Raw genomic sequence first — 109120 nt, 5'->3', positions numbered from 1 at the left:
TTCAGGGGTGTTTCCACCCCCCTTCTGCTTTCAGAGACGGCCCGCCGCCTTCAGCGCCAGATACGCGTCCGCGAGTGCCGGCGCCAGGTCCTCGGGCGTCGCGTCCACGACCGTCACACCACGGCGTCGCAGCTGTTCGGCCGTCCGTGTGCGTTCCGTCTGGGCCTGTGCCGCCGCCGCGGCCTCGTACACCGCGTCCGTGCTGCCCCGTGCCGTCGCCATACGGGCGATGCGCGGATCGGCCACCGACGCGAGCAGCACCGTGTGGCGCTGGGTGAGGCGGGGCAATACGGGAAGCAGCCCCTCCTCCACGGGTGCCGCGTCGAGGGCGGTCAGCAGGACGATCAAGGAGCGGCGAGGTGCCGTACGGAGTGCGGTGGACGTGAGGCCGCGGGCATCCGTTTCGATGAGTTCGGGCTCCAGCGTCGCCATGGCGTTGACGAGCGACGGCAGGACCTCGCGGGCGGCGCGGCCCTGGACCAGGGCGCGTACCCGGCGGTCGTAGGCGAGCAGGTCCACGCGGTCACCGGCCCGGGAGGCCAGGGCGGCCAGCAGGAGCGCCGCGTCCATGGAGGCGTCCAGGCGGGGGGCGTCGCCGACACGTCCGGCCGAGGTGCGGCCCGTATCCAGGACGAGGAGGATGTGGCGGTCGCGTTCGGGGCGCCAGGTGCGTACCGCGACCGAGTTCTGGCGTGCCGTCGCGCGCCAGTCGATGGAGCGGGTGTCGTCACCGGGGACGTAGTCACGCAGGCTGTCGAACTCCGTGCCCTGACCACGCGTCAACACGCTGGTGCGGCCGTCCAGTTCGCGAAGCCGGGCCAGCTTGGACGGAAGATGCTTGCGGCTGCTGAAGGGCGGCAGGACCCGTACCGTCCACGGAACCCTGTGCGTGCCCTGGCGCGCGAAGAGACCGAGGGGGCCGTAGGAGCGGATCGTGACGCGGTCCGCGTGCCGGTCGCCTCGGCGGGTGGGACGCAGACGGGTCGTCAGTCGGCGGCGTTCTCCCGGAGGGACCGTCAGCCGGTGGCGGGAGGCGGCCACTTCGGTGCCCGGCTGCCAGCTGCTGGGCGGCCAGGCGTCGCGCAGCCGGGCGCGCAGCGGGCGGCCGGAGGGGTTGGTGACGGTGAGCGTCACCTCGGCCGCCTCCCCCAGGCGCACCGAGGTGTCGCCGGAACGGCTCAGGCCCAGGCGGCGTACGGGCGCGGCCAGCGCGAAGTCGCAGGCGCAGGCCAGGGCGAGAGGGCCGTTGACGGCGAGGATGCCCGTCCAGCCGGGCTCCCAGATGCCGACGGGAAGGGTGCCGAGTGCCGCCAGGAGCGCGGCGCGTCCGGTGAGCGCCATCAGCGAGGAACGGGGACGTGGGCGAGGAGGGCGTTGATGACCGAGTCGGCGGTCACCCCTTCCATCTCCGCCTCCGGCCGCAGCTGGACGCGGTGACGGAGTGTCGGCAGAGCCAGTGCCTTCACATCGTCGGGAATGACGTAGTCACGGCCCGTCAGCCAGGCCCAGGCGCGCGCGGTGGCGAGAAGGGCCGTTGCACCACGGGGTGACACGCCGAGGGTGAGGGACGGGGACTCGCGGGTCGCGCGGCAGATGTCGACCACATAGGCGGTGATCTCGGGAGACACCGTCGTCTTGGCGACGGCGGCGCGCGCGGCTTCGAGGTCGGCGGCGGTCGCGGCGGGGCGTACGCCGGCGGCGTGCAGGTCGCGCGGGTCGAATCCCGCGGCGTGACGGGTGAGGACGTCGATCTCGTCCTGGCGGGAGGGCAGAGGGATCGTCAGTTTGAGCAGGAAACGGTCCAGTTGCGCTTCGGGCAGGGGGTAGGTGCCCTCGTACTCGACCGGGTTCTGTGTCGCGGCGACCAGGAACGGCTCGGGCAGCGGGCGCGGCGTGCCGTCGACCGTGACCTGGCGCTCCTCCATGGCTTCGAGGAGGGATGACTGGGTCTTGGGCGGGGTGCGGTTGATCTCGTCCGCGAGGAGGAGGTTGGTGAAGACAGGGCCGGGCTGGAAGGAGAACTCGGCGGTCCGGGCGTCGTAGACCAGAGAGCCCGTCACATCACTGGGCATCAGGTCGGGCGTGAACTGGACGCGTTTGGTGTCGAGTTCGAGCGCGGAGGCGAGCGCGCGGACCAGCAGCGTCTTGGCGACCCCGGGGACTCCTTCGAGGAGAACGTGTCCGCGGCACAGCAGGGCGACGACGAGGCCGGTGACTGCGGGGTCCTGGCCGACCACGGCTTTGGCGATCTCGGCGCGCAGGGCCTCCAGGGAGGCGCGGGCGGTGCCCGGATCCCCGGTGTGCCCGGCGTTGTCAGTGGTCGGGTCCATCATGGACGGCGTACCTCTCTTTCGAGGGCGTCGAGTTGGTCGGCGAGGGCGATCAGAGCAGCGTCGTCGCCGGGCGGCGGGCCGAAGAGGAGGGAGTGCAGGGTCTGTCCGTCGCCGTGGAGGTGCGCGGACAGTGCGGGCAGCAGGGCCTCGGGCGCGTGCGCCTGGGCGAGGGGGATGCCCACGAGGGGGGCGAGGCGGTTGCGGGTGGTGGAGCGCACGGCGGTGGCCGCGCGGTCGCGGGCGCGCGCCTTCCGGTAGAGGCGGGCGCGGCCTTCGACGGTTTCGGACGCGCGGATCGCGACGGGGAGACGTTCGGGGACGAGCGGACCGAGTCGGCGCGCTCGCCAGAGGGCGGCCAGGGCCGCGGCGATGAAGAGCTGCAGTGTGCCCCAGAGCCAGCCCGAGGGGAGCAGGTCGAGGAAGCTGCGCCGACCCGAGTCGGTGGCCGAGGTGTCGGAGAGCGAGGGGAGGTACCAGACCAGGTGGGAGCGGGAACCGAGCAGTTGGAGGGCGAGCGAGGCGTTGCCCTGCTTGTCGAGGCGGTTGTTGTAGAGGATGTCGGGCGTGCCGAGTACGACGGTGTCGCCGCCCCCGGAGGCGGCCGGGAGGCGCACCAGGGTGGGCAGGCCGTCACTGGGGTAGCACGTGTCGGCGCGGGGGTCGCTCGTGAGGTAGCGGATCCCTCCCGTCTCGGCGGTACCCGCTCGCCGGGCGGCGGCCAGTTCGCAGCCGGGGTCCAGCGTCGTGTCGAAGCCGGTGGCGGAGTCGGCCGAGACTCCGGGGGCGAGGTTGATGACGGAGGCGTCGGGTGCGACGAGGATCGTCCGGCCGCCGGAGTTCATCGTCGCCTGGTGCACCAAGCCCTGTTGACGGTGCGTCAGCAGGTCGGGGACGGCGATGAGGAGCGTGGTGTCGGGACCGGCGGCGGCCCGTGCCTCGTCGAGGGTGGTGACCACGCGCGTGGACACGCCGTGGTCGGCGAGGAGCGCGGCGACGGCGTGACTGCCGTAGGGGTCGGCGGAGCGCGGGTCGAGGCTGCCGTGGTGGGCGCCGGAGCGGATGACGGCGAGCGTGACGCCACCGATGAGGAGGAGCGCGAGGGCGAGCAGGAGACCGCGCGCCCGGATCCACACCTGTCGTGGGGTGGGGGAGGCCGAGGTGGACGCAGACGTGGCCTCGGAGGTCATCCGGCGGCTCCCTGGCGGGCGTTGTGGGCCGTGCTGTGGGCGCTGTCGGCGAGCTGGGGTCTGGTGCGTTCCAGCTCGTTGTCGAGGGCGGCGAGCCTGTGGTACGTCTCTTCGCCCGCGGCCCGGCCACCGTATGTGACGTCGTCGAAGTCACGGGCGGCGGCGCGCAGTCGGTCCGCGTGGCCGGGCAGCGCCCGGCCGGCCTCGGAGGCGGCCTCGTCGGCGGTGCGCCCGGGGCGCACGTCGAGAAGGGCGCGTTCCTCCAGGGAGCGTACGACGGCGCGCATGCGTTCCTGGACGGCCTGGCTCCAGTGGCCCTGGGCGGCGTGCGCCTCGGCGGCCGCGCGGTGCTCGGCGGCGCTCCGCGGGCGGTCGTCGAAGAGCGCCGCGGACGAGGTGGGCATCCGGCGCGGAGTGCCCAGGCGCCACCACAGGGCGCCGACCAGCGCCAGGACCGCCAGGACGATGACCACGAGGCCCACCGAGCCGCCGGGCGTCGCGGACGAGGCGGCGTTGAAGAGCCGGTCCACCCAGTCCCAGAAGGCGTTCAGGGCGCGCTGCAGCAGGCTGGGGTCGTTCTCGTGGTACATCCGCTTGGACAGCTCACGCCGGGCCGCCTCCCGCGCGGGGTCGCGCGGGCTCGTCACCGGTGGTTCGTCGCCCGAGCGCCACAGCACCGGTACGACTGTCAGTACTCCCCCCGTCAGGCTCACCGCATCAGCTCCCCGGGGCCGGGGCGGTGTCGGGGGTGTGGGAGCCGTAGCCCTGGATGCCTGCCGCGCGGGCCAGGTCGAGGTCGAGGGCCTCGCGGCGGATGCGCTGGTCGACGTAGAGGAGCACGGTCACGCCGGCGGTGATGGGGAAGGTCAGCATGCGCCCGATCACCGAGCCGATGCCGCTGACGATCAGGAACGTCCAGCCGATGCCGCCCGTGCTGGCGTTGACGAGGCCGCTGATCCCGCCACCGTCGAGCAGTCCCCCGAGGAACGCGAAGGGGAGCACGACCAGCGACGACACGATGCTCGCGATGATCTGCCCGAGCAGCTGAATCCCGAAGACCCGCCACCACGAGCCGCGCACCAGTCTCACGGAGCGGCTCATCGACTTGCGGATGCTCTGCTTCTCCAGCATCAGCGCGGGCGAGGCGAGCGAGAAACGGATCATGATCCACAGGGCGACCACGCTGCCGGCGAGGCCGCCGAGGAGAGCCAGCGCGAGACCCAGGGAGGTGGAGCCGGCCGCCGCGACGATGATGCCGGGCAGCGCGCCCGCGAAGATGATCGCGAGGGCCATGAGCGGCAGCAGGAGCGTGAGGCCGCACAGTCGCAGCAACTGCGGGCGGGCGTCGCCCCACGCTTCCGCCGTGCTCACCGGCCTGCCGAGCACGGCCCGGCTGGTGACGGTGGTGAGCAGGGCCGTCGCGACGATGGTGCCGAGCAGAGCGACCAGGAACACCGCGGTGGAGCTCAGCAGAGCGGTGCCCAGGGCGCGGCTCAGCTCGCTCACCGAGGCGCTGCGGTCGTTGAGGGTGCTGGTGGTGGCGGTGCGGTTCAGGGTGAGCCCCTGCACCAGGATGACGATGATCTCCGTGACGACCGAGATGGTCAGCGAGATGCCGAGGACCGTGCGCCAGTAGGTGCGCATGGTGGAGACGGCGCCATCCAGGATCTCGCCGACGCCGAGCGGGCGCAGCGGGATCACGCCGGGCTTGGCGGCCGGGGGCGGGCCCCAGGTGCCGCCCCAGCCACCGGGGCCGCCGAAGCCCCCGTGGGGAGCGCCCCAGCCGGGGTATCCGCCGCCCGGGCCCGCGTGGCCGCCGGTACCGGCGGGCGGGCCGTCGCCCCAGCCCGGGCCGGGCGGAGGCGGTGGCGGGGCCTGGCCGGGGCCCTGGGGGTGAGGAGCGGTCCACTGTCCGGGCGGGGGCTGCTCGTTGGACCACTTCACCGGCGGCTGCGGCTGATCGCCGGCGCCCTGGTCCGAGGGCTGCTCCGGGGGCTGCGCGCCGGAGGGGTCCGGCTGCCCGTCGGAGGGGGCAGATCCGGGCGAGGCCCAGCCCGGAGTGTCGTTCATCGTCGCTCCTTCACGGTGCCCGTCCGCCGTCGTGGCGGGGAGTTGGCAGCCATCGTGCCACGCGGCGCTCGCGGAAGAACGGGGGGCCGTTGTTGGCTGCACGCCTTCAATTGTCGAGTGGGTACGGGGCAGACTGACCGCATGGCTGATCAGCACGCGCAATCCGGCGAGGACAACGAGTCGGCGGCGATATCCGCGATCCACTGGGACGAGCCGCCCGAAGGCCCGGTACTGGTACTTCTCGACCAGAGAAGGCTGCCGGCCGAGGAGGTCGATCTCGTATGCACGGACGCACCCGCGCTGGTGGACGCGATCCGCACCCTCGCCGTGCGCGGTGCGCCGCTGCTCGGGATCGCCGGGGCCTACGGTGTCGCGCTCGCCGCCGCGCGCGGGTTCGACGTGGAGGAGGCCGCCGCCGCGTTGGCGGGCGCCCGGCCCACCGCGGTGAACCTCGCCGTCGGCGTGCGCAGGGCCCTGGCCGCCCACCGGAGGGCGCTCGCCGACAGCGGTGACCAGGGGCGGGCCGCCGAGGCCGCGCTCGCCGCCGCGCGGGCGCTGCACCGCCAGGACGCCGAGGCGAGCGTGCGGATGTCGCGGCATGGTCTGGCGCTGCTGGACGAGTTGCTGCCCGGTGGCGGGCATCGCGTGCTCACCCACTGCAACACCGGGGCGCTGGTGTCCGGCGGGGAGGGCACGGCGTTCGCGGTGGCGCTGGCCGCGCACCGGGCGGGGCGGCTGCGCAGGCTGTGGGTGGACGAGACGCGGCCGTTGCTGCAGGGTGCTCGTTTGACGGCTTACGAGGCGGCCCGCAACGGAATGGCGTACACCTTGCTCACGGACAACGCGGCGGGTTCGCTGTTCGCGGCGGGCGAGGTGGACGCCGTACTGATCGGGGCGGACCGGATCGCCGCCGACGGTTCGGTGGCGAACAAGGTGGGGAGCTATCCGCTCGCGGTGCTGGCCCGCTACCACCACGTTCCGTTCATCGTGGTGGCGCCGGTGACCACGGTGGATCCGGACACGCCGGACGGGGCGTCCATCGAGGTCGAGCAGCGGGCCGGTCACGAGGTGACGGAGCTCGTCGCACCTCGGGTGCCGGTGGCGGGAGTGGAAGCGGGAGGCGGGATACCTGTGGCACCTCTGGGGACGCAGGCGTACAACCCGGCGTTCGACGTGACGCCGCCCGAACTGGTGACGGCGATCGTCACCGAGGAGGGCGTCGTGTCTCCCGTGACGGCCGACGCACTCGCTGTGCTGTGTGACAGGTCACGCCAGGTAACGATTTAGTTAATGGGATGATGTGGTCCATGAAGGGACGAGTCCTTGTCGTCGACGACGACACCGCACTGGCCGAGATGCTCGGCATCGTGCTGCGGGGTGAAGGTTTTGAGCCGTCTTTCGTAGCCGACGGCGACAAGGCGCTGGCCGCCTTCCGCGAGACCAAGCCTGACCTGGTGCTGCTCGACCTGATGCTGCCCGGACGGGACGGCATCGAGGTGTGCCGCCTGATCAGGGCGGAGTCCGGCGTGCCGATCGTGATGCTCACCGCCAAGAGCGACACCGTGGACGTGGTCGTCGGCCTCGAGTCGGGCGCGGACGACTACATCGTGAAGCCGTTCAAGCCGAAGGAGCTGGTGGCCCGCATCCGGGCGCGGCTGCGGAGGTCGGAGGAGCCGGCACCCGAGCAGCTGGCCATCGGCGACCTCGTCATCGACGTGGCCGGTCACTCCGTGAAGCGGGACGGGCAGTCGATCGCGCTGACGCCGCTGGAGTTCGACCTGCTGGTGGCGCTGGCGCGCAAGCCGTGGCAGGTGTTCACCCGCGAGGTCCTGCTGGAGCAGGTCTGGGGCTACCGCCACGCGGCGGACACCCGTCTGGTCAACGTGCACGTCCAGCGGCTGCGCTCCAAGGTCGAGAAGGACCCGGAGCGGCCGGAGATCGTGGTGACCGTGCGGGGTGTCGGTTACAAGGCCGGACCGAGCTGACGTGTCCCGGGACAGTGCCGCCTCGGCGCCCGGTCGCGGGGCCCGTCCGGGGCGGCCTGTCGGACGGCGGACGACGGGCTCCCGGTGGGAACAGTTCTTCGAGGGCGGGCTGCTCCAGGGCGGAGTCCAGGGCAGCCCGGTCCTCCGGCTCGTCATGCGGTGGGTGCGCCGTCCGCTGCTGCCCGTGATGCGGCTGTGGCGGCGCAACATCCAGCTCAAGATCGTCGTCACCACCCTGCTGATGTCGCTCGGCGTGGTGCTGCTGCTGGGCTTCGTCGTCATCGGGCAGGTGCGCAACGGCCTGCTGGACGCCAAGGTGAAGGCGTCGCAGAGCCAGGCCGTCGGCGGCTTCACGGTCGCCGGGCAGAAGGCCGACAGCGCGGCCAGCACGAGCGGCGCGGAAGACACCTCGGGCGCGGGCAGCAACCCCGTCCAGAACGTCAGCGGGTGGATGAGCGACCTCGTCGAGTCGCTGTCCAGCGGTGGCCAGGGTGCCTTCGACGTGGTCACGCTGAGCACCACCGCCGCGGACAACGAGAACCGCGGCCTCGGACCGCGCGCCTCGGGCGGCGTGGACCCGAGCCAGAGCGTGCCGGAGGACCTGCGCAGGCGCGTCGACGCCGGCATGGGCGTGGCCCAGAGCTACACGCGCATCGTGTACACCGACAGCGGCCGCGACCCGCAGCCGGCGCTGATCATCGGCAAGCAGATCAACGACCCGAACGGGGACCCCTACCAGCTGTACTACCTCTTCCCGCTCACCCAGGAGGAGAAGTCGCTCAGCCTGGTCAAGGGGACGCTCGCGACCGCCGGGCTCTTCGTCGTCGTACTCCTCGGAGCCATCGCCTGGCTCGTGGTGCGCCAGGTCGTGACCCCCGTACGGATGGCCGCCGGCATCGCCGAACGGCTGTCCGCCGGGCGCCTGCAGGAACGTATGAAGGTCACCGGTGAGGACGACATCGCGCGCCTGGGCGAGGCCTTCAACAAGATGGCGCAGAACCTGCAGCTGAAGATCCAGCAGCTGGAGGACCTGTCGCGGATGCAGCGGCGGTTCGTGTCGGACGTGTCGCACGAGCTGCGCACACCGCTGACGACCGTGCGGATGGCGGCGGACGTCATCCATGAGGCGCGCGTCGACTTCGACCCGGTGACCGCTCGGTCGGCGGAGTTGCTCGCCGACCAGCTGGACCGGTTCGAGTCGCTGCTCGCCGACCTGCTGGAGATCAGCCGCTTCGACGCGGGCGCGGCGGCGCTGGAGGCCGAGCCGATCGACCTGCGGGAGGTCGTACGACGAGTCGTGAGCGGCGCCGAGCCGCTCGCCGAGCGCAAGGGCACGCAGATACGCGTCGTCGGCGACCAGCAGCCCGTGGTGGCCGAGGCGGACGCCCGGCGTGTGGAGCGGGTGCTGCGCAACCTCGTCGTCAACGCCGTCGAGCACGGCGAGGGCAAGGACGTCATCGTCAAGCTCGCCTCGGCGGGCGGCGCCGTCGCGATCGCGGTGCGCGACTACGGCGTAGGCCTCAAGCCGGGCGAGGCGACCCGGGTCTTCAGCCGCTTCTGGCGGGCGGACCCGGCACGCGCGCGTACCACCGGTGGTACGGGCCTGGGGCTGTCGATCGCCCTGGAGGACGCGCGCCTGCACGGCGGCTGGCTGCAGGCGTGGGGCGAGCCGGGCGGGGGTTCGCAGTTCCGGCTGACGCTGCCCCGGACCGCCGACGAGCCGCTGCGGGGTTCTCCGATACCCCTGGAGCCGATGGACTCACGGCGCAATCGCGGGCTCAACGACGCCGGTCTGCCCCAGGGCGGCTCCGGCAGGCTCGCCACGGTGCCCGCGCAGTCCGCGGGCGAGAAGGCGCCGCCCCACGCCCCGATCGCACAGCGGCCGGCCACGGTGACGCCCACGGCGGACCCGACCGCGCTGCCCGGCAACGGCGCGCGTGTGGTGCCGCGGCCCACCGGGGGAACGCGGCGCCCGGACGACAGGACGCAGGAGCCGTCGTCGCAAGGCGGCGACAGGGCGGACGAGCGGGAGCAAGGGGAGGCGTTTCGTGGGCGCTGAGGGGGGCGGCCGAGCGCGCACGCTGCGCATCGGGGTGTATGTCGGCTGTGGTGCCGTGGTGCTGGCCGGGTGCGCCTCCATGCCGGACAGCGGGGATCTGCGCGGGGTCGAGTCGACTCCCCGGCAGGACACGCAGGTCCGCGTCTTCGCCATGCCGCCGCGCGAGGACGCCGGGCCGTCGGAGATCGTGCAGGGCTTCCTTGAGGCGCTGACGAGCGACGACCCGCAGTACGAGACCGCCCGCAAGTACCTGACCGCAGGCGCGTCGCGCAGGTGGGACCCGGACGCCTCCACCACGGTGCTCTCCGACGGGCCCAACACCGTGCCGCAGCACACCAGGAGCCGGGAGGCTGGTGACGACTACACGTACGTGCTGACCGGCAGCAAGCTGGCCGTGGTGGACGCGCAGCACGCGTACGCGCCGGACTCGGGGACGTACGGCAAGACGGTGCACCTCACGCTGGAGAAGAAGACCAACCAGTGGCGCATCGACTCGTTGCCGCAGGGAGTGGTGCTGGGCAAGTCGGACTTCCAGCGCAACTATGTGTCGGTCAACAAGTACTACTACGCGGCGAACATGCCGGCCGCGACGGGCGGACAGCTGAGCACCGTCGCCGATCCCGTGTACGTGCGCGGCAAGGTCGATGCCGTGACGTCGACCGTGCGGTCGCTGCTGAAGGGCCCCACGCGCTGGCTGGACCCGGTGGCGACGTCGAGCTTCCCCTCCGGCACCGCGCTCGGGAAGGACGTCACATCCCTGCAGCCCGACGACCAGAACAAGCTGACGGTGCCGCTCAACGACAAGGCGGACCGGGTCGGGCAGACACAGTGCACCCGGATGGCGGCGCAGCTGCTGTTCACGCTCCAGGATCTGACGCCCACCGGCGTCACCCAGGTCGAGCTGCGCCGGTCGAACGGCAGGAAGCTGTGCGACCTGAACGAGGACCGGGCCGAGACCGTCGCCTCGCACGGCACGGGCAGGCGCGCCGAGTACGAGTACTTCATCGACGGCAAGCAGCGCCTCGTCCGTCTGTCCAGCGGCAGCGGCTCCCAGGTACCCATCCCGGTGCCGGGCGCGCTGGGCGACGGGGGCAAGAAGCTGCGCGCGGCCGCCGTCTCGCGCACCGAGGACACCGCGGCCGGGGTCTCGGCCGACGGACAGTACCTGTACGTGGGGTCGCTGTTGTCGGGCGCCTCGCCGGGAGTTCCGGTGCTGAGCAGCCGGGGCGCGGCGGCGGGCGACCGGCTGACGACACCGAGCTGGGACGGCGCGGGTGATCTGTGGGTGGCCGACCGCGATCCGAAGCGTGCCCGGCTGGTGATGCTGCAGCAGGGCACGGGCGAGCCGGTGAACGTGCTCACCCCGGGCCTCGACGGGCGCGTCGACGCGGTCCGGGTGGCCGCCGACGGAGTGCGGATCGCGCTGATCGTGGAGAAGGGCGGCAAGACGTCCCTGCAGATCGGGCGCGTGGAGCGGGACGGTGGCACGGACGGGCGGCCGGCCGTGTCCATCCTGGGGCTGCACTCCGTGACTCCGCAGCTGGAGGAGGTCACGGCCATGTCGTGGGCAGGTGACAGTCGGCTCGTGGTGGTCGGGCGTGAGTCCGGCGGGGTGCAGCAGATGCGGTACGTGCAGGTCGACGGCTCCACACCGGCGGGCAACCCCCCGGCCTCGCCCACGGGCGTGAAGCAGATAGCGGCGTCCGAGGACGAGCGGCTGCCGCTGGTGGCGTACTCGGAGGACGGCATCGTGCGGCTGTCTGCCGGGGCCCAGTGGCAGAAGGTGGTCAAGGAGGGGACGGCTCCCGTCTATCCGGGGTGAGCTCTCGCGGGCGGGAGGCGGGTGAGCACTCCCGAGCGGGAGGCGGGTGAGCTGGGTCCCAGCGGAGCGGGGGCGAGCCTCGCGGGCCCTGGGGACCGGGTTCGACGGGCGGCCTCCGGTTGTCCACGGGAGTTGTCCACAGGGCTGGCAGGCCGCTGTGGGCGTTGGCACAGTGGTGGTCATGCGGGGGTGGTGGCAGGACCTCACCGATCTGCTGCTGCCGGCCGAGTGCGGAGGCTGTGGCAGGCCGCGCACGGTGCTCTGCGCCGAGTGCCGCGCGGCTCTCCAGGGCACCGCTCCACGCCGGGTGCGACCGGTGCCGGAGCCGGCGGGGCTGCCGGTGGTGCACGCGGCGTCGGCGTACCGGGGCGCGGTGCGCGCCACGCTTCTGGCCCACAAGGAGCGGGGCGCCCTGACGCTCGCCGGCCCGCTCGGGGCGGCTCTGGCCGGGGCGGTCCTCGCGGGGTTGCGCGAGGCGGGACCGGGTGCCGTAGTCCGGTCGTCGGTGTCCGGTGATGGTCCGGTGCCCGTGCTGCTCGTGCCCGTGCCCTCCTCGCGCCGGGCCGTGCGGGCGAGAGGGCATGATCCGGCACGGCGGATCGCGCTCGCGGCCGCCGCGGAGCTGCGCCGGGCCGGGACGGCGGCTCGGGTGGCGGCCGTGCTGCGGCAGCGGCGGCCCGTGGCCGACCAGTCCGGGCTCAACTCCCGGCAGCGGCTGGTCAATCTCACGGGCGCGCTGGAGGTGGCGGCCGGAGGCACCCGGCTGCTGGACGCCGGGCGGGTCGTCCTCGTCGACGACCTGATGACGACCGGCGCGTCGCTGACGGATGCGGCGCGCGCGGTCCGGGCGGCGCTCGCGGACGCACAGACGGGGGACGGGGAGGTGTATGCGCGCGCGGCAGGGGAAGCAACGGGGGAACGGAGAACAGCGGAGACGACGGCACCGGCGCGCCGGACCCGGTTATCGCGGGGAATGGCTGTCCGGAGCGGCGTCGAAGACGGGATCTGTGCGGCGGTGGTCGCCGCCTCGCCGGATTCTTTCGAAATCAACTGGAACTGACTGAGAACTTGCATCGTTGCAGGTAATGAGCAGGTCAATTCACCTGAACGGAGGTACGCGGCAGTAGAGGGTGACGACATCCGTCCAGGCGAGATATGTTCGGTTGTGCAGGGAAAGGCGCAGGCCATCCCCCGCTTATCCGAATGCCGTGCTGCGGGCTTTCTGCAAATCACCCGCAGTGGTGGGGTGAGATCTCGCCCACGGGGGAGGAGGAGGTGGAAGTCACCGAGTCCGAGGCTCCGGTGCTCGCCGGGGCCTGGTGCACAAGGGAGATGCTCCGCCAGCCGTGCGGAGCGATCCGGGAACGGAGTTCTGCGTGGACATCGTCGTCAAGGGCCGCAAGACCGAGGTGCCCGAGCGGTTCCGGAAGCACGTGGCCGAGAAGCTGAAGCTGGACAGGATCCAGAAGCTCGACGGCAAGGTGATCAGCCTCGACGTCGAGGTGTCCAGGGAGCCCAACCCCCGACAGGCCGACCGTTCCGACCGAGTGGAGATCACGCTCTACTCCCGCGGTCCGGTGATCCGGGCGGAGGCATCTGCAAGTGATCCCTACGCGGCACTCGACCTGGCGGCGGAGAAGCTGGAGGCCCGGCTGCGCAAGCAGCACGACAAGCGCCACAGCTACCGCGGGATCCGCAGGCTCACGGCAGCAGAGGTGCCCGACCACGTCCCAGGTGCCGCGACGCTCAACGGCAACGGCGGCGTCGTACCGGAAGAGGAGTCGGACGGCGTGCCGGCCAAGCGGATCGGATCGCTCGAAGTGAAGGGCGAGGGGCCCCTCGTCGTCCGCGAGAAGACCCATGTCGCGTCTCCGATGTCGCTCGACCAGGCGCTGTACGAAATGGAGTTGGTCGGGCACGACTTCTATCTGTTCGTCGACTCCGAGACCAAGCAGCCCAGCGTCGTCTATCGGCGGCATGCGTACGACTACGGCGTCATCCACCTCAGCACGGACCAGATGGTGACTCAGACGCAGATGGCTGACGCGGGCGGTGCCCTCGGCGGCTGATTCCGGCCGGGTTCATGGCCCTGACCGGTGCCCCTGGTGAGCCAGTGCGCCCCCAGGGGCACCGGTGTGCGACCGCTTCGCCCCGCACTCTGTCACCTGAGTGGTGCCCGGGCATGAAATCATGGCCGTAACGGCTCAACCGGTGGGCCGTTGCCTTGGGTTGGCGATGGCACAGGACCACAGGCCACAGCCTCAGGGGGAGGAACGATGGCGGACAGCTTCGGACCGATGCGTGACGAGGATGCCGACGGCGGCGTCGTCGGCATGGGCCCGGAGGCGGGCTCTGCACGCACGGAACCCATCCGCGTCCTTGTCGTGGACGACCACGCGCTCTTCCGCCGCGGCCTGGAGATCGTGCTCGCGGCCGAGGAGGACATCCAGGTCGTCGGCGAGGCGGGGGACGGCGCGGAGGCGGTCGACAAGGCGGCCGATCTGCTGCCGGACATCGTGCTGATGGACGTACGGATGCCCAAGCGTGGCGGGATCGAGGCGTGCACCTCCATCAAGGAGGTGGCCCCCAGCGCCAAGATCATCATGCTGACGATCAGCGACGAAGAGGCCGATCTCTACGACGCGATCAAGGCGGGCGCGACCGGTTATCTCCTCAAGGAGATCTCCACGGACGAGGTGGCCACGGCCATTCGCGCGGTCGCCGACGGGCAGTCGCAGATCAGCCCCTCCATGGCGTCGAAACTCCTCACCGAGTTCAAGTCGATGATCCAGCGGACCGACGAGCGTCGGCTGGTCCCGGCGCCGCGGCTCACCGACCGGGAGCTGGAGGTCCTCAAGCTCGTCGCCACCGGAATGAACAACCGGGACATCGCCAAGGAGCTGTTCATCTCCGAGAACACCGTGAAGAACCATGTGCGCAACATCCTGGAGAAGCTGCAGCTGCACTCCAGGATGGAGGCCGTGGTCTACGCGATGCGGGAGAAGATCCTGGAGATCCGTTAGTCCAGGGAGCGGGCCAGCTCCCGGATGAGGGGCTCGCGCAGGGCCGGGGGGTCCATCCGCTCCACGCGGACGTTCGTGCACTCCACCCAGGCCGCGGCCTCCAGCAGGGCCTGGGCCACCGCCGGGAGGGCCCTGGGGCCGTCCAGCGTGACCTGCTTGGCGACCAGCGTGCGGCCCTCGCGCGCGGGGTCCACCCGGCCGACCAGCCGGCCCCCGGCGAGTACCGGCATCGCGAAGTAGCCGTACACCCGCTTCGGCTTGGGGACATAGGCCTCCAGACGGTGGGAGAAGCCGAAGATCCGCTCCGTCCGTCCCCGCTCCCAGATCAGGGAGTCGAAGGGCGACAGAAGGGTCGTGCGGTGGCGGCCGCGCGGCGGGGTCCCCAGGGCCGCCGGGTCCGCCCAGGCCGGCTTGCCCCAGCCCTCGACCGTCACCGGCACCAGGCCCGAGTCCGCGATCACCGCATCGACCTGTTCGCCCTTGAGGCGGTGGTAGTCCGCGATGTCCGCGCGCGTGCCGACGCCGAGGGACTGTCCGGCGAGGCGGACGAGGCGACGCAGGCACTCGGCGTCGTCCAGCTCGTCGTGCAGCAGCGCCTCGGGGACGGCGCGCTCGGCGAGGTCGTACACCCGCTTCCAGCCGCGGCGCGCGACGCACACCACCTCGCCGTACATCAGCGCGCGCTCCACGGCGACCTTCGTGCCGGACCAGTCCCACCACTCGCTGGTCCGCTTCGCCCCGCCCAGGTCCGTGGCCGTGAGGGGGCCTTCGGCGCGCAGCTGCTTGATGACCTGGTCGTAGACACCGTCCGGGAGCGTGTGGTTCCAGTGCGGCCGGGAGCGGTAGGCGCGGCGGCGGAAGGCGAAGTGGGGCCACTCCTCGATGGGGAGGATGCAGGCGGCGTGGGACCAGTACTCGAACGCGTGCGGGCGGGCCGGGGTCGTGCCCTCCGGCGACGGCGTCCAGTACGCCGCGTCGACCGTGCTGCGGCCTATGGCGCCGAGACGGGCGTACGGGATGAGCTCGTGGGAGCGGGCGAGGACCGAGATGGTGTCGAGCTGGACCGCGCCGAGGTGGCGCAGGACACCGCGGACCCCCGCCCTGCGGTCGGGCGCGCCGAGGAACCCTTGTGCCCGCAGGGCGATGCGGCGGGCTTCGTCGGCGGTCAGTTCGGTGGCGGGGCGCGGGAGGCTCGGCATGGTCACACCGTAGGGGGCGGCACTGACAACACGACGCGACCGTGGATTTCATCGCATCGGACGGGGCCGCCACGAACGGGCCGACGGATGCCGCCACCAACGGGCACCGCTACCAACGGGCACCGCTACGAACGGGCACCGCTACGAACGGGCACCGCTACGAACGGGCCGGCAGATACGGTGCCGTCGACGGCAGGCCCAGGTCCGACGGCAGGAGCGAGCCCACCCAGCAGTCCCGGCGTACGCCCTTGTTGTTGATCGCGGAGCGCAGGACGCCCTCCATGGTGAAGCCCGCGCGCTCCGCGACCGCGCGGGAGCCCGTGTTGCCCACCTCGGCGCGCCATTCCACGCGGTCGATCGACATACGGGTGAAGGCCCAGCGCGACGCGCCGAGCGTCGCCTCCGTGGTGTAGCCGTTGCCCCGGTGCTCCTTCGCCGTCCAGAAGCCCACCTCGGCGACGCCCGGCGAGCGCATCGTCAGGCCGAGCATGCCGACCAGCCCGCCGAAGGGGAGGAAGACGCCGAAGGTGAACATCGAGCCGTCCGCCCAGCCGTCCGGCACCACCTGGGCGACGAAGGCGTCCGCGTGCTCGCGCAGATACGGCGACGGGATCGTGGTCCAGCGCTGGATGCCGGGGTCCTGGGCGGCCTCGTACACCGCGTCGGTGTCGTGCGGGCCCACGGAGCGCAGCAGGAGGCGTTCGGTGGTCAGGGTGACGGGGTCCATCGCCCGATTCTGCTCGGACCCCCGCCCCATCGCCATGACTCCTCACGCCCGGCCCGCCGCGTCGCCGCCCCTCACCCCGCCTCGCCGCCCCTCACCCCGCCTCGCCACGCCGTCGCCCCGCATCGCCCCGCACGGCGTGACGGCCCCGCTACTTTTCGTGGCAAGGACGCGGCACCTTCCGCGACGCCCGTCCGTTGTCCTAGTGGCTGTCCACAGCAGACCTCCCGGCACAGTGGGGTCCTCGCTTACGATGGCCGTTGCTCAAGCTGTCATACATAACCGACCGTCCCAGGCCCGACCGGCAAGGAGACCAACCCCCGTGTCCGTCCTCTCGAAGATCATGCGTGCAGGCGAAGGCAAGATCCTGCGCAAGCTGCACCGCATCGCGGACCAGGTCAACTCCATCGAAGAGGACTTCGTCGACCTCTCCGACGCCGAGCTGCGGGCCCTCACTGACGAATACAAGCAGCGGTACGCCGACGGCGAGAGCCTCGACGACCTGCTGCCCGAGGCGTTCGCCACCGTGCGTGAGGCCGCCAAGCGCGTCCTCGGCCAGCGGCACTACGACGTGCAGATGATGGGCGGCGCCGCACTTCACCTCGGCTATGTCGCCGAGATGAAGACAGGTGAGGGCAAGACGCTCGTCGGCACCCTGCCCGCGTATCTGAACGCCCTGTCCGGAGACGGCGTCCACATCGTCACGGTCAACGACTACCTGGCCGAGCGCGACTCCGAGATGATGGGCCGCGTCCACAAGTTCCTGGGTCTGTCCGTCGGCTGCATCCTCGCCAACATGACGCCGGCCCAGCGCCGTGAGCAGTACGCCTGCGACATCACGTACGGCACGAACAACGAATTCGGCTTCGACTACCTCCGCGACAACATGGCGTGGTCGCAGGACGAGCTCGTCCAGCGCGGTCACAACTTCGCGATCGTCGACGAGGTCGACTCCATCCTGGTCGACGAGGCCCGTACGCCGCTGATCATCTCCGGCCCGGCCGACCAGGCCACCAAGTGGTACGGCGACTTCGCCAAGCTGGTCACGCGCCTGAAGCGGGGCGAGGCGGGCAACCCGCTGAAGGGCATCGAGGAGACCGGCGACTACGACGTCGACGAGAAGAAGCGCACGGTCGCCATCCACGAGTCGGGCGTCAGCAAGGTCGAGGACTGGCTGGGCATCGACAACCTCTACGAGTCGGTGAACACCCCGCTCGTGGGTTACCTGAACAACGCCATCAAGGCCAAGGAGCTCTTCAAGCGCGACAAGGACTACGTCGTCATCGACGGCGAGGTCATGATCGTCGACGAGCACACGGGCCGTATCCTCGCCGGCCGCCGCTACAACGAGGGCATGCACCAGGCGATCGAGGCGAAGGAAGGGGTGGACATCAAGGACGAGAACCAGACGCTCGCCACGATCACCCTGCAGAACTTCTTCCGCCTCTACAAGAAGCTCTCCGGTATGACCGGTACGGCGATGACCGAGGCCGCCGAGTTCCACCAGATCTACAAGCTCGGCGTGGTCCCGATCCCGACCAACAAGCCGATGATCCGCAAGGACCAGTCGGACCTGATCTACCGCACCGAGGTCGCCAAGTTCGAGGCGGTCGTCGACGACATCGCCGAGAAGCACGAGAAGGGCCAGCCGATCCTGGTCGGCACCACCTCGGTCGAGAAGTCCGAGTACCTCTCGCAGCAGCTCGCCAAGCGCGGCATCCAGCACGAGGTGCTGAACGCCAAGCAGCACGACCGCGAGGCGGTGATCGTCGCCCAGGCCGGCCGCAAGGGCTCCGTGACCGTGGCCACCAACATGGCCGGCCGTGGTACGGACATCAAGCTCGGCGGCAACCCCGAGGACCTCGCCGAGGCCGAGCTGCGCCAGCGCGGGCTCGACCCCGAGGAGCACATCGAGGAGTGGGCCGCTGCCCTGCCTGCCGCCCTGGAGCGGGCCCAGCAGGCGGTCAAGGCCGAGAAGGACGAGGTCGAGGAGCTCGGCGGCCTGTACGTGCTCGGCACCGAGCGGCACGAGTCGCGCCGTATCGACAACCAGCTGCGCGGTCGTTCCGGCCGTCAGGGCGACCCCGGCGAGTCCCGCTTCTACCTCTCCCTGGGCGACGACCTGATGCGCCTGTTCAAGGCCCAGATGGTCGAGCGCGTGATGGCGATGGCGAACGTCCCGGACGACGTGCCGATCGAGAACAAGATGGTCACGCGCGCGATCGCGTCCGCCCAGTCGCAGGTCGAGCAGCAGAACTTCGAGACCCGGAAGAACGTCCTCAAGTACGACGAGGTCCTCAACCGGCAGCGTGAGGTCATCTACGGCGAGCGGCGCCGTGTCCTGGAGGGCGAGGACCTGCACGAGCAGATCCAGCACTTCATGGACGACACGATCGACGCGTACGTCACCGCCGAGACCGCCGAGGGCTTCGCCGAGGAGTGGGACCTGGAGCGGCTGTGGGGCGCCTTCAAGCAGCTCTACCCGGTCAAGGTCACCATCGAGGAGCTGGAGGAGGCGGCCGGCGACCGGGCCGGGCTGACCGCCGAGTTCATCGCCGAGTCCATCAAGGACGACATCCGCGAGCAGTACGAGCAGCGCGAGGCGCAGCTCGGCTCCGAGATCATGCGTGAGCTGGAGCGCCGGGTCGTGCTGTCGGTCCTGGACCGCAAGTGGCGTGAGCACCTCTACGAGATGGACTACCTCCAGGAGGGCATCGGCCTGCGCGCGATGGCGCAGAAGGACCCGCTGGTCGAGTACCAGCGCGAGGGCTTCGACATGTTCACCGCGATGATGGAGGGCATCAAGGAGGAGTCCGTCGGCTATCTGTTCAACCTGGAGGTCCAGGTCGAGCAGCAGGTCGAGGAGGTCCCCGTCGAGGAAGCCAAGCCGTCCCTGGAGAAGGAGCAGGCGGTGGCGGCGCAGGCCTCCCGTCCGGAGATCCGTGCCAAGGGGCTCGACGCCCCGCAGCGCCGCGAGCGGCTGCACTTCTCCGCGCCGACCGTGGACGGTGAGGGCGGCATCATCGAGGGCGACTTCGCCAGCGACGACGAGCCGGTGCGCTCGGAGGCGGACGGCCTCACGCGCGCGGAGCGCCGCAAGCAGGCCAAGGGCGGGCGTCGCCGCAAGAAGTGAGCGTGGCGCCACAGCCGTGAGGAGGGGCCGGGTACCTGGAGGTGCCCGGCCTCTGCCGTTGCCGGGACGGCTGCCTGCGCTGCCCCGGGGAGGCCGTCGTCGGTTCGGTCGTCGCTGTCCCCCGGGGAGGCCCTCGTCGGTTCGGTCGTCGCTGTCCCGCGCTAAGGCCGCCGCCGGTTCAGGCGTCGTCCGTCCGTGGCATCCGCGGTCCGCCCAGCTCGACCGCCGTGCAGCGCCAGCGGTAGTCGGGGCCGCACTCCAGGCGGAACGCCATCGCACGCAGCTGGTCGCCCGCGCCGATGCGGGCGAAGGCCTCGATGGCTCCGGGGCGCGGGACGTAGTACCCGATGTCGCGGACGACCGGACGGATGCCGCGGGTGCGTAGCGGGCCGCGTTCGGCGAGCCGGGCCAGCTCGTCGTAGGCGCGGCCGACGGTGTGGCGGAGCATGCTGTGCACCGGGCGCTGACCGCTCAGCACGGACAGGAGACGGTCGGCGAAGACGTCGGTGGGGCGTGGCTGGGGCGGCGGCTGCGGAAGCGGTCCGGTGCGGCCGGTGCCGTTCGCCGTCGTGGTACCGGCTGGTCCGGTGCTGTCCGCCGTGGCCGTGCCGGCTGGTCCGGTCCGGCCGGGGGCGTTCGTGGTCGCGGGACCGGAGGGCCGGGGTCGGCCCGGGCCGCTGGGTGCCGTACGGGACGTGCCGCCGCCGGGTGGTGCGGTGCGGCGGGGCGTGCCACCGGGGCGGCGGGTGTCGTGGCGGGCCGGCGGCCGGCCGGCCGGATGCCGCGTCGTCCCGGCCATCGCCTTGTTCCTGGTCATCACCTTGTTCATGGGGGACCCCGTTTCACGGGACCGGTGAGTACCGGTCGGTAACTTCTCGGTGGGGATCTTGTACGAGGCGGGAGACGGGGCCCGCAACGAGGCGGGGAGTGCGCCGGAGCGTTCTGAGGGTTCACCTATCAGGGTGAGGAGCGGTGTGGCCGGCCTTGGCGGAGCCGGGGTGGGCCGGGTGATCCAGACGTGCCCCGGTTGACGTCGCGGAAGGGTGCTGCCGGGGCCCGAAGGGGGACGCCCGCACGTATCCTGGGGTGACTCGCCGGAGGCGCGGGAACGATCTCCGCGGGCTCTCCCCGGGCCCTCCGGCCCGTCCTCACCGACTACCGAAAGCGGCTCGCCATGCGCGTCTACGTCCCTCTGACCCTCCCCGGTCTCGCCGAGGCGTACAAGACGGGCGAGCTGGGCGCCGGGCCGGTCGTGGCGTACGCCGTCACACCCGCGCTGCGCGAGTGGTACCTCTCCGACGACATCGAGGAACTGGAGTACGCGGCGCTGAGCCGGGCCGCGCTGGCGTCGCTGCGTCTCCTCGCGGCGGATCCGGGCGCCCCGCGGCGGCGGGTCGTCGTCGCGGTCGACGTGCCGGACGGGACGGCGGCGGCCGACCCCGACCGGGGCCTCGATCCGGCGGCGCTCGGCGAGGTGCGGGTCACCGGGGCCGTGCCACTGGACAAGGCGGCCGCGGTGCACGTCGACGCGGCCGACGCCGAGGCGGACGTGACCGCGGCGGCCCAAGCGCTGGAGGCGGCCGGCGGCGGTGACGACGACGCGCAGTTCGTCGTGGACGGCGCCGAGGACCACGAACTGCTCTGGTATGCGACGCAGGAGATTCCGAATCTGGTCGGGCTGGGCGACTGACCTGGAGTCCTCCGCCCCACGGTGCCGGCTCGCCGATGATTGTCAGTGGCGCCGGGTACGTTTTCGGTATGGGGACGTACGGAAGCGCGCACATTGTCTGGGACTGGAACGGGACGCTGTTCCACGACATTGACGCGATCATCGGGGCGACGAACGCGGCGTTCGCCGAGCTGGGCCTGGCGCCGATCACACTGGAGCGGTATCGGGCGCTGTACTGCGTACCGGTGCCGAAGTTCTACGAGCGGCTGCTGGGACGGCTGCCGACGGACACCGAGTGGGAGCTCATGGACGAGGTCTTCCACCGGTACTACGCGCAGCACCGGCTCACCTGCGGGCTCACCGAGGGCGCGGTGGAGCTGCTCGCCGCGTGGCGGTCGGCGGGCCGCAGCCAGTCGCTCCTGAGCATGTACGGGCACGACCAACTCGTCCCGCTGGTGCGGGGCTTCGGGATCGAGACGCACTTCCTGCGGGTGGAGGGGCGGACCGGCCCCTCGGGTGGCAGCAAGGGTGAGCACATGGTGCGGCACATACGGGCGCTCGACGGCATCGACCCGGCGCGCACGGTGGTGATCGGGGACGCGGCCGACGACGCGATCGCCGCCCGGCACGTCGGAGCGCGGGCCGTTCTCTACACCGGCGGCTCCCACAGCCGCGCCAGCCTGGAGGAGGTCGGCGTGCCGGTGGTCGACACGCTGGAGGAGGCGGTGGCGGAGGCCGAGCGGCTGGCGGCGTGAGCGGATGCGGCGCCCCGGGAGGGGCGCCGCACGGTGGCCGGCGTGGGCCTCAGGTCACCGGCGCCTTCACCCGCAGGACCTTGAGGAACTCGCGCATCCAGCCGGGGTGGTCCGGCCAGGCCCGGGATGAGACGAGGGTGCCGTCGACGACCGCCTCGGTGTCCTGGAAGGTGGCACCGGCCGCCTGCATGTCCAGCTCCAGGGCGGGGTAGGCCGTGACGTGCCGACCGCGCAGGGCGTCGACCGCGGCGGTGAGCAGGGGGCCGTGGCAGATCTGCGCGACGGGCTTGTCGGTGTCGAAGAACGACTTGAGGATCTTGCGGAGTTCGGGGTCGTTGCGGAGGTACTCCGGGGCCCGCCCGCCGGGGATGACGAGGGCCACGTACTCGCCCGGGTCGACCTCCGAGAAGGCGAGGTCGGCGGGCCAGGTGTAGCCGGGCTTCTCGGTGTACGTGTCGAAGCCGGGTTCGAAGTCATGGACGACGAAGCGAAGTTTCTTGGCGGTGGGGGCGGCGATATGGACCTCGTAGCCCTCCTCGCGCAGACGTTGGTAGGGGTAGAGGACCTCCAGTGATTCCGCCGCGTCGCCGGTGACGATCAGGATCTTCTTGGCCATGCTCGCTGTGCTCCCCTCGGTCGTGCGGACACCTCCGGTGGGTTTCCCTGGCAACGTGCCTCAGTGGCGCGGTCCTGCCAAGGGCCCACGCGTTCACAGGCCGCTCACCATGTCCCCATGCTCGCACCGCGGGCCCTGCACGGCATCGCTCCCTCTGCCCCTGTGCAGAACGTCAAAGTTCGACCCCCGCTTTTGTACACATACGGCTCATGACGTGCCCCCCACGGGGAGCGATAGCCTTGTGGCGTGATCAGCGCGATAGTTCGCGGGGACGCCGTCGTCCCTGCCCTGCGCCCGGTGAGCACGGACGACATCCGTGACCGGGCGGCGGCCGCTGGTCTTCGCAGGCGGGGCCGGTCCGAAGGGGCGCCGAGGGCGTCCGTCGGGGCAGCCGGGGCGCCGGGGACGCGGGAGGCGCACAGCGCGCCGAGAGCAGCGTCACAGTCGCCCGGGGTGTCGGAAGTGGCCGATAACCCTCCGCCCATCTCTCCATGCGGCATAGCGTCGAATCAGACCGGACACCCCGCGTCACGGCGTTACGTCGGAGAAGAGACCGTACTTCCTTCTACGTCACGCAACGGCGCGCGACAGGAGCCAGAGGACAATGCAGACCAAGCTGGACGAAGCCAAGGCCGAGCTGCTCGAAAGGGCCGCACGGGTAGCTGAGAACAGCCCGGTCGGGGGGCACCTACCGACTGGGACGACGAGCGAGGGCACCCCCGACCGGGACACCGTGCTCGCGTTCCTCCAGCGCTACTACCTGCACACCGCACCGGAAGACCTGACCGACCGCGACCCGGTGGACGTCTTCGGGGCCGCCATCTCGCACTACAGACTGGCCGAAACCCGCCCGCAGGGCACGGCCAACGTGCGGGTGCACACCCCGACCGTCGAGGAGAACGGCTGGACGTGCAGCCACTCCGTCGTCGAGGTCGTGACCGACGACATGCCCTTCCTCGTCGACTCCGTGACGAACGAGCTGTCGCGGCAGGGACGCGGGATCCACGTCGTCGTCCACCCCCAGTTCGTCGTCCGCCGCGACCTCACCGGCAAACTGCTGGAGGTGCTGCCGGGCGCGCCCGCCGGGGACCTGCCGCACGACGCGCACGTCGAGTCCTGGATCCACGTGGAGATCGACCGCGAGACCGACCGCTCCGACCTGAAGCAGATCACCGCCGATCTGCTGCGCGTCCTTTCCGACGTCCGCGAGGCCGTCGAGGACTGGGAGAAGATGCGCGACGCCGCGCTGCGCGTCGCGGAGGAGCTCCCGAAGGAGTCCCTGCCCGGGGACCTGCCCGAGCCCGAGCGCGAGGAGGCCGGCGAGCTGCTGCGCTGGCTGGCCGACGACCACTTCACCTTCCTCGGCTACCGCGAGTACGAGCTGCGCGATGACGACTCGCTGGCGGCCGTGCCCGGCACCGGCCTCGGCATACTGCGTTCCGACCCGCACCACGCGGGCGAGGACAGCCACCCGGTCAGCCCGTCCTTCGAGCGACTGCCCGCCGACGCCCGCGCCAAGGCGCGCGAGCACAAGCTGCTCATCCTCACCAAGGCCAACAGCCGCGCCACCGTGCACCGGCCGTCGTACCTCGACTACGTCGGCGTGAAGAAGTTCGACGAGAACGGCAACGTCATCGGCGAGCGCCGCTTCCTGGGCCTGTTCTCGTCCGCCGCCTACACCGAGTCCGTGCGCCGTGTGCCCGTCGTCCGGCGCAAGGTCGAGGAGGTCCTCAGGGGCGCCGGGTTCTCGCCCAACAGCCACGACGGCCGAGACCTGCTCCAGATCCTGGAGACGTACCCGCGTGACGAGCTGTTCCAGACCCCGGCGGACGAGCTGCGTTCCATCGTCACCTCCGTCCTCTACCTCCAGGAGCGCCGCCGCCTGCGGCTCTACCTGCGCCAGGACGAATACGGCCGCTACTACTCGGCCCTGGTCTACCTGCCGCGCGACCGCTACACCACGGGCGTCCGGCTGCGGATCATCGACATCCTGAAGGAGGAGCTCGGCGGCACCAGCGTCGACTTCACCGCCTGGAACACCGAGTCGATCCTCTCCCGGCTGCACTTCGTGGTCCGTGTGCCGCAGGGCACCGAGCTGCCACAGCTGTCCGACGCCGACAAGGAGCGCATCGAGGCCCGGCTCGTCGAGGCCGCCCGGTCCTGGGCGGACGCCTTCACCGAGGCCCTGAACGCCGAGCTCGGCGAGGAGCGCGCCGCCGAGCTGCAGCGCCGCTACGGCCACGGCTTCCCCGAGGGCTACAAGGCCGACCACACCCCGCGCGCAGCGGTCGCCGACCTCGTCCACCTGGAGCGGCTGACGGCCGAGGAGGGCGGCAAGGACTTCGCCCTCAGCCTGTACGAGCCCGTGGGCGTCGGCCCCGGCGAGCGCCGCTTCAAGATCTACCGCAAGGGCGAGTCCGTCTCCCTCTCCGCCGTCCTGCCGGTGCTCCAGCGGCTCGGCGTCGAGGTCATCGACGAGCGCCCGTACGAGCTGCGCTGCGCGGACCGTACGACCGCGTGGATCTACGACTTCGGTCTGCGCCTGCCGAAGTCGGTGACGGGCAACGGTGACTACCTCGGCGACGACGCCCGTGAGCGGTTCCAGGACGCCTTCGCGGCCACCTGGACCGGGCAGGCCGAGAACGACGGCTTCAACGCCCTCGTGCTGAGCGCCGGGCTCACCTGGCGGCAGGCGATGGTGCTGCGCGCGTACGCGAAGTACCTGCGTCAGGCCGGTTCGACCTTCAGCCAGGACTACATGGAGGACACCCTCCGCAACAACGTCCACACCACCCGGCTGCTGATCTCCCTCTTCGAGGCGCGGATGTCCCCGGAGCGGCAGCGGGCCGGTCTGGAGCTGACCGACGCGCTGCTGGAGGAGCTGGACGCCGCCCTCGACCAGGTCGCCTCGCTCGACGAGGACCGGATCCTGCGCTCCTTCCTCACCCTCATCAAGGCGACCCTGCGCACCAACTTCTTCCAGGAGGCGCGGGGCGGCAAGCCGCACGACTACGTCTCCATGAAGTTCGACCCGCAGGCCATCCCGGACCTGCCGGCGCCGCGTCCGGCATACGAGATCTGGGTGTACTCGCCGCGTGTCGAGGGCGTGCACCTGCGCTTCGGCAAGGTCGCGCGAGGAGGTCTGCGCTGGTCCGACCGGCGCGAGGACTTCCGTACCGAGATCCTCGGCCTGGTCAAGGCGCAGATGGTGAAGAACACCGTCATCGTGCCGGTGGGTGCCAAGGGCGGGTTCGTCGCCAAGCAGCTGCCGGACCCGGCCGTGGACCGCGACGCCTGGCTCGCCGAGGGCATCCGCAGCTACCGGACCTTCATCTCGGCGCTGCTCGACATCACCGACAACATGGTGGCCGGCGAGGTCGTGCCGCCCGCGGACGTGGTCCGGCACGACTCGGACGACACCTACCTGGTGGTCGCGGCCGACAAGGGCACGGCGACGTTCTCGGACATCGCCAACGAGGTCGCCGACAAGTACAACTTCTGGCTGGGCGACGCCTTCGCCTCCGGCGGCTCGGCGGGCTACGACCACAAGAAGATGGGCATCACCGCACGCGGTGCCTGGGAGTCCGTGAAGCGGCACTTCCGGGAGCTGGGCGTGGACACCCAGGCCGAGGACTTCACCGTCGTCGGTATCGGTGACATGTCCGGTGACGTGTTCGGCAACGGCATGCTGCTCTCCGAGCACATCCGCCTGGTCGCCGCCTTCGACCACCGGCACATCTTCATCGACCCCACCCCGGACGCCGCGACCTCGTACGCCGAGCGCCGCCGGCTGTTCGAGCTGCCGCGCTCCTCGTGGGCCGACTACGACACGAAGCTGCTGTCGGCCGGCGGCGGTGTCTTCCCCCGTTCGGCCAAGGCGATCCAGATCAACGCGCACATCCGCGAGGCGCTCGGCATCGAGGGTGGCGTCAACAAGATGACGCCGGCCGATCTGATGCGGGCGATCCTCAAGGCGCCGGTGGACCTGCTGTGGAACGGCGGCATCGGCACGTACGTCAAGGCCTCGACGGAGTCGAACGCGGACGTCGGCGACAAGGCCAACGACGCCATCCGCGTGGACGGCCGCGACCTGCGCGTGAACGTCGTCGGCGAGGGCGGCAACCTGGGTCTGACCCAGCTCGGCCGGATCGAGTTCGCCCAGGCCGGCGGCAGGATCAACACCGATGCCATCGACAACAGCGCGGGCGTGGACACCTCCGACCACGAGGTGAACATCAAGATCCTGCTCAACGCGGTCGTGGCCAACGGCGACCTGACCGTCAAGCAGCGCAACCAGCTGCTCGCCGAGATGACCGACGAGGTCGGCGCCCTGGTGCTGCGCAACAACTACGCGCAGAACCTGGCGATCGCCAACGCCCTGTTCCAGTCGAAGGACATGCTGCACGCCCAGCAGCGGTTCATGCGCCACCTGGCGCGCGAGGGCCACCTCGACCGCGCGCTGGAGTTCCTGCCCACCGATCGGCAGATCCGTGAGCGGCTCAGCTCCGGGCAGGGCCTGACCGGCCCGGAGACGGCCGTACTGCTGGCGTACACCAAGATCACGGTCGCGAAGGAGCTGCTGGACACGCCGCTGCCCGACGACCCGTATCTGATCAGCCTGCTGCGCGAGTACTTCCCGACGGCGCTGCGGGAGAGGTTCCCCGAGCAGATCGACGCCCACGCGCTGCGCCGCGAGATCGTCACGACCCTCCTGGTCAACGACACGGTCAACACGGGCGGTACGAGCTTCCTGCACCGCCTCCGTGAGGAGACGGGCGCCTCGCTGGAGGAGATCGTGCGGGCGCAGACCGCGTCCCGCGCGATCTTCCACTCCGGCGCGGTGTGGGACGCGGTCGAGTCCCTCGACAACAAGGTCGAGGCCGCCGTCCAGACCCGTATCCGGCTGCACTCCCGCCGGCTGGTCGAGCGCGGTACGCGCTGGCTGCTCAACAACCGGCCGCAGCCGCTGGAGCTCACCGAGACCATCGCGTTCTTCAAGGACCGCGTCGAGCAGGTCTGGAGTGAGCTGCCCAAGCTGCTGCGCGGCGCGGACCTGGCGTGGTGGCAGAAGATCTACGACGAGCTGACGGGCGCCGGCGTTCCCGACGAACTCGCCACGCGCGTGGCCGGGTTCTCCTCCGCCTTCCCGGCACTCGACATCGTCTCGGTGGCCGACCGCACGGGCAAGGACCCGATGGCCGTCGCCGAGGTCTACTACGACCTCGCCGACCGGCTGCGGATCACCCATCTCATGGACCGCATCATCGAGCTGCCGCGCGCCGACCGGTGGCAGTCGATGGCCCGCGCGGCGATCCGCGAGGACCTGTACGCGGCTCACGCGGCCCTGACCGCCGACGTCCTGTCGGTGGGCAACGGCACCTCGACGCCGGAGCAGCGCTTCAAGGCCTGGGAGGAGAAGAACGCGGCGATCCTGGCGCGGGCGCGCACGACCCTCGACGAGATCTCGACGTCGGACTCCTTCGACCTCGCGAACCTGTCGGTCGCGATGCGCACCATGCGGACGCTGCTGAGGACCCACAGCTAGCGCCCCGGCGGGCAACGTTTGCCCGCCCCTTGCCGTACGACGGCGGGGGCGCCCCCCCCGGATGAGGGGCGCCCCCGTTCGTGTGTCCGAAGAACCCCGTACGGGTAACCGTGGATGCTGCCCGCGCCACCCACCCCGTACCCGCTTCTTGCCAATACCTAAGGGAAATCAGGACTTCGCTTTACTCTCTCTCGCTAGACAGGATGTTTGGACTAGGGTTTGGCGTGATCGTCGGATGACTGTGGAGGACCCGTACCCGTGACTGTGAACCTCTCCGAGCAGCGGCCCCAGGTCGCGCTCCCGGTCACCGAAACCATCGATCCCGCTCCCGCCCCCGCGCTGTCCCGGGTCCGGCGGCTCACGGTCGAGGTGGCCAAGTTCGGGGTCGTCGGCGGCAGCGGTGTCGCGGTCAACTTCCTCGTCTTCAACGCGCTGCTGCACGGTCTGGCGTGGGCGCCGATGACGGCGACCGTGCTCGCCAGCGTCATCGCCATGGGCACCAACTACCTCGGCTTCCGCTTCTTCGCCTACCGCGACCGCGCGTCCCGCACCCGTCAGCAGATCGCGCTGTTCTTCGTCTTCAGCGGCCTGGGCGTGGTGATGGAGAGCGTCCTGTTCTACGTCGGCTACCACGGTCTCGATATGAACGGGCCACTCGGCTCGAACGTGGCGAAGGCGCTGTCGATCGTGCTGGCGTCGGCGTTCCGCTTCCTGGTGTACCGGACATGGGTCTTCCAGCACGAGGCGAAGCAGGACGTCGGCGCGCGATGAGCGTCGCCGCTGAGGGGACCGGCGCGGATGCCGGGCGGACCGCGAGCCGGTTCGGAAGACCCTGGGGCCCGCTCGTGGCCTCGGGCGGGCCGCGCGGAGCGACCGGTGTCACGCTGTGGGCGGCGGTGGCGCTGGTCGTGCTGCTGATGCTGCTGGTGATCGTCCGGCTGCCGTGGGACGGTGACCTCGGCATGCACGCGGCGACCGTGGAACGCCTGCGGCACCGGTTGCTGGACCCCGGCAATCCACTGGTCCACGCGGACACCCCGAGCCCGTACTACACGCCCTGGACCGTCTTCCTCGGCGTCGTCGCCCGCATCACCGGGCTGTCCGTCTGGGTCGTGCTGCGCATCGCCGCGCTGATCAGTCTGACGCTGCTGGTGACGGGGGTGTGGCGGTATGTGCGGACGCTGAGCTCCCACCGTCTCGCGCCGCCGCTCGGCCTGCTGTGCCTGCTGTTCCTGTGGGGCACGCAGGTGTTCGACTGGAGCGGCTTCCTCGGGCTCAACTCGCTGGCGCTGACGGTGGCTTACCCGAGTATGTTCGCGCTGGGGACGGCCTTCCACCTATGGGCACTGCTGACGCGGGCGCTGAAGGGCGAGCCCGCGGGCTGGGTCACCTTCCTGGGGCTCGGTGCGATGTGGGCGGTGATTCTGCTCAGCCACCAGTTCACCGGGGTGGTGACGACGCTGGGCGTGCTGGCGACGGTGGTCGGCGCGCGCGCCGGGCGCCGGGCCCTGCTGCGGCTGGGGGCCGGGATGCTGCTCGGGGCGGCGATCATCGCGCTGTGGCCGTACTACGACTTCTTCGCGCTGCTGCACGCGGGCGGACTCGAGGAGATCCACCGGTCGCTGTACCAGCACCTGTTCGCACGGTTCGGGCTCGTGCTGCTCGGGGTGGTGGCGCTGGCGGTACGGGCGCGCCGGGAGTGGCGGGATCCGCTGGTGGTGTTCTTCCTGCTCGGCGTGGTGGTGTTCGCGGCCGGTGGGCTGAGCGGGCACTACTCGTGGGGGCGCGCGCTGCCGGCGGTGCTGATCCCGGCGCAGCTGGCGGCGGCCGTGGAGGTGGCCGGGGCCGTGCGCGGCACACTGCGGAACGTGGCGATCTGGGTGCTGGCCGCCGCGCTGGGCATCGGCACATGGACGCAGGTGGGGACCGTGGGATACGTGGTGGGGCGGGACGCGCTGCCCGGGGCGGTCGCCGCGAAGTACCGGGTGCCGTGGGTGGGGTACCACTGGATCACGTCGTGGGTGCGGTACGGGGACGTGGTCATGGCCAGGACGTGGACCGCGCGGCAGGTTCCGGCGTACGGGGCGTACACCGTGGCACCCGGGTATCCGGACTTCTTCCTGCCGGACCAGGCCAAGCGGCAGGCCGCGGTGGAGACGTACTTCGGGGCGGGGCGGTCCCGGACGGCCCGGCTCGGGGTGCTGCGGTCGTACGGAGTGCGGTGGATCGTCCAGCGGCCCGCGGAAGGGGGCCTGCCGTCGGGCGATCGGGCACTGCGGCGGGTGGCTTCGGGGCCGGGGGGTCAGGTGCTGTACCAGGTGGTGCGCTGAGGGGCTCCGCCCGCTGAGGGGTCACTCCGCCCCGCTGAGGGGCTCCGCCGCTTCACCCGGCGGGCCGGCCCAGGCTTCCGCAATGGGGCAAGCCCGCCCAGACCCTCGCTTCGGCCGGAACGGCCTCGCAGCCGAACGCCGGACGGGCTGACAGACTGGTTGTTCAGCCTGTCAGCCCGTCCGGCGCTCTCCGCGCGCCGCAGTGCCGCGGATCACTTCGCCTTGGGCGCGCTCGCGGCCTTGGGCTTGGCGCCGCCGCCCGTGAACGCCTCGTACTCCGCGAGGACGTCCGCGGTCGGACCGTCCATGCGCAGCACGCCGCGCTCCAGCCACAGCACCCGCTCGCAGGTGTCACGGATCGAGTTGTTGTTGTGGCTGACGAGGAAGACCGTGCCCGCGTGCTCGCGCAGTTCGCGGATGCGCTCCTCGGACCGCTTCTGGAAGGCGCGGTCTCCCGTGGCGAGCGCCTCGTCGATCAGCAGGACGTCGTGGTCCTTGGCAGCGGCGATCGAGAAGCGCAGACGGGCCCCCATACCGGAGGAGTAGGTCCGCATGGGGAGCGTGATGAAGTCGCCCTTCTCGTTGATGCCCGAGAAGTCGACGATGTCCTGGTAACGCTCCTTGATCTGTTCGCGGGGCATGCCCATGGCGAGACCGCCGAGGTAGACGTTGCGCTCGCCCGTGAGGTCGTTCATCAGAGCCGCGTTGACGCCGAGGAGGGAGGGCTGGCCGTTGGTGTAGATCTTGCCGTTCTCGACGGGCAGCAGCCCGGCGACGGCCTTGAGCAGCGTCGACTTGCCGGACCCGTTCGTACCGATCAGGCCGATGGCCTCGCCCTTGTACGCGGTGAAGGACACGTTCTTGACGGCATGCACCCGACGCACGCCCGCCGCCTTCTCCGCCTGCTCGCGGCGCAGGATGCGGTTGAGTGCGGCGGTGGCCGAGCCACGGCCGGAGCCGGTGCCGTTGACGCGATAGACGATGTCGACGCCGTCGCAGATGATCGTGGGGATGGGTTCGTCCTTCATGAGCTCAGCCACGGCCGTACTTCTCCTCAGCCTTCCAGAAGTAGATGAAGCCGCCGACGCCGGCGACCAGAGCCCAGCCGACCGCGTACGCCCACACGTGGTGCGGAAGCTGCTTGGCGTGGAAGCTGTCGATCAGCGAGAAGCGCATCAGGTCGATGTAGACGGCGGCGGGGTTGGCCTCCAGCAGCCGCTTCACGATGTACGGCAGGTGGGTGTTCTTGAGCGTCTTGTCGATGCTGAACATCACGCCCGAGACGTACATCCAGGTGCGCAGGACGAACGGCATCAGCTGCGCGATGTCGGGCGTCTTGGCGCCCATCCGGGCCAGGATCATCGACATGCCGGCGTTGAACACGAACTGCAGGACCAGCACCGGGACCGTCAGCAGCCAGGAGAAGCCGAGCGGGATGCCGAAGCAGAACAGGATCACCACGAGAGCGGCCATGGAGAAGAGCAGCTGCTGGAGCTGCTGCAGCGCGAAGGAGATGGGCAGGGCGGCCCGCGGGAAGTGCAGGGCCCGCACGAGGCCGAGGTTGCCGGAGATGGCCCGGGTGCCCGCCATGATCGAGCTCTGCGTGAACGTCCAGACGAACACGCCCGTCACCAGGAACGGGATGTAGTCCGGGACGCCGTGCTTGGTGCCCAGCAGCACACCGAAGATGAAGTAGTAGACCGCGGCGTTCAGCAGCGGCGTCATGACCTGCCAGATCTGGCCGAGCTTCGCCTGGCTGTACTGGGCGGTGAGCTTGGCGGTGGCGAAGGCCGTGATGAAGTGACGCCGTGCCCACAGCTGGCGCACGTACTCCGCCAGGGAGGGGCGGGCGCCGCTGACCGAGAGGCCGTATCGGGCGGCGAGCTGCGCCGGGGTCTCGGCCTGGTCGGTGGCCGCGGGGGGCGGTGTGTGGAGAACCTGGCTCACATCCGCTGCTTTCGCTCGGGGGGTCGGTTGCGCGAACCGGTCCGCAGTCTTCCGTCGTAATGACCCCTTTGGTACCGCCTCCTGGCATTTCTCATGATTCTTGCCAGGGTCTTGCTCTGTTCTTGGCGTCCTGTACTTCTCTTGGGGATTTGTACCGTTGTTTCTTGGCGTCGGGACGGGACCGTATCGTCGCAACGCGAGCGTAAGCCGATCTGACGTCGGAACGCAACCGTCTCGTCGTCACGCCCTATGCTGGTCCGTATGACGACGAACGCCGACCCTCCCCAGGTGAAACGGCGCCGCAGGGCGCCCGCGGGTGCGGCCGTGCTCCGTGAGGATGTGACGGAGGCCATTCGCGCCGCCGTCTTCGAGGAACTGGCGGCCGTCGGTTACGCACGGATGTCCATCGAGGGGATCGCGCGGCGGGCGGGGGTCGGCAAGACGGCGGTGTACCGCCGGTGGCGCTCCAAGCTGCACCTGGTTCTGGACCTGGTCTCGGCGGTCGCCGTGCAGGGTCTGCCGGCTCCCGACACGGGCTCGCTGGAGGGTGACCTGCGCCTGCTGTACGAGGTCACGTCCCGTGCCCTGCGCCACCCGGTGGCGGGCCAGATCATCCCGGACCTCCAGGCGGAGGCGGCCCGCAACCCGGAGATCGCGGAGGCCATGCAGAAGGCGCTGCGCGAGGGCCAGCAGAGCGTGGCGAGCGGCGTGGTCGCCGCGGCGGTGGCCCGGGGCGAGATCGGTGAGTCCATCGACATGGACCTGGCCCTGGACCTGATCTCCGGCCCGCTGTACTGGCGCGCGGTGGTGGTACGGGGCCCGAAGCTGCCGACGGGCTACCTGGCGGGGCTGGCCCGGGCCACTGCGGGGGCGCTCAAGGCGTTGTGAGGGCGATGCCCGGACGCGGAGCTCGCGGCGCGCGTCGACGTGCCGTTGACCGCGGCCCGTCCGTTCGCCCGGAAGCTTCGCCCGAAGTTTCGCCTGGAAGTGCAGGGCCGCGGCCACGTGCCAGGGGTCACCGCCGGTGAGGACGGCCTCGTAGGGTGCGCCCGCGCGTCGCCCGATGGCGGAGCCGAGGACGGTGGCGTTGGCCCGGCGCATGGGGGAGTCGGTCCTCCGGGCAGGGTGCGGAGGCGTCAGTCCGACTTCTCCGGGGCGCATCCTCGCAGGATGTAGGCCACCAGTTCGTCCAGGCCCTGGTCGGTCACCTCCGGCGGCAGGGAGCCGCTCGCCATCAGGTCCGCGTAGCCGTGCAGGGTGGCGAAGGCCGGGACGCCCACCCTCTCGACCGGGCCCTCGCGGACCTCGCCGCGCCGCTGGCCCTCCGAGATGAGTCCCACCGTCTGGTTCGTCCACCGCTGGGACGCGGCGACCAGGTCCTCGGACGCCTCGGGGTTGTGCTTGATCGCGTACATGAGGTCGAGCAGCTCGGGGTTGGCGGTGGCGAACCCCACGTAGGCGCGTGCCACCGCGGCCAGCCGCTCGGCGAACGTCTCGCCCGCCCCCTCCTGGGACGCCGCGATGGTTTCGGCGAGGCGGTCGAAGCCGGTCAGCGCCAGGGCGTCGAGCAGCGCCTGCTTGTCCTTGAAGTGCCGGCTCGGCGCGGCGTGGCTGACGCCCAGGTCGCGTGCGAGTTCCCGGAGGGACAGTGCGGCCGGTCCCTTCTCCCGGAGCGTCTCCTCCGCACGGGCGAGGAGCGAGGCGCGGAGATCTCCGTGGTGGTAACGACGACGAGTCTGCATAGAGGTCAGTGTATCCAGGATGTGACCGCCGCCTACATTGTTGGCGACAGCATCATTGTTGGCATTGACAGCATTGTTGACGCCGCCTACTTTGAAGGCATGCCCAAGACTGAACGCAAGTGGAACGCCACCGACATCACCGACCAGACCGGCCGCACCGCCGTCGTCACCGGCGCCAACAGCGGGATCGGACTCGCCACCGTGGACGCACTGGCCCGGGCGGGCGCCCATGTGGTGCTCGCCGTACGGGACCTGCGGCGCGGCGAGGCGGCCGCCGCGAGCGTGCGCGGTGCGAAGGGAAGCGTGGAGGTGCGCCGCCTCGATCTGGCCGACCTCGCCTCCATACGGGAGTTCGCCACCGGCTGGCGGGGCGATCTGGACGTCCTGATCAACAACGCCGGTGTCATGAACGTCCCCGAGGCCACCACCAAGGACGGCTTCGAGATGCAGCTCGGTACGAACCATCTGGGGCACTTCGCCCTGACGAACCTGCTGTTGCCGCACGTCAGGGACCGGGTGGTCACCGTCGCCTCGGGCGCGCACCGCTTCCCGGGCGCGCGGATCCACTTCGACAACTTGAACCTGTCCGGCGAGTACGCGCCGATGGCGGCGTACAGCCAGTCCAAGCTCGCCAATCTGCTGTTCACGCTGGAGCTCCAGCGCCGCCTGACCGAGGCGGGTTCACGGGTGCGGGCCCTTGCCGCGCACCCGGGCTGGGCCGCGACCAACCTCCAGGGCCACGACGCCAGCGTCGTGCGCCGGGTCGCGATGCGGGTCGGCAACCGCGTCCTGGCGCAGGACGACCGGGCGGGTGCGCTGCCGACCCTGTACGCCGCGGTCCAGGACCTGCCCGGCGCGAGCTATGTGGGGCCCGACGGTCTCGGCGAGATGCGTGGTGCCCCGGCGCTGGTCGGCCGCTCCCGCGCGGCCAGCGACCCCGAGTCGGCCCGCCGCCTGTGGACGGTCTCCGAGGAACTGACCGGCGTCACGTTCCCGCAACTCGCGGACCTGATCAGGACGACAGGGGCCTGAGGGCCGCCGCCCACGCCGTTCGCCGATCACGGCTCCGGACGCGGGCGGCCGCCCCTGGTGTTCAGCCGCGCGCCGCCTCCGGGTGGAGGCGTACCCAGCCCTCCCACGCCGACGTGATCATGTCCTCCACGTCGTGCTTCGCGGTCCAGCCCAGTTCCTTGGCGATGCGGTCGGCCGACGCGACGACGCGGGCCGGGTCGCCGGCGCGGCGGGGGGTGACCGTCGCCGGGGTGTCGTAGCCCGTGATCGCGTTGATGCGGTCGATCATCTCGCGGACCGACACGCCTTCCCCCCGGCCGATGTTGAGGGTCAGGTCCGTGCCGGGAGTGGCCTGCAGCGCGCGGGCCGCGGCCACGTGGGCCTCCGCCAGGTCGACCACGTGGATGTAGTCGCGCACGCAGGTGCCGTCCGGCGTGGCGTAGTCGTCGCCGAAGATGCGCGGGGGCGCGTTCTCCGTCAGCTTCTCGAAGACCATGGGGATCAGGTTGAAGACACCGACGTCGGCCAGCTCCGGCGCCGCCGCGCCCGCCACGTTGAAGTAGCGCAGGGACGCCGTGGACAGGCCCGTGGCCCGGGCCGTCGCCCGCACCAGCCACTCGCCGACGAGCTTCGTCTCGCCGTACGGCGACATCGGCACGCACGGCGTCTCCTCCGTCACCAGGTCCACGTCCGGCATGCCGTACACCGCGGCGGACGAGGAGAACACGAAGGAGGAGACCCCCGCGTCCGTCACCGCCTCCAGCAGGACGCGCAGCCCCTCCACGTTCTCTCGGTAGTAGTGCAGCGGGAGCTCGACCGACTCGCCGACCTGCTTCTTCGCCGCCAGGTGCACGACCCCCGTCACCGCGTGCTCCGTCAGAGTGCGGCGCAGCAACTCGCCGTCCAGCGTGGAACCCTCCACCAGCGGCACGTCCGAGGGCAGGCGCTCGGCGATGCCCGTGGACAGGTCGTCGTACACCACGGCCCGTTCGCCCGCCTCGGTCATCGCGCGGACGACGTGCGCCCCGATGTATCCGGCGCCGCCGGTGATCAGCCAGGTCATGTGCCGCCGTCTCCTCGTACCCATCGTCTTCTTGCAGTTACTTCCAGTGAATCAGGCGCCGGAACCTGCGACCCATGACGGACGTCACTCCGCGCGGTCCCGGTGCCACCCGCAGGGCCAGCGCCCCGGAGTGCGTCGCGTACGGCTGCACCAGCAGCACCCCGTGCCTCACGCTCGGCACCACGTGGCGGCCCAGCAGACCGGGGCCCGTCACGGCGTGGGGCGTCGTGTCGCGGCTCGTGCCGTCGTCGAAGCGGAGCGTCAGCCGCAGGTCCCAGGTGCCGGAGCCGAGCGCCGCGAGGTCCACGGGCAGTTCGGCCGTCCAGCCGCCCGCATCCGCGTCCGGCTCGAGCGCGGCCGTGCGCGCCAGGCCCACCCGCGTGCTGTCCTCCCGGAGCACGAATTCGATGTCCACCCCGGCCGGACGCGCGTTCTCCACCCGCCCGTACAGCTCGTGCAGGCGCAGCCGCAGCCGGGTCGCACGCGCGCGTGGGCGCAGTTCGGCGTCGACGGCGACCGGCAGGTGCTGCATCGGGCGGTGCAGCAGGTGCTCCAGCTGGACCTGCGGCAGGTCCTGCGACCAGACGGGGGTGCCGTCCGCGGTGCTCGCGTAGGGCGGGGTCAGCCGCGCCGGGCGGGCCGCCAGCTCCTTGAGCCGGTGCAGGTCGCGCGGCTGCTCGGAGGCGAGCAGCACCTGCGCGATCAACCGGCCCGGCACGGACGCCTGGGCGAAGTCGGCCGCGTCGAAGTCCGACAGGTACGCCCGCGTGAGCTTCCACCACTCGGTGCGGTACCCGGCGTCGCGAAGGGGCAGCTCCCGCGCGTACATGCGCAGCCCACGGTCCAGGAAGGTGGTGCGCGCCGCCCGCGCGAGCCGCTTCTCGCCGGCGCCCAGCAGGATCTCGTACGCCTGCCGGGTCGCCTCCATCCGCGCCTTCCAGTTGTCGATGCCGGCGCGGTCGAGGGAGATGGACAGGCGCTCGGCCGCGCGGCGGACGTGCCAGACGTACACCGTGTCGGGGACCAGGGCGATGCTCGGTCCGGCGGCCAGCACCCGCGCGCTGAACACGAAGTCCTCGTAGCGGAAGCGACCCTCGGGGAAGCGTATGCCGTGCTCGCGCAGGAAGTCGGTGCGGTACAGCTTGTTGACGCACAGGGTGTCGTAGGCCAGGCGGGGGCGCCGGGAGGGGTGGGAGACCACCGCGGACCGCTCGTACAGCTCCGGCTGCCAGGGGACCTCGCGGCCCGACGGCAGCTCGCGGCGCACGCACAGGCCCGCGGCGAGCGGGGTCCCATGGGCGACGGCGGCCATGAGCAGCGCGTCCACCGCGCCGGGCGGCAGTACGTCGTCGCTGTCCAGGAACATCAGATACGGGGCGGTCGCCGCGTCGATCCCGTCGTTGCGCGGGGTGCCGCAGCCGCCGCTGTTGTCGGTTCTGCGCACCACCCTCACACGCGGGTCCTCGGCGGCGAGGGCGTCCAGCAGCTCGGGGCTGCCGTCCGTCGAGCAGTCGTCGACCGCGATCACCTCACGGACGACACCGCCCTGTGCGAGAGCCGAACGCACCGCGTGCGTCACATGAGGAGCGTCGTCGTAACCAATGACGACGACGCTGACCTGTGCATCGTGAGGGTGCATCGAATCCACGGGCTAGGAGCGTAGGGACAGCTGGCAATGATCCGTTAAGAGGACCTTAACCTCCTGTGGGGGAGAGGACAGGAATCCTAGCGGGGTTCCGCGTCGGACCGTCCGGTTCCGGGTGGTCCGGGAGGGGACGTCCCGAGCGCCACAGGCGCACGAAGGATGCGACGGCCGCGGCAGCCAGCAGTCCGTTGCGTACGAGCATCAACACGCAACCCACCCACGTGGTGTTGATCACTTGCCCGTAGAGGGTGGGGTACTCCATCGTGCTGACCGCGGTCGCCGCCAGGATGAGCAGGGCCACCGGGCGCTGCGTGGTGTGCCGTGACGTCAGACACACGGCGGCCAGGCCGATCAGCCACACCATGTACTGGGGGCTGATCACCCGGCTCGTGACCGTGAACAGCAGGACGGCCGCGAGCGCCGCGTCGTACGGGGTCGCAGCCGTCCAGCGGCGGGCCCGAAGCCGCCACAGCAGCAGCAGGGCGAAGGCGACCACGGTCAATGCGAGCGAACCCACGGCGACGTCGTGCACATGCGGGCCGACGAACTCCACGGCCCCGTACTGGTAGTGCGTGCGCCCCGGCCAGCCCGCCTGGCGCGCGAACATGAGCACCGTGCCGCCCAGCGACTCGATCTGCACGCCCCGGCCGCCCTGCTGGCGCAGGAAGTCGAACGGGTTGCGGAACAGGGCCGCCAGCAAGGCCAGCAGGGTGATCGCCGTCACAGCGGCCGCCGTCCACGCCTCGCGGGTGGTGCGGCCGCGCGGTGTGCCGATGAGCGCCAGTGCCGGCCATACCTTCACCAGGGCGCCCAGCGCCGCGAACGCTCCGCATGCGCGTTTGGAGCGTGACAACGCCAACAGGGAGATGACCGCGAAGGCGGTGACCTGTACGTCGTACCGGGCGAGCGGGATGTGCAGCAGCAGCGGCAGGCCCGCGATCCACAGTCCCGCGCCGCGCAGCGAGCGGCCGGGGCGGATGCCCGCGCGCACCAGCACGAGCGCGATGACGGCGTCCGTGAGCACGGTGAGGACCACGAACGCCTGGAAGTAGGTCAGGTTCGGCAGCAGCGCGGGGGAGAGCAGCACCAGGCCGGCACCGGGCGGGTACTGCCACAGGTGGTCGCCCGAGGGGAACGCGCCGTGGGTGAGGCCGCCGTACCACTGGAAGTACAGCTTCCACACCTCGCGCGCGACCCCTCCGCTGCCCAGCAGCGTGGGCTGGTCGTGGGCGAGCAGCCACAGCATCAGGGCGCGGCTGGCGAGCCAGCCGACGGCGAGGAGAAGCAACCGATGTCTCCTGCGGACCTTCTTCATCAGTGGCGACGAAAAGGGCGCGGATGCGGTCGCTGGGGGCTCCGTGGCACTCTTCAAGACACTCATCAAGCCCGGATGGTAAGCCGCATGGTCGTCGCATGCGGGCAGGTGCGCCGTCAATACCCGGCAAAAAGGTTAGTTAATCACACGAAACCGGTCCCTGTTGAATGCGGGCATGAGTCGGTCACCGGCACGCTTCGACCCTACGTACGCCTCTGCGTACGCCGCGAGCAGCGGACGCGCCTCGCCGACGGGGACCGACCCTAGGCGCAGCCGGGCGTCTCATCCAGTGCCGCCGCGTCCAGCGCCACGGTCAGACGGTCGAGTCGGGTCCGCAGCTCCGTGATCTCCGTCAGGTCGAAGCCGGTCGCCGCGGCGATACGGCGGGGGACCAGCAGGGCGCGCTCCTTCAGTGCCATGCCCTCGTCGGTGAGGTGGACGTGCACGGACCGTTCGTCGCGCGTGCTGCGCTCCCGCCGTACCAGGCCCGCCGCCTCCAGCCGCTTCAGCAGCGGCGACAGCGTTCCGGAGTCCAGCCGCAGATGCTCGCCGAGCTTCTTCACCGGCAGCTCTCCGTGCTCCCACAGCACCAGCATCACGAGGTACTGCGGATAGGTGAGCCCGAGGTCCTTCAGTACGACGCGGTAGACGCCGTTGAAGGCGCGGGACGCGGCGTTGAGCGAGAAGCAGATCTGGCGGTCGAGCCGCAGGAACTCCTCGTCCGCGGAGGCCTCGGCGCTGGGGGTCGGCGTGGTCGTCATGCCCTTCAGGATAGCTTGTGTGGGCTATTTAGTTGTACACAACTGAATTGTGTGCTCTACTTGTCCTCATGAGGCGGCCCGGACACCCCGGAGAGCCGGCCGCCTGAACTCGAGAGGGATGGTTCTCCATGGACGCGCTCTACACCGCCGTCGCCACCGCCACCCACGGCCGCGACGGGCGCGCCGTCAGCTCCGACGGCAAGCTTGACCTCCAGCTGGCCATTCCGGTGGAGATGGGCGGCAGCGGCCAGGGCACCAACCCCGAGCAGCTGTTCGCCGCCGGGTACGCCGCCTGCTTCGCCAGCGCCCTCGGCCTGGTCGGCCGACAGGCGAAGGTCGATGTCAGCGACGCCGCGGTGACCGGTGAGGTCGGCATCGGCAAGCAGGGCGAGGGCTTCGGCCTCGCGGTCACCCTGCGCATCGAGCTGCCCGACTCCGTGGACGAGGCGACCGGCCGCAAGCTGGTCGAGCAGGCCCACCAGGTCTGCCCCTACTCCAACGCGACCCGCGGCAACATCCCGGTCGAGCTCGTCATCGAGTAGTCGAGCTCGTCATCGAGTAATCGACACCGCGCGCGGCCTCGTACGTCCTCGACGGCGTACGAGGCCGTTCGCCTGTCCGCGCCCGGCCCGGGGGCGACGCTCATGTCGAGCACTCACGTCGAGGTCAGCACATCGCGGTCACCCGTGGCCGGCTGGGGGATCGATGCCTGGGCGTCGTGACCGGACCGCACCGGCCGGGAAGGCGAGCCGGTACGCGGCGACGAACGCGCGGCGGTACGCGGCGCTGCACGGGGGCACGGGGGTCCTGTCCCCGGGCCCGGATGTCGTGGGAGGCGGCGCGCCGGCCGTCCGGCGGGACGCCAGGTGATGGGCCTGGTGGGGGTCGGCCTGCGCGGCATGGCGGAACTCCGGGGCTCGGGGCCGGGTCAGAGGCGCTCGGTGACCGGCACACGGCGGCCCGGCGCCGGGACGGTCGCGAGCCGCACCGTCGGCAGGCCCGCCGCGGCGGACGGGACCGGATGCCGGCCTGCCAGGGGCACGACCGGCGGCAGCCAGGCGTTCTCCCCGAGCACGACCCGGCGCACGATCCGCTCGGCGGCGCGCCCGTCGTCGTGCGGGCAGAAGCGTTCGCGGAACGCGGCCCGCAACTGCGCCGAGCGCGAGCCGCACCAGTGGCCCGTCACGAAGATGTCGATCAGCTCGTCCTCGTCGCGGGCGACGGCGCCCGGCGGGAAGGCCCGCAGGTCGAAGTAGGTGCCGCGGGCCGCCTCGTACGCCTCCCAGTCGTCCGCGTACACCACGATCGGGCGGTCGAGGTTGGCGTAGTCGAACATCAGCGACGAGTAGTCGGTGACCAGCGCGTCCGACGCCAGGCAGACCGACTCCACGCTCGGGTGGCCGGAGACGTCGATGACCCGGCCGCCGCCGTCCCGCACGAGCGGCTCGCCGTGGGAGGGGTGCGCGCGGGTCAGCAGCACATGGCGCGGGCCGAGCCGGTGCAGGACGCGCTCCAGGTCCAGGGCGAGGCGCCCGCCGGGGCGGTAGTCGCGGTAGGTCGGCGCGTACAGGATCGCCACCGAACCCTCGGGGATGCCGAAGGTCTCCCGCAGCCGGGTCACGTCCGCCGAGGTCGACCGGGCGAAGACGTCGTTTCGGGGGAGCCCGTACTCCAGCGTGGTGAACGAGGACGGGAACACGCGCTCCCAGACGAGAGTGGAGTGGCGGTTGGCGGAGACGACGTAGTCCCAGGTGTCGGCGGAGCGCAGCATCCGGCCGAAGTCGGTGCCGGCGGCGGCCGCCGGACGGTCCTGGAGGTCCAGGCCCATGCGCTTGAGCGGGGTGCCCTGCCGGGTCTGGACCACGACCTGGCCGGGGCGCTTGATCAGTCGGCGGTCGAAGTCGGCGTTGTGGACGAGGTACTTGGAGCGGGCCAGCGCCGTCCAGTACCCGGCCGAGCCGGGCCGCAGCCGGCGCGTGGCCACCGGGATCGTGTGGTGGTGCTCGGGCTGCGCGATCCACGCGGTGCGGATGTGCGGGACCAGATTGCGGAACGCGGACTCCAGGGCGCCCGGGTTGCAGCCGTACGCGCCCCCTGCGTCTCGGGAGAAGACGGCACGGTCGGCGCGCAGCGGGAGGCGGAGCTGGATGCGGTAGTGCGCCCGCAGCGCGGCGGCGGCCAGAGCCCGGGTTCCCCGGGCGGCCGGGCGCCGCATCCCGCGCGCGAGGCGCCAGGCCAGGGACAGCAGACGGTGGGTGCGATGGCCGCCGAAGCGGATCAGCAGATGGCGCGGGTGCAGGGGGGCGCCAGGGACGCGGTAGCGGCGGTAGTGGGCGCGGGCCCGCCGCAGGAACTCGGCGCGGCTGTCCCGCGGCAGCCGGCCGCGCCGGACGTAGACCGTGACCAGATGGTCGACCATGAGGCGGAACAGCGCCGGCCGCCAGCGGGTGAGCCCGGGGCGCGTGTCGACGTACGTGAAGACCCGGTCGTACTGGTCGAAGATGTCGAAGTGCGTGCGGCTGGTCGAGCCGAGGATGTTGCCCCGGCGGCGCCGGCGGTAGTGGACGCAGACCCGGCCGAGGGTGGCGATGGTGTCCGCGGTCAGCAGCACCGGGAACGTCCAGGGGGCGTCCTCGTAGTCGCCGGGCGGGAAGGTGAAGCCCTCCCGCTCGACGAAGTCCCGGCGGTAGGCCTTGTTCGAGACCATCATCGGCAGCGAGAGCAGGCCGGGACGGTCGGCGAGGCCGAAGGGCGCCGGACCCCGCTCGGTGAGCAGGGTGGCGAACTGGTTGCGGACCGTCCTGCCCGTCCAGTACGTACGGGCGTAGTCGAAGACCAGGACGTCCGGGTCGGAGGTGTCCTTCAGCCGGTCGGCGATGTCCCGGAGCGCGCCCGGGGCCAGGCTGTCGTGGCCGTCCAGGAAGAGCAGATAGTCGCCCCCGGCCCGCTCCAGCCCCGCGTTGCGAGCGCGCCCGAGCCCCACGTTCCGGGGCAGGTGCACCGGACGGACACGGGGGTCGTCGGCGGCGAACTCGTCGATGATCGCGCCGCAGGCGTCGGGCGAGTGGTCGTCGACCGCGATCACTTCCAGGTCCGTGTACGACTGTTCCAGCACGGATGTGAGGCATTCCTGGAGGTACGCCTGAACCTTGTACGCGGGGACGATGACACTGAACCTGGGCAAGGGGCATCCATGGGATCGACGCGGGCATACTGCCCGGAAACGGCCGATGGGGTGGTTTGGTTACGCCGGATGTGGCATGTGAGGGAACGCCGACGGAAACCCCGGGCGAACGGCGAGGGGTGGACCGGCCCTCGGTCCACCCCTGAACCTCCGTGCGGCAGCGGCTACTTGACCGCCCCGGCCATGACGCCCGACACGAACTGCCGCTGGAACGCGAAGAACACGGCCAGCGGGATCACCATCGAGATGAACGCGCCCGGTGCCAGGACATCGATGTTGTTGCCGAACTGGCGTACCTGCGTCTGCAGCGCCACCGTGATCGGCTGGGTGCCGGACTTGGTGAACACCAGCGCCACCAGCATGTCGTTCCACACCCACAGGAACTGGAAGATGCCGAGGCTCGCGATCGCGGGACCGCCGAGCGGCATCACGACGCGGGCGAACAGCCGCAGCTCGCCCGCGCCGTCGAGACGGGCCGCCTCCAGCAGTTCCCGGGGGATCTCCGCGAAGAAGTTCCGCAGCAGGAACACCGCGAAGGGCAGACCGAAGCCCGTGTGGAAGAGGATCACGCCCAGGACCGTGCCGAACAGGCCGATCCTGCCGAACAGTTCGGCGATCGGGATCAGCGCCACCTGCACGGGCACGACCAGCAGGCCGACCACGCCCAGGAACCACCAGTCGCGGCCCGGGAACTCCATCCAGGCGAAGGCGTAGCCCGCGAGGGAGCCGATCACCACGACCAGGATCGTGGCCGGGACGGTGATCAGCACCGTGTTCACCAGGGAGTTGGTGATGTCGCCGTTCTCCAGGAGCTTCTGGTAGCTCTCGAACGTCAGCTGCGAGGGCTTGCTGAAGACCTCCCACCAGCCGGACCCGCTCATGTCGGCCGGCTTGCGCAGCGAGGCCAGGAGCAGACCGACGGTCGGCACCAGCCAGAACAGGCCCACCAGGATGAGGAAGACGCGCACCAGACCGCCGCCGACGCCTTCCGCGAGCCGTGCGCCGAGGGACCGCTTCGCCTTGACGGCGGTGACGGGCGCCGCCTTCGTCGGACGTCCGGCATACGTCGTCATCGCCTGACCTCCCGCCGCAGCCGCCGGATGTTGAACAGCATCACCGGGATCACGAGCAGCAGCAGGAACACCGCGATCGCGCTCGCGATGCCCGGCTGGTCCTCCGAGAAGCCCTTGCGATACAGCTCCAGGGCCAGGACGTTCGCATCGCCCTGGGACGAGCCCGGCGGAATGATGAAGATCAGGTCGAAGATCTTCAGAACGTTGATCATCAACGTGACGGCGACGACCGCGAGCACGGGTGCCAGCAGCGGCACGGTGACCCGGCGGAACACCTGCCACTCGTTCGCGCCGTCCACCCGCGCCGCCTCCAGCAGCTCCCGCGGCACGCCCGCGAGCCCCGCGGCGATCAGCACCATCGCGAAACCGGCCCACATCCATACGTACGCGCCGATGACGGAGGGTGTGACGAGCGCCGGCCCGAGCCAGTCGACCCCGTTGTACGGCTCGCGGAAGTTGCTCGCCGGAAGCCGCAGCCGGGCCCCGTCGGCGGCGGCCGGGAGCGTGAACGTGCCGTCGGCGGCGGCCTTGGTCGAGGCAACGACCCTGCCGTCCCTCACCGCCTCGATCCGCATTCCGGCGTAACCCTGTTCGGACGGGTCGACCACGCCGAGTCTGCCGACGCCCTTGCCGCGGGTGAAGTCCTGCCAGGCCGTGCCGGTGATCTTCCCGGGCTCCGGCTTCGCCTGGACGGCCCTCTTCGCGCTCTTCGGCATCTTGTCGGGCGCGACGCCCACCAGGGGAAGCGGCACCGACTGGCCCGTGTGCACGGTCGCGGTGGTGAGGAAGCCGCCCCGGTCGGGTGTCAGGGGCGACCGGCGGCCCGGATGGGCCTTCGGGAACGCGGACGACTCGGCGAACGTGTCGTGGACGCCCACCCACACCGCGTTGGCGACACCCTTGCCCGGGTCCTGGTCGTAGACCAGCCGGAAGATGATCCCGGCGGCGAGCATCGAGATCGCCATCGGCATGAAGACGACCAGCTTGAACGCCGTTCCCCAGCGCACCCGTTCGGTCAGCACCGCGAAGATCAGGCCCAGCGCGGTCGAGACGGCCGGTGCGACCACCACCCAGACGATGTTGTTCTTCAGGGCGGTACGGATGGCGTCGTCCGTGAACAGGGCCTGGTAGTTGTCGAATCCGGTGAACGAGTCGCCGGGCCGGTCGAGGAAGCTGCGGATCAGCGAGTACCCGATCGGGTAGACCACGAGCGCCCCGAGCAGCACCAGGGCGGGCAGCAGGAACAGGGCCGCCACGGTCCTCCGGGTGCCGGTCACGCTCTTGCGCGTAGGGGCCTCGGGCGCCGGCGCGGCGCCCGAGGCCGTGACCGGCTTCATCGCCGGCTCACTCCTCGTGCGGTCATGCCCGGCTCAGCCCCCGTACGCCTTCGCCGCGTCCGCCTCCAGCTTCGTCTGGGTGCCCGCGACGTCCTTCGGGTTCTTCAGGAAGTCCTGGAGGTCCTTCCACTCGCCCTTGCCGGGCGTGCCGCCGAAGGCCTGCGGGGCCTGGTCGGACATGTCGAAGCGGAAGTTGTCTCCGGCGTCGATCAGTGCCTTGGCCATCTTCTGCTGCACCGCGTTCGGGTACGCGGACGGCGCGACCGACTTGTTGGGCGAAAGATAGCCGCCGAGCTTCGCCTGGATCGTGGCCGCGTCCGGGGAGGCCAGGAAGGTGACCAGCGCCTGGGCCGCCTTGGAGTCCTTGAAGACGACGGCCGCGTCGCCGCCGGTGACCACGGGCGCCTGACCGCCCACGGCGGGGAACGGGAACACCTTCGCGTCCGTGCCGATCTTCGCCTTGGTCTCCCCGATGTTGACCTGCGCGAAGTCGCCCTCGAAGACCATGCCGGCCTTGGGCTGGGCGCCGCCGGTGAACGTCTGGGTCACGGAGACCGGGAACTCGGTCTGCAGCGCGCCCTTCGCGCCGCCCGCGATGTACTCCTGCTTGCCCCAGATCTGGGCGAGCGTGGTCAGCGCGTCCTTCACGGACGGGTCCGTCCACTTGATCTTGTGCTGGGCCAGCTGATCGTACTTGTCCGGGCCCGCCTGGGAGAGATAGACGTTCTCGAACCAGTCGGTGAGGGTCCAGCCGTCGGCCCCGCCGATGGAGAAGGGGGTGACCCCGGAGTCGTAGACGGCCTGGGCGACCTTGGTCAACTCCTCCCAGCGCTTGGGCTCCTGGGCGCCCGCGCCCTGGAAGACCTTCGCGTTGTACCAGATCAGGGACTTGTTGGCGGCCTTGTAGTAGACGCCGTACTGCTTGCCACCCACCTTGCCGATGTCCTGCCAGCCCCCCGAGTAGTTCTTGGCGAGCTCCGCCTGCGCCTCGGCGCCGAGGGGCTTGGCCCAGTTCTTCTCGACGGCCTGCTTGATGGCGCCGGGCTGCGGGAGCAGCGCGACGTCCGGCGGCTGACCGCCGGCGATCTTCGAACCGAGGAAGTTGACGATCGGGTCCTGAGCGGGCACGAAGGTGACCTTGGCGCCGGTGCGCTTCTCGAACTCGGCGAGCACCTTCTTGAAGTTGGCCTGCTCGCCGCCGGTCCAGACGGCGGCGACCTCCAGGGTCTGGCCGTTCAGCTTGGGGAGCGTGACCGTGGCGCCGCTCTCCTGGCCGCCGCCGCTCGCCTTGTCGCTGCCGTTCTTGTGGGTGTCGTTGCTGCAGCCGGTGAGCGCGAGGGCCCCGGCGACGACGGCGGCCGCCACGGTCTGTGCGGCTCGGCGGGTCCTGTGGGTGGGGTGCGTGGGGTGCTTCGGCGACTTGCGTGTACGAAGAGTGCTGTGCATCACTGCCCCGTTCTTCGTTCCTCGTCGAACGTGCGGACGCTGTCCCGTGCGCTCTGGTGTACGCGGGGTCGTTCGGGGCGGCAAGGGCACCTGCAGTGTCAACCGGCCGATCGTGACCGCGTCGTGACGTTCGGTGAGCAGCGTGGCCGAGCCCCGGCCCGGCAGGGGCGGGCATAGTGCAAGGACCCCTTACAACAGCGACGGCACCTCCGTCGCCGACACCGACCGAGCCGCCCGCTCCAGCGCGCTCGCCAGCAGGGCCAAGTCCGTCGGGCCGTTGCCCAGTTCGCGCACCGGGCGGCGGGCCGGGGGATCGCCCATACGGTGCCACTCCAGGGGGACGACCGTGGGCCGGAGCGTCGCCGTGCGGGGGATACGGCCGGTGATCCGCCCGCTCTGGAAGGGCGTCACCCTGCCGTCCGGCCGCGTCAACTTCCCGCGCCCCGGCGCCGGTTCGTCCGGGCCGGACGACACCGCCTCCAGGGTGATGCGGAGCGAGGCCGTGCGGGTCGGCTCCCACTGGGCCGTCCGTCCGCCCGGGCCGGCGGCGGCCACGAGGTGCACCCCGAGCCGCTCCCCGTCCCTGGCCACCGCCTCCAGCGCCCGTACGACCGATCCGGCCGCCGGGCGGCCCGGCGAGCCCAGCGCCGGGGAGAGCAGCGCGTCCAGGTCGTCGACCAGCACGACCAGCCGTGCCAGCGGCGGCCCCGCCTCCGTCCGCTGCCGCGTGGCCGCCGGGCGCAGCCGCAGCGTCGTGCTCGGCGGTGCATCGAGATCGCCCGAGGCCGCACTCACCGCTCGCTGCGGCACCATCCGGCCCGACACCTCGCGCCGGGTGTGCCACTCCGCGAAGCCGAGCCGGCCCAGCAGCTCGGCCCGCCGCTTCAGCTCGGCGCTCAGCGACTGGGCGAACTCCCGCATGCGCACGGGGTCGTTGGCCGCCAGGTGCGTGGTCACGTGCGGCAGGTCCGTACAGACCCGCAGGCCGTCCCCGCCGGTGCCGCCGTTCGCCCCGCAGTCGCGGCCGTCGACGAGCACGATCCCCAGCCGGTCCGGGCGCTCGGCCGCCGCGAGCGACGCGGCGATGGAGCGCAGCAACTCCGTACGACCACTGCCGGGCGGCCCCTCCAGCAGCAGATGCGGACCCTCGGCGGCGAGGTCCACGGACACCGGGCCGCGCGGCCCGGCGCCGAGTACTGCCCAGGCGCGTCCGCCCCGTGACTCCAAGTCGTCCGTCGCGTCCGCCCACCGCGCCATCAGCGAGGCCGGGGTGGCCCGCGCCAGTCCCAGCTCGTCCAGCAGCCGCGCCGCCTGGGGCAACGGTGCCGACACGCGTGCGTGCCGGTCCCCGCCGCCGTCCGTGCGCAGCGGGGCGAGCGCCCTCGCGAACCGCTCCGCCCACGCCGGGGACACCGCGTCCACGGCGGCGACCGTGCCGTTCCCCACCGGGGCGCGGGGCGCCCGCGCGGCGTCCGCGCCCTCCGACGGCGCGATCCGCAGCAGCCGCAGCGCCGTCGCCACATCGCCGCAGAGCAGCCCGACGGCTCCGCACTCCCGGAACACCGGCGAGGCCGCGCACGCCGCCTCGTAGGTCTCCGTCACCGGCGAGGCGGGCGAGGCGGCCGGCGCGTCGGCGAGGCAGACGACATGGATCCCGGCCCGCGCCCCCTCCTGCGCCAGCCGCACCACGGATTCGCGCAGATCGGCGCCACCGGGGTCGCCGTCCACGACCAGCACGGTGTACGGCCCCGGGAAGGCGCCGTCCGCCGGGTCCTCGTCCCGCGCCCACGAGGGGCGGTGGGCGGCACCTCGCAGGGAAGGTTCGCAAGCGTCATGGGGTGCCGCCGGTATGGAGGATGCCGATGATGCCGATGGTGCGGAAGCGGTGGTAGGCGCGGAAGGTGCAGACGGTGCCCAAGGGCTGGTACCCCTCGTGTCGGCGGGGCGTCCCCTCCCGGGCGTACGGTCCCCGGCCCCGTGGCCGACCGGGTCGGTCAGATGGTCCTCCAGGCGGCGGAGCAGTTCCTCCGTGCGGGCGGTCGCCTGTTCGCGGTCGTAGGCCAGCAGGAGCCGGCAGTCCTGGCCGTGGCCAGGGCGTAGATGCGGGAGCCAGCCGAGCCAGGACCAGTCGGCCGTGCGCTCCTCCAGCGCCCGGGAGCGGTCGGCGCTGATCAGGACCAGCTCCAGCGAGTCGGGGGAGTGCAGCGCGGCGAGCTGCGCGACCACCGCACGGGTCAGCCCGGCCAGCCGGGCCCGGGGCCCCGCCAGACCGAGCGCGCCCACCTCGCGCAGCCCGGCCGTCACCGGCACGGCGGGCAGCAGCGCCCCGTCCGGCGCGGCCCGGTCGGCCGTGCCCAGCCGCACGGTGAGGGCCTCCGGGTGACCGGGGCCCCGCTCCCACAGCCGTGGCCCGGGACCGAGCGCGGTCAGCAGCAGCGCCGCGGGGTCCGGCCACTTCTCCGGTGCCCGGGTGGCGGAGGAGGGCGCGGGCGCCCGCGCACCGGCGTCGTCGTATGCGATGCGGTCCGTGCCGCCCTGGTCGCCGCGGCCCCCGGTCAGCCGTCGCGCCCACGCGGTGAAGCCGCGCCTGCGCACCCCCGGCGGCACGTCCGTGCCACGTGGCGGGGTGCCCTTGCGCGTGCCCTCGTCCACCGGGCCCTGGTCCGCCGTGCCCTCGTCCACCGGGCCCTCGGGGGAGGGCGCCTCCAGCGGCCCGTGCTCCTGCGCCTCCGGAGCCACCCCGCCGGAGGCGCCCCAGCCGGTGACGCCGAAGCCGTGCTGCGTGTCCGCGGAGGGGAGCCCGGAGGGCAGCCCGGACGGGAGCCCGGACACGGTGGATCGCCCGGCATGGTCCTCCGTCGCGGAACGCCCCTCCCGAGGGCCGGGCACGGAGCCCTGTCCTCCCCGGGACGGGCTCCGATCGAGGGAGGGGTGCCCCGCTGCGGCGCCGCCGTCCACACCGGAGGCCGCGGCGGTTCCCGCACCCCTGACGCTTCCCGGCTCCGTCAGGCCTCCCGCGCGCGCGTGCGGCACGGCCGCGGCTGGCGCGGGACCCGCCGGGCCTTCCGGGTCCTGTGCACCGAGGACCCGCACATGCCCCTCTCCGTCCGGTGCCGTCGCCACGGATCCCGGGCCACCGGGCGGGGCCAGCCGCAGGGCCGACTCGCCCAGGCGCAGCAGCGCTCCCCGGGGGAAGCGCACCGGTCGGTCGGTCACCGGGCTGCCATCCAGCACGGTGCCGTTCGTGGAGCCGAGGTCGGCGACCGAGACACGGCCGTCGGCGGCGACGGTGATCGCGCAGTGCAGCCTGGAGACGTCCGGGTCGTCCAGCGGGACGTCCGCGTCGGCGGAGCGGCCTATGCGGATCACGCCGCCGTGCAGCAGATGGACGCCGCCCGCGTCCGGGCCCGCGACGACGTGCAGCTGGGCCGCGTCCTCGTCGGGCTCGGGGCCCGGTTCCGCCGGGGCGCCAAGGGTCAGCACCGCACCGTCCAGCAGCGGTGGCTCGCCGAGCGTGCAGCGCTGTGCGTCCAGTCGCTCCGCGCCCGCGTACAGCACGACGGGACCGTCGCCTCCGCCGACCGCCGAGGCCAGGCCCGAGGCCACCGCGGCCAGCGCCGTCCCGGCGGGCGCGGTGACCAGCACGTCGCAGCTCGCGGCGCGCGCCCGTGACTCCGGGGGCGGGCCCAGCGGGTCTAGGACGGTCAGCCGGATCTGCATCGCCGTCAGCGGTCCCTTCTGCGCGGCGCCCGGGGACGGGGACGGGGCCGCGCCGCGGTCCCCACCGCGACTTCCCCCACCGCACACGAGCACATCGGCCAGTACGGGATGCATCCTCGCACCTGCCACCGACAGTGCGCCCGCCGCCCGGCGCCAAGTGATCTTGATTGGTCGGCTCTGCCCGTAAAAGTGCCTGACCAGTGCTCCGCGGGGGTCCGCTTGAGATCGGTCACGCCCGGATCTGGCAACCGAGTGAACCGAAGCGAGCGTCTTCTCATCGAACACGTACGGGAACCTCGTACGTACACCAGACATGCGAAGCAACGGACATCACGCGCGGCCCCCCGGGGGGACGGCGCACGGAGACGGGAACGGCGATGTGCCCGCCGACGTCCACGGCTGTGCGAAGCGGCCGCGGACGCACAGGCCGTCGACAGCCCGGTGCCAGGTTCTGCGGCACTACAGTGGGTCGGAACACCTCCAGAACGGTGGACCGACCAGACAAGCAAGCAGCAGGGAGCGCATGACGTGCGGCCGGTAGGCAGCAAGTACCTGCTCGAGGAGCCGCTCGGACGCGGCGCCACGGGCACCGTCTGGCGAGCCCGCCAGCGTGAGGCCGCGGGCGCCGAGGCTGCCGTCGCGGGCCAGCCCGGCGAGACCGTGGCGATCAAGGTCCTCAAGGAAGAGCTGGCGAGCGACGCGGACATCGTCATGCGGTTCCTGCGGGAGCGGTCCGTCCTGCTCAGGCTGACCCACCCGAACATCGTGCGGGTGCGCGACCTGGTGGTCGAGGGCGATCTGCTGGCGCTGGTCATGGACCTCGTCGAAGGCCCCGACCTGCACCGCTACCTGCGCGAGAACGGTCCCTTCACGCCGGTCGCCGCGGCCCTGCTCACCGCGCAGATCGCCGACGCTCTGGCGGCGAGCCACGCCGACGGCGTCGTCCACCGTGACCTGAAGCCGGCGAACGTCCTGCTCAAGCAGTACGACGGCCAGATGCACCCGATGCTGACCGACTTCGGCATCGCCCGGCTGGCCGACTCCCCGGGCCTCACCCGTACGCACGAGTTCGTGGGCACGCCCGCGTACGTGGCCCCCGAGTCGGCCGAGGGCCGCCCGCAGACCTCCGCCGTCGACATCTACGGCGCCGGCATCCTGCTGTACGAGCTGGTCACCGGGCGCCCCCCGTTCTCCGGCGGCTCCGCCCTGGAAGTGCTCCACCAGCACCTGAGCGCCGAGCCGCGCCGCCCCTCGACGGTGCCCGAACCGCTGTGGACGGTCATAGAGCGCTGCCTGCGCAAGAACCCGGCGCAGCGGCCCAGCGCCGAGAACCTGGCGCGGGCGCTGCGGGTCGTCGCCGAGGGTGTCGGCGTGCACGCGAACTCCGCGCAGATCGCCGCCGCGGACGGGGTGGGCGCGCTGCTCGCGCCGGACCCGGCCCCGGCCGCCGTCCCCGGCTCCGCCGACCCGACGCAGGTCCTGCCGCAGGGCGCGGCCGGGTACGACCCGAACGCGGCGACCAGCGTCCTGCCGCACACCTCGCCGGGCGCCGCGGACCCCACCGCCGTCCTGCCCAGGAACGGGGCCGCCGACCCGACGGCCGTGCTGCCGCCGGTGCCGCCGCACGAGCCCGGCGGGCAGCCGCGGGCCGAGGAGCCGCACCCCTGGCAGAGCCAGCTGCGCGCGGCCCGTGACCGCAACGAACAGACGCAGGTCCAGGCCTACCTCGACCCCGGCGAGGACCCGCTGCGCCGCCGCCCGCAGCGGCAGGTGGCGCGCCCGCAGCAGCCCGCCCCCGGGTACGGCCGGCCACGGCAGCAGCCGCAGTACGCGCCCCAGCGGCAGCAGTACGCGCCCGCTCCGCAGCAGCAGCCGCAGCGTCACGCGCCCGCACCCCAGCAGCCGGCCCCGCGTCCGGCGCGCGAGCCCCGGCCGCCGCGGCAGCGCAGTGCCAACCCGATGAAGATCCCGGGACTGGGCTGTCTGAAGGGCTGCCTGTTCACGCTCCTCATCCTGTTCGTCGCCGGGTGGCTGGTGTGGGAGTTCAGTCCGCTGCAGCACTGGATCGGTACGACGAAGTCGTACTGGACGATGCTGGGCGACTGGTTCGGCAAGGTCAGCGGGTGGATCGGGAAGCTCAACGGGAAGTGACGGCCGGGCCCGTCGGCCCAAGGACCCTGCGAGCTTGGGGATTTGTCGACATCTGACGGGTGATTTCCGTCTCGGCAGTGAAGGTTGCCCCTCCGGACGCGTAGTTTTGTCGACCGGGGTTTCGGGCGCGCGCGGCGTCGGCCGCTGACGTCACGGCCCCGGAACGGCGCAGCGTCGGCAACTCGCGTCCCCAGTAGGAGCAGTCTTGGCACGGAAGATCGGCAGCCGGTACACCGCGAACCAGATCCTGGGACGGGGGAGCGCCGGCACGGTGTGGCTGGGCGAGGGGCCGGAGGGGCCCGTCGCCATCAAGCTGCTGAGGGAGGACCTCGCGTCCGACCAGGAGCTCGTGGGCCGCTTCGTCCAGGAGCGCACGGCGCTGCTGGGGCTCGACCACCCGCATGTGGTCTCCGTACGCGACCTGGTCGTGGACGGCAACGACCTGGCGCTGGTCATGGACCTGGTCCGGGGGACGGATCTGCGCACCCGGCTGGACCGCGAGCGCCGTCTGGCGCCCGAGGCGGCGGTGGCGATCGTGGCGGACGTGGCCGAGGGACTGGCGGCGGCACACGCGGCCGGGGTGGTCCACCGGGACGTGAAGCCGGAGAACGTGCTGCTGGACATGCAGGGACCGCTGGGCCCGGGCGGCGCGCACCCGGCGCTGCTGACGGACTTCGGTGTGGCGAAGCTGATCGATTCGCCGCGCCGCACCCGGGCGACGAAGATCATCGGCACTCCCGACTACCTGGCGCCCGAGATAGTGGAGGGCCTGCCGCCGAGGGCGGCGGTGGACATCTACGCGCTGGCGACCGTGCTGTACGAGCTGCTGGCGGGCTTCACGCCGTTCGGCGGCGGCCACCCGGGCGCGGTGCTGCGCCGCCATGTCACGGAGACCGTGGTGCCCCTGCCCGGCATCCCGGAGGAGCTGTGGCAGCTGATCGTGCAGTGTCTGGCGAAGGCGCCGGCGTCGCGGCTGAGGGCGTCGGAACTGGCGGCACGGCTGCGCGAGCAGTTGCCGCTGCTGGCCGGGATGCCGCCGCTGGACGTCGACGAGCCGGAGGCGGAGTCCGCCGAGGAGCCGTACGAGGCGGCCGCGCCGGGCGACCCCGCCGCGGTGCGGGTGCGCCGTGGGGCGGTGCCGCTGGTGCCGGGGGCGCAGCCGGACTCCAACCGGGACACCCACACGTCGATGCGGGTACCGGCGCCGGACGAGCTGGCGGGCGGCGCTCGTGGCACGGCCCGCGCGCCCCGGGCGACGGGCGCCCCCCGCCCCGGTTCGGCCCGCCACCGCGCCCAGGCCCGCCGTCGCCGGATCGCCCTGGGTGCCGTGACGGCGGCGCTGCTGGCGGCGATCGGGGTCGGCGCGTGGCTGGCCACGTCGGGTGACGACGGCACCCGGCCCTCCGACACGAAGAACTCGGCCCCGGCGTCGCCCTAGGGTCCTGGAACCGTGGCGGCGGCCGGGGCGCCTCATCACCCTGGTCAGGCGCTACCAGCCCGTCCGGCGTTCGAGGACCGGCCCGTGCAGGCCGGTGGACGTGCGTCCCGGGGCGGCAGCCCCCGGAGGCGCACCGCACCCCCGGGAGCTTCCGTAACCGGCGGTCACCCGGCCTTGGCTGTCCGGCGGAGCCGTTACGCTGGATGCGTGGCAGTCGTCGATGTATCCGAAGAGCTCAAGTCCCTCTCCTCGACCATGGAGTCGATCGAGGCCGTTCTGGACCTCGAAAAGCTGAGGGCAGACATCGCCGTGCTCGAGGAGCAGGCGGCCGCGCCGTCCCTGTGGGACAACCCGGACGAGGCGCAGAAGATCACCAGCAAGCTCTCCCACCTGCAGGCCGAGGTGAGGAAGGCCGAGACCCTGCGTGGCCGGATCGACGACCTCGGTGTGCTCTTCGAGCTCGCCGAGGCCGAGGACGACCCGGAGACCCGGGCGGAGGCCGAGGCCGAGCTCGCCGATGTCAGGAAGGCATTGGACGAGATGGAGGTGCGCACGCTCCTCAGCGGTGAGTACGACGCCCGTGAGGCGCTCGTCAACATCCGCGCCGAGGCCGGTGGAGTCGACGCCGCCGACTTCGCCGAGAAGCTGCAGCGCATGTACCTGCGCTGGGCCGAGCAGCACGGCTACAAGACCGAGATCTACGAGACGTCGTACGCCGAAGAGGCCGGGATCAAGTCCACGACCTTCGCCGTCCAGTCGCCGTACGCCTACGGCACCCTCTCCGTGGAGCAGGGCACCCACCGGCTCGTCCGGATCTCCCCGTACGACAACCAGGGGCGGCGGCAGACCTCCTTCGCGGGTGTGGAGATCCTTCCCGTCGTCGAGCAGTCCGACCACGTCGAGATCGACGAGTCGGACCTGCGGGTCGATGTGTTCCGCTCCTCCGGCCCCGGCGGTCAGGGCGTGAACACGACCGACTCGGCCGTGCGTATCACGCACCTCCCCACCGGTATCGTCGTCACCTGCCAGAACGAGCGGTCCCAGATCCAGAACAGGGCCACCGCGATGAACGTTCTGCAGGCCAAGCTGCTCGAGCGGCGCCGGCAGGAGGAGCAGGCCAAGATGGACGCCCTCAAGGGCGACGGCGGCAACTCCTGGGGCAACCAGATGCGTTCGTACGTCCTGCACCCCTACCAGATGGTCAAGGACCTGCGGACCGAGTACGAAGTCGGCAACCCCGAGGCCGTGTTCAACGGAGAGATCGACGGGTTCATCGAAGCCGGGATTCGCTGGCGCAAGCAGCAGGAGAAGTAACCGGCGGCAAGCAGGGACGCCACGGCCGGAGAGCAGCACATCGCACGCCGCCCAGACGGCGCTTTGTCGACAAGGCAACTGCCCCTCCATCAGGGGCGGTTGCCTTTTCCGTCGCCCGATGTCCGGGTTTTACATCACACTCACAGTCCTGCTTCTCCCACAAAAGACGCGCCACCGGACATCGCGTACGCAATGACCTTGACGTTGCTGTGAAAACTGGGAAAGGTGAACGGCGGCATGCGTATCTCTGGGGCGCATGTGAACCGGGGGGCTCCAGTACAGCCGTCTCCGACGCCGTGGCCCCGTGCGCTGCACCATTCGACGATCAGCTACTGGGGGTAGCAGGCAGATGACCAAGAAGACGCGGATCCGGGTGGCGCGGATAGCCGCCGGTGCGGTGATCGCCGCCGGCGCTTCGCTGACCGCCGCGGGTGCCGCTTCGGCGCTCGACATCAGCATCGGCGCGAGCGCCGGCGAGAGCGGCGCGGGCGTCAACGTCGGCGTCAACGTCGGCACCGACGCCCCGACCACTCCTCCGGCCACCGGAATTCCCTCCGGCCCGGTGACGCCGCCGACCGACCCCGGGACCCCGTCGGTCCCGGTGACGCCGCCGACCGACCCCGGGACCCCGTCGGCCCCGGTGACGCCGCCGACCGGCCCGTCCCAGCCCAGCGGCGAGCCGACCGAGCCCACGGAGAGCCCCGCCCCGACCGCCAGCAGCGGTGGCGGCAGCACCGGCGGTGACAACACCAACCCCGACGGCGGCAACCACCCCGTTCAGCAGGGCAAGGGTTCCTCGGGCCTGACCGACACCGGTTCCGGCACCTCGAACTCGGGCACGTCCGCTCAGGGCAGTGGCAAGCAGCTGGCCGAGACGGGTGCCGGCCAGACCACGTTCCTGCTGGTCGGCGCCGCCACGATGATCGCCGGCGGTATCGGCTTCCGGATGCTGCCGCGCCTGATCAACGGTCGCGGCGGAGCCGCCGCCTGATCCAGGGGCGTACGACCCATCCAGGGGCGTACGACCCCGTACAGGGGCGTGAGAAGCGCGTGAGAAGGCCCGGGGCGCAACTGCCCCGGGCCTTTTCCGTACGCGATGCGCGAGCCGCGGCGCCCGCCGCTCCTCGGTTGGATCCAGGCGTCCCGCCGTCCGACCCGTCCCCGTCCCCTGTGGGCCCCACGGGGCCCTGCCGCCCCTGGGGGCGTCCCGCCGTCCCGCCCCGTCCGGTACGGTCCTGCGCCCTCGACGTGCTCCCGCGCCGTCCGGACGTGCTCCCGCGCCGTCCGGACGCGCTCCCACGGCGTCCCGACGCGGCCCCACGCCGTCCCGGACGCGGACCTACGCCGTCTGGTGCGCCAGCAGCGCCACCGCCGCGATCAGCACGGCCAAGAGCACGATCAGCGCCGTAGGATTCAGCCCTGACCAGGGATTCTCCTGCTGAAGCCGCTCCCGACTCGCGCGGCAGACGGGGCAGCGACCCTCACTCACGGGCGCCGCGCAGTTCGCGCACACCAATCGGTCGTACGTCATGCGCCTCGCCCTCCTTGTGCCGCTTCCACGTACACAACGTTCCCGGGAACGCAACCGTTCCCCACTCCACTGTGCCAGGTTCCGTCGATTTAGGCGCGGCTCGCCGTATCATCCGCCGCTCTGGCGCGACCGAGGTGCGAAAGAGGCCGGAAGCCGCCCGTCGAGGCCGCTCGACATCCCTTCGGAGGCGTGACAAAAGGTGCAAGCCTCGCGCAACTCCGTACGCCGACTGCGCTCCCACACCCGCGTCGCGTATGGTCACGCTCACCTACCCCAACGGCCCGTGGTGTATCCGTGATCCGATTCGACAACGTCTCCAAGGTCTACCCCAAGCAGACCCGCCCGGCCCTCAGGGATGTCTCCCTGGAGGTCGAGAAGGGCGAGTTCGTGTTCCTCGTGGGGTCCTCCGGCTCCGGAAAGTCCACCTTCCTGCGGCTCATCCTCCGCGAGGAGCGGTGCAGCCACGGTCAGGTGCACGTCCTGGGCAAGGACCTCGCCCGCCTCTCCAACTGGAAGGTGCCCCAGATGCGCCGCCAGCTGGGGACGGTGTTCCAGGACTTCCGGCTCCTGCCGAACAAGACGGTCGCCGAGAACGTGGCCTTCGCGCAGGAGGTCATCGGCAAGTCACGCGGCGAGATCCGCAAGTCCGTGCCGCAGGTGCTCGACCTCGTCGGGCTCGGCGGCAAGGAGGACCGGATGCCCGGCGAGCTGTCCGGTGGTGAGCAGCAACGCGTCGCCATCGCGCGGGCCTTCGTCAACCGGCCCAAGCTGCTGATCGCCGACGAGCCCACCGGCAACCTCGACCCACAGACCTCCGTCGGCATCATGAAGCTGCTCGACCGGATCAACCGGACGGGCACGACCGTGGTGATGGCGACCCACGACCAGAACATCGTGGACCAGATGCGCAAGCGCGTCATCGAGCTGGAGAAGGGCCGCCTCGTCCGCGACCAGGCGCGCGGCGTCTACGGCTACCAGCACTGAGTTCCACGGAAAGGCTTGAGCAGACGCCATGCGCGCGCAGTTCGTTCTGTCGGAGATCGGTGTCGGTCTCCGCCGCAATCTGACGATGACCTTCGCGGTGATCGTCTCGGTGGCCCTCTCCCTCGCCCTGTTCGGCGGTTCGCTGCTGATGAGCGACCAGGTGAACCAGATGAAGGGCTACTGGTACGACAAGGTCAACGTCTCGATCTTCCTGTGCAACAAGAGCGACGCGGAGTCCGACCCCAACTGCTCCAAGGGCGCGGTCACCGAGGAGCAGAAGAAGCAGATCCTCGCCGACCTGAACAAGATGACGTCGGTCGTCCAGAAGGTCACCGACGAGTCGCAGGACGACGCCTACAAGCACTACAAGGAGCAGTTCGGCGACTCCCCGCTGGCCAGCTCCGTCACTCCGGACCAGATGCAGGAGTCGTACCGCATCAAGCTGAAGAACCCGGAGCAGTACCAGGTCATCGCGAGCGCCTTCAACGGCCGTGCCGGTGTGCAGTCGGTGCAGGACCAGAAGGGCATCCTGGACAACCTCTTCGGGCTGCTGAACGGCATGAACTGGGCCGCCCGCGCGGTCATGGCGATGATGCTGGTCGTCGCGCTGATGCTGATCGTCAACACCGTGCGCGTCTCCGCGTTCAGCCGTCGTCGTGAGACCGGCATCATGCGCCTCGTCGGCGCCTCCGGCTTCTACATCCAGGCGCCGTTCATCATGGAGGCGGCCGTCGCCGGCCTCATCGGCGGCACGGTCGCCTGTGGATTCCTGTTGACCGCGCGGTACTTCATCATCGACCACGGCCTGGACCTGTCCCACAAGCTGAATCTGATCAACTTCATCGGCTGGGACGCCGTCCTGACGAAGCTGCCGCTGATACTCGCCACGAGCCTGCTGATGCCCGCGCTGGCGGCATTCTTCGCGTTGCGCAAGTACCTGAAGGTGTGACGCATGCCAATGGGGCCGTACGGGCAACCGCCCGTGCGGCCCATTGCCTTGTCCTAGACTCACCGGCATGTCAGGCCGTGACCCGTTCTGTCAGCCCCGTCGCATCCGCCACGGGGCGGCCCTGACATTGGTCTTCGCGAGCGTCCTCGTCGCCGGGGCCGCGACCGGCTCGTTCGACGAATCCGTCCGGAAGACCCCTTCGGCCGAGCCGGCCCCCGCCGCCCACCACGACGACGTCACCGAGGCCGCCGCGAAGGCGATGGCCGACGGCAAGTCGCCCATGGAGGCCGCGCAGCGCGCCGTCAGCCGCAGCGGCGACCGCTGGAGCGCCGTCTACTCCCAGGGCGAGTACCAGGAGTTGCAAGAGGCCCTCGACGGCCAGTACACCGGCGTCGGGCTGTCTGCCCGTCGCGAGGGCGACGGCCGGATCGAGGTGACCCGGGTACAGCCCGGCTCGCCCGCGGCCGCCGCCGGGATCCGCGCGGGCGACCGGTTGCGCAGTATCGACGGCGAGGACGTCGGCGGCAGGCCCGTCACCGAGGTCGTCTCCTTGCTGCGCGGCGACGGCGGCGACGCGGCCGCCGGAACCCGGGTCCGGCTCGGTCTGCAGCGCGGCTCGCGCACATGGACCGAGGTGGTGCGCCGCGCCCGGCTGTCCACCGACTCGGTCACGGTGCAACGGCTCGCCCACGGCATCACCATGATCAAGATCGCCGCCTTCACCAAGGGCTCGGGCGACCGCGTGCGCAGCGCCGTCGCGGGCGCGCCCCGGGGGGCCGGGATCCTCCTCGACCTGCGCGGCAACTCCGGCGGTCTGGTCACCGAGGCCGTCACCGCCGCCTCCGTCTTCCTCGACGGGGGGCTCGTGGCGACGTACGACGTCGACGGCGACCAGCGCGCCCTGCACGCCGACCCGGGCGGCGACACCGCCAGACCCCTGGTCGCGCTCGTCGACGGCGGCACGATGAGCGCGGCCGAACTGCTCACCGGCGCCCTGCAGGACCGTGGCCGGGCGGTCGTCGTGGGCACCCGCACCTTCGGCAAGGGCTCGATCCAGATGCCGAGCCGGCTCCCGGACGGCTCCGTCGCGGAACTGACCGTCGGGCACTACCGCACCCCCTCGGGCCACGGCGTCGACGGCCGCGGCATCACCCCCGACCTGGAGGCCGACGACGGGGTGCTGGAGCGGGCCGAGACGGTGCTCAGCGGCATGGGCGACGCACCGTAACACCTCTGGCGCCCTGTGTGACGGCACTCGTCGCACCACCGTAATCGGCTTCCCCCGGAACCCCTCCACAGTGCGAAAATGGTCGGCACTATGGCTAAGGAAAAAGGGCGCAAGCTGATCGCGCAGAACAAGAAGGCGCGGCACGACTACCACATCCTCGACACGTACGAGGCCGGTCTGGTCCTCATGGGTACCGAGGTGAAGTCGCTGCGTCAGGGGCGGGCCTCGCTGGTCGACGGCTTCGTGCAGCTGGACGGTCACGAGGCGTGGCTGCACAACGTGCACGTGCCGGAGTACAGCCAGGGCACCTGGACCAACCACAGCGCCCGCCGCAAGCGGAAGCTGCTGCTGCACCGCGCGGAGATCGACAAGCTGGAGTCCAAGTCGCAGGAGACGGGTCACACGATCGTGCCCCTGGCCCTGTACTTCAAGGACGGCCGCGCCAAGGTCGAGATCGCGCTGGCGAAGGGCAAGAAGGAGTACGACAAGCGGCAGACGCTCCGTGAGCAGCAGGACCGCCGCGAGGCGGCTCGGGCGATCTCGGCGGCCCGGCGCAAGCAGCGGGCCTGAGCGGGAATGCCCCGGCGTCCGGCGCTGTTGAACCAGGTACCACGGTGGAGTGACCGCCGGGAATACGCTGGCACCGGGGTGCGTCGGTCACGTAGGATGGCCCACGCACCGCGCAGCCGGTGTGCGCATTGAAAAATCAACATGGGGATGATCGGTTTCGACAGCGGCTGTCGAAGCAGGGGAAGCGTGTCGAGGAAGCGGCCATGATCTCGTAAACCACAGGCCGAAAACAATAATCGCCAACACCAAGCGCGATTCCTCCCAGCAGGCCTTCGCCCTCGCTGCCTGATAGGCAGCAAGAGCGAGCCTCCTAAACAGGGAGTGTCAGCCCGGGGCTGTTCCCGACCCGGATCCTGGCATCAGCTAGGGAACTAAACCTTGATCCCGGTCACGGGGTGAAGAGGGAAACCAAACAGTGACTGGGCCCGTCGGAGACTTGTTCGCGTGATCTCCGGGGCCGAGAAAAGCGAAGCGGACTGCACACGGAGAAGCCCTGGTTCCGCACCGTTGGACGCGGGTTCGATTCCCGCCATCTCCACGATCGGGGAGGTCCTCGGATCTCCCCAACCCATGTGGGCGAGGCCCCGCTGCTTGCGAGCAGCGGGGCCTTTGCCGTTGCCGTACCGGCGATCGTGATCGGCTCGGCTACAGAGGGCCGTGACCGGCAGGTCGCCGGGGAGGCGCGGGCCGAGCTGCCCGAACGGCGAACCTGTGGGCGGTGGCGATCAGCAGGGCCAGGACCGCCGCGCCGGCCGGCACGGTGAAGCCGGTCGTCGGGGAGAGGTGTTCCGCCGCCCAGCCGCCGGTGGCGGAACCGCAGGCGACGCCCGCCATCAGGCCGGTGACGGCGAGGGTCATGCCCTCGTTCAGCCGGCCCTCGGGGGTGCGCCGCTGGACCAGGGTCATCGCGGTCACCATCGTGGGGGCGGTGGCCATGCCCGCCAGGAGCAGGGCGGGGGCGAGGGCGGTGAGGGAACCGGTGGCGCGGGCCGCGAGCAGGGGCAGGCTCATCAGGCCGGCCATGGCGGCCAGGCACCAGGGGTAGCGGCGTTCGGCGGGGCCGGACGGCTTCAGCGCGCCGTACAGCAGACCGGCGGCGAACGATCCGGCCGCCTGGAGCGCGAGGACCAGGCCGGCTGTCGACTTGTGGCCCTGTGCGTCCGCGAACGCGATGGTGACGACCTCCATCGAACCGAAGATCGCCCCGGTGGCGCAGAGTCCGAGGAGGAGCGGGAGCATCCCGGGGGCGCGGAGCGGGGACCGCGTCCTGGTGGGCTGCGACGGCGGCGGTTCCGTCGCGCGCTGGGCGGCGAACAGCGCCATGCCCGTGATCAGCAGGACGCCGCCGGTCAATGAGCCGGCCTCCGGGAAGAGGGTGCCGCAGAGGAAGGCCGCGAGCACCGGGCCCAGCATGAAACACAGCTCGTCCGCGGCCTGTTCGAAGGCGTTCGCGGTGTGCAGGGCCGCCGGGTCGGTGCGCAGAAGGTGGGCCCAGCGGGCACGGGACAGGCCGCCGATGTTGGGGGTCGTGGCGGTGGCGGCATAGGCGGCGAAGAGGGTCCAGTCCGGGGCGTCGTAGTGCACGCACAGGACCAGGGCCAGGCCCCCGAGCAGCGCGAACGCCGTGGCCGGTAGCGCTGTGCGGGCCTGGCCGTGGCGGTCGACGAGGCGCGCGATCCAGGGCGCGACGACGGCCGTCGCCGCGAGGCCGGTCGCGGTGACGGCACCGGCGAGCGCGTACGACCCCCGGGACCCGGCGATCATGATGACCGCGCTCACACCGAACATGCCCGCCGGGAGACGGGCGATGAGGTTCCCGACGGTGAAGGCGAGGGCGCCGGGGAGGGCGAAGAGACGGCGGTAGGGGTTCCGTGAGGCGGAGGCCGGACGGCGGTGCGGCTTGTGTGCGGCGCTCAGGGGACGGCGCGGCTCGCGTGAGTCGCGGATGCGCCGGCGGTGCGGCTCTCGTGAAGGGTCGGCCGGTCCGCGGCGCGGGGTGAAGTCCGCGGCGACCAAGGCGTCCTGGGTGACGGTGAGAAGGGGCGGGGCGGCTCGGTCGGAGGTCGGCTGCGGCATGGACCAACCGTCGCCCGCCCGCCGACCCCCGGTCCAACACCTGCTCCGTGGCGATTGACGCACCTCGGTTGTAGGTTCGCCGGATGCCCGCCGCAGCTGTCGACCCCCGCCTGCTCCGCTCCTTCCTCGCCGTCGCCGAGGAGCTGCACTTCACGCGCGCCGCGGCCCGCCTGTACGTGGCCCAGCAGGCGCTCAGCCGTGACATCCGCCGGCTGGAACGGGAGCTGGGCGCCGAGCTGTTCGTCCGTACGACCCGGCAGGTGGCCCTGACCCCGGACGGTGCGCGTCTGCTGCCGCACGCCCGCCGCGTACTGGACGCGCACAGCGCGCTGCTGACCGCGTTCGGGCGGGGCGGTGACCCGGAGCGGCCCCTGCTCGTGGACGTCAACAGTCCGGGGCTGTTCGGCATCCGGGTCCTCGACCGGGCCCGTGAACTCGTCCCGGACATCGAGCTGATGGCCCGCTACGAGAGCGGGCTGACCGGGGCCGCGGCCGAGATGCTCGCCGGGCACCTGGACGCGTCGTTCGGACGGTTCGCCGGGCTCGACCCGGCGGTCCGGGCGCGGCTGGACCAGCAGCCGGTGCGGTACGAGCGGATGGCGATCGTCCTGCCCGAAGGCCACCCGCTGGCCGCGCTCCCGGAGGTGCCGCTGTCCGCACTGACCGGTGAGACGGTGTACGCGGGCGCCGGGAACCCCCGGACGCCGGAGTGGACGGACCTCGCGCGCCGACTCTTCGAGGACCGCGGCATACGGATCGCCCCGCCCGCACCGCTGGCCGTCGGCGTGGAGGAATTCCAGCGGATCATGGCGAAGAAGGGGAACCCGATCCTCGCGGTGGTGGACTTCCCGCCCATGCCGCGCACGGTCCTGCGGCCGCTGGTCGACCCGGTTCCGCTGTCACCCGTGTCGCTGGTGTGGCGCAAGGGCCTGACGCATCCCGGAATCGACGCGCTGCGACGGGCGGCCGTCGAACTGGGGGAGGCGGGCGGGTGGTTGAGGCCGCCGGACGGGGGGTGGATCCCGGCCGGGGACGCGCTCGTCATGAACGGCCCGTGAGGACGGGTTCGGCGACGGCGGGACCCGGGCCTGTCAGGACGGGGCGGCGACGGCGGGACCCGGGCCTGTCCGGGGAGCCGGTACGGTGCCGGACAGCCCCGGGGGGCCGGGGTGCTCGGGACTGCGGGAGGACGTGGGCTGGGCCCCGCGGGCCGGTGGACCGCGAGCCGGACCGCGTGATCGGACGCCGGCAGACCGTCCTGGACGGAGCCACCGGCCAGCAGCACCGACGTGTGGTCCGGCAGTCGATACGGCTCGGCCGAGAGTCAGCCAGGTGAGGCCGCTGTCGCCGAGCGCGGGATGCGCGCCGCGCAGGCCCAGGGCCCCCGGTCTCGGCAGCAGCCCCCACGGCTCGCGCTTCCCTCACCGCGCCCCCGGGCGCCGCGTGAGAGCAACGTTCCCTTCCGGTCACTGGCAGCCACAGGGCGGTAACGCGCTCTCCCTACCTTCGGGACTCATCACCGCGTACGACACCCGGGCACCGGACAACCGTGGAGGCGCCATGACGGCCCCGAGCACAGCCCCCGCATCGAGCAGGTCAGGCCACTGGATCGAGCACTGGGACCCGGAGGACGAGGCATTCTGGGCCGAGACCGGGGAGAAGACCGCCCGGCGGAACCTCGTCTTCTCCGTCCTCTCCGAGCACATCGGGTTCTCGGTCTGGACCCTGTGGTCGGTGCTCGTGCTCTTCATGGGCCCCGAGTACGGGCTGAGCCCCGCCGACAAGTTCCTGCTCACCTCCATGGTCACGCTCGTCGGCGCCGTCGTGCGCGTGCCCTACACCTTCGCCGTCGCCGTCTTCGGCGGGCGCAACTGGACGATCATCTCCGCGAGCCTGCTGCTGATCCCGACGATCGCCGCGTTCACCGTCATGCACCCCGGCACCTCCTTCGCCACCTTCCTGTGGACCGGACTGCTCGCCGGCATCGGCGGCGGCAACTTCGCCTCCTCGATGACGAACATCAACGCCTTCTTCCCGCTGCGGAAGAAGGGGTGGGCCCTCGGGCTCAACGCGGGCGGCGGCAACATCGGCGTGCCCGTCATCCAGCTGGTGGCGCTCGCCATCATCGGGGCCGGCGGCGGTCCGCGGGTGCTGCTCGGTGTCTACATCCCCCTCGTCGTCGTCGCCGCCGTCCTCGCCGCCCTGTTCATGGACAACATCGCGTCCGTGCGCAACGACACCGGGGCCGCCAGGGACGCCGCGAAGGACATCCACACCTGGATCATGTCCTTCCTCTACATCGGCACCTTCGGGTCCTTCATCGGCTACAGCTTCGCCTTCGGGCAGGTGCTGCAGAACCAGTTCGGGCGGACCCCGCTCCAGGCGGCGTACCTCACCTTCATCGGCCCGCTCCTCGGCTCCCTCGTCCGCCCGGTCGGCGGTCGGCTGGCCGACCGCTACGGCGGCGCGAAGATCACCCTGTGGAACTTCGTGGCCATGGCCGCCGCGACCGGGGTCCTGGTCGTGGCGGGCATGCGGAAGTCGCTGCCGCTGTTCGTCGCCGTGTTCGTGGTGCTGTTCGTGCTCAGCGGGCTCGGCAACGGGTCGACGTACAGGATGATCCCCGGGATCTTCCAGGCCAAGGCCGTCGCCAGGGGACTCCGGGGCGAGGAGGCCGCGGCCTACGGCCGGCGGCTGTCCGGGGCCTCCATGGGACTCATCGGGGCCGTCGGCGCGCTCGGCGGCGTCGGCATCAACCTCGCCTTCCGCCAGTCCTTCCTCTCCTACGGCTCCGGCACGGGCGCTTTCGTGGCCTTCCTCGCCTTCTACGCCGTGGCCTTCGCGGTCACCTGGGCCGTATACCTTCGCCGTCCCGGCGCCGAGGCTCGGGCCGAAGCCGCCGCCTCGGAGGCGCAGCCGCAGCTCGGCTACGCGGAGGTGTGAGTCCGTGTCCGCCCCGGGGGACCACCCTCGGACCCGCGGCCGGAACCTGGGGGTCCGCCCGGTGCTCCGGTGTCCGGAGCGGGATCGGTAACACCGGTGACATGCGGCCGAACCGAGTCCGTCATGCGCCGTTGACAGGCTCGATCGGCATCCAGGCACGACCGGTCCGACCGGTACGACCACTCGAGTGCGGGACGGGGCCATGTACGACAACCAGCAGCGACCAGAACACGGCCCGCTCGCGGGATTCACCGTGGGTGTGACGGCCGCGCGGCGGGCCGACGAGCTGGGCGTCCTGCTTCAGCGGCGGGGCGCGGCCGTCCTGCACGCCCCGGCCCTGCGCATCGTGCCGCTCGCCGACGACGGTGAGCTGCTCGCGGCCACCAAGGAACTGATCGACCGGGCGCCGGACATCGTGGTCGCCACCACCGCGATCGGCTTCCGCGGCTGGATCGAGGCCGCCGACGGCTGGGGGGTGGGGGAGGACCTGCTCGGCACGCTGCGCGGGGTGCGGCTGCTCGCGCGCGGCCCCAAGGTCAAGGGCGCGATACGGGCCGCCGGGCTGACCGAGGAGTGGTCGCCCACCTCCGAGTCGATGGCCGAGGTCCTCGACCGGCTGCTGGAGGAGGGCGTCGACGGCGGCCGCATCGCCGTCCAGCTGCACGGCGAACCGCTGCCCGGCTTCGTGGAGGCGCTGCGGGCCGGGGGCGCCGAGGTCGTCGGGGTGCCGGTGTACCGGTGGATGCCGCCGGAGGACATCGCGCCCGTCGACCGTCTCCTCGACGCGACCGTCACCCGTGGCCTGGACGCGCTCACCTTCACCAGCGCGCCCGCCGCCGCGTCCCTGCTCTCCCGCGCCGAGAAGCGCGGGCTGCTGCCCGAACTGCTGGCCGCCCTGCACCACGACGTGCTGCCCGCCTGCGTCGGACCCGTCACCGCGCTGCCGCTCCAGGCCCGTGGCGTCGACACCCTCCATCCCGAACGCTTCCGGCTCGGACCGCTCGTCCAGCTGCTGTGCCAGGAAATGCCCGCCCGGGCCCGTACGCTGCCCATCGCCGGCCACCGGGTCGAGATCCGGGGTCACGCCGTGGTGGTGGACGGGACGCTGCGGCCCGTACCGCCCGCCGGTATGTCCCTGCTGCGCGCGCTGTGCCGGCGGCCGGGCTGGGTGGTCGCCCGGTCCGAGCTGCTGCGGGCGCTGCCGGGCGCCGGACGGGACGAGCACGCCGTGGAGACGGCGATGGCCCGGCTGCGTACGGCGCTGGGGGCGCCCAAGCTGATCCAGACGGTCGTCAAGCGTGGTTACCGGCTGGCGCTCGACCCGGCCACGGACTCCAAGTACGCCGACGCGTGAGCCCTTTGACACGGCGTCGGCCCGCGTCTGCCGGGCGGAGTGCGGAGGTGGGCGGGGAACGGCGTCGGCGCGGAGACATCGCCGGGACGCGCGGCGGCCGCACAAGCGGGCGTCCATGGTGGAGGCGGGGGCGCCCGGGGCCTTCCCGGGGTGTGTGAGGGCGGGCACTGTAGGGGTACGAACGGGGGTACGAACCCCCGCACTCTTGCGCTGACATGTCCCCTCGGCGGACCTCACCGGCCGCCGCTCGCGGCGGCAACTCCAAGGCGGTGACAGGCACATGGCATCCGGCACGGCCACGGCCCCGTACGAGCTGCGCTTCGACTCCGGTCGGATCTGCCTGGACCTGCTGGCGACGACACATCCCGGGGAACGGCTCGACTCGGCGGAGCGGTTGCGGGCGTGGATCGCCGGGGCCGGGCTGGTGCCGGCGGGTACGCCGCTGGCGGGTGTGGACGCGGGGTGGCTGTCGGCCTTTCGTGAACTGCGGTGGAACATCGGCCAGTTGGTGGGCGGGGAGCTGGCGGGGCAGCCGGCGGACGAAGCGCTCGCGTGGGTCAACGCGGTGGCGCGGCAGGCGCCGCCGGTGCCGTGCGCGGTCCGTGCGGAGGACGGCGGGCTGGTACGGCGGTTGCGCGCGCGGCCGGACTGCGGGGAGTTGCTGGCCGCGGTGGCCCGCGAGGCGATCGAGCTGCTCACGGACCCCCGGGCCCGGGCGGGCCTGCGGCAGTGCGAGGGCGACAACTGCCCCCTCGTCTACCTGGACACGTCGCGTGGGCGCCGCCGCCGCTGGTGCTCCAGCGAGGTGTGCGGCAACCGCGAACGCGTGGCCCGCCACCGCCGCCGGGCCGCACTGACCCGCGCCTGACGCGGCGGGGGAACAGCGGGCCGTGCGGACTTGTCGGCACGGGAAAGCGACCCTCGGAGTAAATGGGGGAATCCGTAGAACTCGGTGAAAACGGGCCAGTCATGGCAAACCGCGGCTGAATTCGGCCGCACCCGCCCGCGGTCTCGACAATTCCTCCATCGAAGTCAGGCCAAATTTTCACACGACGATCAAGCGGCACCCGGAAGTGAAGCCTCCGATGGCTGTGACCTGCGTCTCTCCGGGGTGGTGGCCGTATGTCCCCTTGGCGGAGAAATGGGTGCCCAGGCGCCTGGCCTTTCACACCTCTTCCCAGAAATTTGTGGTGTCACTTTGAACACGGCGGCCCCCGTCTGCGTACCCGGATGTGAGCGACCGACTGGGGGAACCCCCAGACACCGGAGGTAGGCGTGCGCAAGGATTCCGCCGTGGCTGATGAACGAAGGCCAAGGGCCCGACATCGCATGACCTCGTCCTCGTCGTCCTCGTCGACGGAGCCGGACGAGGAGCTGATGCGCGCCCTGTATCGAGAACACGCGGGACCCCTGCTCGCCTACGTGCTGCGCCTGGTCGCCGGAGACCGGCAGCGCGCCGAGGACGTCGTGCAGGAGACGCTCATCCGTGCCTGGAAGAACGCCGGTCAGCTCAATCGAGCGACCGGTTCGGTACGCCCCTGGCTGGTGACGGTCGCCCGGCGCATCGTCATCGACGGCCACCGCAGCCGGCAGGCCCGGCCGCAGGAGGTCGACCCGTCGCCGCTGGAGGTCATCCCCGCGGAGGACGAGATCGACAAGGCGTTGTGGCTGATGACACTGTCTGACGCGCTGGACGACCTGACCCCGGCTCACCGGGAGGTCCTGGTCGAAACGTACTTCAAAGGGCGTACGGTCAATGAGGCGGCCGAAACGCTCGGCATCCCCAGCGGAACGGTGCGCTCCAGGGTGTTCTACGCCCTGCGGTCCATGAAGCTGGCACTGGAGGAGCGGGGGGTGACGGCATGAGCAATATGTACGGGGGACTCGGCACCGGTGGCCCGGAAGCCGTAAGAGGTCCCCAGGGTCAGGGCGACATCCACGAAACCGTCGGCGCCTACGCTCTCGGCATCCTCGACGACGCCGAGGCGACCGCCTTCGAGGCGCACCTCGCCACCTGCGACTGGTGCGCGCAGCAACTCGACGACCTCGCGGGGATGGAGCCGATGCTGGCCGCGCTCGCGGACCTGCCCGGCAGCCAGGGCACCCCGGCCATCGGCGAGTCCCTGTCCGCCAAGCCCAGCCCACGGCTGGTCGAGCGGCTGGTCGACGAGGTCTCCGAGCGGCGCGCGCAGAAGCGCCGGCGCGGCTTCTACCTCGTGGCGGCGGCGGCCGCGCTGATCATCGGCGGCCCGCTCACCGTGATGGCGGTGAACGGCGGTGACAGCGCCACCACCGACCCGATGGCGGCCGGTCCGGCCAAGCAGGCCTTCCAGGTCATGAGCGACAAGGTCTCGGCGACCGACCCGAGCACCAAGGTCAACGCCGTGGTCGCGATGGAGTCCAGGGACTGGGGCACCCACGCCGTCCTTCAGCTGAAGAACGTCAAGGGTCCGCTCAAGTGCTCCCTGATCGCCGTCGGCAAGAACGGCGAGCGTGAGACGATCACGTCCTGGTCCGTCCCGAAGTGGGGCTACGGCATCCCGAACGCCAAGACGGAAGAGGCGAAGAACCCGCTCTACGTGCACGGGGGCGCCGCCTTCACGCCGAACGAGATCGACCACTTCGAGGTCATGACGTTCGACGGCAAGCGGCTGGTGGAGGTGAACGCCTAGGCGTTCGCGCAGCTGCCCGATCACCTCCCGCGGCATACGCTCGACTGTGCCGCGGGTCGACGCGTGCGGGGGCCCGGAGCAGGCCGTAGCCTGTGCGGGCCCCCTTCGCGTACGGTGGACGGCTGCTCAGCACGTCAGAAGGGGGTCCGGTGGCCGCTCAGGTTCAACAGGAAACCGCGCTCGGCCCGGTCGGCAAGTCCGCGCACGACTCGCTCCGCGACCGGGAGATCAGCGTCGAACAGGAACACCTGGACCGGGTGTACCGGCGCCTCGAGGAGAAGATCCACGAGGCGGAGTTCCTGATGAACGACGCCGCCAAGCGGGGTCACGTCGGCACGCCCGGGGCGCTGGCCGAGCGGGACGCGCAGGTCTTCCGGGCGGGTGTCCATCTGAACCGGCTGAACAACGAGTTCGAGGACTTCCTCTTCGGCCGGATCGACCTGCTGCCCGGCAAGGACGGCAAGAGGGGCCCGGACGGCGCGTACACGGCCGTCGAGCCCGCCGAGGGCGCGGTGCGCGCCGACAACACCGCGGACATCGCCGAGACCCTGCACATCGGGCGCATCGGTGTCCTCGACGAGGAGTACGCGCCCCTGGTCATCGACTGGCGGGCACCCGCCGCGGCCCCCTTCTACCGCTCCACGCCGGTCGACCCGGGGCGGGTCGTGCGCCGCCGGGTCATCCGTTCCAAGGGCCGCAGGGTACTCGGCGTCGAGGACGACCTGATGCGCCCCGAGCTGAAGGCGACCCTCGACGGCCACGAACTGCCGGTGATCGGCGACGGCGCCCTGATGGCCGCGCTCGGCCAGGCCCGCACCCACACCATGCGGGACATCGTGGCGTCCATCCAGGCCGAGCAGGACCTGGTCATCCGGGCCCCCGCCGCCTCCGTGACATATGTGGAGGGCGGCCCCGGCACCGGCAAGACGGCCGTCGCCCTGCACCGGGCCGCCTACCTCCTCTATCAGGACCGGCGCAGATACGCGGGCGGCATCCTGATCGTCTCGCCCACACCGCTGCTGGTCGCGTACACCGAGGGCGTGCTGCCGTCCCTCGGCGAGGAGGGCCAGGTCGCGATCCGCGCCATCGGCTCGCTCGTCGACGGCGCCGGGGCCACTCTGTACGACTCCCCGTCCGTGGCGCGTGCCAAGGGCTCGTACCGCATGCTCAAGGTGCTGCGGAAGGCCGCCCGCGGAACCCTGGAGCTGAACGATTCGCCGAGCCGGCTGAGGGTCGTCGCCTTCGGCCGCCGGATCGAACTGGAGGCCGAGGAGCTGGAGCGGATCCGGCACAACGCCCTGAGCGGCACCGCCCCGGTGAACCTGCTGCGACCCCGCGCCCGCAAGCTGCTCCTGGACGCCCTGTGGGCGCGCTCCGGCGCGGCCGGCCGGCACACCGACCCCGAGCTGGCGGCCGAATTGCGCTCCTCCTTCGACGAGGACATCACCTCCGAGGACTCCTTCCTGGCGTTCCTGGACGCCTGGTGGCCCGAGCTGACCCCGCGCGCCGTGCTGGACGCGATGGCCGACGAGAGGCGGCTGGGCCGCTGGGCACGGCGCATCCTCACCCCCGGCGAGGTGCGCAAGGTCGCGCGTTCCCTGAAGCGGGTCGGGCTGTCCGTGCACGACGTGGCGATGCTCGACGAGCTGCAGGCCATCCTCGGCCTGCCGGCCCGCCCGAGGAAGAAGCGCGAGCTGGACCCGCTCGACCAGCTGACCGGGCTGGAGGAGCTGATGCCCGTACGCGAGGAGTCGCAGCGCGAGCGCGCCGAGCGGCTGGCGCAGGAGCGGACCGAGTACGCACATGTGATCGTCGACGAGGCGCAGGACCTCACCCCGATGCAGTGGCGGATGGTCGGGCGCCGGGGCCGGCACGCGACCTGGACGGTGGTCGGCGACCCCGCCCAGTCGTCCTGGTCCGACCCGGACGAGGCGGCGCAGGCCCGGGACGAGGCGCTGGGCACGCGTCCGCGCCGACGCTTCAGGCTCACGGTCAACTACCGCAACCCGGCGGAGATCGCCGAACTGGCCTCGAAGGTGCTCGCCCTCGCGATGCCCGGTTCCCAGGCGCCCTCGGCCGTCCGCTCCACGGGCGTCGAGCCCCGTTTCGCGGTCGCGGAGGACTCACTGGGGCAGGCCGTCCGGAGGGAGGCGGCCCGGCTGCTCGACCTCGTCGACGGCACGGTCGGCGTGGTCGTCGCCATGAACCGGCGCGAGGAGGCGGCCCGCTGGCTGAACGGGCTCGGCGACCGGGCGGTGGCGCTCGGCAGCCTGGAGGCCAAGGGCCTGGAGTACGACGCGACGGTCGTCGTCTCGCCCGCGGAGATCGCCGACGAGAGCCCCGCCGGGCTGCGCGTGCTGTACGTGGCGCTCACCCGGGCGACGCAGCAGCTGACGGTGGTCTCCGGCGAGCGGGACGAGCCGGACCCGACCGGGGTCCCGGACCTGCTGCGGGACTGACCCCCGGGCCCGGAGCGAAATGAACTTCCGCCATGGGAATGGCCCTGCCGGATCCGTTTGTTAGCCTTGATGTGGCACCGGCCCGATCCAAGCCCCCGGGCCCAACCTTCGTCGCTTCGAGCGACCACTTGCCGCGAGGCGAGCATGGCGGGTCGGTGTCACTGAACGTCCGAGAGGTCCGCGTCACGTGGTGACGCGGACCTCTCGCGTTCGCCTCGACACCTCTTTTGCCGCCTGATCGATTCTCGTATGGTGGAAGTCATCTTCCGAAAGTGCACGGTGCTGGGGAACACAACGTTCGCAATCCGGGGCGGCTACCACGTACTCCCCGGTAGGTGCGACGATCGGACGGCACATTTCGCGACACGGTGAAAGCAGAGGAAGTCGGCCATGGCAACGGCGCCCAGCGTCTCCTACTCGATGACCATCAGGCTGGAGGTGCCCGCGAGCGGAACCGCCGTCTCGCAGCTCACCACCGCCGTGGAGTCCTCCGGAGGCTCGGTCACCGGCCTCGACGTCACCGCGTCCGGCCACGAGAAGCTGCGCATCGACGTCACCATCGCGGCCACCTCGACCTCCCACGCGCAGGAGATCGTCGAGAAGCTGCGCGGCATCGAGGGCGTGACGCTGGGCAAGGTCTCGGACCGTACGTTCCTCATGCACCTCGGCGGCAAGATCGAGATGGCGTCGAAGCACCCCATCCGCAACCGTGACGACCTCTCCATGGTCTACACCCCGGGTGTGGCGCGCGTGTGCATGGCGATCGCGGAGAACCCGGAGGACGCCCGGCGCCTCACCATCAAACGCAACTCCGTTGCGGTCGTGACGGACGGGTCGGCCGTGCTGGGCCTCGGCAACATCGGCCCGAAGGCCGCGCTGCCCGTCATGGAGGGCAAGGCGGCCCTCTTCAAGCGCTTCGCCGGCATCGACGCCTGGCCGATCTGCCTCGACACCCAGGACACCGACGCGATCGTCGAGATCGTCAAGGCGATCGCCCCGGGATTCGCCGGCATCAATCTCGAGGACATCTCCGCGCCCCGCTGCTTCGAGATCGAGGCCCGCCTGCGCGAGGCCCTCGACATCCCCGTCTTCCACGACGACCAGCACGGCACCGCGATCGTCGTCCTCGCCGCCCTCACCAACGCGCTGCGTGTGGTGGGCAAGGCGATGGAGAACGTGCGCGTCGTGATGTCGGGTGCCGGCGCGGCCGGTACGGCGATCCTCAGGCTGCTGCTCGCGGCGGGCGTGAAGAACGCCGTCGTCGCCGACATCCACGGCGTCGTGCACATCGGCCGCGAGGACCTGGTGGAGGCCCCCGTCGACTCGCCGCTGCGCTGGATCGCCGACAACACCAACCCCGAGGGCCTGACCGGCACGCTCAAGGAGGCCGTCCACGGCGCCGACGTCTTCATCGGCGTCTCCGCCCCGAACGTGCTCGACGGCGACGACGTGGCCGCCATGGCCGAGGACGCGATCGTGTTCGCGCTCGCGAACCCGGACCCGGAGGTCGACCCCGCAATCGCTCGTCAGACGGCGGCCGTTGTGGCCACGGGCCGTTCCGACTTTCCCAACCAGATCAACAACGTCCTGGTGTTCCCGGGCGTCTTCCGCGGTCTGCTGGACGCCCAGTCCCGCACGGTCAACACGGAGATGATGCTGGCCGCCGCGACCGCGCTGGCGGACGTGGTGACCGAGGACGAGCTGAACCCGAACTACATCGTCCCGAGCGTGTTCAACGACAAGGTCGCGGGTGCCGTCGCCGGGGCGGTGCGGGACGCCGTGAAGGCGGCCGGGGCGTCGGCGACGGCCGAGTAGCCGTCCGGCGGCGGCCTGTGCCGGGGCTGCCGCTCCGATGCGCGGCTGTGACCATTGCCACGGTGGCCATGGAACCGGCGCGTCGCGGAACCCGGGGCCCTGGCCGCCCTCTAGGGTGGCGGCCAGGCGCAGGCCCCACGACCTGCGGTCCGTTGCCGAGAGTGGACCGAGCGTCACCGCGGCGAGCCGGTGGCGCTCTTCGTGTGACTCCCAAGGGTGTTCTCACGACTCCTACGGGTGCCGGATTGGCTTTCCCGCCGCAGGTGGGGGCAGGATGCGTCTTCGGGCGCGAGGGTCTGACGACGGACCCGGGTCCGGGGACTCACCGAAGACCCTGGCAGCATCGGCTTCGATCTCACGCCTCAACGGCAAGAAGAACACGGGAGTAACAACATGAACCGCAGTGAGCTGGTGGCCGCGCTGGCCGACCGCGCCGAGGTGACCCGCAAGGACGCCGATGCCGTGCTGGCCGCGTTCGCCGAGACCGTCGGCGAGGTCGTCGCCAAGGGCGACGAGAAGGTCACCATCCCTGGCTTCCTGACCTTCGAGCGCACCCACCGTGCCGCTCGCACCGCGCGCAACCCGCAGACCGGCGACCCCATCCAGATCCCGGCCGGCTACAGCGTGAAGGTCTCCGCGGGCTCCAAGCTCAAGGAAGCCGCCAAGGGCAAGTGACCTTGCCGTGGTACGCCACCGGACGGCGTACCAGGCCGTACCGCCAAGGGACGGCGTAACGAGGCCCGGTGACGCACCTCGGGACGGCGTACGGGCCCAGTAAGGCCAAAGGGGCGGTCACCCGAACCGGGTGACCGCCCCTCGCGTACGTACGACGCTCCCGGGGAGCCGTCAGCCGAGTGACTTGCCGGGCAGTTCGACCTTCGCGCCCAGTTCCACCAGCTTCTCCATGAAGTTCTCGTAGCCGCGGTTGATCAGTTCGATTCCGTGGACCCGGGACGTGCCCTGGGCCGCCAGGGCCGCGATCAGATACGAGAAGCCGCCGCGGAGGTCGGGGATGACCAGGTCGGCGCCCTGGAGCTTCGTCGGGCCCGAAACCACCGCGGAATGCAGGAAGTTGCGCTGGCCGAAGCGGCAGTCCGAGCCGCCGAGGCACTCGCGGTAGAGCTGGATGTGCGCGCCCATCTGGTTGAGCGCGGAGGTGAACCCGAGGCGGGACTCGTAGACCGTCTCATGGATGATCGACAGTCCCGTGGCCTGCGTCAGGGCGACCACCAGCGGCTGCTGCCAGTCCGTCTGGAAGCCCGGGTGCACGTCCGTCTCCAGCGCGATGGACTTCAGCTGCCCGCCGGGGTGCCAGAAGCGGATGCCCTCGTCGTCGATCTCGAAGGCGCCGCCCACCTTGCGGTAGGTGTTCAGGAACGTCATCATCGAGCGCTGCTGGGCGCCGCGGACGTAGATGTCGCCCTCGGTCGCCAGCGCGGCCGACGCCCAGGACGCGGCCTCCAGACGGTCCGAGATGGCGCGGTGGGTGTACCCGCCGAGCTGGTCCACGCCGGTGATGCGGATCGTGCGGTCGGTGTCCATCGCGATGATCGCGCCCATCTTCTGCAGTACGCAGATGAGGTCCTCGATCTCGGGCTCCACGGCCGCGTTGGAGAGCTCGGTGACGCCCTCGGCCAGGACGGCCGTCAGCAGCACCTGCTCGGTCGCGCCGACGGACGGGTAGGGCAGCCGGATCTTCGTGCCGCGCAGGCCCTTGGGCGCCTCCAGGTACTGGCCGTCCGCGCGCTTCTCGATGACCGCTCCGAACTGGCGCAGCACGTCGAAGTGGAAGTCGATGGGCCGGCCGCCGATGTCGCAGCCACCGAGGCCCGGGATGAACGCGTGTCCCAGACGGTGCAGCAGCGGCCCGCAGAAGAGGATCGGGATGCGCGACGAGCCCGCGTGCGCATCGATGTCGGCGACGTTCGCGCTCTCTACGTGCGTGGGATCGAGGACCAGCTCGCCCGGCTCCTCGCCCGGACGGACCGTCACGCCGTGCAGCTGCAGCAGCCCGCGCACCACCCGTACGTCGCGGATGTCGGGGACATTGCGCAGCCTGCTCGGCGCACTGCCCAGCAGGGCGGCGACCATGGCCTTCGGTACGAGGTTCTTCGCACCGCGGACACGGATCTCGCCCTCCAGCGGGGTGCCGCCGTGGACAAGCAGGACATCGTCGTTGACGGTCATGAATCTCGCGTTCCGTGGAGTTGGGCAGGTTCCGAAGACGTAAGAGTAATGGCCGCCTACCCCCCTTCAGTAAGCCCAAGTACCTCCCGGCAAGGTCATGGATTCGCCACAACACGAACCGTGCGGAACCGGGCACCTGCCGTTACCATCACGACCGTGCGCCCGTGTGCGCCCCCGTGCTCTGAGCTGCCTTCACCCGCGTACCGGGATTGCCTCCCCATCCGAGGGCAAGATGCGGGATCATGTCTGGCATGACCGAGGTGTCCTCGCTCACAGGGCGGTTGCTCGTGGCCACGCCCGCCCTGGCGGACCCGAACTTCGACCGCGCGGTGGTGCTCCTCCTCGACCACGACGAGGAGGGCTCGCTCGGTGTCGTCCTCAACCGGCCCACCCCCGTGGACGTGGGCGACATCCTGGAGGGCTGGGCGGATCTCGCGGGCGAGCCCGGCGTCGTCTTCCAGGGCGGACCGGTGTCGCTGGACTCGGCGCTGGGCGTCGCGGTGATCCCCGGCGGCGCGACCGGGGAGGGCGCCCCACTCGGCTGGCGGCGGGTGCACGGCGCGATCGGCCTGGTCGACCTGGAGGCCCCGCCGGAGCTGCTCGCCAAGGCGCTGGGCTCGCTGCGCATCTTCGCGGGGTACGCGGGATGGGGACCGGGTCAGCTGGAGGACGAGCTGGTGGAAGGGGCGTGGTACGTCGTCGAGTCGGAGCCCGGCGACGTGTCGTCCCCCGCGCCGGAGAGACTGTGGCGGGAAGTGCTGCGCCGTCAGCGCAGTGAGCTGGCGATGGTGGCCACCTACCCGGACGACCCTACGCTCAACTGAAGCGAGTGAGCTTCAGTACTCTTGGCGGTATGAGCACTCTTGAGCCCGAGCGCGGTACTGGTACGGGGACCCTCGTAGAGCCGACGCCGCAGGTGTCGCACGGCGACGGTGACCACGAGCGCTTCGCCCACTACGTCCAGAAGGACAAGATCATGGCGAGCGCCCTCGACGGCACGCCCGTCGTGGCGCTGTGCGGCAAGGTGTGGGTCCCGGGCCGCGACCCGAAGAAGTACCCCGTCTGCCCCATGTGCAAGGAGATCTACGACTCCATGGGCGGCGGCGACGAGGGCAAGGGCGGCGACAAGTAGCCGACCGGCTCGACGTCCGACAACTGCCGGGCCTCCGGGGTGCGATTCGGCGCGCCCCGGGGGCCTTCGTGTCGTCCGCCGATGATCCGCCGCCGTTCCGGTGGCGCTCCGGCGTCGCACGGGGTGCTCCGGGTGGTCACAGAGTGGTTGAGCACTCTTGTCGACATGTTCATGGAGTCCCTAGTCTCCGTTGTGCAGAGCAGAACAGCCATTGCATGTGTTGCAACGCTCGCCCTCGGAGGACGCTCCATGAGGCTCCCTGCCCGAACCGCCGCACCACCGGCCGCCCAGGTGGTCGCGGCGCACGTATGGCCCTTCCAGGAGGTCGACAGGGGGTCGGGTCCGCAAGGCCCGGGGATCCGGTCAGGAATTCGGCGGGTACTTCCTTCACTTCCTCGACCACTTCCTCGACGGCCTTCTCGCGGCGGACTGTGTGGTCGTCACCCCGGCGCTGATCGCGTTTCTCACGGCGACCGCCGTGACACGATTCCGCTCCGTTTCCGGACCCCCTCCTCTTCGTCCGGCGGATCCATTTCCCGACTTCCCGTTCGCCAAGTCGTTCATCGGCGGCGGCACTTCGCCGTCCACGCTTCCGACGGCACTCCTCGTGTTCCACAAGCCGGACCAGCCGGAGTCTTCTGCAAGCCCGACCAGCCGGACCGGGGCGGCGTGATGACGGCGTTCACGGTGATGACCATTCCCGTGCTGCTCCTCTTCGTACTCGTACAGCGTCGCCCGGTCTTCGGACCGGGCGGGGCGGTGAAGGACTGACGTGATGGAACTGATTCCGGCGCCGCGCGCCGTCGAGGGCCTCCGCGGCGGCGTTCCGCTCGACGGGGACACCGTCCTGTGGGCCGCACCCGGTACGGGAACCACGGAACGCTGGCTGCGCGCCACGCTCGGCACGGCTCTGGGCCTGCCGTTGCCGCCGGGCCCGGAGGACGGCCGCAACGCCGTACGGCTGTATCTGGACGAGACGCTCAAGCCGGAGGGATACACGCTCGGCGTCACCGCCGGCCGGGGTGTCGACATCCGGGGAGGCGGCGCGGCCGGTCTGTTCTGGGGCGCCCAGACATTCCGTCAACTGCTCGGCCCCGAGGCCTTCCGCCGTGCTCCGGTCACCGCGAAACGGGAATGGGAGGTGCCCGCCGTCACGATCCACGACGCCCCCCGCTTCCGCTGGCGCGGTCTCATGCTCGACGTCGCCCGGCACTTCATGCCCAAGGACGGCGTCCTGCGCTACCTGGATCTGATGGCCGCGCACAAACTCAACGTGTTCCACTTCCATCTCACCGACGACCAGGGCTGGCGTCTGGAGATCAAGCGTCACCCACGGCTCACCGAGGTCGGATCCTGGCGGGCGCGCACCAAATTCGGCCACCGCGCCTCGCCCCTGTGGGAGGAGAAGCCGCACGGCGGTTTCTACACCCAGGACGACATCCGCGAGATCGTCGCGTACGCGGCCGAGCGGCACATCACCGTCGTCCCCGAGATCGATGTTCCCGGACACAGCCAGTCCGCCATCGCCGCGTATCCGCAACTCGGCAACTCCGACGTCATCGACACCGCCGCCCTCACGGTCTGGGACGACTGGGGCGTCTGCAGAAACGTACTCGCGCCCACGGACGACGTCCTGCGGTTCTACGAGGGGGTGTTCGAGGAGGTCCTGGAACTGTTCCCGTCGGAGTTCGTCCACATCGGCGGCGACGAGTGCGCCAAGGACCAGTGGCGGCAGTCCCCGGCCGCCCAGGCGCGCATCGCGGAACTGGGGCTCGCCGACGAGGACGCGCTCCAGTCGTGGTTCGTGCGGCACTTCGACACCTGGCTGACCGCCCGCGGCCGCCGGCTCATCGGCTGGGACGAGATCCTCGAGGGGGGCCTCGCGGAGGGCGCCGCGGTGTCCTCCTGGCGCGGGTACGCGGGCGGCATCACCGCCGCGCGCGCCGGGCACGACGTCGTGATGTGCCCGGAGCAGCAGGTGTACCTGGACCACCGGCAGAGCGGCGGCGCGGACGAGCCGGTGCCCATCGGGTACGTGCGCACCCTGGAGGACGTCTACCGCTTCGAGCCGGTTCCGCCGCAGCTCACCGAGGAGCAGGCACGGCATGTCCTCGGCACCCAGGCCAACGTGTGGACCGAGGTGACGGAGGATCAGGCGCGCGTGGACTACCAGACCTTCCCCCGGCTCGCCGCCTTCGCCGAGGTCGCCTGGAGTGCCCTGCCCGCCCCCGCGGACCGTGACTTCGCGGACTTCGAGCGGCGGATGACCGCCCACTACCGCCGGCTCGACGCCCTGGGAGTGGCCTACCGGCCGCCCACGGGACCGTGGCCGTGGCAGCGGCGACCCGGTGTGCTCGGACGCCCGATCGAGGGTGCGCCCCCGAACGTGTGAGGCCACGCGCGACGGGCAGGCGGGGGACCGGACTCCCTGGAAGCGTGACCCCGCATGGGAGAAGTCGCACAAGGATCGCCGAAGGCGGCAATTCGTTCCCATCGGCGATGTCGTGGCAAACCGGACCATCCCCCTGGTGAGGGGGGCGAATGCCTCCTAGCGGACCCCCGCGTCGGGGGCCGGGAAAGATGTGCCAGAGTTGCCACGTCCGCCCTGTGAGCACGTACCGTACGGCCACAGGTGGGACCAGGTGGGGCAGCGGGAAGGGGCAGCCGGTTTGACCACGCACGCACCGCAGGCGGCGCAGGCCGTGACGCTGCCCGCCTCACTGGACGAGGCCGTGGAGGCCCTCGCGGCCACGCCGGCCGCCGTTCCCGTGGCGGGTGGCACCGACCTCATGGCCGCGGTCAACTCCGGACAGCTGCGGCCCGCCGCGCTGGTCGGTCTCGGCCGTATCAGCGAGATCCGCGGCTGGCAGTACCAGGACGGCCACGCGCTGCTCGGCGCCGGCCTCACCCACGCGCGCATGGGGCGCCCCGACTTCGCGGCCCTCATCCCCGCTCTCGCGGCGGCGGCGCGCGCGGCCGGACCGCCGCACATCCGCAACGCGGGCACCCTCGGCGGCAACATCGCCTCGGCGGCCCCCACCGGTGACGCGCTACCGGTGCTGGCCGCGCTGGAGGCCACGCTGATCATCGCGGGCCCGGGCGGAGCCCGCCGGGAGATCCCGGTCTCGCACCTGCTCGCGGGCGTCGAGATGCTGCGCGGCGGTGAACTCATCGGCTACGTACGCGTGCCGCTGCTGCACGCCCCCCAGGTCTTCCTGAAGGCGACCGGGCGCACCGGCCCCGGGCGTGCCATCGCGTCCGTGGCGCTCGTCCTCGATCCGGCCCGCCGTGGTGTGCGGTGCGCCGTCGGGGCCATAGCGCCGATGCCGCTGCGCCCCCTGGAGGCCGAGCAGTGGGTCGCCCAGCTCATCGACTGGGACAACAACCGCGCGATCGTCCCGGAGGCGCTCTCCGCCTTCGGCGAGTACGTCGCCGCGGCCTGCATCCCCGATCCGGCCCCGGCGGAGGACGGCAGCGTGGAGCAGTTGCCGTCGGCCGTACTGCACTTGCGGCGTACCGTCGCCGCGCTGGCCCGACGAGCACTGGGGAGGGCACTGTCGTGACCGACGACCAGCACCGGGACGGCACCCCTCGGGGGGGCACCCACGGATCCTGGGAGCGGCTGCCGCAAGGGGACTACGACGACGGCGCCACCGCCTTCGTCCAGCTCCCCGAGGGCGGTATCGACGCCCTCCTCGCCTCCTACAGCCCGCTGGCGGCACCCGGCCACGGCTATGTGCCGCCCACGTTCACCCCGGCCGAGGAGGGCACGGAACCGGCGGCGGGCGGCACCTGGGCGGCGCCCGCCGAGGGCGCCCAGTGGCCCGACCCGAACGCCGCCCACCACGAAGGTGCCGGCGACCGGTTCACGTACCACCCCGGCGCGACCGGGCAGTGGACCTTCGAGGACGCCGCCCCGGCACAGGAGGCCTCCGGGCCGGGACACGACGTCACCGGGCAGTGGTCGATCCCGGTGGCGGGTGGCGATCTGCCGGACGAATCGGGCGAGTTCAGCACGTCGTCGCTCGTCGAGCAGTGGGGCGGCACCCCGCCCGCGACCCTGCCGGGCGGCGCGCCCGCGCCCTGGGCGACGGAGGCGGCCGGCCGGCCGTGGCCGGACAGCACTCGGGAGAGCGCCGCGGAGGCGCCCAGCGAGGCTCTCGGGGAGCCGTCCGGCGGGACGTACGAGGACACCCGGGCGGCTGGTGCCCCGGAGGAGCCCGAGGCCGTCCAGGCGCCGTCAGGGCCCGCCGACGCGCCCGACACCGAGGAGACACCGGTCCCCGAACAGGCAGCGGATCGCGAACCGGTCACCGCCAGGTCCGAACCGCGGCGCGAACCGGCACCGGAGGCCGCCACCGGCCCCGAGCCGGCACCGGAGACCACCGCCGCGCACGAGGCATCCGAGCGGGCCCAGGAGCCCGCGCCCCCGCACGACGAGCACCCCCTGGCGTCGTACGTCCTGCGGGTGAACGGCGCGGACCGGCCCGTCACCGAAGCGTGGATCGGCGAGTCGCTGCTGTACGTGCTGCGCGAGCGGCTCGGTCTGGCCGGTGCCAAGGACGGCTGCTCGCAGGGCGAGTGCGGCGCCTGCAACATCCAGGTCGACGGACGGCTCGTCGCTTCCTGCCTGGTGCCGGCCGTCACCGCCGCGGGCAGCGAGGTGCGTACGGTCGAGGGCCTGGCCGTCGACGGACAGCCCTCCGACGTGCAGCGTGCGCTCGCCAGGTGCGGTGCCGTGCAGTGCGGGTTCTGCGTGCCCGGTATGGCCATGACACTCCACGACCTCCTGGAGGGCAACCCCGCGCCCACCGACCTGGAGACCCGCCAGGCCCTGTGCGGGAACCTGTGCCGCTGCTCCGGCTACCGGGGCGTCCTGGACGCCGTCAGGGAGGTCGTCGCCGAGCGCGAGGCGGCCCACACCGAGAGCGAGTCGGCACCGGACGCCGAAGAGCCGCGCATCCCGCACCAGGCGGCCCCCGGGGCGGGCGGCGTCCACCCCTCCGCCTTCGAGCACTTCGAGAACTTCGAGCACTTCGAGAACACAGCCCCGAACGAGCACCCGTACGGCCAGGACGGAGGCCAGGCGTGAGCAACGAAGCCGCCACCGCGACCACTGCGGCGGCCGCACCCGCCCCCGAGCCGCTGCCGCACGGCCTCGGCGCCTCGCTGCCGTCCACCGACACCCGCGCCAAGACCGAGGGCACCTTCCCGTACGCGGCCGATCTGTGGGCCGAGGGCCTGCTGTGGGCCGCCGTACTGCGCTCCCCGCACCCGCACGCGCGCATCCTGTCCATCGACACCAGCCACGCGCGCGAGATGCCCGGCGTCCGGGCCGTCGTCACCCACGAGGACGTACCCGGTGGGGCGTTCCACAGCCGCGGCGCGGCCGACCGCCCCGTCTTCGCCTCCGAGGTCGTGCGCCACCACGGCGAGCCCCTCGCCGCCGTCGCCGCCGACCACCCCGACACCGCGCGCATGGCCGCCGCCGCGGTCATCGTCGAGTACGAGGTGCTCGACCCGGTGACCGACCCCGAACAGGCCTTCGAGGCCGAACCGCTGCACCCCGACGGCAACCTGATCCGCCACATCCCGCTGCGTCACGGCGACCCCGACGCGATCGGCGACGTCGTCGTCGAGGGCCTGTACCGCATCGGCCGTCAGGACCCCGCCCCGATCGGCGCGGAGGCCGGGCTCGCCGTGCCCCGCCCCGACGGCGGGGTCGAGCTGTACGTCGCCTCCACGGACCCGCACGCCGACCGCGACCGGGCCGCGGCCGTCTACGGCCTCGAACCGGAGCGGGTGAAGGTGGTCGTCACCGGGGTGCCCGGCGCCACCGCGGACCGCGAGGACCAGGGCTTCCAGCTCCCGCTCGGGCTGCTCGCCCTGAAGACCGGATGCCCGGTCAAGCTGACCGCGACGCGCGAGGAGTCCTTCCTCGGGCACGTCCACCGCCACCCCACCCTCCTGCGCTACCGGCACCATGCGGACGCCGAGGGCAAGCTGGTGAAGGTCGAGGCGCAGATCCTGCTGGACGCGGGCGCCTACGCGGACACCTCCTCGGACGCGCTCGCCGCCGCGGTCTCCTTCGCCTGCGGCCCGTACGTCGTCCCGAACGCCTTCATCGAGGGCTGGGCCGTACGCACCAACAACCCGCCCTCGGGCCATGTGCGCGGCGAGGGCGCGATGCAGGTGTGCGCGGCATACGAGGCCCAGATGGACAAGCTCGCCAAGAAGCTGGGCCTCGACCCGGCGGAACTGCGGCTGGTCAACGCCATGGCGACGGGCGACGTCCTGCCGACCGGCCAGACGGTGACCTGCCCGGCGCCGGTGGCCGAACTGCTCCAGGCGGTACGGGAGCACCCGCTGCCGCCGCTCCCCAAGGACACCCCCGAGGAGGAGTGGCTGCTGCCCGGCGGCCCCGAGGGCGCGGGCGAACCCGGTGCCGTGCGCCGCGGTGTCGGCTACGCCCTGGGCATGGTGCACCTGCTCGGCGCGGAGGGCGCCGACGAGGTCTCCACCGCGACGGTGAAGGTGCACGACGGCGTGGCGACGGTCCTGTGCGCGGCGGTCGAGACCGGTCAGGGCTTCACCACGCTGGCCCGGCAGATCGTCCAGGAGACGCTCGGCATCGACGAGGTGCACGTGGCACCGGTCGACACGGACCAGCCGCCGGCCGGCGCGGGCTGCCGGGGCCGCCACACCTGGGTGTCGGGCGGCGCGGTGGAGCGCGCGGCGAAGATGGTCCGTACCCAGTTGCTGCAGCCCCTCGCGCACAAGTTCGGCATGTCCACCGAGCTGCTCCAGATCACCGACGGCAAGATCACCTCGTACGACGGCGTGCTGTCGACGACGGTCACCGAGGCTCTGGAGGGCAAGGAGCTGTGGGCCACCGCGCAGTGCCGTCCGCACCCCACGGAACCGCTGAACGAGACGGGCCAGGGCGACGCCTTCGTGGGGCTCGCGTTCTGCGCCATCCGCGCCGTGGTGGACGTGGACATCGAGATCGGCTCGGTACGCGTCGTGGAACTGGCGCTGGCCCAGGACGTGGGCCGGGTGCTGAACCCGGCGCAGCTCGCCGCGCGCGTGGAGGCCGGCGTCACCCAGGGCGTGGGCATCGCGCTCACGGAGAACCTGCGCACGGCGCGCGGCCTGATCCGCCACCCCGACCTGACGGGCTACTCCCTGCCGACGGCCCTGGACGCGCCCGACATCAAGATCGTCAAGCTGGTCGAGGAACGGGACGTGGTCGCGCCCTTCGGCGCGAAGGCGGTCAGCGCGGTGCCCGTGGTGACGTCGCCGGCGGCGGTCGCCTCCGCGGTGCGCGCGGCGACCGGCCGCCCCGTCAACCGCCTGCCGATCCGCCCGCAGGCGGCGGTGGTGACCAACCCCACCTGACGCACGCCGTCCGATGCTTCCTGCCGTTGTCAGTGGGGCCGCGTAGGGTTCTGGGCGTTGGGGGAGAGCCGTTCGACGGCGGGGGCGTCCTCCGGGGTTCGGTGACGCTCCGGGGACAAGCACGCGGGGGGAATCGATGAACACGACGGACGTCGGCGGTGTGATCACGCTGACCGAGGCGGACCTGGATCCGTATGTCACGCACGCGCAGACGCGGCGCCTGTTGACGGGTCCCGGACTGCCGTCGGGCAGCGCCCTGCTGGGATTCGGGGCACTGCGCGGGCGGCCCGCGCTGCGGCGGGTCGCCGAGCTGGTCGAGGACGCCGAGAAGCTCGCCGAGGAGCTGCGCGACCAGCTGGTCATAGGGGCGCTGCGCAGCCTCGACCGCGACCTGGAGTCCCTGGTGCTGGACGGTGCCACGGGTGAGGTCTTCACGACGTACGTGTTCCCGCGTCACCCCGGCCTGATGGACCTCTCACCGCTCGCGCCCTCCCTGGAGGCACTGCTGCGGTTCGCGGCGACGACGGACGAACTGACCGCGTTCCACGGCCGGTTCGCGCCTGGGTACGGCCCGAAGGCGGTGGCGCAGGCGTCCGAGCGGCTGGCGACGTTGTTCGCCGACGGCTCCGGGGAGGACCCGGCGCCGTACTGGCGGATGGCCGCGCTGATCCGTCCCCTCGCCCGAATCGCACGCCCCGGCACGGGCCTCGCGCTCGACCTGCCGCCGCGGCTGCTGGACGAGGAGTTCGGCTCCGCCGCGATCGTGCGCTTCGAGGACGTCGACTTCCCCGGCGCGCTCACCCACGCGCCGACCCGCCGCTTCCTGCGCGACGTGGGCCTCCCGGAGGACGGCTACTGGTACGAACTGGACACGGACGTGCCCCTGCCGACCCTGACCGAGTACTACGCGGAGGAGGGCGACGTCACCGCGGACGAACTGCCCCACGGGGCGGACCGTCTGATCCGGCTCGGCCATCTGCTGGAGGACACGAGCCTGGTGGTCGACGGTGCCACCGGAGCGGTGCTCTGCTGGAGCGAGCCCGACGCGATCCTGCGTCCCCTGAACGCGGACATCTCCACACTCGCGTTCACGGTCTGGCTGGTGCACCGGGAGAAGGCACTCGACGAGGACCACGGCCTGACGGACTCGTACGAGCAACTGGCCGCCACGATGGCCGAGACGCTCGCGATGGTCGACCCGATAGCGTGCGACCCCACCCCGAGAACCCCGGAGGACGACGGCCGACGCTACTGGCCGGAGGCCTTCGAGGACCAGGCGGGCGGCGGGCTGTACGCCTGGTAGGGCAATCCACAACGGGTCGGAGCCGCGCGAACGGCGTATCGCTCCGAGACCTGTCGGAGCGTCGGTCGGCGCTCCCTACTCCCCGACCTGCAACCGCTCGGCCTCTCGGCCGACCACCCGCCAGTGGCCGGCCGGAAGCGCCGGGTCATGGAGGCCGTGGCGGGATTCGAACCCACGTAACTCGCTTTGCAGGCGAGCCCCTGAACCACTCGGGCACACGGCCATGCGTCTCGGCCGTGGCGGGAGTCGGACCCGCGTAACTCCCCGCGGGCGGAGCCCGCTGATGGATGCTGCGCAGGCGAGCCCCTGAACCACTCGGGCACACGGCCTTGCGTCTCGGCCGTGGCGGGAGTCGGACCCGCGTAACTCCCCGCGGGCGGAGCCCGCTGATGGATGCTGCGCGGGCGAGCCCCTGAACCTCGGGCACACGGCCAAGATCAGGTGCGGCACGGCTCACTCGTTCCGACCTGACGCCATTGACCGTAGGGCGAGGTGATCGAGGGGCTCAAGAGGACCGCGGGCGCTGCAACGGGACTGCCATACGCCGTTCACGAAAGGACGGTCGTAGGACCAAGGGCCGACGCGATCACCGTCTCCCGACAGGAGTCAATCCGCTCCGAGCCCCTTACGCTGCCTGCATGGCAGCCCTGGAACCCCGAGAAACCGACGTCACCGGCACCGCTTCCGACTCCTCGGACCACGCCACCGGTGTACTGAGCCGGCCGTACCGGTCCCTGAGCATCGGCATCGTCTCGGTCGTCATGCTCATCGCCTTCGAGGCGACGGCCGTCGGCACCGCGATGCCGGTCGCGGCGCGGGATCTGGACGGGCTGTCCCTCTACGCGTTCGCGTTCTCCGGATACTTCACGACCAGCCTGTTCGGCATGGTGCTGGCCGGGCAGTGGTCCGATCGCAGTGGCCCGCTCGCCTCGCTGACCTGTGGCATCGCCGCCTTCGCGGCCGGTCTGCTGCTGTCCGGCACGGCCGGGGCGATGTGGCTGTTCATCGTGGGGCGGGCCGTGCAGGGGCTCGGCGGCGGACTGGTCATCGTCGCCCTGTACGTGGTCGTGGGCCGCGCCTACCCGGAGCGGCTGCGATCGGCCATCATGGCGGCCTTCGCGGCGAGTTGGGTGGTCCCCTCGGTGGTCGGTCCGCTGGCGTCGGGGGCGGTGACCGAACAGCTCGGCTGGCGCTGGGTGTTCATCGGCATCCCCGTCCTTGTGGTGTTCCCGCTGGCGCTGGCGCTGCCCCAGATACGGCGCCGAGCGGGCGGCCCCGCCGGAGAGACCGTCGCGGCCCCCTTCGACGCCCGCCGCATCCGGCTGGCGCTCGGCATCTCGCTGGGCGCGGGACTCCTCCAGTACGCGGCCCAGGACCACGACCGCCTCTCGCTCGTCCCCGGCCTCGCGGGTGCCGCGCTGCTCGTCCCCGCCGTGCGCGGACTGCTGCCCCGCGGCACCTGCCGGGCGGCCCGCGGACTGCCCTCCGTGGTGCTGCTGCGCGGGGTGGCGGCGGGCGCCTTCATCTCGGCGGAGAGCTTCGTCCCGCTCATGCTGGTCACCCAGCGCGGACTGTCGCCGACGCTGGCCGGGTTCTCACTCGCGGCGGGCGGCGGCGCCTGGGCGCTGGGCTCGTACGTGCAGTCGAGACCGCGCGTGGAGCCGTACCGGGAACGGCTGATGACGCTGGGCATGCTCGTCGTCGCCGCCGCGATCGCCACCGCGCCCAGTGTGCTGATCCATGCGGTGCCGGTCTGGACCGTCGCCGTCGCCTGGGGGTTCGGCTGCTTCGGCATGGGCCTGGTCATCTCCTCGACCAGTGTCCTGCTGCTGGACCTGTCCGCACCCGGTGAGGCGGGCGCCAACTCGGCCGCCCTGCAGATCTCCGACGGCCTCTCCAACGTCCTCCTGCTCGCCGCGGGCGGCGCCGCGTTCGCCGCGCTCGGCGGCGGCACCGTCGCCCGCACGGCCACCGGGGCGACCGCCGGCGGCTCCCACCCGGCGGCCTTCGCGGCGGTGTTCCTGCCGATGGCTGCGGTGGCGCTCCTGGGCGCCTGGGTGACGACCCGGCTACGCGAGCGCTGACCCCGGGGGAACGGAACCCGGTGATCCGTGAACACGGACCCGGTGATCTGTGACCCCTGTCGCACCGGGGCCGGATGCGGCGCCGTTGCCCCGAGTGGCGGGTGAGCACACCGGTAGGGTGGCCCGGTTGTCATACGTAGCCGAGCCGCCCGAATCGATACGCCGAGCCGCCCGAACCGATACGCCGAGCCGTCTGACCCGTCGCACCGAGCCGCCCGACCCCCTCCACGGAGATCGTGACTACCACCGCCAGCTCCAGCTCCTCCCACCACCTCTCTCCCGCCTTCCCCGGCCGCGCCCCCTGGGGCACCGCCGGCAAGCTGCGTGCCTGGCAGCAGGGGGCGATGGAGAAGTACGTCCGGGAGCAGCCGCGTGACTTCCTGGCCGTCGCCACGCCCGGCGCCGGCAAGACGACGTTCGCGCTGACGCTCGCGTCCTGGTTGCTGCACCACCACGTCGTGCAGCAGGTGACCGTGGTCGCGCCGACCGAGCATCTGAAGAAGCAGTGGGCGGAGGCGGCGGCGCGGATCGGGATCAAACTCGACCCCGAGTACAGCGCGGGGCCGCTCGGCCGGGAGTACCACGGCGTCGCCGTCACCTACGCGGGCGTGGGCGTGCGGCCCATGCTGCACCGCAACCGCGTCGAGCAGCGCAAGACCCTCGTCATCCTCGACGAGATCCACCACGCCGGCGACTCCAAGTCCTGGGGCGAGGCCTGTCTCGAGGCGTTCGAGCCGGCGACCCGCCGACTCGCCCTGACCGGTACGCCGTTCCGGTCCGACACCAACCCCATCCCCTTCGTGACGTACGAGGAGGGGAACGACGGCATCCGGCGGTCCGCCGCCGACTACACGTACGGATACGGGTCCGCCCTCGCCGACGGGGTCGTGCGGCCGGTCATCTTCCTCTCCTACAGCGGCAACATGCGCTGGCGCACCAAGGCCGGCGACGAGATCGCCGCCCGGCTCGGCGAACCCATGACCAAGGACGCCGTCAGCCAGGCCTGGCGCACCGCCCTCGACCCGCGCGGCGACTGGATGCCCAGCGTGCTGCGCGCCGCCGACCAGCGGCTGACCGAGGTCCGCAAGGCCATCCCGGACGCCGGTGCCCTCGTGATCGCCTCCGACCAGGAGGCGGCCCGCGCCTACGCCAAGCTCATTCGCGAGATCACCGGGCACAAGGCGACCCTCGTCCTGTCCGACGACGCGGGCGCCTCCGACCGCATCGACGAGTTCAGCCACAACGGCGACCGCTGGATGGTCGCGGTGCGCATGGTGTCCGAGGGCGTGGACGTGCCCCGGCTCGCCGTCGGGGTGTACGCGACCACCATCTCGACCCCGCTCTTCTTCGCCCAGGCCGTCGGCCGGTTCGTGCGGTCCCGGCGCCGCGGCGAGACCGCCTCGGTCTTCCTGCCCACCGTCCCCGACCTGCTGACCTTCGCCAACGAGATGGAGGTCGAACGCGACCACGTCCTCGACCGGCCGAAGAAGGACGGTGAGGAGGAGGACCCGTACGCCGAGTCCGAGAAGGAGATGGAGGAGGCCAACCGGGAGCAGGACGAGGACACCGGCGAGCAGGACATGCTGCCGTTCGAGGCGCTGGAGTCCGACGCCGTCTTCGACCGGGTCATGTACAACGGCGCCGAGTTCGGCATGCAGGCCCACCCGGGCAGCGAGGAGGAGCAGGACTACCTCGGCATCCCGGGTCTCCTGGAGCCCGAGCAGGTGCAGTTGCTGCTGCAGAAGCGGCAGGCCCGGCAGATCGCGCACAGCCGCAAGAAGCCGGACACGGAGGCCGATCTCCTCGAACTTCCCGCCGACCGGCGGCCCGTGGTCACCCACAAGGAACTGCTGGAGCTGCGCAAGCAGCTCAACACGATGGTCGGCGCGTACGTCCACCAGAGCGGCAAGCCGCACGGTGTGATCCACACCGAGCTGCGCCGTGTGTGCGGTGGGCCGCCGAGCGCCGAGTGCACCGCAGGGCAGCTGCGCCAGCGGATCGCCAAGGTGCAGGAGTGGGCGACGCGGATGCGGTGACGGCGCGCCCGCGCCGCCCGGTGGCACGCGTGCCGCAACTACCTGGTGGGTGTACGTATCAAGGCAAAACCAACCAGTGCGCACCGGTCACTGACCGGATTCTGGACTGAGCCTTCCGCTGAGCGAACCCGCTCGCTACTGTCCCGCTACGCATACGCCCCGTGGCAGCGCCGCCGCGGAGCGCAGCCGTGCAGCGACTGGGCCGGGGGTCCACCCGGGCCGCCAAGCCTATCGGCGGCCTCTGAAGCGCGTCGCCGACGGGACTCGGTGACGCATCCGCCGCGAGGGGGCCGCCGACCTCACCACTAAGGAGTGGGCGTCGTGACCGCGGAGACTTCGCAGACGCTCGACCGGGGCCTCAGGGTCCTCAAGCTGCTCGCCGACACGGACCACGGGCTGACCGTCACCGAACTGTCCATCAAACTGGGCGTCAACCGGACCGTGGTGTACCGGCTGCTGGCGACCCTGGAGCAGCACTCTCTCGTACGCCGTGATCTGGGTGGCCGCGCCCGGGTCGGTCTGGGTGTGCTGCGTCTGGGCCGTCAGGTGCATCCGCTGGTGCGGGAGGCCGCGCTGCCCGCGCTGCGGGCGCTCGCCGAGGACATCGGCGCGACCGCGCACCTCACCCTGGTCGACGGGGCGGAGGCGCTGGCCGTCGCCGTGGTCGAACCGACGTGGACCGACTACCACGTGGCGTACCGGGCGGGGTTCCGGCATCCGCTCGACCGGGGAGCCGCCGGGCGCGCGATACTCGCCGCCCGCCAACAGCCCGTCGCCGACCCCGGCTACACGCTCACGCACGGAGAGCTTGAGGCGGGCGCGAGCGGGGCGGCAGCGCCGCTGCTCGGGGTGACCGGCGTCGAGGGCAGCGTGGGGGTCGTGATGCTGTCGGACTCGGTGCCGGAGAGGGTGGGGCCGCGGGTGGTGGACGCGGCACGCGAGGTGGCCGAGGCGCTGCGCTGACCGCCGCGCTGACCGCCGCGCCGCCCACCCCCGTCCGGCTGCACCCTGCCCGGCGACACTGTCCTCCCGCTGCTTCGCCGAGGACATCACCGAGCCGATCGGCCGTTCGTGCCTCAGGACGGCCATCTGCCGGTGCCGTCCACGCCCGGGATCGGCATCGAACCGCTCCCGGACGCGCTGCGGCGCTTCACCACCGGCAGGAGGGAGCTGTGGCGGCGTCGGCCGGGGCCTGGCCAGAAGTCGGCGTCACGTTAGATTGAACCCGTGCTCTCTCGCCTCTCGCGCCGCAAGGCCGTCGCCGTCTGCGCCCTGCCCGTCCTGGCCCTGCTCGCGACGGCGGTGTTCGCACCGCTGCCGTTCTCCGTGGCGCAGCCCGGCATCACCGCGAACGTGCTCGGCGAGAACAAGGGAGCCCCCGTGATCACGATCAGCGGGGCGCCCGCCCGCAGGACGACCGGTCAGCTGCGGATGACGACGATCGAGGCGACGGGCCCCGACGCGCGGGTCTCGCTCGGCGACGTGGTCGACGGCTGGTTCCGCACGGACCGCGCGGTGATGCCGCGGGACGCGGTCTATCCCAGCGGGAACAACGTCCAGGAGATCGAGCGCCACAACACCGAGCAGATGAAGCAGTCCCAGGACGCGGCGACCCGGGCGGCGCTGAGGTATCTGAACCTCGGGGACAAGGACGTCAGGGTCACGCTGAAGCTCGCGGACGTCGGCGGCCCCAGCGCGGGCCTGCTGTTCACGCTCGGGATCATCGACAAGCTGCGCGGCGACGGCAGCGGCGGCGACCTCACGGGCGGGCGCACCATCGCCGGTACGGGCACGATCGACACGGCCGGCACGGTGGGCGCGGTCGGCGGGGTCGCCCTGAAGACACAGGCCGCCCGCCGCGACGGCGCGAGTGTCTTCCTGGTCCCCAGGGCGGAGTGCTCCGACGCGAAGGCGGAGCTGCCGAAGGGGTTGCGGCTGGTGCCGGTGAACACGCTGAACGGTGCGGTGGACGCGCTGGTGGCGCTGGAGAAGGGGAAGGGCTCGGTACCGAGCTGTTAGAGCCCCGAATCAGGCCCTCTCAGGCCGCTCCCGGTCCTCCGCCGCCTGCTCCACCAGTGGGATGATCCGCAGGGGGACCGCGTTCTCCATGACGATCGCCGTCGAGGCCCGGACGATGCCGTCGAAGCCGACGACCCGGTCGATCACCCGCTGGAGGTCGGCGTTCGAACGGGCCACGAGCCGGCACAGCATGTCCCCGCTGCCGGTGGTGGTGTGCAGTTCCAGGACCTCCGGGACGGTCGCCAGATGAGCCCGTACGTCCGCCCCCTGCCCCTGCCGGATCTGCAGCGTCGCGAACGCGGTGACGGGGTAGCCGAGCGCGGCCGGGTCCACCTGGGGCCCGAATCCGCGGATCACCCCGTTCGACTGCAGCCGGTCCAGACGGGCCTGGACGGTGCCGCGCGCCACCCCGAGCCGCCGGGACATCTCCAGCACCCCGACGCGTGGCTCCCGGGCCAGCAGCACGATGAGCCGGGCGTCCAGATGATCGATCGCCATAACGTGCTCCCGAATGGTCACCCTGTACAGAACGCCCGACGATACGGGCCCTCTGCTGAGCAGATTGCCCAGCCGTTCCGCAAACTATTGCGCACCTTGCGGAGACGGGTGAGGCTGCCGCTATGACGCAGACCACACACCACACCCCCGACACCGCGCGCGAGGCAGACCCCTTCCCGGTCAAGGGAATGGACGCGGTCGTCTTCGCCGTGGGCAACGCCAAGCAGGCCGCGCACTACTACTCCACCGCCTTCGGCATGCGGCTCGTTGCGTACTCCGGACCGGAGAACGGCAGCCGCGAGACCGCCTCGTACGTCCTGGAGAACGGCTCGGCGCGCTTCGTCCTCACCTCCGTCATCAAGCCCGCCACCACCTGGGGCCACTTCCTCGCCCAGCACGTGGCGGAGCACGGCGACGGAGTGGTCGACCTCGCCATCGAGGTCCCGGACACGCGCGCCGCGTACGCGTACGCGATCGAGCACGGCGCCCGCTCGGTGGCCGAGCCGTACGAGCTGAAGGACGAGCACGGCAGCGTCGTCCTCGCGGCGATCGCCACGTACGGGGAGACCCGCCACACCCTGGTCGAGCGGTCCGGCTACGACGGCCCCTACCTCCCCGGGTTCGTCGCCGCCGAGCCGATGGTCGAGCCGCCCGCCCACCGCACCTTCCAGGCGATCGACCACTGCGTCGGAAACGTCGAACTCGGCCGTATGAACGAATGGGTCGAGTTCTACAACCGGGTCATGGGCTTCACGAACATGAAGGAGTTCGTGGGCGACGACATCGCGACCGAGTACAGCGCGCTGATGTCCAAGGTCGTCGCGGACGGGACGCTGAAGGTCAAGTTCCCGATCAACGAGCCCGCCCTCGCCAAGAAGAAGTCCCAGATCGACGAGTACCTGGAGTTCTACGGCGGCCCCGGCGTCCAGCACATCGCGCTCAACACGAACGACATCGTGCGGACGGTACGGACGATGCGGGCGGCCGGCGTGCAGTTCCTCGACACCCCGGACTCGTACTACGACACCCTCGGCGAGTGGGTGGGCGACACCCGCGTCCCCGTCGAGACCCTCCGCGACCTGAAGATCCTCGCCGACCGCGACGAGGACGGCTATCTGCTGCAGATCTTCACCAAGCCGGTCCAGGACCGTCCGACGGTCTTCTTCGAGATCATCGAGCGCCATGGCTCCATGGGCTTCGGAAAGGGCAACTTCAAGGCCCTGTTCGAGGCGATCGAACGGGAGCAGGCGAAGCGGGGGAACCTGTAACACCGCCGTACGAGGAGACGGTCGCCTCCGGCGGGCCCGCGCATCGCCGCCGCCCCGCCGGGGGCCCGGCCCGCCGAAGCCACCTGCGTGCCGCACACCCCGCGCCCGCCTCGCGCGTACGGGGTTCACACCGTCGCCCCCTGGTGCGACGCTGTGATCATGAGCCGTATCGAAGCCCCGCGCGACGAAGTCACCGGCAACCTCCTCGACCGTCTCCGGGCCGGCCTGCCGGCCGACGCCGTCCTGATCGACCCGGATGTCACGGCCTCCTACGCCAACGACATGGCGAGCTTCTGCGCGGCGGGCAGCCCCGCCGTGGTCGTGCTGCCGCGCACCGTCGAGCAGGTCCAGCACGTCATGCGGACCGCCACCGAACTGCGCGTCCCGGTCGTTCCGCAGGGCGCCCGCACCGGCCTGTCGGGCGGGGCCAACGCCTCCGACGGCTGCATCGTGCTCTCGCTGACGAAGATGGACCGGATCCTGGAGATCAGCCCGGTCGACCGCATCGCCGTCGTCGAGCCCGGCGTCGTCAACGCCGCGCTCTCCCGCGCGGTGGCCGAACACGGCCTCTCCTACCCGCCGGACCCCTCCAGCTGGGAGATGTGCACGATCGGCGGCAACATCGGCACCGCCTCCGGCGGTCTGTGCTGCGTGAAGTACGGGGTGACGGCCGAGTACGTCCTCGGCCTCGACGTCGTCCTCGCCGACGGACGCCTCATGTCCACCGGCCGTCGTACCGCCAAGGGCGTCGCCGGATACGACCTCACCCGGCTCTTCGTCGGATCCGAGGGCTCGCTCGGCATCGTCGTACGCGCGATCCTCGCCCTGAGGCCGCAGCCGCTCCGGCAGCTGGTGCTCGCGGCGGAGTTCGCGTCCGCGGCCGCCGCCTGCGACGCCGTGTGCCGAATCATGGCGGGCGGCCATGTGCCGTCCCTTCTCGAACTGATGGACCGCACGACCGTCAAGGCCGTCAACGACCTGGCCCACATGGGCCTCCCGGAGAGCACCGAGGCCCTGCTGCTCGCCGCCTTCGACACCCCGGACCCCGCCGCCGACCTCGCCGCGGTCGGCGCGCTGTGCGAGGCCGCGGGAGCCACCCAGGTCGTACCCGCCGACGACGAGGCGGAGTCCGAACTGCTCATGCAGGCACGGCGGTTGTCGCTCACCGCGCTGGAGGCGGTCAAGGGCACGACGATGATCGACGATGTGTGCGTGCCCCGCTCCAGGCTCGGCGAGATGCTCCAAGGGGTCGAGCGGATCGCCGAGAAGTACGGGCTGACCATCGGGGTGTGCGCGCACGCGGGCGACGGCAACACGCATCCGACCGTCTGCTTCGACGCCCAGGACCCCGACGAGTCCCGGCGCGCCCGCGAGTCCTTCGACGAGATCATGGCCCTCGGCCTGGAGCTCGGCGGCACGATCACCGGCGAGCACGGCGTGGGCGTCCTGAAGAGGGAGTGGCTGGCGCGCGAGATCGGCCCGGTGGGCGTGGAGATGCAGCGGGCGATCAAACAGGCCTTCGATCCGCTGGGCATCCTCAACCCCGGCAAGCTCTTCTGACCCGCTTCCCGGCAGCATGACGCGAGGCTCGGAGAATTTCTTTCGGGGTGTGTTCCAGGTGTGTGAAGGGCGTGCGCGGTGTCGCCCGGAAAGGGGTGGGTACGGGCGGAGCGGCGGTGCCCCCGGCGCGGGTCTGATAGATGTGGATGCCCACACAACCCCCCGAGCAGATACGGGACGACGGACATGAGCGCCCCAACCCCGGCACCCGGTGACGACAGGCCCCGCGAAGGCTACTACCCGGATCCGTCCATTCCTGGATATGTCCGGTACTGGAACGGCGTCGCCTGGGTACCGGGCACCAGCCGGCCGGCGCCCAGCAACGGCGAGCTGCTCTCCCCGCCGCCCGGTGCGCACCCCGCGCAGCCCTCGGTCGAGGAGACCGGGCCGCACTTCTTCGACGAGGACCCGGTCGACGAGCCCCGCCAGGTCAGCCCGGCCGAGGCCCAGCACGGAAGCCGCCCGGAGCCCGCCTCGGCCTGGGGCGCCAACCGCTCCCAGCAGTCCGGCTTCGGCGGCGACCAGGACCGCCGGGTGTCCTGGGGCGCGCCCCAGGGAGCCGACCCGCGACTCCCGCTCGTCGGCCGCCCCGACGGCACGGCCGACCCGGCGACGAACCCGCCCGCCGGCTCCGGGCCCGGCACCGACTCGGGCTCCGGTTCGTCCCCGGCCCCGGACGGAACGGTCGTCTTCCGCCGCCCCACGGGCAGTGAAGGCAGCGGTACGGGTGCCGGGGGCACCTCGGACACCGGTGGCCCGGCACCCTCCGAGGGCACCATGACGTTCCGTGCGCTCCCCCCGCGCACGGGGGAGCAGGGCACCGGCACGGGGGCGACCGGTTCCGGTTCGGCGGAGTCCGCCGCGGGCCCGGCGAGCGCCCAGGCCGCGGCCCGCCAGGCGCTCGGCCTGGACCCTCAGGCCCCGAACCCCGTCCCGGGGCGCACGGCCGTGCCGCCGCAGGAGTCCTCGGCGCCGTCGGCCCCCGCCACGGGGCTGCCCCCGCAGCAGCCGGCCGGCTCGCTCTCGCAGCAGCCCGCGGCGAGCCTTCCCCAGCAGCCCGCGGCCCCGGCCGGGACGCCCATGACCACAGGCCCCGGCGGCGGTCAGCCCTCCTGGGCGCAGCAGGTGCACCGGCTCGCGAACTCGGGTGCCGAGGGTGACCGGCCCGTCGCGCCGTGGAAGCCGCCGGTGGACGACCCGTTCCAGGCGGCCGCACGGGCACAGGCCGCGGCCCGGCCCGCGGGCCTCGGCAAGCGGCTGGCCGCGCGGCTTCTCGACACCCTGGTCCTGGCGGTGGTCACGGGCGTGGCCGCCGTACCGCTCGGCACCAAGGCGATCGACCACATCAACGCCAAGATCGACGCGGCCAAGCTGTCCGGGCAGACCGTGACGGTGTGGCTGCTCGACGGCACGACCTCGGTCTACCTCGCCATCGTGCTCGCCGTGCTCCTCGGCTTCGGGGTCCTGTACGAGGTGCTGCCCACCGCCAGATGGGGCCGCACGCTCGGCAAGAAGCTCTGCGGCCTCGAGGTGCGGGACATCGAGGGCCATGAGCCGCCGGCCTTCGGCGCCGCCTTGCGCCGCTGGCTCGTCTACAGCGTCCCCGGGCTGCTCGCCGTCGGTGTCGTCGGCGTGGTGTGGTGCCTGTTCGACCGCCCCTGGCGCCAGTGCTGGCACGACAAGGCCGCGCACACGTTCGTGGCGGGCTGACCCGGACGGACCTGTAGGGATGCGGAGTCCGAGGGTTCGCGGTCGACTCGGGCCATGAGCAGCGAACCGCCGCCCCCCGGCTCACAGGACTCTCCGGACGACGATCCGTTCAGGAAGCGGCAGCCGCCGCCCCCCGAGGGCGGCGGCCCCGGCCCGCACGGAGAGCCGTCATACGGTGGCCAGCCCCCGCCCGGCGCCGAGCCCCCGCACGGAGAGCCGCCGTACGGTGGCCAGCCCCCGTACGGCGCGCCTCCGCCCGGCGCCGGGCCCCCGCCCGGCGGCCAGCCCCCGTACGGCGCGCCCCCGCCCGGCGGCGCGCCCCCACCCGGAGGCACACCCCCGCCATACGGCGGCGGCCTCTACGGCCCGTACGGCGGCACCGACCCCCTCGCCGGAATGCCCCCGCTCGCCGACAGCGGCAAGCGCGTCCTCGCCCGGATCATCGACATGATCATCGTCGGCGTGGTCGTCTGGCTGCTGTCCCTGGCGTTCGCCACCACCGAGTACAACGTCGACGCCAACAAGATCGAGTACGGCAAGTCGCTCGGTCAGTCCGTGATCGCCGCCGTGCTCTACATGGCCTACGACACCGTCCTGATCTCCAGATCGGGGCAGACGCTCGGCAAGAAGCTGCTGAACATGCGGGTCGCCAACCTGGAGAACGGCGCCACCCCCTCCGTGCAGACCTCGCTGATCCGGGCGGCGGTGCTGTGGATCCCGTTCGCGTTCTGCTGCGCCTGCATCTGGACGGCGATCTGCGGCGGCTGGAGCTTCTTCGACAAGCCCTACAAGCAGGGGCTGCACGACAAGGCGGCCAAGACGGTGGTGGTCAGTACGGGGCAGGAGAGCTGAGCCCGGGAGGGGTGGCCTCAAGAGCCCCGGGTGCGCGCCCCGTTCAGGGGTTGGCCGTCTCGCGCACCGACTTGGTGGCCGCCGCGGCTCCGACGGACGCCGTCGCGCGCCGGGCCGGGACGTGCTGCCTCCCGGTGGACCTGCCCGCGGCGGCCGACGCGGACTTCGGCGCGGGCACCGTCATGGCGACGAGCAGTCCGAGTGCGAGCGCCGCGAGGGCGATCACGGCGATTCCCAGACCCGAACTCGTCTGTGACAGCAACAGCATGGCGAGGGTGGAGAGGATCACGGTGCAGGAACCGTAGGCGAGCTGTGCGGCGTTCGGACGAGGCATGGCCATTCCTCGGGGTGGGGATCTCCCCCCGGGCCTCTCACGATGGGGGAGGATGCGGACAACTGTGGTGGGACGCGGAGCACTTCGGGCGTAGCCGGGAATCGTGGGGTGACAACGGTGTCGACAGGGCAAACCGTCGCTACTCCGACGCTCCGCCTATCGACTCTATTCGCCTGCATGCCCGAGTGGAACGCTCAGTAAGCCTGACCTAACCCGCGGCACAGATGCACAGGGGGCGCACGGAGTCATGCAGTCCACCAGGTGGACGGGCGTGCGCGCCGGTTGACATGCGACTATGCCACACGCGTAGACCGGCGCGCGGAGCCGTCAAGGTGCCCGCCCGACACCCGCACGAGGATCAAGCTCCTGCGCCAGTCGAAGGACGGCAGCGTATTGACGGTGGCGGTGCCGCCGTCGAGCCGGGAGCTCCCGGATGATCATCACCGGAGTGGCACTCCTCACAGAGGGAACAACGTCTCCCCAGGTCAGAAGTTGATCGGCCGCGACCCTCTGGCGGGTCGCGGCCGATCGTGTTTAGGTGCGTCCTGTGGCTCTCTTATTGACACCAGGTCTCACGGGGGTATGAACGCTCATGGCCGCAGGAGGTTTCGTCAAGCTGCCGAACGGCAGCGTGGTGGTGGCACTGAACCTGCCCAGCCCGGGTTCGGGCAGCGGTTCGGTCCGTGTGCTGGTCCTCGCCCAGAACCGCGCCCGCGCCCTGACGCGCCTGCGCAACCTGGGCCTGCGAGCGGTCTACCTGCGCGGCAACGCGGCCCCGCCGACCCCCGACGAGGTCACGGCGGTCCTGCACCACCCGGACGGCCTGATATGGCGCACGGCCCCGGAGAGCGCGACGGAGCTGTCCCAGGAACTGTGGCACCCGATCAGGGCGCTGCTGAGGCAGCAGACGGCGCCCTCCTAAGGGATCCTTGCACTAGGCCCGCCCGGGTCGCTCATAGTGCAAGGACCCGTAAGGCACCGGCTACACGACCGGTTTGCCGGACAGCTCCACCCCGGCCTCCCGGAGCTCCTCCAGCGCCCGCTCGGTGGTCTCCTCGGAGACCCCGGCGGTGAGATCCAGCAGGACCTGCGTACGGAAGCCCTGGCGCACGGCGTCCAGCGCGGTGGCGCGCACGCAGTGGTCCGTGGCGATGCCCACCACGTCCACCTCGTCGATCTCCCGGGCCCGCAGCCAGTCGCCGAGCGACACCCCGTTCTCGTCGGACCCCTCGAACCCGCTGTACGCCCCCGCGTACGCCCCCTTGTCGAACACGGCGTCGATCGCGCCGGAGGCGACCACTGGAGCGAAGTTGGGATGGAAGCCGACCCCCTCCGTGCCCGCCACACAGTGCGCGGGCCAGGAGTGGACGAAGTCGGGGTTGTCCGCGAAGTGCCCGCCGGGAGCGATGTGGTGGTCACGGGTGGCGACGACATGGCGGTACCCGGCGGGGGCCTGCCCGATCAGCTCGGTGATCGCGGCGGCCACATCGGCGCCGCCGGCCACCGCGAGGCTGCCACCCTCACAGAAGTCGTTCTGCACGTCTACGACGATCAAGGCGCGGCGCATGGTCGTGTCCTTCGGTTCGGCAGCGGTTCGGAGCGGAGGGGTGGGTGCGGGCCCGGCCGTCTGTACGAACAACCGAGCCTAGAGAATTCGGGGGCCGGGCGGGAGGGGGCATGCGATGGTCGGTCGGGTGCACGGGTGCGTCGCCGTTGCACTCCCACCGGCCGATGGTTCATGGGCCCGTCGGCCGGGGGGCCGAGCCGTACCGAACGGGATCCCGTGGCCATCCGGACAGGGTCACCCGCACTCGGTCGCGTGTGCGGTCAGGTACTCGGTGGGAATGACCGGTTCACCGCGCGACAGCTGGGTCGCCGACAGCGGCAGACCCGCGCGCGCGGCCACGTGCCGGTCGCGTACGGCGTCCAGCGGCTCGCGCGCGACGACCTCGCCGCCCTTGACCAGCTGGACCAGCAGCTGCCGGTCCATGAGTTCGTCCGGCACCGGCCCGGTGCCGACCACCTCGGCCTCCGCCACCCCGTGCTCGTCGAGGCGTCGCGCCGCCCACTTGCGTCCGCCGATGGATGTCTTGCCGCCGACCGACTTCTTCGCCACCGGCACCAGCGGGGCCTTGGGGTCCGCCGACTCGGACCGGGCGACCAGCTTGTAGACCATCGAGCAGGTCGGATGACCGGAGCCGGTGACCAGCTGGGTGCCGACGCCGTACGCGTCCACGGGAGCCGCCCGCAGAGAGGCGATGGCGTACTCGTCCAGGTCCGAGGTGACGATGATCTTCGTGTTGGTCGCGCCCAGCTCGTCGAGCTGCTGCCGCACCCGGTGCGCGACCAGCAGCAGATCGCCGGAGTCGATGCGTACGGCGCCGAGCTCCGGCCCGGCGATCTCGACCGCCACCCGGACGGCCTCGGTGACGTCGTACGTGTCCACGAGCAGTGTGGTGCCCCGGCCCAGCGACTCGACCTGGGCCCGGAAGGCGTCTCGCTCGCTGTCGTGCAGGAGCGTGAAGGCGTGGGCGGAGGTCCCGACCGTCGGGATGCCGTAGCGGAAGCCGGCGGCCAGGTCGGAGGTGGTGGTGAAGCCGCCGACGTACGCGGCGCGGGCGGCGGCCACGGCGGCCAGCTCGTGGGTGCGCCGGGCGCCCATCTCGATCAGCGCCCGCCCGTCGGCGGCGGAGGACATACGGGAAGCGGCGGCCGCGACCGCGGAGTCGTGGTTGAGGATCGACAGGATCACGGTCTCCAGGAGGACGCACTCCGCGAAGGAGCCCTCGACCCGCATGATCGGCGAGCCGGGGAAGTACACCTCGCCCTCCGGGTAGCCCCAGATGTCGCCGCCGAAGCGGTAGTCGGCGAGCCGGTCCAGGGTCTCCTCGTCGACGATCCGGCGCTCCCGCAGGAAGCCGAGGACGCCCGCGTCGAAGCGGAAGTTCTCCACCGCGTCCAGGACGCGCCCGGTGCCCGCCACCACGCCGTAGCGGCGGCCGTCGGGCAGCCGCCGGGTGAAGACCTCGAAGACGGAGCGCCGCTCGGCGGTGCCCGCCCTGAGGGCGGCCTGCAGCATCGTCAGCTCGTAGTGGTCGGTGAAGAGCGCCGTCGAGGGCACGTCCACCGGCAGCCCAAGGTCCGCTACGCCCACCAAAGCTCTCCTCACACGTGACTCTTCGGGTGCTGACTGCCGATCGTACCCTCATCTCGTCAGTCTGACGATTTGTTCCTGTGATCGCGTGGCCGGTTTGTGCGAGCCCCCGGGTGTGGTGGCAGCATGGGCCGTGTGACGGCTCCCGCTCCCCTAGAGATCGAACAGACCGAGTCGGCGGAGGATGCGTTCGCCGTACCCGAGCCGGACGTCCCCTGGGTGACGATCGTCCACAACGACCCGGTCAATCTGATGAGCTATGTGACCTACGTCTTCCAGACGTACTTCGGCTACTCGAAGGACAAGGCCACCAAGCTCATGCTCGACGTCCACCACAAGGGCCGGGCGATCGTCTCCAGCGGTACCCGCGAGGAGATGGAACGCGACGTACAGGCCATGCACGGTTACGGTTTGTGGGCCACCCTCCAGCAGGACCGGAAGTAACGATCTCCCTGATGCCAGGACACTTCGAACCGCTCCCCGGCGGCGGCGCGGCCGTCGCGCTCGACGACGTCGAGATCTCCATCATCCGGTCGCTGGCCGTACAGCTGCTGGAACTCATCGGGCCGGGCCCCGCCGAGAACGCCCCCGAGGACCCTCTCGCCGAGCTCTTCGCGGAGGGCCCCAGCGAACCGCCGTCCGACCCGGTGCTGCGCCGTCTGTTCCCGGACGCGTACGGCGGCCCCGGCGGCGAGCCGGCCTCGGCGGCGAAGACCGAGGAGGAGCGCGCCCACTCCGCCGAGTTCCGCCGCTTCACCGAGAACGACCTGCGCGCGCGCAAACGGGACAACGCACTCGCGGTGATCCGCTCGCTGGACGCGCTGACCTCGGCGAGCGAGGAGGGCGGCGTCCTCAGGCTGTCGCGCGAGCAGTCCGAGCAGTGGCTCGGTGCCCTGAACGACCTGCGCCTGGCGATCGGCTCCCGTCTGGAGGTCGCCGACGAGGACGACGCCGACGACCTGTACCAGCTGCCGGACGAGGACCCGCGCAAGCCGATGGTGATGGCCTATCTGTGGCTCGGCGGCCTCCAGGAGACGCTCGTCAACACCCTCATGCCCTGATGCGCGGCGATCGGGCGTAGTCCGGCCGTCCCGGGTGTTCGCTCAGCGGACGCTCATATCCGGATAACGATCGCGTCACCGTTCCGGCCGCTTATGCCCATTCAGGTGACCTTTTGTCTGCTTCTTCCTGTGCTGTCTGCCACATCGCACCCAACCGATCAATGTTGCGGGCGTGATAAATCTTCACGACCGCCCGACGGACACCACCCAGGTCCGCTCGGGTGCGCCACCGAGTCGGCGGACCGCCGGCCAGGCACAACTCCATTACATCCGGGGGGTCGGAACCCGATCCGAAGCCGTGGGACCGGCTCGGGTCGGCGTGGAGAAAGGCGCACCAACAATGACCTCGTCGCAGGTCGGCAAGCAGTACGACGGCAGTGAGGCCGTGGGCGACGCCCCCGAGGAGGGGTACGAGCGTGGGCTCGGCAGCCGTCAGGTCCAGATGATCGCGATCGGCGGCGCCATCGGCGTCGGCCTCTTCCTGGGTGCCGGGGCGAACATCGCCAAGGCAGGGCCCAGCCTGATCTTCATGTACGCCCTCGCGGGTGTGATCATCTTCTTCATCATGCGGGCGCTCGGCGAGCTGCTCCTGTACCGCCCGGTCTCGGGCTCCTTCGCGGAGTACTCCCGCGAGTTCCTCGGCCCGTTCTTCGGCTACTTCACCGGCTGGACGTACTGGCTGATGTGGGTGGTGACCGGCATGGCCGAGCTGACGGCCGCCGCGATCTACGTCCACTACTGGTTCCCGTCCGTCCCGCAGTGGGTGACGGCTCTGGTCTTCCTGGTCGTCCTGTTCGTGGCCAACCTGATCTCGGTGAAGCTGTTCGGCGAGATCGAGTTCTGGTTCTCGATGGTCAAGGTCACCGCGCTGATCGGCATGATCGTGATCGGTCTCGGCGTGCTCACCTTCGGCTTCAGCTCCGCCGGTGACACCGCGTCGGTCGCCAACCTCTGGCAGTTCGACGGCATCTTCCCGAACGGCATCGGGTCCTCCCTGATGACCCTGCAGGGCGTCATGTTCGCCTACCTCGCCGTCGAGCTGGTCGGTGTGACGGCCGGTGAGTCGCAGGACCCGGAGAAGACCCTGCCCAAGGCGATCAACACCCTGCCCTGGCGTATCGCGCTCTTCTACGTCGGCGCCCTCACCGTCATCCTCTGCGTGGTGAAGTGGACCGAGTTCGCGCCGGGCGTGAGCCCGTTCGTCGAGGCCTTCGCGAAGATCGGCATCCCGGCCGGCGCCGGCATCGTCAACTTCGTGGTGCTGACCGCGGCCCTGTCCTCCTGCAACTCCGGCATGTACTCCACCGGCCGCATGCTGCGCACCCTCGCGGACAACGGCGAGGCCCCGAAGGCGTTCAGCCGGCTGTCGGCGTCGAAGACCCCGGCCCTCGGTATCACCGTCTCGGTCGCCTTCATGGGCATCGGTGTGGTGCTGAACTACGTCGTCCCGGAGAAGGCCTTCGGCTACGTCACCTCGGTAGCCACCGCGGCCGGCATCTGGACCTGGCTGATGATCCTGATCAGCCACGTCCTCTACCGCCGCGCGGTCGACGCGGGCCGGCTGCGGCCCTCCTCCTTCCCGGCGCCGGGCGGCGCGGTGTGCAGCTGGATCGCCATCGCGTTCCTGCTCTTCGTCACCGCCCTGATCGCGTACGACGCCGACTCCCGTGTCTGCCTGTACGTGATGGCCGTGTGGGCCGCCGCGCTCGCCCTCGGCTGGGCCGTGCTGAAGGCCCGCAACCCGCATGTCACCCAGCGGCGCGAGCCGGAGTTCGAGAAGGTCGGCTGAATCCGGTAGCCCATCATGTGGGCCGTTCCGTACCACTCTTCGGTACGGAACGGCCCCTCTGCTTATCCTGGCGGGCATGCTGACCATCACCCAGGCCCTGTACGACCGGATCGTCGCCCACGCACGCGAGGACCACCCCGACGAGGCGTGCGGCGTGGTCGCGGGCCCGGCGGGCTCCGGCCGCCCCGAGCGCTTCATCCCGATGCTGAACGCGGCCCGCTCGCCCACGTTCTACGAGTTCGACTCCGGGGATCTGCTCAAGCTGTACCGGGAGATGGACGACCGCGACGAGGAGCCGGTGGTCATCTACCACTCGCACACCGCGACCGAGGCGTACCCGTCCCGCACGGACATCTCGTACGCCAACGAGCCGGGCGCCCACTACGTCCTGGTCTCCACCGCCGACACGGACGACGCGGGCCCGTTCCAGTTCCGCTCGTTCCGGATCGTGGAGGGCGAGGTGACGGAGGAGGAGGTCAAGGTGGTGCAGAGCTACTGATCCCGTGCTTCGGACAGAATTCATCCACCATGCGAGATCACTCTCCGGTGGGCACCGCGGGAATCGATACGATGACCCCATGGTTTCCCACGACGTGAGCAAGAAGACGCCGGGCACGCTGCTCGTGGCGCGGCTGCACGTCGACCTGTGCAGGCTGAACAGCGCCATCTGTTGACGCTGCCCCGCCCCGCACGGCCGTGAGCCGCGGCCCCGCGGCCGGGCATCCGGTGTAGCTAGTGTTCTCCGCGCCGCCGCGCGCCCACCGACCTGACTTCTTCCGACAGGAGCCCAGAGCCATGGCCATCGAGGTCCGCATCCCCACCATCCTCCGCCAGTACACCGACGGCCAGAAGGCGGTCGAGGGCAGTGGGGCGACCCTTGCCGAGCTGTTCGCCGACCTCGAATCCCGCCATGCGGGCATCCAGGCCCGCATCGTCGACGCCGGCGAACTGCGCCGTTTCGTGAACGTCTACCTGAACGACGAGGACGTCCGCTTCCTCGACGGCATCAACACCAAGGTCGCCGACGGCGACAACGTGACGATCCTGCCGGCCGTGGCAGGAGGTTCTGCCGCGGCGAAGCCGCGTCCGGCCGGGGTGGCGGCCGGGCGACGGTCGGGAATGGCCTGATCCTCGATGCGTTACGACTCCCCGCTCGCCGCGGTGGGCAACACCCCTCTGGTGCGCCTGCCACGGCTCTCGCCGTCCCCCGACGTCCGTATCTGGGCCAAGCTGGAGGACCGCAACCCGACCGGCTCGGTCAAGGACCGCCCCGCGCTGCACATGATCGAGCAGGCGGAGAAGGACGGCCGGCTGACCCCCGGCTGCACGATCCTGGAGCCCACGTCGGGCAACACGGGCATCTCCCTGGCCATGGCGGCGAAGCTCAAGGGCTACCGCATGGTCTGCGTGATGCCGGAGAACACCTCGCAGGAGCGCCGGGACCTGCTGGGCATGTGGGGCGCCGAGATCATCCCCAGCCCGGCCGCGGGCGGTTCCAACACCGCCGTGCGTGTCGCCAAGGAACTGGCGGCCCAGCACCCGGACTGGGTGATGCTCTACCAGTACGGCAATCCGGACAACGCGGGCGCGCACTACGCGACGACCGGGCCCGAGATCCTCGCCGACCTCCCCTCCATCACCCACTTCGTGGCCGGTCTCGGCACCACCGGCACGCTGATGGGCGTGGGCCGCTTCCTGCGCGAGCACAAGCCGGACGTGAAGATCGTCGCGGCGGAACCGCGCTACGACGACCTGGTCTACGGCCTCAGGAACCTCGACGAGGGCTTCGTACCGGAGCTGTACGACGCCTCGGTCCTCACCACCCGCTTCTCGGTCGGCTCGGCCGACGCGGTGACCCGTACCCGCGAACTCCTCCAGCAGGAGGGGATCTTCGCCGGTGTCTCCACGGGCGCGGCCCTGCACGCCGCCATCGGTGTCGGCGCCAAGGCCGTCAAGGCGGGCGAGAGCGCCGACATCGTCTTCATCGTCGCGGACGGCGGCTGGAAGTACCTGTCGACGGGCGTCTACACGGCGGCCACGACGGAAGAGGCGATCGCGACGCTGCAGGGGCAGCTCTGGGCGTAGGGGACTGACCTCACGGGGCCCGGGGGCGCCGCCCCCGGGCCCTGCCTCTCATCAACACGCCAATTCCCGGCTATGGGCGCGCTAAGTGCCTTCAATGGAGCGGCAAAGATCTTCGCCTGAGGGAGCCGTTCACCGCCGGAGCCGGTTACGTTCTGCCCGTCCTGTCATGTCACGCTCATCGGCATCGCAGGGTGGTCGAAGTGTCATGCCCATGATCGTGCGCTTCCACCCGCCGCTACGCGCGTCAAGGGCCTGTCACCCAGCTCGAACCCCCACTTCCGGCTGTGGCGCCGCGCAGGGCCCTACCCCGGCTCGCACGGTGCCGGCCTCAACCGATGGAGGCAGCACCCTCATGCGTGAGTCACGCGCGAGCAGGCGTTCCCGGAGCCTGCGAAGACTTCTGACCGCCGCTGTGCCCGCCCTCGCCCTGACCGTCGCCGGTCTGTTCGCGGCTCCGGCCTCCGGCGCGCAGAGCGCCCCCGACACCGGGCACTCCTCCCGTGTCACCCAGAACTCCAAGGCCCTGACCGACCCGCAGCGGCAGACCTTCCACTCGACGGGCAAGGCGGGCCAGAAGGTGCCGACCCAGCACCTGTGCGGCAAGCCGGCCCCCGGTCACGCGTCCTGCTTCGCCCAGCGGCGCACCGACATCGAGCAGCGGCTCGCCGCGGCTGTGGCCGCCGCGCCCTCCGGCCTGAGCCCGGCCAACCTGCACAGCGCCTACAACCTGCCCTCCTCCGGCGGCTCCGGCCTGACCGTCGCGGTGGTCGACGCCTACAACGACCCCAACGCGGAGTCGGACCTGGCCACCTACCGCTCGACGTACGGCCTGTCGGCGTGCACCAAGGCCAACGGCTGCTTCAAGCAGGTCAGCCAGACCGGTTCGACCACCTCGCTGCCGACCAACGACACCGGGTGGGCCGGCGAGGAGGCGCTCGACCTCGACATGGTCAGCGCCGTATGCCCCAACTGCAACATCATCCTCGTCGAGGCCAACTCCGCGACCGACACCGACCTCGGCACCGCCGAGAACGAGGCGGTCGCGCTCGGCGCCAAGTTCGTCTCCAACAGCTGGGGCGGTCCCGAGTCCTCCGCCCAGACCGGCGAGGACACCCAGTACTTCAAGCACCCTGGCGTCGCGATCACCGTCTCCTCGGGTGACTCCGGCTACGGTGCCGAGTACCCGGCCACATCCCAGTACGTCACCGCCGTCGGCGGCACCGCGCTGACCACGTCCTCCAACTCCCGTGGCTGGTCCGAGTCCGTGTGGCACACCAGCAGCACCGAGGGCACCGGCTCCGGCTGCTCCGCGTACGACCCGAAGCCCAGCTGGCAGACCGACACCGGCTGCTCGCGCCGTATGGAGGCCGACGTCTCCGCGGTCGCCGACCCGGCCACAGGCGTCGCGGTCTACGACACCTTCGGCGGTACGGGCTGGGCGGTCTACGGCGGCACCAGCGCCTCCGCCCCGATCATCGCCGGCGTCTACGCCCTCGCGGGCACTCCCGGCAGCAGCGACTACCCGGCGAAGTACCCGTACACCCACACCTCCAACCTGTACGACGTCACCAGCGGCAGCAACGGCAGCTGCTCGCCCTCGTACTTCTGCACCGCGGGCACCGGCTACGACGGCCCCACCGGCTGGGGCACCCCCAACGGGACGGCCGCCTTCACCTCCGGCGGCAGCACCGGCAACACGGTGACCGTGACCAACCCGGGCAACCAGTCCACCACGACCGGCGGCTCGGTCAGCCTGCAGATCAAGGCAACCGACAGCGCGGGAGCGACCCTCACCTACAGCGCGACCGGTCTGCCCACCGGCCTTTCGATCAACAGCTCGACCGGCCTGATCTCCGGGACCGCGTCCACCGCGGGCACCTACAGCACCACGGTCACCGCGAAGGACAGCACGGGCGCGTCCGGCTCGGCCTCCTTCACCTGGACGGTCGGCTCCACCGGCGGCACCTGCACCCCGGCGCAGCTCCTCGGCAACCCCGGCTTCGAGTCGGGCAACACGACCTGGACCGCCTCCAGCGGGGTCATCACCAACGGCAGCGGTGAGTCGGCGCACAGCGGCTCGTACTACGCATGGCTGGACGGCTACGGCTCCTCCCACACCGACACGCTGTCCCAGTCGGTGACGATCCCGTCCGGCTGCAAGGCGACGCTCACCTTCTACCTGCACATCGACACGGCGGAGACCACCACCGGCACCGCGTACGACAAGCTGACGGTGACCGCCGGTTCGACCACGCTGGCGACGTACTCCAACCTGAACGCCGCCTCCGGCTACACCCAGAAGTCCTTCGACCTGTCCTCGTTCGCGGGCTCCACGGTCACCCTGAAGTTCAACGGGGTGGAGGACTCCTCGCTGCAGACCAGCTTCGTCGTCGACGACACGGCGCTGAGGACCAGCTGACCTCCGCTCCACCCGTGCGCGGGGCCCGGCCGTCCGCAGACGCTGTTGGTTAA

General features: G+C 71.4%; 85 protein-coding genes, 2 tRNA genes, 1 other RNA gene and 1 pseudogene. 59 read left to right on the top strand and 30 right to left on the bottom strand.

What is annotated here, in order from left to right; genetic code table 11:
• Positions 1-30: 30 nt before the first annotated feature.
• Genes ASC56_RS32385 through ASC56_RS32365 form a run of 5 tightly spaced genes read right to left on the bottom strand, consistent with a single transcriptional unit; the run spans position 31 to position 5590 of the window.
• Positions 31-1341 carry a DUF58 domain-containing protein gene (locus ASC56_RS32385; protein WP_055495159.1) on the bottom strand — a complete coding sequence of 437 codons (1311 nt, stop codon included), beginning with the start codon at positions 1339-1341 and terminating at the stop codon, positions 31-33.
• Positions 1341-2330, bottom strand: coding sequence for a MoxR family ATPase (locus tag ASC56_RS32380; protein WP_107309406.1), 990 nt, complete (start codon positions 2328-2330; stop codon positions 1341-1343). The genes ASC56_RS32385 and ASC56_RS32380 overlap by 1 nt, the downstream gene beginning before the upstream one ends.
• Entirely contained in the window at positions 2330-3520 is a 1191-nt protein-coding gene (locus tag ASC56_RS32375; RefSeq protein WP_055495157.1) for a DUF4350 domain-containing protein, read from the bottom strand. Before ASC56_RS32375 ends, ASC56_RS32380 begins: the two co-directional genes overlap by 1 nt.
• The gene (locus tag ASC56_RS32370; RefSeq protein ID WP_079102847.1) at positions 3517-4233 is read right to left on the bottom strand and encodes a DUF4129 domain-containing protein; all 717 of its coding nucleotides are present in this window, start codon (positions 4231-4233) and stop codon (positions 3517-3519) included. The genes ASC56_RS32375 and ASC56_RS32370 overlap by 4 nt, the downstream gene beginning before the upstream one ends.
• Before the next feature lie 4 nt (positions 4234-4237).
• The gene (locus tag ASC56_RS32365) at positions 4238-5590 is read right to left on the bottom strand and encodes a glycerophosphoryl diester phosphodiesterase membrane domain-containing protein (RefSeq protein WP_055495155.1); all 1353 of its coding nucleotides are present in this window, start codon (positions 5588-5590) and stop codon (positions 4238-4240) included.
• 141 nt (positions 5591-5731) lie between these two features.
• Between ASC56_RS32365 and mtnA the strand changes: the two genes are divergently transcribed.
• The 7 genes from mtnA to ASC56_RS32330 all read left to right on the top strand — a co-directional run bounded on the left by mtnA (position 5732) and on the right by ASC56_RS32330 (position 14479).
• On the top strand, positions 5732-6877 hold the full coding sequence (mtnA, locus tag ASC56_RS32360; protein ID WP_055495154.1) for an S-methyl-5-thioribose-1-phosphate isomerase: 1146 nt from the start codon (positions 5732-5734) through the stop codon (positions 6875-6877).
• A gap of 8 nt (positions 6878-6885) precedes the next feature.
• Positions 6886-7575 (top strand): two-component system response regulator MtrA, encoded by a 690-nt coding sequence (gene mtrA, locus ASC56_RS32355; RefSeq protein ID WP_199836122.1) that lies wholly within the window; start codon positions 6886-6888, stop codon positions 7573-7575.
• Between the two features lies 1 nt (position 7576).
• Entirely contained in the window at positions 7577-9634 is a 2058-nt protein-coding gene (gene mtrB, locus ASC56_RS32350) for an MtrAB system histidine kinase MtrB (RefSeq protein WP_055495153.1), read from the top strand.
• Positions 9624-11456, top strand: coding sequence for an LpqB family beta-propeller domain-containing protein (locus tag ASC56_RS32345; RefSeq protein WP_055495152.1), 1833 nt, complete (start codon positions 9624-9626; stop codon positions 11454-11456). The genes mtrB and ASC56_RS32345 overlap by 11 nt, the downstream gene beginning before the upstream one ends.
• 181 nt (positions 11457-11637) lie before the next feature.
• Entirely contained in the window at positions 11638-12516 is an 879-nt protein-coding gene (locus ASC56_RS32340; RefSeq protein WP_055495166.1) for a ComF family protein, read from the top strand.
• A gap of 316 nt (positions 12517-12832) precedes the next feature.
• Complete coding sequence (gene hpf, locus ASC56_RS32335; RefSeq protein ID WP_055495151.1) at positions 12833-13525, top strand: ribosome hibernation-promoting factor, HPF/YfiA family; 693 nt, start codon at positions 12833-12835, stop codon at positions 13523-13525.
• 207 nt (positions 13526-13732) lie between these two features.
• Positions 13733-14479 (top strand): response regulator transcription factor, encoded by a 747-nt coding sequence (locus ASC56_RS32330; protein ID WP_055495150.1) that lies wholly within the window; start codon positions 13733-13735, stop codon positions 14477-14479.
• Here ASC56_RS32330 and ASC56_RS32325 read toward each other — a convergent pair.
• Both ASC56_RS32325 and ASC56_RS32320 read right to left on the bottom strand, forming a co-directional pair.
• On the bottom strand, positions 14476-15678 hold the full coding sequence (locus tag ASC56_RS32325) for a winged helix-turn-helix domain-containing protein (RefSeq protein WP_055495149.1): 1203 nt from the start codon (positions 15676-15678) through the stop codon (positions 14476-14478). The genes ASC56_RS32330 and ASC56_RS32325 overlap by 4 nt on opposite strands.
• Positions 15679-15835: 157 nt before the next feature.
• On the bottom strand, positions 15836-16405 hold the full coding sequence (locus tag ASC56_RS32320) for a GNAT family N-acetyltransferase (RefSeq protein ID WP_055495165.1): 570 nt from the start codon (positions 16403-16405) through the stop codon (positions 15836-15838).
• Positions 16406-16724: 319 nt separating this feature from the next.
• Here ASC56_RS32320 and secA point away from each other — a divergent pair, with 319 nt between their 5' ends.
• Complete coding sequence (gene secA / locus ASC56_RS32315) at positions 16725-19535, top strand: preprotein translocase subunit SecA (RefSeq protein WP_055495148.1); 2811 nt, start codon at positions 16725-16727, stop codon at positions 19533-19535.
• A gap of 178 nt (positions 19536-19713) precedes the next feature.
• On the opposite strand, the gene ASC56_RS32310 is transcribed toward secA, so the two are convergent.
• Positions 19714-20364 carry an Rv3235 family protein gene (locus ASC56_RS32310; RefSeq protein ID WP_055495147.1) on the bottom strand — a complete coding sequence of 217 codons (651 nt, stop codon included), beginning with the start codon at positions 20362-20364 and terminating at the stop codon, positions 19714-19716.
• A 345-nt stretch (positions 20365-20709) separates the two neighbouring features.
• Between ASC56_RS32310 and ASC56_RS32305 the strand changes: the two genes are divergently transcribed.
• Together ASC56_RS32305 and ASC56_RS32300 are read left to right on the top strand one after the other, a co-directional pair.
• On the top strand, positions 20710-21225 hold the full coding sequence (locus ASC56_RS32305) for a hypothetical protein (RefSeq protein WP_055495146.1): 516 nt from the start codon (positions 20710-20712) through the stop codon (positions 21223-21225).
• A 68-nt stretch (positions 21226-21293) separates the two neighbouring features.
• The gene (locus tag ASC56_RS32300; RefSeq protein ID WP_055495145.1) at positions 21294-21959 is read left to right on the top strand and encodes an HAD family hydrolase; all 666 of its coding nucleotides are present in this window, start codon (positions 21294-21296) and stop codon (positions 21957-21959) included.
• 49 nt (positions 21960-22008) lie between these two features.
• Here ASC56_RS32300 and ASC56_RS32295 read toward each other — a convergent pair whose 3' ends face one another.
• Positions 22009-22575, bottom strand: coding sequence for a DJ-1/PfpI family protein (locus tag ASC56_RS32295; RefSeq protein WP_055495144.1), 567 nt, complete (start codon positions 22573-22575; stop codon positions 22009-22011).
• Between the two features lie 604 nt (positions 22576-23179).
• Between ASC56_RS32295 and ASC56_RS32290 the strand changes: the two genes are divergently transcribed.
• The 3 genes from ASC56_RS32290 (at position 23180) to ASC56_RS32280 (ending at position 30450) form a co-directional block, all read left to right on the top strand.
• Positions 23180-28120: an NAD-glutamate dehydrogenase gene (locus tag ASC56_RS32290; protein ID WP_055495143.1), complete on the top strand. Its 4941-nt coding sequence runs from the start codon at positions 23180-23182 to the stop codon at positions 28118-28120.
• A 258-nt stretch (positions 28121-28378) separates the two neighbouring features.
• A complete protein-coding gene (locus tag ASC56_RS32285; RefSeq protein WP_234377161.1) occupies positions 28379-28891 on the top strand; it encodes a GtrA family protein in 513 nt (170 codons plus the stop codon).
• A gap of 146 nt (positions 28892-29037) precedes the next feature.
• Positions 29038-30450, top strand: coding sequence for a hypothetical protein (locus ASC56_RS32280; protein ID WP_055495164.1), 1413 nt, complete (start codon positions 29038-29040; stop codon positions 30448-30450).
• A gap of 212 nt (positions 30451-30662) precedes the next feature.
• Here ASC56_RS32280 and ASC56_RS32275 read toward each other — a convergent pair whose 3' ends face one another.
• Both ASC56_RS32275 and ASC56_RS32270 read right to left on the bottom strand, forming a co-directional pair.
• On the bottom strand, positions 30663-31478 hold the full coding sequence (locus ASC56_RS32275; protein ID WP_199836123.1) for an ABC transporter ATP-binding protein: 816 nt from the start codon (positions 31476-31478) through the stop codon (positions 30663-30665).
• 4 nt (positions 31479-31482) lie between these two features.
• Positions 31483-32397 carry an ABC transporter permease gene (locus ASC56_RS32270; protein WP_055495140.1) on the bottom strand — a complete coding sequence of 305 codons (915 nt, stop codon included), beginning with the start codon at positions 32395-32397 and terminating at the stop codon, positions 31483-31485.
• Between the two features lie 261 nt (positions 32398-32658).
• Between ASC56_RS32270 and ASC56_RS32265 the strand changes: the two genes are divergently transcribed.
• Complete coding sequence (locus ASC56_RS32265; protein WP_055495163.1) at positions 32659-33285, top strand: TetR/AcrR family transcriptional regulator; 627 nt, start codon at positions 32659-32661, stop codon at positions 33283-33285.
• A 248-nt stretch (positions 33286-33533) separates the two neighbouring features.
• Here the strand turns inward: ASC56_RS32265 and ASC56_RS32260 are convergent, their stop codons facing one another.
• Entirely contained in the window at positions 33534-34139 is a 606-nt protein-coding gene (locus ASC56_RS32260; RefSeq protein ID WP_055495139.1) for a TetR/AcrR family transcriptional regulator, read from the bottom strand.
• A 99-nt stretch (positions 34140-34238) separates the two neighbouring features.
• On the opposite strand from ASC56_RS32260, the gene ASC56_RS32255 reads away from it, so the two are divergent.
• Positions 34239-35171, top strand: coding sequence for an oxidoreductase (locus ASC56_RS32255; RefSeq protein ID WP_055495138.1), 933 nt, complete (start codon positions 34239-34241; stop codon positions 35169-35171).
• A 61-nt stretch (positions 35172-35232) separates the two neighbouring features.
• Here the strand turns inward: ASC56_RS32255 and galE are convergent, their stop codons facing one another.
• The 4 genes from galE to ASC56_RS32235 form a co-directional block, all read right to left on the bottom strand.
• A complete protein-coding gene (gene galE, locus ASC56_RS32250) occupies positions 35233-36213 on the bottom strand; it encodes a UDP-glucose 4-epimerase GalE (protein ID WP_055495137.1) in 981 nt (326 codons plus the stop codon).
• A 37-nt stretch (positions 36214-36250) separates the two neighbouring features.
• The gene (locus ASC56_RS32245; RefSeq protein ID WP_055495136.1) at positions 36251-37852 is read right to left on the bottom strand and encodes a glycosyltransferase family 2 protein; all 1602 of its coding nucleotides are present in this window, start codon (positions 37850-37852) and stop codon (positions 36251-36253) included.
• A 55-nt stretch (positions 37853-37907) separates the two neighbouring features.
• Positions 37908-39173 (bottom strand): glycosyltransferase family 87 protein, encoded by a 1266-nt coding sequence (locus ASC56_RS32240; RefSeq protein ID WP_055495135.1) that lies wholly within the window; start codon positions 39171-39173, stop codon positions 37908-37910.
• A gap of 263 nt (positions 39174-39436) precedes the next feature.
• Positions 39437-39934 carry a MarR family winged helix-turn-helix transcriptional regulator gene (locus ASC56_RS32235; protein WP_055495134.1) on the bottom strand — a complete coding sequence of 166 codons (498 nt, stop codon included), beginning with the start codon at positions 39932-39934 and terminating at the stop codon, positions 39437-39439.
• Positions 39935-40062: 128 nt separating this feature from the next.
• Between ASC56_RS32235 and ASC56_RS32230 the strand changes: the two genes are divergently transcribed.
• Entirely contained in the window at positions 40063-40476 is a 414-nt protein-coding gene (locus ASC56_RS32230; RefSeq protein WP_055495133.1) for an organic hydroperoxide resistance protein, read from the top strand.
• A 386-nt stretch (positions 40477-40862) separates the two neighbouring features.
• Here ASC56_RS32230 and ASC56_RS32225 read toward each other — a convergent pair whose 3' ends face one another.
• From ASC56_RS32225 to ASC56_RS32205, 5 genes are all read right to left on the bottom strand, one after another.
• Positions 40863-43118, bottom strand: coding sequence for a bifunctional glycosyltransferase family 2 protein/CDP-glycerol:glycerophosphate glycerophosphotransferase (locus ASC56_RS32225; RefSeq protein WP_055495132.1), 2256 nt, complete (start codon positions 43116-43118; stop codon positions 40863-40865).
• A gap of 164 nt (positions 43119-43282) precedes the next feature.
• A complete protein-coding gene (locus ASC56_RS32220; protein ID WP_055495131.1) occupies positions 43283-44191 on the bottom strand; it encodes a carbohydrate ABC transporter permease in 909 nt (302 codons plus the stop codon).
• Positions 44188-45528 (bottom strand): carbohydrate ABC transporter permease, encoded by a 1341-nt coding sequence (locus ASC56_RS32215; protein WP_107309403.1) that lies wholly within the window; start codon positions 45526-45528, stop codon positions 44188-44190. The genes ASC56_RS32220 and ASC56_RS32215 overlap by 4 nt, the downstream gene beginning before the upstream one ends.
• 33 nt (positions 45529-45561) lie before the next feature.
• A complete protein-coding gene (locus ASC56_RS32210; protein ID WP_055495130.1) occupies positions 45562-46974 on the bottom strand; it encodes an ABC transporter substrate-binding protein in 1413 nt (470 codons plus the stop codon).
• Positions 46975-47163: 189 nt separating this feature from the next.
• Positions 47164-50694: an FHA domain-containing protein gene (locus ASC56_RS32205; RefSeq protein WP_055495129.1), complete on the bottom strand. Its 3531-nt coding sequence runs from the start codon at positions 50692-50694 to the stop codon at positions 47164-47166.
• 528 nt (positions 50695-51222) lie between these two features.
• On the opposite strand from ASC56_RS32205, the gene ASC56_RS32200 reads away from it, so the two are divergent.
• The 4 genes from ASC56_RS32200 to ASC56_RS32185 all read left to right on the top strand — a co-directional run bounded on the left by ASC56_RS32200 (position 51223) and on the right by ASC56_RS32185 (position 56588).
• Positions 51223-52845: a serine/threonine-protein kinase gene (locus tag ASC56_RS32200; protein WP_055495128.1), complete on the top strand. Its 1623-nt coding sequence runs from the start codon at positions 51223-51225 to the stop codon at positions 52843-52845.
• Between the two features lie 205 nt (positions 52846-53050).
• Complete coding sequence (locus ASC56_RS32195; protein ID WP_055495127.1) at positions 53051-54283, top strand: serine/threonine-protein kinase; 1233 nt, start codon at positions 53051-53053, stop codon at positions 54281-54283.
• A gap of 207 nt (positions 54284-54490) precedes the next feature.
• Positions 54491-55597, top strand: a complete 1107-nt coding sequence (prfB, locus tag ASC56_RS32190) for a peptide chain release factor 2 (protein ID WP_055495126.1) — start codon at positions 54491-54493, stop codon at positions 55595-55597.
• Positions 55598-55946: 349 nt separating this feature from the next.
• Complete coding sequence (locus ASC56_RS32185) at positions 55947-56588, top strand: hypothetical protein (RefSeq protein ID WP_055495125.1); 642 nt, start codon at positions 55947-55949, stop codon at positions 56586-56588.
• A 348-nt stretch (positions 56589-56936) separates the two neighbouring features.
• On the opposite strand, the gene ASC56_RS32180 is transcribed toward ASC56_RS32185, so the two are convergent.
• Positions 56937-57128, bottom strand: coding sequence for a hypothetical protein (locus ASC56_RS32180; protein WP_055495124.1), 192 nt, complete (start codon positions 57126-57128; stop codon positions 56937-56939).
• A 294-nt stretch (positions 57129-57422) separates the two neighbouring features.
• Here ASC56_RS32180 and ftsE point away from each other — a divergent pair, with 294 nt between their 5' ends.
• The 5 genes from ftsE (at position 57423) to ssrA (ending at position 61400) form a co-directional block, all read left to right on the top strand.
• The gene (ftsE, locus tag ASC56_RS32175; RefSeq protein WP_004000799.1) at positions 57423-58112 is read left to right on the top strand and encodes a cell division ATP-binding protein FtsE; all 690 of its coding nucleotides are present in this window, start codon (positions 57423-57425) and stop codon (positions 58110-58112) included.
• 28 nt (positions 58113-58140) lie between these two features.
• Positions 58141-59061, top strand: a complete 921-nt coding sequence (gene ftsX, locus ASC56_RS32170) for a permease-like cell division protein FtsX (protein ID WP_055495123.1) — start codon at positions 58141-58143, stop codon at positions 59059-59061.
• Positions 59062-59128: 67 nt separating this feature from the next.
• Positions 59129-60289 (top strand): S41 family peptidase, encoded by a 1161-nt coding sequence (locus ASC56_RS32165; protein WP_079102845.1) that lies wholly within the window; start codon positions 59129-59131, stop codon positions 60287-60289.
• A gap of 90 nt (positions 60290-60379) precedes the next feature.
• Positions 60380-60859 carry an SsrA-binding protein SmpB gene (smpB, locus tag ASC56_RS32160; protein ID WP_055495121.1) on the top strand — a complete coding sequence of 160 codons (480 nt, stop codon included), beginning with the start codon at positions 60380-60382 and terminating at the stop codon, positions 60857-60859.
• 143 nt (positions 60860-61002) lie between these two features.
• Positions 61003-61400: a transfer-messenger RNA gene (gene ssrA / locus ASC56_RS37320) on the top strand.
• A 104-nt stretch (positions 61401-61504) separates the two neighbouring features.
• Here ssrA and ASC56_RS32155 read toward each other — a convergent pair.
• Positions 61505-62935 carry an MFS transporter gene (locus tag ASC56_RS32155; protein WP_055495120.1) on the bottom strand — a complete coding sequence of 477 codons (1431 nt, stop codon included), beginning with the start codon at positions 62933-62935 and terminating at the stop codon, positions 61505-61507.
• Positions 62936-63018: 83 nt separating this feature from the next.
• Here ASC56_RS32155 and ASC56_RS32150 point away from each other — a divergent pair, with 83 nt between their 5' ends.
• The 9 genes from ASC56_RS32150 (at position 63019) to ASC56_RS32110 (ending at position 74853) form a co-directional block, all read left to right on the top strand.
• On the top strand, positions 63019-63993 hold the full coding sequence (locus tag ASC56_RS32150; protein WP_055495119.1) for a LysR family transcriptional regulator: 975 nt from the start codon (positions 63019-63021) through the stop codon (positions 63991-63993).
• A 502-nt stretch (positions 63994-64495) separates the two neighbouring features.
• Positions 64496-65878: a NarK/NasA family nitrate transporter gene (locus ASC56_RS32145; RefSeq protein WP_055495118.1), complete on the top strand. Its 1383-nt coding sequence runs from the start codon at positions 64496-64498 to the stop codon at positions 65876-65878.
• A 202-nt stretch (positions 65879-66080) separates the two neighbouring features.
• Positions 66081-67232: a uroporphyrinogen-III synthase gene (locus tag ASC56_RS32140; protein ID WP_055495117.1), complete on the top strand. Its 1152-nt coding sequence runs from the start codon at positions 66081-66083 to the stop codon at positions 67230-67232.
• 280 nt (positions 67233-67512) lie between these two features.
• Entirely contained in the window at positions 67513-68100 is a 588-nt protein-coding gene (locus ASC56_RS32135) for an ABATE domain-containing protein (protein WP_055495116.1), read from the top strand.
• Positions 68101-68561: 461 nt separating this feature from the next.
• Positions 68562-69098 carry a sigma-70 family RNA polymerase sigma factor gene (locus ASC56_RS32130; RefSeq protein ID WP_055495115.1) on the top strand — a complete coding sequence of 179 codons (537 nt, stop codon included), beginning with the start codon at positions 68562-68564 and terminating at the stop codon, positions 69096-69098.
• Complete coding sequence (locus ASC56_RS32125; RefSeq protein WP_199836120.1) at positions 69095-69904, top strand: anti-sigma factor; 810 nt, start codon at positions 69095-69097, stop codon at positions 69902-69904. Before ASC56_RS32130 ends, ASC56_RS32125 begins: the two co-directional genes overlap by 4 nt.
• 149 nt (positions 69905-70053) lie before the next feature.
• A complete protein-coding gene (locus tag ASC56_RS32120; protein ID WP_055495161.1) occupies positions 70054-72363 on the top strand; it encodes a UvrD-helicase domain-containing protein in 2310 nt (769 codons plus the stop codon).
• 390 nt (positions 72364-72753) lie between these two features.
• The gene (locus tag ASC56_RS32115; protein ID WP_055495113.1) at positions 72754-74178 is read left to right on the top strand and encodes an NAD-dependent malic enzyme; all 1425 of its coding nucleotides are present in this window, start codon (positions 72754-72756) and stop codon (positions 74176-74178) included.
• A gap of 393 nt (positions 74179-74571) precedes the next feature.
• Positions 74572-74853 carry an HU family DNA-binding protein gene (locus ASC56_RS32110; RefSeq protein WP_007498188.1) on the top strand — a complete coding sequence of 94 codons (282 nt, stop codon included), beginning with the start codon at positions 74572-74574 and terminating at the stop codon, positions 74851-74853.
• Between the two features lie 171 nt (positions 74854-75024).
• Here ASC56_RS32110 and murA read toward each other — a convergent pair whose 3' ends face one another.
• Positions 75025-76365, bottom strand: a complete 1341-nt coding sequence (gene murA / locus ASC56_RS32105) for a UDP-N-acetylglucosamine 1-carboxyvinyltransferase (RefSeq protein WP_055495112.1) — start codon at positions 76363-76365, stop codon at positions 75025-75027.
• Positions 76366-76616: 251 nt separating this feature from the next.
• Between murA and ASC56_RS32100 the strand changes: the two genes are divergently transcribed.
• The 8 genes and pseudogenes from ASC56_RS32100 (at position 76617) to ASC56_RS32070 (ending at position 86198) form a co-directional block, all read left to right on the top strand.
• Positions 76617-77189 (top strand): YqgE/AlgH family protein, encoded by a 573-nt coding sequence (locus tag ASC56_RS32100; protein WP_055495111.1) that lies wholly within the window; start codon positions 76617-76619, stop codon positions 77187-77189.
• Between the two features lie 29 nt (positions 77190-77218).
• Positions 77219-77497: a DUF3039 domain-containing protein gene (locus ASC56_RS32095; RefSeq protein ID WP_079102844.1), complete on the top strand. Its 279-nt coding sequence runs from the start codon at positions 77219-77221 to the stop codon at positions 77495-77497.
• 403 nt (positions 77498-77900) lie between these two features.
• Positions 77901-78268: pseudogene (locus ASC56_RS42390) on the top strand (hypothetical protein); the annotation flags it as partial.
• A gap of 4 nt (positions 78269-78272) precedes the next feature.
• Complete coding sequence (locus ASC56_RS32090; RefSeq protein WP_055495160.1) at positions 78273-79889, top strand: beta-N-acetylhexosaminidase; 1617 nt, start codon at positions 78273-78275, stop codon at positions 79887-79889.
• A 277-nt stretch (positions 79890-80166) separates the two neighbouring features.
• Entirely contained in the window at positions 80167-81060 is an 894-nt protein-coding gene (locus tag ASC56_RS32085) for a xanthine dehydrogenase family protein subunit M (protein WP_055495109.1), read from the top strand.
• Positions 81057-82589 (top strand): 2Fe-2S iron-sulfur cluster-binding protein, encoded by a 1533-nt coding sequence (locus ASC56_RS32080; RefSeq protein WP_055495108.1) that lies wholly within the window; start codon positions 81057-81059, stop codon positions 82587-82589. The genes ASC56_RS32085 and ASC56_RS32080 overlap by 4 nt, the downstream gene beginning before the upstream one ends.
• Positions 82586-84895, top strand: a complete 2310-nt coding sequence (locus ASC56_RS32075; protein ID WP_055495107.1) for a xanthine dehydrogenase family protein molybdopterin-binding subunit — start codon at positions 82586-82588, stop codon at positions 84893-84895. The genes ASC56_RS32080 and ASC56_RS32075 overlap by 4 nt, the downstream gene beginning before the upstream one ends.
• Before the next feature lie 136 nt (positions 84896-85031).
• Positions 85032-86198, top strand: a complete 1167-nt coding sequence (locus ASC56_RS32070; RefSeq protein ID WP_055495106.1) for an SUKH-4 family immunity protein — start codon at positions 85032-85034, stop codon at positions 86196-86198.
• Between the two features lie 148 nt (positions 86199-86346).
• Here the strand turns inward: ASC56_RS32070 and ASC56_RS32065 are convergent.
• Positions 86347-86421: transfer RNA gene (locus ASC56_RS32065), tRNA-Cys, on the bottom strand.
• A gap of 8 nt (positions 86422-86429) precedes the next feature.
• A tRNA-OTHER gene (locus tag ASC56_RS40815) sits at positions 86430-86527 on the bottom strand.
• Positions 86528-86836: 309 nt separating this feature from the next.
• On the opposite strand from ASC56_RS40815, the gene ASC56_RS32060 reads away from it, so the two are divergent.
• From ASC56_RS32060 to ASC56_RS32045, 4 genes are all read left to right on the top strand, one after another.
• A complete protein-coding gene (locus tag ASC56_RS32060; protein ID WP_055495105.1) occupies positions 86837-88282 on the top strand; it encodes an MFS transporter in 1446 nt (481 codons plus the stop codon).
• Between the two features lie 236 nt (positions 88283-88518).
• Complete coding sequence (locus tag ASC56_RS32055) at positions 88519-90318, top strand: DEAD/DEAH box helicase (RefSeq protein WP_055495104.1); 1800 nt, start codon at positions 88519-88521, stop codon at positions 90316-90318.
• Positions 90319-90639: 321 nt separating this feature from the next.
• Positions 90640-91281, top strand: a complete 642-nt coding sequence (locus ASC56_RS32050) for an IclR family transcriptional regulator (protein ID WP_055495103.1) — start codon at positions 90640-90642, stop codon at positions 91279-91281.
• 264 nt (positions 91282-91545) lie between these two features.
• A complete protein-coding gene (locus ASC56_RS32045) occupies positions 91546-92337 on the top strand; it encodes a S16 family serine protease (RefSeq protein ID WP_055495102.1) in 792 nt (263 codons plus the stop codon).
• Between the two features lie 9 nt (positions 92338-92346).
• On the opposite strand, the gene ASC56_RS32040 is transcribed toward ASC56_RS32045, so the two are convergent.
• A complete protein-coding gene (locus ASC56_RS32040; protein WP_055495101.1) occupies positions 92347-92835 on the bottom strand; it encodes an Lrp/AsnC family transcriptional regulator in 489 nt (162 codons plus the stop codon).
• Positions 92836-92957: 122 nt separating this feature from the next.
• Between ASC56_RS32040 and hppD the strand changes: the two genes are divergently transcribed.
• The 4 genes from hppD (at position 92958) to ASC56_RS38720 (ending at position 98225) form a co-directional block, all read left to right on the top strand.
• Positions 92958-94103, top strand: a complete 1146-nt coding sequence (gene hppD / locus ASC56_RS32035; RefSeq protein ID WP_055495100.1) for a 4-hydroxyphenylpyruvate dioxygenase — start codon at positions 92958-92960, stop codon at positions 94101-94103.
• Between the two features lie 153 nt (positions 94104-94256).
• Positions 94257-95663 carry an FAD-binding oxidoreductase gene (locus tag ASC56_RS32030; RefSeq protein ID WP_055495099.1) on the top strand — a complete coding sequence of 469 codons (1407 nt, stop codon included), beginning with the start codon at positions 94257-94259 and terminating at the stop codon, positions 95661-95663.
• A 186-nt stretch (positions 95664-95849) separates the two neighbouring features.
• The gene (locus ASC56_RS32025; protein ID WP_055495098.1) at positions 95850-97373 is read left to right on the top strand and encodes an RDD family protein; all 1524 of its coding nucleotides are present in this window, start codon (positions 95850-95852) and stop codon (positions 97371-97373) included.
• 54 nt (positions 97374-97427) lie between these two features.
• Positions 97428-98225: an RDD family protein gene (locus tag ASC56_RS38720; protein ID WP_079102843.1), complete on the top strand. Its 798-nt coding sequence runs from the start codon at positions 97428-97430 to the stop codon at positions 98223-98225.
• Between the two features lie 43 nt (positions 98226-98268).
• On the opposite strand, the gene ASC56_RS32015 is transcribed toward ASC56_RS38720, so the two are convergent.
• Positions 98269-98559 carry a hypothetical protein gene (locus tag ASC56_RS32015; RefSeq protein WP_055495096.1) on the bottom strand — a complete coding sequence of 97 codons (291 nt, stop codon included), beginning with the start codon at positions 98557-98559 and terminating at the stop codon, positions 98269-98271.
• A gap of 592 nt (positions 98560-99151) precedes the next feature.
• Between ASC56_RS32015 and ASC56_RS32010 the strand changes: the two genes are divergently transcribed.
• Entirely contained in the window at positions 99152-99481 is a 330-nt protein-coding gene (locus tag ASC56_RS32010) for a hypothetical protein (protein ID WP_055495095.1), read from the top strand.
• A 60-nt stretch (positions 99482-99541) separates the two neighbouring features.
• Here ASC56_RS32010 and ASC56_RS32005 read toward each other — a convergent pair whose 3' ends face one another.
• Both ASC56_RS32005 and ASC56_RS32000 read right to left on the bottom strand, forming a co-directional pair.
• Positions 99542-100126, bottom strand: coding sequence for a nicotinamidase (locus tag ASC56_RS32005; protein WP_055495094.1), 585 nt, complete (start codon positions 100124-100126; stop codon positions 99542-99544).
• 234 nt (positions 100127-100360) lie between these two features.
• The gene (locus ASC56_RS32000) at positions 100361-101713 is read right to left on the bottom strand and encodes a nicotinate phosphoribosyltransferase (RefSeq protein ID WP_055495093.1); all 1353 of its coding nucleotides are present in this window, start codon (positions 101711-101713) and stop codon (positions 100361-100363) included.
• 126 nt (positions 101714-101839) lie between these two features.
• Here ASC56_RS32000 and clpS point away from each other — a divergent pair, with 126 nt between their 5' ends.
• From clpS to ASC56_RS31965, 8 genes are all read left to right on the top strand, one after another.
• Positions 101840-102157, top strand: coding sequence for an ATP-dependent Clp protease adapter ClpS (gene clpS / locus ASC56_RS31995; RefSeq protein WP_055495092.1), 318 nt, complete (start codon positions 101840-101842; stop codon positions 102155-102157).
• Positions 102158-102168: 11 nt separating this feature from the next.
• Positions 102169-102774 carry a DUF2017 domain-containing protein gene (locus ASC56_RS31990; protein WP_055495091.1) on the top strand — a complete coding sequence of 202 codons (606 nt, stop codon included), beginning with the start codon at positions 102169-102171 and terminating at the stop codon, positions 102772-102774.
• A gap of 340 nt (positions 102775-103114) precedes the next feature.
• Positions 103115-104563 carry an amino acid permease gene (locus tag ASC56_RS31985; RefSeq protein ID WP_055495090.1) on the top strand — a complete coding sequence of 483 codons (1449 nt, stop codon included), beginning with the start codon at positions 103115-103117 and terminating at the stop codon, positions 104561-104563.
• Positions 104564-104639: 76 nt separating this feature from the next.
• Positions 104640-105062, top strand: a complete 423-nt coding sequence (locus tag ASC56_RS31980; RefSeq protein WP_055495089.1) for a Mov34/MPN/PAD-1 family protein — start codon at positions 104640-104642, stop codon at positions 105060-105062.
• Between the two features lie 79 nt (positions 105063-105141).
• On the top strand, positions 105142-105237 hold the full coding sequence (locus ASC56_RS43280; protein WP_361783965.1) for a putative leader peptide: 96 nt from the start codon (positions 105142-105144) through the stop codon (positions 105235-105237).
• A gap of 121 nt (positions 105238-105358) precedes the next feature.
• Entirely contained in the window at positions 105359-105691 is a 333-nt protein-coding gene (locus tag ASC56_RS31975) for a MoaD/ThiS family protein (protein WP_055495088.1), read from the top strand.
• A gap of 6 nt (positions 105692-105697) precedes the next feature.
• Positions 105698-106648, top strand: a complete 951-nt coding sequence (locus ASC56_RS31970; RefSeq protein WP_055495087.1) for a PLP-dependent cysteine synthase family protein — start codon at positions 105698-105700, stop codon at positions 106646-106648.
• 352 nt (positions 106649-107000) lie between these two features.
• Positions 107001-109067 carry a putative Ig domain-containing protein gene (locus tag ASC56_RS31965; protein WP_055495086.1) on the top strand — a complete coding sequence of 689 codons (2067 nt, stop codon included), beginning with the start codon at positions 107001-107003 and terminating at the stop codon, positions 109065-109067.
• Positions 109068-109120 lie beyond the last annotated feature (53 nt).

Source organism: Streptomyces sp. TP-A0356, assembly GCF_001417775.1.
In the GTDB taxonomy this organism is placed as follows: Bacteria; Actinomycetota; Actinomycetes; order Streptomycetales; family Streptomycetaceae; genus Streptomyces.
The sequence above is the reverse complement of the archived record's forward strand: the minus strand, read 5'-3'. Positions and strand labels throughout refer to the sequence as shown.

Bases quoted from the DNA above. Each gene is read 5' to 3' on its own strand.
- ASC56_RS32135 (WP_055495116.1), top strand. From the start codon at position 67,513: ATGGCATCCGGCACGGCCACGGCCCCGTACGAGCTGCGCTTCGACTCC.
- ftsX (WP_055495123.1), top strand. From the start codon at position 58,141: ATGCGCGCGCAGTTCGTTCTGTCGGAGATCGGTGTCGGTCTCCGCCGC.
- ASC56_RS32245 (WP_055495136.1), bottom strand. From the start codon at position 37,852: ATGCACCCTCACGATGCACAGGTCAGCGTCGTCGTCATTGGTTACGAC.
- ASC56_RS32070 (WP_055495106.1), top strand. From the start codon at position 85,032: ATGAACACGACGGACGTCGGCGGTGTGATCACGCTGACCGAGGCGGAC.
- ASC56_RS31970 (WP_055495087.1), top strand. From the start codon at position 105,698: ATGCGTTACGACTCCCCGCTCGCCGCGGTGGGCAACACCCCTCTGGTG.
- ASC56_RS32295 (WP_055495144.1), bottom strand. From the start codon at position 22,575: ATGGCCAAGAAGATCCTGATCGTCACCGGCGACGCGGCGGAATCACTG.
- ASC56_RS32100 (WP_055495111.1), top strand. From the start codon at position 76,617: ATGACCGAGGTGTCCTCGCTCACAGGGCGGTTGCTCGTGGCCACGCCC.
- ASC56_RS31965 (WP_055495086.1), top strand. From the start codon at position 107,001: ATGCGTGAGTCACGCGCGAGCAGGCGTTCCCGGAGCCTGCGAAGACTT.
- ASC56_RS32025 (WP_055495098.1), top strand. From the start codon at position 95,850: ATGAGCGCCCCAACCCCGGCACCCGGTGACGACAGGCCCCGCGAAGGC.
- ASC56_RS32110 (WP_007498188.1), top strand. From the start codon at position 74,572: ATGAACCGCAGTGAGCTGGTGGCCGCGCTGGCCGACCGCGCCGAGGTG.
- ASC56_RS32240 (WP_055495135.1), bottom strand. From the start codon at position 39,173: ATGAAGAAGGTCCGCAGGAGACATCGGTTGCTTCTCCTCGCCGTCGGC.
- ASC56_RS32325 (WP_055495149.1), bottom strand. From the start codon at position 15,678: ATGCCGAGCCTCCCGCGCCCCGCCACCGAACTGACCGCCGACGAAGCC.
- ASC56_RS32090 (WP_055495160.1), top strand. From the start codon at position 78,273: ATGGAACTGATTCCGGCGCCGCGCGCCGTCGAGGGCCTCCGCGGCGGC.
- ASC56_RS32235 (WP_055495134.1), bottom strand. From the start codon at position 39,934: ATGACGACCACGCCGACCCCCAGCGCCGAGGCCTCCGCGGACGAGGAG.
- ASC56_RS32040 (WP_055495101.1), bottom strand. From the start codon at position 92,835: ATGGCGATCGATCATCTGGACGCCCGGCTCATCGTGCTGCTGGCCCGG.
- galE (WP_055495137.1), bottom strand. From the start codon at position 36,213: ATGACCTGGCTGATCACCGGCGGCGCCGGATACATCGGGGCGCACGTC.
- ASC56_RS32010 (WP_055495095.1), top strand. From the start codon at position 99,152: ATGGCCGCAGGAGGTTTCGTCAAGCTGCCGAACGGCAGCGTGGTGGTG.
- ASC56_RS32305 (WP_055495146.1), top strand. From the start codon at position 20,710: ATGCGCGTCTACGTCCCTCTGACCCTCCCCGGTCTCGCCGAGGCGTAC.
- ASC56_RS38720 (WP_079102843.1), top strand. From the start codon at position 97,428: ATGAGCAGCGAACCGCCGCCCCCCGGCTCACAGGACTCTCCGGACGAC.
- ASC56_RS32265 (WP_055495163.1), top strand. From the start codon at position 32,659: ATGACGACGAACGCCGACCCTCCCCAGGTGAAACGGCGCCGCAGGGCG.
- ASC56_RS32095 (WP_079102844.1), top strand. From the start codon at position 77,219: ATGAGCACTCTTGAGCCCGAGCGCGGTACTGGTACGGGGACCCTCGTA.
- ASC56_RS32220 (WP_055495131.1), bottom strand. From the start codon at position 44,191: ATGACGACGTATGCCGGACGTCCGACGAAGGCGGCGCCCGTCACCGCC.
- ASC56_RS32140 (WP_055495117.1), top strand. From the start codon at position 66,081: ATGTACGACAACCAGCAGCGACCAGAACACGGCCCGCTCGCGGGATTC.
- clpS (WP_055495092.1), top strand. From the start codon at position 101,840: ATGGGCCGTGTGACGGCTCCCGCTCCCCTAGAGATCGAACAGACCGAG.
- ASC56_RS32150 (WP_055495119.1), top strand. From the start codon at position 63,019: ATGCCCGCCGCAGCTGTCGACCCCCGCCTGCTCCGCTCCTTCCTCGCC.
- ASC56_RS31975 (WP_055495088.1), top strand. From the start codon at position 105,359: ATGGCCATCGAGGTCCGCATCCCCACCATCCTCCGCCAGTACACCGAC.
- ASC56_RS32275 (WP_199836123.1), bottom strand. From the start codon at position 31,478: ATGAAGGACGAACCCATCCCCACGATCATCTGCGACGGCGTCGACATC.
- ASC56_RS32205 (WP_055495129.1), bottom strand. From the start codon at position 50,694: ATGCAGATCCGGCTGACCGTCCTAGACCCGCTGGGCCCGCCCCCGGAG.
- ASC56_RS32115 (WP_055495113.1), top strand. From the start codon at position 72,754: ATGGCAACGGCGCCCAGCGTCTCCTACTCGATGACCATCAGGCTGGAG.
- murA (WP_055495112.1), bottom strand. From the start codon at position 76,365: ATGACCGTCAACGACGATGTCCTGCTTGTCCACGGCGGCACCCCGCTG.
- ASC56_RS32260 (WP_055495139.1), bottom strand. From the start codon at position 34,139: ATGCAGACTCGTCGTCGTTACCACCACGGAGATCTCCGCGCCTCGCTC.
- ASC56_RS32375 (WP_055495157.1), bottom strand. From the start codon at position 3,520: ATGACCTCCGAGGCCACGTCTGCGTCCACCTCGGCCTCCCCCACCCCA.
- ASC56_RS32290 (WP_055495143.1), top strand. From the start codon at position 23,180: ATGCAGACCAAGCTGGACGAAGCCAAGGCCGAGCTGCTCGAAAGGGCC.
- ASC56_RS32005 (WP_055495094.1), bottom strand. From the start codon at position 100,126: ATGCGCCGCGCCTTGATCGTCGTAGACGTGCAGAACGACTTCTGTGAG.
- mtnA (WP_055495154.1), top strand. From the start codon at position 5,732: ATGGCTGATCAGCACGCGCAATCCGGCGAGGACAACGAGTCGGCGGCG.
- ASC56_RS32230 (WP_055495133.1), top strand. From the start codon at position 40,063: ATGGACGCGCTCTACACCGCCGTCGCCACCGCCACCCACGGCCGCGAC.
- ASC56_RS32365 (WP_055495155.1), bottom strand. From the start codon at position 5,590: ATGAACGACACTCCGGGCTGGGCCTCGCCCGGATCTGCCCCCTCCGAC.
- ASC56_RS32340 (WP_055495166.1), top strand. From the start codon at position 11,638: ATGCGGGGGTGGTGGCAGGACCTCACCGATCTGCTGCTGCCGGCCGAG.
- smpB (WP_055495121.1), top strand. From the start codon at position 60,380: ATGGCTAAGGAAAAAGGGCGCAAGCTGATCGCGCAGAACAAGAAGGCG.
- ASC56_RS32280 (WP_055495164.1), top strand. From the start codon at position 29,038: ATGCTGCTGGTGATCGTCCGGCTGCCGTGGGACGGTGACCTCGGCATG.
- ASC56_RS31980 (WP_055495089.1), top strand. From the start codon at position 104,640: ATGCTGACCATCACCCAGGCCCTGTACGACCGGATCGTCGCCCACGCA.
- ASC56_RS32180 (WP_055495124.1), bottom strand. From the start codon at position 57,128: ATGACGTACGACCGATTGGTGTGCGCGAACTGCGCGGCGCCCGTGAGT.
- ASC56_RS32300 (WP_055495145.1), top strand. From the start codon at position 21,294: ATGGGGACGTACGGAAGCGCGCACATTGTCTGGGACTGGAACGGGACG.
- ASC56_RS32215 (WP_107309403.1), bottom strand. From the start codon at position 45,528: ATGAAGCCGGTCACGGCCTCGGGCGCCGCGCCGGCGCCCGAGGCCCCT.
- ASC56_RS32320 (WP_055495165.1), bottom strand. From the start codon at position 16,405: ATGGACCCCGTCACCCTGACCACCGAACGCCTCCTGCTGCGCTCCGTG.
- ASC56_RS32060 (WP_055495105.1), top strand. From the start codon at position 86,837: ATGGCAGCCCTGGAACCCCGAGAAACCGACGTCACCGGCACCGCTTCC.
- ASC56_RS32330 (WP_055495150.1), top strand. From the start codon at position 13,733: ATGGCGGACAGCTTCGGACCGATGCGTGACGAGGATGCCGACGGCGGC.
- ASC56_RS32185 (WP_055495125.1), top strand. From the start codon at position 55,947: ATGACCAAGAAGACGCGGATCCGGGTGGCGCGGATAGCCGCCGGTGCG.
- ASC56_RS32385 (WP_055495159.1), bottom strand. From the start codon at position 1,341: ATGGCGCTCACCGGACGCGCCGCGCTCCTGGCGGCACTCGGCACCCTT.
- ASC56_RS32380 (WP_107309406.1), bottom strand. From the start codon at position 2,330: ATGGACCCGACCACTGACAACGCCGGGCACACCGGGGATCCGGGCACC.
- ASC56_RS32015 (WP_055495096.1), bottom strand. From the start codon at position 98,559: ATGCCTCGTCCGAACGCCGCACAGCTCGCCTACGGTTCCTGCACCGTG.
- ASC56_RS32155 (WP_055495120.1), bottom strand. From the start codon at position 62,935: ATGCCGCAGCCGACCTCCGACCGAGCCGCCCCGCCCCTTCTCACCGTC.
- ASC56_RS32310 (WP_055495147.1), bottom strand. From the start codon at position 20,364: ATGAACAAGGTGATGACCAGGAACAAGGCGATGGCCGGGACGACGCGG.
- ASC56_RS32210 (WP_055495130.1), bottom strand. From the start codon at position 46,974: ATGCACAGCACTCTTCGTACACGCAAGTCGCCGAAGCACCCCACGCAC.
- mtrA (WP_199836122.1), top strand. From the start codon at position 6,886: ATGATGTGGTCCATGAAGGGACGAGTCCTTGTCGTCGACGACGACACC.
- ASC56_RS31985 (WP_055495090.1), top strand. From the start codon at position 103,115: ATGACCTCGTCGCAGGTCGGCAAGCAGTACGACGGCAGTGAGGCCGTG.
- hppD (WP_055495100.1), top strand. From the start codon at position 92,958: ATGACGCAGACCACACACCACACCCCCGACACCGCGCGCGAGGCAGAC.
- ASC56_RS32125 (WP_199836120.1), top strand. From the start codon at position 69,095: ATGAGCAATATGTACGGGGGACTCGGCACCGGTGGCCCGGAAGCCGTA.
- ASC56_RS31990 (WP_055495091.1), top strand. From the start codon at position 102,169: ATGCCAGGACACTTCGAACCGCTCCCCGGCGGCGGCGCGGCCGTCGCG.
- ASC56_RS43280 (WP_361783965.1), top strand. From the start codon at position 105,142: ATGGTTTCCCACGACGTGAGCAAGAAGACGCCGGGCACGCTGCTCGTG.
- ASC56_RS32165 (WP_079102845.1), top strand. From the start codon at position 59,129: ATGTCAGGCCGTGACCCGTTCTGTCAGCCCCGTCGCATCCGCCACGGG.
- ASC56_RS32145 (WP_055495118.1), top strand. From the start codon at position 64,496: ATGACGGCCCCGAGCACAGCCCCCGCATCGAGCAGGTCAGGCCACTGG.
- ASC56_RS32255 (WP_055495138.1), top strand. From the start codon at position 34,239: ATGCCCAAGACTGAACGCAAGTGGAACGCCACCGACATCACCGACCAG.
- ASC56_RS32130 (WP_055495115.1), top strand. From the start codon at position 68,562: ATGACCTCGTCCTCGTCGTCCTCGTCGACGGAGCCGGACGAGGAGCTG.